Source organism: Nonomuraea sp. NPDC005983 (assembly GCF_040614375.1).
In the GTDB taxonomy this organism is placed as follows: domain Bacteria; phylum Actinomycetota; class Actinomycetes; order Streptosporangiales; family Streptosporangiaceae; genus Nonomuraea.
Genome location: NZ_JBEXUP010000002.1, coordinates 1 through 108,307, shown reverse-complemented (window position 1 = coordinate 108,307; position 108,307 = coordinate 1). Strand labels below are relative to the sequence as shown.

Sequence of the window (108,307 nt, the reverse complement as noted above, 5' to 3'; positions counted from 1 at the left end):
CCAGGCTCGTCCACAGAGCTTTCACACCCTGGGGGGAGTAGTGCACAGCTTGACCACAGGGTTATCCACAGGCCGCGTTGCCCTTGGGACCTGAACCCGCGAAACTGTCAGACCGGTCGACTACAAGTGGGGGTGGTGCGACCGCCCAGCGGTGTTCTAGGGGGCGCAGTGAGCATGGACGAAGAGGCCGGCGGAGGCCCAAGTTTCGAGCGCACGCCGCCCAGCAACATCGAGGCGGAGCAGTCGGTCCTCGGCGGCATGCTGCTGTCCAAGGACGCCATCGCTGACGTGGTGGAGGTCCTGCGGTCTGACGACTTCTACCGTCCCGCCCATCAGATGATCTACGACGTCATCATCGACCTGTACGGCAGGGGCGAGCCGGCCGACGCGGTCACGGTCTTCGACGACCTGCAGAAGCGCGGCGAGATGGCCCGCGTGGGCGGTGCGGCCTACCTCCACACGCTCACGGCCGTGGTGCCGACGGCGGCGAACGCGGGCTACTACGCGCGGATCGTCCGGGAGCAGGCGATCCTGCGCAGGCTCATCGAGGCGGGCACCCGCATCGTCTCCTTCGGCTACGGCGGGCAGAACGAGGAGGTCGACGACCTGGTCGACCGCGCCCAGGCGGAGATCTACAAGGTCACGGAGCGCCGCACGTCGGAAGACTATCTGCCGCTCTCCGAGATCATGCCGGGCGCCCTCGACGAGCTGGAGGCCATCGGCAGCCGGGGCGGCCAGATGGTCGGCGTGCCCACCGGTTTCCAGGACCTCGACCAGCTCACCAACGGGCTCCATCCGGGCCAGATGATCGTCGTGGCCGCGCGTCCCGCCATCGGCAAGGCGCTCGCCCTCGACACGCCGCTGCCGACGCCCACCGGCTGGACCACGATGGGCGAGGTCCGGGTCGGCGACCAGCTGATCGGTGGCGACGGCAGGCCCACCAGGGTCGTCGCGGCGACCGAGGTGATGCACGGCAGGCCCTGCTACGAGGTGGAGTTCAGCGACGGCACGGTGATCGTCGCCGACGCCCAGCACCAGTGGCGCACCATCGGACGCGTCCTCACCACCGCGCAGATCGCCGCCACGCTGCGCACGTCCCCTGGTGGGCGGCCGAACCACGCCGTCCGCCTGCCCGCGCCGTTCGAGCTGGGGGAGCGGCTCCTGCCGCTGTCGCCGTACGAGCTGGGCAGCCGCCTGGGCCGCGACGCGGGCCCCGCCGAGCCGCACAGCATCCCGGCCGAGCCGCACGGCATCCCGGCCGAGCCGCACAGCATTCCGGTCGAGCTGCACGGCATTCTGACAGAACCGCACGGCGTCCTCGCCGGAGCGCGCGGTGTCCTCGCCGAGAGGCGGATCCCCGCCTCCTACCTGCGGGCGTCGGAGGGGCAGCGGCGGGCGCTGCTGGCTGGCCTGCTCGCCGGGCTCGGCGGCAGCGAGATCGCCGTCGCCGACGAGAGGCTCGCCCGCGACGTCCGCGAGCTGGTGCTGAGCCTCGGCTACCAGGCCACCGTGCGCGCCGAGCAGTCCGCCGGGTACGTGATCGACGTGTCGACGGCGGTACGGCACATCGTCGACGCGCGGCCCGTCCCGTCGCGACCGGTGCGCTGCGTCGAGGTCGACAACCCCGACCACCTGTACCTCGCGGGCCGAGCCTGCGTCCCGACGCACAACAGCACGCTCGGCCTCGACTTCGCCAGGTCCGCGGCGATCAAGCACGGGATGACCACGGTCATCTTCTCCCTGGAGATGTCGCGCAACGAGATCACCATGCGACTGCTGTCGGCGGAGGCGCGGGTGGCGCTGAACGCGATGCGGTCCGGCCTGATGGGCGACGAGGACTGGACCAGGCTGGCGCGGCGGATGAGCGAGGTCGCCGAGGCGCCGCTGTTCATCGACGACTCGCCGAACATGTCGATGATGGAGATCAGGGCCAAGTGCCGGCGCCTCAAACAGCGCAACGACCTGCGGTTCGTGGTCATCGACTACCTCCAGCTGATGAGCTCGCCGAAGAAGACCGAGAGCCGCCAGAACGAGGTCTCCGAGATCTCCCGTGCGATCAAGCTGCTGGCGAAGGAGCTGGAGGTGCCGGTCATCGCGATCTCGCAGCTCAACCGAGGCCCTGAGCAGCGCACCGACAAGCGTCCCATGGTCAGCGACCTGCGTGAGTCGGGCTGCCTGACCGCGTCCACCCGGATCATGCGCGCCGACACCGGCGCGGAGGTGACGCTCGGCGAGCTGCTGGAGTCCGGCGCACGCGACATTCCCGTCTGGTCCCTCGACGACCGGCTCAAGCTGGTGCCCCGGACGATGACGCACGTCTTCCCGAGCGGCGTGAAGCGGGTCTACCGCGTCAGGCTGCGGTCCGGCCGGGAGGTGGAGGCCACGGCCAACCACCCCTTCCTCACCTATGACGGCTGGCGTCCGCTGGAGGCCCTGACGGCGGGCTCCAGGGTGGCGGTGCCCAGGCACGTCCCGCCGCCGCTCGACCTGGCGCCCGTCGACGAGCCGGCCGAGCTCGCCCTGCTCACCGGTGAGGCCGTGCCCGCCCCGGCGTTCTCGCTGCCCAGGAGGCAGCTCGCGGAGTTCCTGCGCCTGCTGTGGGCGGCGGGCGGCAGCGTCGAGGGCGAGGTGCGGTACACGTCCGGCAGCCGCCGGCTGCTCGACGACGTGGCCCGGCTGCTGCTCCGCTTCAACGTGATGACCAGGATCGACGGCCGTTCGCTGGTCGTCGACGGGCCCGAGAACCAGCTCCGCTTCCTCGACGAGATCGGCGGAGGCCCGCGTCCGGTGGTCGAGGCGAGTGCGGCGCGCCTGCGCGGCGCCGCGGGGGCGACCGTGCCAGAGGCGCTGCGGGGCCGGCTGCGCACCGCCCTGCTGGAGCGGGAGCCGGTGCCGGCCGGGGGCTCCAGGGAGCGGATCGGCAGGGTCGCGGCCGTCCTCGACGACTCCGACCTCGACCTGCTGGCGACCAACGACGTCTGCTGGGACGAGATCGCAGTGGTCGAGCCCCTCGGCGAGCAGCCCGTCTACGACGCGACGGTGCTGGGCACGCACAACTTCGTCGCGAACGGCATCAGCCTGCACAACTCCATCGAGCAGGACGCCGACATGGTCATCCTGCTGCACCGCGAGGACGCCTACGAGCGCGAGTCGCCCAGGGCGGGCGAGGCCGACCTGATCGTGGCCAAACACCGAAACGGCCCCACGGCAACAGTCACGGTCGCTTTCCAGGGCCACTACAGCCGTTTCGTGGACATGGCCCAGCACTGATCGATTCTCCTGTAGAACCCGCGATTCCGTGAGCAAGTGCGGCTGATCATGAGCTTTGATAACGCTCCGTGATGCCGGAATGGGCCTTCTCGTCGGGGAAGACCCACTTCCGGAGCGCCCAGAAGCGGAAGACCATGGCGATCAGCGTGCCGATGATCTGCGCGCTCATGAAGTCGGCGATCTCCTGGGTCACCAGGCTCACATCCGGGGTGTCCAGGCGAAATACGTACCGGGAGATCCATAGCGGCGCGGAGCTGAGCACTAGACCGACGCCACTGACCAGGAAGAACAGCGCCGCCTCGTGACGGCGCTCGCGGCCGCCCCTGGTCCGGAACGACCATTCGCGGTTCAACACGTAGGACACGATCGTCGCCACGAGCACCGCGATGATCTTCGCGGTCACCGGCTTCGGTTCCAAAATGGTCAGCTTCAGCCCATAGAAAACCGTGTTGTCTACTAAGAACGCTGTTCCACCCACCACCGCGAACTTCAGCAGTTCACGGTGCTTCAGCGCAAGTGCGTGCAGCGGTTCCGGCAATCTTGCGAGTACTGCGTTTGCTATTCGGAGCACCCCCGATCTTCTCACCAGCCGAACACCCTGGTATCAAGACTTACGGACATGGCTTGTCCGGCTCCTCAAGGCAATCAGCAGATTCTGTCGTGGACCACACCGCCATATCGCCGCCCCAGACGTCATCGTCCTCGACCGCGCTGGTGTCCGCGTCCCCTGAGCGCGCCTGGAAGTTCGTCCGGGAGCTGGTCCTCAACGGCCGGACGGACGCTCTCGCGCTGGCCGCTGAGTTCGCCGAGATCGCCGCGCCGTCCACCGACAAGCTGCTCAAGCTCTGGTCGCAGGCCCTCGACCCGGACGGCTTCGCCGAGCACCTGCTCGCCCCGCCTTCGCCGGGGAGGGACGTACCGAACTGGAGCTCCGCAAGCGCTACTCGTTGACCGGCCTGCGGCACCTGACGATGCTGCGGACGCTGCGCCTGGACCACTGCAAGGGTCTGACGGACCTCTCCGAGCTCGCCGCGCTCACCGGGCTGACCGAACTCGAGCTGGACGGCTGCGGCCCTCGCGCACCTGCCCGCACTGCGTGAGCTGGTCGTCCAGGGGCTGGAGCAGATCGGCGACCTCACGCCGTTCTCCGGGCTGTGGCAGCTGGAGTCTCTCTGTGTGGCGTACGCCGACCTGCGAAGCCTCGGCGAACCCGAGAATCTGCCCGCCCTGCGCACGCTGGAGCTCTACAACTGCCTCGCCCTGAACGACCTGGGAACTGTCGCCGACCTTCCGAGCCTCAAGGAGGTCACGGTGCACGAGTGCCCCGCGCTCCCGCCCGACACCCTCGCCGAACTGCGCTCTCGCGGCCTCCTCGCACAGTGAACGCACCGGAAGGGAGGCGGGTCCGGCGGCGGAGGAGGTGGCTGGTCTCGGCGGGTCACGAGCTGGGCAACCACACCTACACCCACTGCCGGATGGTCTTCGTCTCCCCGGACACGGTCGCCGCCGAGGTCGAGCCCACGAACGCGGTCATCAGGCAGGCGGGTCAGCGGGGCGAGATCCCGTTCCGGCCGCCGACCGGCAAGAAGCTGCAACGGGCCTCCGCGCCGACGGGTACCGCTTCGTCACGGTCTCGGAGCTGCTCGCCCGCTAGGCGCCGAGGCTCCGGCGGAGCCGTTCCAGCCGTTCGGCGGTCCACTCGACGGCGGGGTCGGGTTCGATGAAGGAGAAGGCGGTGGCGGCGGCGCCGATGGCGGGCAGCGACCAGTCCGTCGTCCTCGCCGACCCGAAGGGGGTGGCCCGGATGCGCCGGGTGGCCACGTCCGGCGTGGACATGGCCATCGTGACCAGCCCGCGCATGCCGGCCTGGGCCAGGCCGGCCATCGTCTCGAAGGTGGCGCCGAGCTCCGGACGCAGGCGGTAGCCGAGGAGGTCGGCCAGATGGCGGTAGGCCGCCGCCATCCGGTCGACGAACGCCTGCTCGGACCTGGCCAGGGCGTGCTGCACGTCGGTGCGCAGGTCGCCGTCGTCCAGGCTGAGAAAGGTGGCGTGCAGCGCGATGTAGGTGCGCCACTCGGTGGAGCCGTGGATGGTCTCGAAGTCGCGCAGGGCTCCCTGGCGGAGGATCTCCAGGCACAGCTCGTGGCGCAGCTCGGGTGTCTCCAGCCAGTCCAGGTGGTCGTGGATGACACTGCTGACCAGCTCGATCGCCGAGCCGCCGGCCGCGATGGCGGGCGTCGTCGCGCGGGCGATCTCTCTGAGCAGGTCGCTGAAGAACAGGTCCTTGTACGGCCAGCGGCGGTAGACGGCGCTCCGGGAGACGCCCGCGTCGCGGATGACCTCCTCGAAGCTGATGTGTTCGAGGCTCACGGTCAGCCCGGTGCGGTTGACCATCGCGACGGCGGTTTCCAGCATCCGCTGCTGGGTCTCCTCGTCCGACAGTCGGCGGCGCCGGCGGGTCAGCCCCGTGGGCGGCTGGTCCTTCATGCTGCACCCGCTCTGAGACATGGAATTCGACATTCCAACTTATCGGCTCAGCCGCTCGGAGATGTCGAGCCAGGTCGTGACGTCGGCGGCGGTGAAGTGGCCGTCGTAGGCGAGGGGGACGGGCAGCTCGCGCAGCGCCTGCCGCGCGTCGAGCCGGGGAACACGGGTCACGAACGAGCCTCCTCGAGCCGGGACGCGGGCCCTGCCGATTGTGACGTACCAGACAGGCGGCGGCGGAATCTGCGCTGATCACCCCGTGCTCTAGCGAGAGAGTGAAGCGAAGGGAAACGCCATGACCATCCTGATCGCCTACGACGGCTCCGCTGATTCGCGCGCCGCCATCGAGTTCGCGGCCAAGCACCTGGCCGCCGGGCCCACTGTGATCCTCACCGTGTGGGAGCCGCTGCTGGTGCAGCTCAGGAAGTACCCCCTCGCGGGGGCCGGGGTGCTCGGCGACGCGGCCGACGACTGGCAGGCGGAGGCCGAGCAGAACGCCAAGGAGGGCGCGGAGCTGGCGACGGCCTCGGGCCTGAGCGACGTGAGCTACCGGGCGGTCGCCGACAACGAGTCGATCTGGAAGACGATCGTGGACGTGGCCGACGAGCTCGACGCCTCGCTGATCGTGACCGGCTCGCGCGGCCTGGCGGGGGTGCGCTCGGTGCTGCTGGGCAGCGTCTCCAACCACGTGCTGCACCACGCGCACAGGCCGACCTTGATCGTGCCGCCAGTCAAGGCGTAGGACCCGCCGGCTGGGGCGGGGAGCAGTAGGCGGACTGGGGCGGGCACAGCCGGGTGTCGATGCGCCTGGCTCCCGGCCCCTCCCGGCCCAGCCGGTCGTGCGGGTTGGCCACCGGGCACCGGTCGAGCGAGAGGCAGCCGCAGCCGATGCAGTCGGTGAGGTCGTCGCGCAGCCGCTGGAGCTGCTCGATTCGGTCGTCCAGCTCGGCCCGCCAGGTGGACGACAGCTTCGCCCAGTCGTCGCGGTTGGGCGTGCGCTCCTCGGGCAGCTCGGCCAGCGCCTCCCTGACGGTCTTCAGCGGGATGCCGAGGCGCTGCGCGAGCCGGACGAACGCGACCCTGCGCAGCGTGTCGCGGGTGTAGCGGCGCTGGTTCCCCGCCGTGCGACGGCTGGTGATGAGGCCCTTGGCCTCGTAGAAGTGCAGCGCCGACACGGCGACCCCGCTGCGCTCCGCGAGTTGGCCGACGGTGAGTTCCTTGGCGTTCCACGCGACCCCGGTCATAACCTCGACTCTACTTGAGGAATGTGGACGGGCCGGTCGAAGAAGGTCTCCAGGACCACGATCGTCCGTGTGCCTGTCACGCCGTCCACCTCGAACACCCTGCGGAGCACCTGCTGCAGCTCCTGGGTGCTGGACGTGCGGACCTTGAGCAGCACCGAGGCCGGCCCGGCGATGACGTGCGCCTCCTCGACCTCCTCGATCTCCGCCAGCCGTCCGGCCGAGTCGCCCATCCAGGCGCCGCCGTCGACCATCACGTACGCGACCACCCCGCGACCGAGCGCCCCCGGTTCCACCTCGATCGTGGTGCGCCTGATCACCCCGCGCTCGCGCAGCTTGCGCACCCGCTCGTGCGCGGCTCCGCTGGACAGACCCACGGCCTTGCCGAGCGCGGCGTACGGCTGCGTCGCGTCCTGCTGGAGGAGCCTGATCAGCATCCTGTCAATTTCATCCACAGGATGATGATATCTCCCAATGTTGGGGATAAGCCGAACCATGTATGGTTCAAGCATGATGGACACCATTCCGACAGACTTCGAGGTGCTGGACGAGCGCTTCGCCACCGTCGGCGGCGACGACAAGGTCGAACGGCTCTTCACCGGCACCCGCTGGGCCGAAGGGCCCGTCTACTTCCCGGCCGGGCGCTTCCTCGTCTGGAGCGACATCCCCAACGACCGCATGCTGCGCTGGGACGAGCTGACCGGCGCCGTCGGCACCTTCCGCCAGCCGTCCGCGTACGTCAACGGCAACACCCTCGACCGTGAGGGCCGCATGCTCTCCTGCGAGCAGGTCAACCGCCGGGTCACCCGCACCGAGCACGACGGCTCGATCACCGTGATCGCCGACCGCTGGCAGGGCAAGCGGTTCAACAGCCCGAACGACGTGGTCGTGCGCTCCGACGGCTCCGTCTGGTTCACCGACCCGCCGTACGGCATCACCAGCGACTACGAGGGCGTCAAGGCCGACCAGGAGATCGACGGCTGCCACGTGTACCGGGTGCACGACGGCGAGGTGCGGATCGTCGCCGACGACTTCGAGCGGCCCAACGGTCTGGCCTTCTCGCTGGACGAGAAGCGGCTCTACGTCGCCGACACCCGCCGCAACCACCTGCGCCTGTTCGACGTCCACGACGACGGCACGCTGTCGGGCGGCAAGGTCTTCGCGGAGAACTCGGGCGAGGGCAGGTTCGACGGGCTGCGGCTGGACGACACAGGCCGCGTCTGGGCGGCGGTGGGCAAGGCGGTGCACTGCTACCACCCCGACGGGACCCTGCTCGGCAAGCTCCACCTGCCCGAGTTCGTCGCCAACCTGGTGTTCGGCGGGCCCAAGCGCAACAGGCTGTTCATCGCGGCCTCGTCCTCGCTGTACTCGCTGATGCTGAACGTCACGGGGGCGCGTCCGGTCTGGGCCGCGTAGCGGTCACTCCCAGCGGAACAGCCGCACGGCCAGCCCGCCGAACAGCAGCAGGCCGCCGGCCATCACCGCGACGTGCAGCAGCTGCGGCGGGTGCCCCGCCCAGGTGTCGCGGAGCGCCTGGGCGAACGGCCCGGCCACGGAGAAGTCGCTCACGGTGCGCAGCGCGTCCGGCATGATGTCGCGCGGGAACCACATCCCCGCCAGGAACATCAGCGGGAACATCACCGCCGAGCCGATGCCGGGCGCCGTCTTGCCGTTGGGCGCGATCGACGCGATGACCAGCCCGATGGCCAGCAGCGCGGCGGAACCGAGCAGGAAGACCAGCACGAACCCGAGGAACTGCCTTGGCATCGCGGTGCCGAGCACCAGGTGGCCGACGACGATCAGCAGCGACGTCGACACGACGCCCACGGCCAGGTTGATCAGGAGCTGCGCGGCCAGCAGCCGCCCCGGGTGGACGGGCGTCATGGACATCCGCCTGAGCACCCCCTGCTCGCGGTATCCGGTCAGGACGGCGGGCAGCACGGTGCAGCTGAGCGTCAGCAGGGCGAGCAGCGTCATCATGGCGGGCAACAGCGTGTCGATGCTCCGCTGCCCGCCCAGGTTGGGGTCGGGCTTCGACATGTCGGGGATGTTCCCCAAGGCCAGCAGCAGCACCAGCGGCAGGCCGATGCAGAAGAACATGGTGGGCCAGTCGCGCAGGTGCAGCTTGGCCTCCACGACGAAGATCTTCCTCATGCCAACTTCCTTCCAGTGAGTGCGAGGAACGCGTCGTCGAGCGTGGCCCGCTCGATCCGCAGGTCGCCGGGGACGATCCCGTGCTGGGCGAGGGCGAGCGTGACCACGTGGGCGAGGTTGCCCGTCCCCGACACCACGACGTCCCCGCCGCTCCTGCCGACCTCGTCCACCTCGGGCAGTTCCAGCAGGAGCGCGTCGTCGAGCGGCGCCGACGGCCGGAACCGGACCCGCTGGCCTGCGTCGGCCTGCGCGATGAGCCCGGAGGGCGAGTCGATGGCGACGACCCGGCCGGCGTCGATCAGCGCCAGCCGGTCGCAGAGCCGCTCCGCCTCCTCCATGAAGTGGGTGACCAGGACGATCGTCACCCCCGAGTCGCGGACCTGCTCGACCAGCTCCCAGGTGTCCCTGCGGGCCTGCGGGTCGAGCCCGGTGGTCAGCTCGTCCAGCACCGCGACCCGCGGCCTGCCGATCAGCGCCAGCGCGACGGACAGGCGCTGGCGCTGGCCGCCCGAGAGCTTGCCGAAGCGGGTGTCCCGCTTGCCTGCCAGCCCCACCTGCTCCAGCAGCGCCTGCCAGTCGGCCGGCTGCGGGTAGAAAGAGGCGTAGAGGTCCATGGCCTCCCACACCTTGATCTTCTCGGGGAGCGCGGAGCTCTGGAGCTGCGCGCCGAGCACGTGGCGCAGCCGGTCCCGCTCGGTGCGGGGGTCGAGCCCCGCGACCCGGACCGTCCCGCTGTCGGGGACGCGCAGCCCGGCGACGCACTCGACGGTGGTGGTCTTGCCGGCGCCGTTCGGGCCGAGGATGCCGAAGATCTCGCCCTCGGCCACCTCGAACGACACGTCGTCCACCGCGACGTGGTCCGGATAGCGCTTGTGGAGGTTCCTGACCTCGATGACCTTCATGACCACGACGCTAGGAAGAACATCGTTGGCGCGGAATCACGGTGGATACCCAGCAATGGTGTATCTAGCTGCAGTACCGGACAAGTCGCGGTACCCGCAGACTGGAGGCATGCTCAGAAGGTACGGCCAGGTGCTGGCCCTGCTCGCGCTCGTGCTCGTCGAGGTGCCTGCGTTCGTCCTCAGCCTGGGCGTGCTCCTGCTGTCCTTCGCGCTGGGCATGGTGTTCCTCTTTCCGCCGCAGGTCCGGATCGTCAGGTGGCTGGCCGAGCACACTCGGGCGCTGCTGCGCGCGTGGACGGACCTCGACATCGACCCGCCGTACCTGCCCAAACCGCCGCCGCCCCAGCGGATGGCCGACGGCATGTACCGCACCGACCGCACGCTCTACAAGACGCCCAGGATCCCGGCGTGGAACGACCGCTGGAAGTGGATGGTCAGCGACCCGGCGACCTGGCGCGACGGGCTGTGGCTGTTCCTCGACCCGCTGGTCAAGGTGAGCCTGGCCCCGCTGCTCCTGCTGCTTCCGGGGCGCGGGCTGCGCGTGTACGGGCTGTGGTGCCAGCTCCTGCTCTCCGCGACCGCCGCCAGCCGCCTCGCCGGGCAGGTCAGCCACCTCAACCGGGCGCGCAACCTGGCCGTCGACTCCCAGGCCGCGGAGATGCGCAGGATCGAGCGGGACCTGCACGACGGCACCCAGGCCAGGCTGGTCGCGATCGGCATGACGCTCGGCGCGGCCGAGCAGCTCGTCGACGACGACCCCGTGGCGGCCAAGGCACTGCTGAGCAAGGCCAGGGAGGCGTCCTCCGAGACGCTGACCGAGCTGCGCACCGTCATCCGCGGCATCCACCCGCCGGTGCTGGCGGAGCGGGGGCTCGCCGACGCCGTGCGCGCGCTGGCCATGGACAGCCCGCTGCGGGTGGTCGTGGACGTCGACCTGCCGCACCGCCCGGAGCCGCCGGTGGAGGCTGCCGCCTACTTCGCCATCAGCGAGCTGCTCGCCAACGCCGCCAGGCACGGCGGCGCCACCTCGGCGGTCATCGACATCAGTGGCAACGGCCCCGACCTGCGCATCACCGTCACCGACGACGGGATGGGCGGCGCCGACCCGAGCAAGGGCAGCGGCCTGACGGGCATCGAGCGGCGGCTGGCCGCGTTCGACGGCGTGCTCGCGCTGAACAGCCCGCCGGGCGGGCCGACCACCGTGATGATGATGCTGCCCAAGGCGCTGCCCGACCACTGGGCGGGCAGCCTGCCCAAGCTGCCGCGCTGGAAGGCCGTCCTGGTGGCGTCCCTGTGGGGCACGTCCTGGTGCCCGATGTTCCCGCAGGGGATCGTGGCGGCCATCGTCAAGATCTTCGGCATCGAGGGGGACAACTGGTTCCTCGCGCTGCATCTGCCCGAACCCTGGCAGTGGCCGATGATCGTGTTCATGATGGCGCTGGGCACGGCCATGTACGTGCTGGCCATCGTGATCCCCCACCACTCCAACAAGATGCGCCGGTTCGCGTATGCCACGCCGAGCCACCTAGTGTGCAGTAAATGACCCGGGTACTCGTCGCGGAAGACCTCTACCTGCTCAGAGACGGGCTGGTCCACCTGCTCCAGGCGCACGGCTTCACCGTGGTCGCCGCCGTGGAGAGCGGTCCCGAGCTGCTGAAAGGGCTGGTCGAGCTGCGTCCGGACGTCTCCATCGTGGACGTACGGCTACCGCCCACCTTCACCGACGAGGGCCTGCAGGCCGCGCTCGCGGCCCGCCGGCAGGTGCCGGGGCTGCCGATCCTGGTGCTCTCGCAGCACGTCGAGCAGCTCTACGCCAAGGAACTGCTCGCCGACGGGTCAGGCGCGATCGGCTACCTGCTGAAGGACCGTGTGTTCAACGCCGGGCAGTTCGTCGACGCCGTCCGCCGGGTCGCCGGAGGCGGCACCGCGATGGACCCCGAGGTCATCGCCAAGCTGCTGGCCAGCAACGCCAGACACGAGCCGCTGGCCGCGCTCACGCCGCGCGAGCGCGAGGTGCTGGAGGCGATGGCCGAGGGACGCTCGAACGCCGCCATCTCCCAGCGGCTCTACCTCAGCGAGAGCGCTGTCGCCAAGCACACGGCGGGCATCTTCGGCAAACTCGGGCTCGCGCCGTCCGACGACGACAACCGCCGGGTACTGGCGGTTCTGGCCTACCTGAACAACCGCTGACCCCTCCGTGAGGGCTTCCCGCGCTGCCTCCACCCTCCTCCTGGAGACCAGGAGTGTCGGCACCCGCACCTTCTTGTCGGTGGGACCGGCTATTTTCATGAAGAGGCAGGCGAGTGGAAAGGGTCAATCAGGTGAAAATCCGGGTTAACCGCGATGTTCTGGCAGACGCGGTGGCTTGGGCCGCCAGGGTCCTCCCCAGCCGGCCCGTGGTACCCGTGCTCTCCGGGCTGCTGCTGGAAGCGGGCGACGGGCTGAGCCTGTCCGCGTTCGACTACGACGTCTCCGCACGGGCCACGGTCGAGGCCGACGTGGCGGAGGAGGGCAGGGTGCTGATCCCCGGCCGCCTGCTGGCCGAGATCAGCCGGAGCCTGCCGGCCGAAGACGTCGAGATCGTCACCGAGGGCCCCGAGGCCGTGCTCACCTGCGGCAGCGCCGAGTTCGGGCTGATCACGATGCCGGTCGAAGACTTCCCGACCCTGCCCACGATGCCGCCGGCCATCGGCGCGGTCGGCGGCGGTGTCTTCGCGTCCGCGGTCAGCCAGGTGGCGCCCGCGTCCAGCCGCGACGACACGCTGCCCATGCTCACCGGCGTCAGGGTCGACGTCGACGGCGAGTCCGTCACGATGGCCGCCACCGACCGCTACCGCATCGCCGCCCGCGAGTTCACCTGGCGTCCCGCCGGGCCGGGCGTCGCGGTCTCCGCCATGGTGCCCGCCCGGGTGCTGGTCGAGGTGGCCAAGTCGCTGCGCGGCGGTGAGGTGTCGGTCGCGATGGGCGACGGCGTGGCCGGGTTCGAGAGCGTCGGCCGCAGCACCACCGTGCGGCTGCTCGACGAGCAGTTCATCGACTACCGCACCCGCCTGAGCTCCGACTGGTCGATCAGGGCCGACGTGCGGGTCGCGCCGTTCGTCGACGCGATCAAGCGGGTGGCGCTGGTGGCCGAGCGCAACACCGCCATCCGGCTGTCGTTCACCCAGGGGCAGGTGCGCATCCAGGCCGGCGGTGGCGACATCGGCCGCGGCAGCGAGGTCGTCGAGTGCGAGCTGCGGGGCGACGACATCCAGATCGCGTTCCAGTCGCAGTTCCTGCTCGACGGGCTGACGGGCATCGAGAGCGAGCTGGCGCGCATCAACCTGGAGTCGCCGAGCCGCCCCGCCCTGATCCAGGATGTGCCCGGCGACGGCCAGCCAGCCTTCCGCTACCTGGTGATGTCACTCCGCCAGGGCTGACCGAACGGCCGGTCTCACCCCAGGGCTGACCGCGCGCCTTCGGCCGGCCCGTACGGCCGTCTCACTGTCTGGAGCGACCGGCGGGTGTCACCGCCCGGTCTGAGGGGCGCCGCCGTCCTGTCGGGGGCCGGGAGGTCACGGCGTCCCGGCTGACTGGCGCTCCGCGATCAGGCGGAACACCCGTTTGAAGGCCGCGTAGTCGGCTTCGCCCACGGCCTGGGCGTGGGCGCGCTCGATGGCGGCCATGGCGGCGTCCGACTTGGCCATCTCGTCGAGCCCTTTCTTGGTGGGCACGATCAGCTTGGCCCGGCGGTCGGCCGGGTCGGGCCGGCGCTCCACGTACCCCAGGGCCACCAACTCGTCCACCAGGGTTCCGATGACCTGTTTGTGCTGCCCCGACTGGGCGGCCAGGTCGGTGGCCCTGCTGCCCTCCTCGTCGAGGTAGGCGAGCACGGCGCCGTGCCGGGGCCGCAGCTCGGGGTGCCCCTGCTCCCCGACGGCGCCGAACAGCTCCCGCTGCAGGCTGAACAGTGTCCGGCTGGCCAGGATGCCGAGGTCCGGGTCCTCCCGCTTGCGCTCGCTCCTGCGCACCATCACGCCTCCATTTAGTCACTATCTTTGACTGTCACTAATTCTTACTATATCGTCGTACTGCGACCACGGCAGTGGAACTCGCCCCGGCCGAGGGCGCCGACCGCCCTTGGCCCGCTACGAGCTGATCGACCAACGGGTGCCCACGGAAGAGGGCGCCGCGACCGAGAGTGGGCACTGACCATGACCATCCTGATCACCGGCGCGACCGGCACCGTCTCCAGCGCGGTCCTCCAGTCGCTGCCCAGCACGGCCGACGTCCGGCTCCTGGTCCGAGACCGGGCCAAGGCGCCGACCGGATACGAGGTGTCGGTGGGCGACCTGGACGATCCCGCGACACTCGGCCAGGCGTTCGCGGGCGTCGACACCCTCTGGCTGCTCACCGCGATGGGCCCGCAGGCGCCGCACGCCAGCATGAACGCCGTCTGGGCGGCCAGGAAAGCGGGGGTCCGGCACGTCGTCCGTATGTCGGCCATCGGTGCGTCCCACGACGCCCCCACCCGCAACGGACGCCTGCACGCCCTCTCCGACGCCGAACTCCAGGCCTCGGGCCTCGACTGGACGATCATCCGCCCCGCCTTCTTCATGCAGAACCTCTTCGGCTCGGTGACCGGCACCACACTGTACGGATCGACGGGCGACGGCAAGATGGGCCTGATCGACGTCAGGGACATCGGCGAGTTCGCCGCCGGCGTCCTCACCGACCCGGCGCCGCACAAGGGCAAGATCTACACCCTGTCCGGCCCGGCCAGCATCTCGCTGCGGGAAGCGGCGGCGGAGGCGTCGGACGTCTACGGCGAGCCGATCGCGTACCAGCCCGTCACCCCGCAGGACGCCTACCAGGCGATGCTGGCGGCGGGCCTGCCTGAGTGGAACGCGGCGGTCAACGTCGAGTACGGCATCGCCTACTCGGGCGGCTGGGGCGACTTCACGACCGGCGACTTCGCCCAGGTGACAGGCCACGACGCACGCTCCTTCAAGGAGTTCCCGAAGGACCACGCAGCTCAGCTCCGCCCCACCGGCAACTGAGATCGGCGAGACCATGGACACCCAGGGGGGCGGGTTCGGACACGTCCTATGCAGAGGTACGGGTCGGCTCGCCCCAACGTGCGGCTCGGCGCGGCTGGGTGGCTTGGCGCAGCCGGATGGCGGGCTGGTGGGCACGGCCCGAGGAACAGGTCGGCTCGGCGCGACGGGCGGCTTGGCGCAGCCCGCGGGATCGTGGGCCGGGCTCGCTTAAGTGGTATGGGTGAGCCGCGATGAGGGTGCGGTGTCGGTTCGATCAGGAGGCGTCGGTGAGCGCGATGAGGATGTGCTCCATGCACGCGTGCCCCGCACGCTCCGCCGCGGTGGCGTCGCCGGCGGCGATGGCACGGGCGATCGCGTCGTGCGGGATGTAGCTCTTGTTCAGCGAGGTGCCCGCGGCCGTGATACTGGCGCGCAGCGCCGCGGAGAAGTCCTCGTAGAGGTCGATGAGCACGAGGTTGTGCGTGGCGTGCGCAACCGCCATGTGGAAGGCCAGGTCGGCCTCGACGAAGAGGTCGGGGTCGTCGAGCTCCCAGGCCCGGTCGCGCTCGGCCAGCGCGGCCTCGATGCGCAGGATGTCCTCGTCGTTGCGGCGGGTGGCGGCCAGACGAGCGGCCTCGACCTCGAGCGCTCGCCGCACCTCGAGGATTTCCAGCTGCTCGGCCTGACGCAGACGCCTGAGCATGGCCCCCGACAGCTCGCTGGTGGCGCGCACGTACGTGCCGTCGCCCTGGCGGCACTCGAGCAACCCGGCGTGCGTCAGCGCACGCACGGCCTCACGGACGGTGTTGCGCCCGACCCCGAGCTGCTCGGCCAGCACGGTTTCGGTCGGGATCTTCCCGTTCATCTGCCACGACCCTGAGGTGATCTGCTCCTTGAGCTGATCGATCACCTGGTCGACGAGCGAAGCCCGCTGAGCCGTACGCAGACTCACAGTCCGCCTCCTCCGGGAAACCAATCATCCTATGAGTCAATGACTGGTAGACCCTAATTATTCCAGACTCCGAAACACAAATCTGGAGCCCCCGGAGAGTTCAGCGAGAAATGCTCGCGTCGACTGTCACCCCCGCCATCGCGGATCGGACCCCAGCGGCCTCAAGAGCCTTACGATACGCGGCGGTCTGCTGAACCCGGTCTCCGGCCCTGCCGTACAGGTCGCCCAGCTCGCGCCAGCAGCGCGCGGCCTGCCTGTCGGAGCCGAACACCGGCCGGTTCAGCGCGCTGAGCAGCTCGTGCGCGGCACGCAGGTGCGCGGACGCGTCGCCGCCGAGATCGAGCGCGACCGTGCCCAGCAGCAGCCGGGCCTCGGCCGCCTGCGTGCCGGCAGCGTCGTCGACCAGCGCGAGCGCCGACGCGGCCAGCTCGCCGGCCCGCGCCGGGTCGTTGGCGCGCAGCCGCACCCTGGAGTGGGTGATCAGGCTCTGGCCGTGCTCGCGGGCGTTGTCGCCGGACGCGGCGAACGCGCGGGTGGCCGCCTCGGCCAGGCGCTCCGCCTCGGCGATCGGCGCGCTGTCGAGCCTGGCCCAGTGCATCGCGGTGCGGGCGAGCTGGAGCGCGAGCCTGTCGTGGCGTCCGGCCATGATGGCGTCGTCGGCGAGCCGCACGGCCAGCGCGGAGTCGTCGCCCGCGGCCGCGGCGACGCTCGCCTGCCACAGCGTGTGGATCTCTCCGGAACGGTCCATAACGTGTGGCACCCCGCTCGTCGCGAGCACCTTTTCCACGTACTGGAGCTCGGTGGAGTGGCCGTCGTGCTCGCCGCGGGCCTCGACCAGCGCGGCGGCCAGGTCGATGGCGATCTCGCCCTGCGTGATCTGCAGGCGCTCGGCGTTGTCCAGCGCGTGGGCCGCGAGGTCGCGGGCCCGCAGGCGGTCGCCCGCGCGCAGGTAGCAGCGGCTCAGCGCGACGGTGAGCGGCAGGTCGGCCAGCCGTTCCGGATGCGCCGCGGCCTCCCTGCGCAGCCGCTCGAACGCCTCGACGGCCTGGCCGAGACGGCCCTGGGCCTCCAGCGCGCGAGCCCTGCCGAAGCGGGCGTGCGCGGTCAGCATGGCGTTCTCCTCGTCGGCCGCCTTCACGATCTCCGTGAAGCGGTCGGCGGCGACGGCGGGATCGCCGTGCTGGAGCTCGAGCTCGGCGTGCCGCAGGCCGAGCTCGGTGTCGATGCGCTGCCGAGGTTCGATCCCGTGCAGGAGGAACTCGGTGGTGCATCCCAGCCGCTCGGCCAGAAGGCGGGCGACAACCGGAGTCGGTGTGCGCTTACCCGACTCGATGAGTGAGACATAACTGTCCGACAGGTCGGGCCCGGCCAGTTGGGCCTGGGACATCCGCCTGTTCAACCGCAGTCCGCGGACGCGGTCACCGATGGTTCCCTGACTCGGCATCTCATCTCTCAAGGCGGGGAAGGGTCAACAACACGCAATGATTGCATGAAGTAGCCGAATCGGGTATCCCCGCCTGAAGAAATCCCTACAGGGAGATTAATCGTCTCCGTCGTCCTTGCCCGGGAATAGCATCTGGCAGACCTCCAGATACAAGGTCTCGGGATAGGGGATGTAGTCCACGTTCGACAGTGCCTGATCTTGACCGGCCGACTCGAGGATGAACTCTCCGTAGCCGAGCATGCGCCCAAGCAGAGAACGCTGGAAGCTCATGTCGGTGACCTTGCCCAGTGGCATCATCGCGACCTTGCGCGTGATCAGACCGGTAGTCAACAACATGCGCTTCGAAGTCACCACAAAGTAATCGACTGACCACTCCGCGACTTTCCATACGAAACGGATCAGTAGGAGTAGCCAGAGCCACCAGACGACGACCAGGGCCGTGCCGCCGCCCTTGTCACCGAAGAACTTGCTGAGCAGTCCAGCGATGATCAGGCCGCCGAAGACTTCGGCGACCGGACGGAGCAGCACGGCCGGGTGGCGCCGCACCATGATGACCTGTTGTTCGTGGGGGAGTAGGTAACGGTTGACCGACGACGGAGCAGAGTCCCCGTGGGTCACAAGTCTCATGCGAGGTTGTTCACGAATTGAGCCAGCGAGTCTGCCGCGTTGAACATTGTGTCGAACGCCCCTCTGACCGCGTCTGCGGCGTCAGCTGGTCGTGCGAACAGGTAGTACGCCACAAAAGCGAGACCACCCCATGTGAGGACCTTTTTGACCTGCACTGTCGCCTCCGTACCACTTACCTACTACGCCCGCCCTATACATTACCCACCCCGCAGCCGGGGTAAAGGTAACTTGACGGGTCATTTTTGATCTTGGTTACCCACGCTCGCTTGCCACGAGCGCCAGAACGTGAAGGTGCTTGCGGGCGATCCGTTCGACAAGGCTGGGATGGGCATAGCCCGTGACCTCCAGCGCGCCGTAGTGCGCTGCCTCCACGCAGCGCGTTACGGTGGCCGGGGAGTGGATGCCCGCGAACTCGTCGCGCAGCGCCAACTCCACGTCCACGTACGGACTCGGTTCCGCCTCGGTGCGCTCGTTCACGAGAACACCTCGGTAGCCGGAAAATCGCGCATCGTGCCCCCTCGCGCCCATGCGGAAGTTGCCTTCCTCTCTTTACATACCCACACAACCACAGTATGTAACGAAGAGACGACTCTGAGTGACGGAAAGGGACTTTCTTCAGACGACGCCGTACAGCCGGTCGCCGGCGTCGCCCAGGCCGGGCACGATGTAGCCGCTCTCGTTGAGCCGGTCATCCAGGGCGGCGGTGACGAGCCGGATCGGCTTGCCGGAGTTCGCGAACACCTTGTCCATGTACGCCAGCCCCTCGGGCGCGGCGAGCAGGCAGATCGCGGTGACGTCCACGGCGCCGCGGTCGAAGAGGAACTGCACGGCGGCGGCGAGCGTGCCGCCCGTGGCCAGCATCGGGTCGACCACGTAGCACTGGCGGCCCGACAGGTCGTCGGGGAGCCGGGTCGCGTACGTCTCGGCCTGCAGCGTCGACTCGTTGCGGATCATGCCGAGGAAGCCGACCTCGGCCGTCGGCAGCAGCCTCGTCAAGCCGTCGAGCATGCCGAGCCCCGCCCGCAGGATCGGCACCACCAGCGGGTACGGCTTGGCCAGCCGGACCCCGTGGGCCTGCGCGACCGGGGTCTCCACGGTCACGTCCGAGACGCGGACGTCTCTGGTTGCCTCGTACGCCAGCAGCGTCACCAACTCGTCCGCGAGTCTGCGGAAGGTGGGCGAGTCGGTGCGGACATCGCGCAGCGTGGTGAGCTTGTGCGCCACGAGCGGATGGTCGACGACGAGGGTTTCCATAAGGGACAACGGTATCTTGTGTGGAACGTAACGGCACGTCGCGCGTTGGTTTTGATCACAATTTGGTCGGAGCGGCACACGACAGGCGGTCGGGTCTGGAACGATTGGAGGCCGTAGAGGCGCTATGGCTCTCAGAGGTCGGGTGGGAATGGCGATGACGGACGAAGACGCGCTCGACTTCGCCATCGTGGTCTATCGCGAAGACGGACGCTGGGACGCCGAGCTGCTTCCCGCGACGCTCACCTCCGACCTGCACGGGCTGATCCACGCTCTGCGCCAGCAGCCCAGCGAGAGCCCCACGATTGGCCTGGTCGCCGTTGGGGATGAGTTCTTCGTGGCGCTGCGTGTTCTCGGCGATCGGGTGGACGTCTTCCTCTCCGACATAACCGCGTCCTGGGACTTCCCGCTCGCGCGGCAGGTGCTCGAGTACCTGGACGTGCCGGTTCCCGACGAGGAGGAGCTCGACGAGATCCTCCTGGACGAGGACACCGTGCTGCCCGCGGGAGATCTGTCGATCTTCGCTGACCTCGGGCTGGACGAGATGGAGCTGGGCATCCTGTCCGGCGACATCGACCTGCTCCCCGAGGACGTGCTGTCCAGCATCGCCGCCCGGCTCGGCTTCTCGGAGCCGTTCGAGCGTGCCATCGAATCGGTCTTCGGCTGACCCTCTTCAGGAGCGCGGACATGGCGAACACCTTCTCTGCGGCCTTCGTCAAGACCTCAACCGGCTGGAGCGGCGCCGAGGTGGATCTCAGGGACGCCGAGATCGTCGACGACCTCGGCGACGCCGTGTCCGACGCGCTCAGCCTGTCAGGTGACGAGCTGGCGCTGCTCTGCGTCGAGGTGGAGGACGAGTGGTTCGCCATCGTCCGCTACCTGGGAGAGGAGGAGCCGAGAGTGTTCCTCTCCGACGCCCACGCGATCCTGTCCGACAGCCTCGGCGGGCTGTTCGCCGAGTTCGCCGGAGTGTCCACCGACAAGGACGGCAACAACCTCGGCGTGCGCCCGGCCGGTGACTTCGAGCTGCTGAGCGACCTGGGCGTGAGCCCTGAGGAGCTGCTGGAGCTGAGCATGGAGGAAGGGGTGCTCCCGGCCGACATCCTCTCGGTGATCGCCGAGCGGCTGGCGTTCGCCGACGAGCTCGACCGGTTGAGGTGAACATCCAGGACGCGATGCGCCTGGCCCTGGCGGAGGCCGCCGAGGCCGGCAGGCGGGGCGAGGTGCCCGTCGGAGCGGTGGTGCTCGGCCCGCTCGGCGAGGTGCTCGCGGCGGCCGGCAACGACAGGGAGGCCGGCGCGGACCCCACGGCGCACGCCGAGATCCTCGCACTCAGGAAGGCCGCGCAGGCGACGGGCCAGTGGCGGCTGACCGGCTGCACGCTGGTGGTCACGCTGGAGCCGTGCACGATGTGCGCGGGCGCGGCCGTGCTGTCGAGGGTCGAGCGCGTCGTCTACGGCGCGGTCGACGAGAAGGGCGGTGCGGTCGGCTCCCTCTGGGACGTCGTCAGGGACCGCAGGCTCAACCACCGGCCCGAGGTCGTCATGGGCGTGTTGGCCGAGGAGTGCTCCGCCGTCCTAAAGGAGTTCTTCGCTACTCGGCGGATCCGGTAAGCTCGTCGGCGGTGGTGTCGCCTAGTGGCCGAGGGCGCACGCCTCGAAAGCGTGTGATGGGGCAACTCATCCGTGGGTTCAAATCCCACCACCACCGCCACTCAAGGGCCTCTGACCTGCAACTGCGGGTCAGAGGCCCTTTTGCTTGCCTGCGGCGGGTCGTCTCTGCGGGTGTGGTCAATCCTTGTCGGAACGGACGGGCCGCCCGCCCCTCGGGGGTGGCGGCGGGAGGGCGAGGACCGCGCGGACCGCGGCCGCCAGACGTTCTCGGCTGTCGGCTCCGATGACGGGCCGGCCGTCTGCGGACGGCGCGGCCAACGCCCGGCGGAACACAGCCGTCGGCAGGTCGACGACGCACAGCGTGATCACCTCGACGCTGACCCCGTCGGCCCGGCCCCACAGCGCCCGCGCCAGGCGGGTCAGCAGCGCCACCAGCCGCTTGTCCAGGGCGAAGATCGCCTCGGCCAGTTCCTCTGGCACCTTGGGGCCGAGCAGCTGGTCGCGGCGTACCGCCACGAGCATCCGCGCGGCCGCGGGCCGCCTGTCGGCGAACACCGCGGGCGCGCTCGCCGCCGCCACCACGGCCTCGACTGCGGCCTCGGCCGCCTCGTGGCCGCCCCTTTGCGCCGCGTCGACGAGCTCGACCTGCAGATCCAGGAAATCTCCCGCCGCCCTCAGCCACAGCCGGCCGAGTAGCACCGGCAGCGAGCCGAACGCGTGGTAGACACGGGGCGCTTCAAGTACTACGCGGGTCCGGTGAAGGGCTACGGCAAGAACCTCTGCGTGACGATCGTCGCCGCACACGGCGACCACACGGGTACCCGCCTCAACGACGGCACCCACGGCTACCGGCAACTCGAATCCGTAGCCTGCAGATAAAGATCATCTGTCCCCATTCCAGGGAACTCAGTCCGTAAGGCTGGATTTCTGGCGAGGTGCGCCTCTACCGGCTGCTGGGTGCACATAGGCGGGCGGACCGGTTCGCGTTCCGCCGCCTTCAACGGAAAGGGGCTCCGAGCCAAGCTCGGAGCCCCTTTCCGGATGTTCCTGGATCATTCGCTCGGCAGCTCCAGGACCCTGGCGTGCAGGATCGACCTCTGGTGCAGGGCCGCGCGCAGCGCCCGGTGCAGGCCGTCTTCCAGATAGAGCTCGCCCTGCCACAGCACCACGTGCGGGAAGAGGTCACCGTAGAACGTGGAATCGGCGGCTAGGAGCGAGTGCAGGTCCAGCATGGCCTTCGTGGTGATCAACGAGTCGAGCCGGACCTGCCGCGGAGGGATCTGCGCCCACTCTCTGTGGGTCAGACCGTGGTCGGGATAAGGGCGTCCGTCGCCGACAAGCTTGAAGATCACCCCATTGATTTTAGGAGAGAATTCGTTTCCTCGCGCTGCCTGATGGCATCACCGCAGCTCCGACTGGTCGCAATCGGCGGGTTTGCCGGACTTGTAGCCCTGCTGGAAAGCGTTGACGCGTTGTTTGGAACTGCCGTGCGTGAACGATTCCGGATCCACCCGGCCGCGGGTTCTGCTCTGGATCCGGTCGTCGCCCACCGCCGCCGCGGCGTCGAGTGCCTCGGCGATGTCGGTGCTCGTGAACGGCTTTTCGTAGAAGCCGGTGTCGACGGCGTTCTTGGCCCACACGCCCGCGTAGCAGTCGGCCTGCAACTCGGTCGGCACGGAGCTGCCCGACGAGCCGAGCCGGCCGAGCAGGTGTTGCGCGTGGTGGCCGTACTCGTGGGCGATCACGTACGCCTGCGCGAACGGGCCGCCCTTGGCGCCGAACCGGCTGTGCAGCTGGTCGAAGAAGCTCAGGTCCAGGTAGACGCGCTGGTCGCCGGGGCAGTAGAACGGGCCGACCGCTGAGCTGGCCGCCCCGCACGCGGTGCGCAGGCTGCCCGAGTACAGGATGGTCTTGGCCTGGCGGTAGCCGGAGATCTGCGTCCTCCAGTAGCCCTGGACACTGTTCACCACGCCGACGACCCGGCACTTCTCCGACTGGTCGGCGTCCTTGCCCGTCCGGCACTCCTGGGCGAGGTTCGACGGGGGCCGGCGCTGGGTCGGCCGGTCGCCGCCGTCGCCGATGTTGTTGAGCACGAACACCACGACGAGCGCGATCAGTGTGACGATGCCGCCGCCGCCGATGACCATGCCGCCCGGGAACCCGCCGCCACCGCCCCCACCGCCGGCGTCCTCGACCTGTGAGGAGTCGAGGTCGGCGTCGTCCCTGAAGTCCATCGATGACGTCCCTTCTCGGAGGCTGCCCGAAGACAGCTTCCCGAAAGGGACGCCCGGACGCCACCGCGGACGGCGGAACGGATCATCGCACCCGGCGCGCCAGGGTCCGTGCAGGCGGCGCCGGTTGGTGAGGGACACCTTCCGCGCGGGTGGCCGGACATGGGGGGCGAGCGGGGCATTTCGGGCGGCTCAGCTAATCTGCCCGTATGACGGGCGGCTTGCTTGGAATCGCGCTGGTATCCCTCGGTATGGTCCTCACCCCGGGGCCGAACATGATCTACCTCGTCTCCCGGTCGATCACCCAGGGCCGCCGGGCCGGCCTGATCTCGCTCACCGGCGTGGCGCTGGGCTTCACCATCTACCTGACCGCCACCTGCCTCGGCCTCACCGCGATCTTCGCGTACGTCCCCGTGGCGTACACCGCGCTCAAGCTCGCGGGCGCCGGCTACCTGCTCTGGCTGGCCTGGAACGCGGTCAAGCCGGGTGGCACGTCCGCCTTCGAACCGCGCGACCTGCCGGTCGAACCGCCCCGCAAGCTGTTCGCCATGGGCCTGCTCACCTGCCTGCTCAACCCCAAGATCGCGATCCTGTACCTCTCGCTGCTGCCGCAGTTCATCGACCCCGCGATGGGCCACGTCCTGCTGCAGAGTCTGGCGCTCGGTTCGGTTCAGATCGCGATCGGCACCCTGGTCAACGGCCTGATCGCGGTGACGGCGGGAACCCTGGCGGCCTTCCTGGCCCGCCGCCCGCTGTGGCTGCGCGTGCAGCGCTACTTCATGGGGACGGTGCTCGCCGGCATCGCCATCCACCTGGCCACGGACCGCACCAAGGCCCTGGTGACGGCGTAGCGCCCCTGGGGTTGCGCGCGCGTCACGTCCGCGTCGCGGACCGGTGGCGTGGGGCTGGCCACGATGGACGTCGACAGTCAGAGCGGTCGCCGTCGATCGACTCGGGTGGCCGGACCCGATGGGGAGGGGGCGCCCCATGCACCGCACGCGCTCTACCATGCGGCTCGTTCTCGCTATGCTCGCCGCTTTCGCGCTATCTCTGACCGTGGCGATCGTGGCATCGGCCTGGCCCTCGCGGAGGAGCTCGCCGCCCACGATCGTGCTCGACCTCGGTGGCAACGGTCATGGCGACAGAGGTACGGCTCCGCGGCCGTCGGGCCGGGGGCACTAGCGTCCGTGGCCGGGAAGGCGCCAGCGCCGCTCCGCGCCGGCAACGTGCGTCTCGACGGCCAGAAGTGGGAGTAGGCGCTCAAAACGGCGCCGGCTCCTCGCCGCGGCAGGGCTGCGGCGAGGGCCCATTGACACCACGGTCACGTGGCAGCAGGCGACCCCGCCGGTCATCGACCAGGTGACAGGGAACTGCGCTCGGCGCTGGGGGTGATGCCCAGGCGTTCCAGCAGCAGCCCTTCGCGGGTGGACCAGGGGCAGATCTCCACGCGGGCGGCCTGGCAGGCGTCCATGATGGCCTCGGCCACCAGCGCGCCGGCAAGCGACTGCTCGGCTCGGTGGCGGCTGATGCCGGGCAGCTCACCGCGGCGGGAGGTGCCGGTCTCGGCCAGCAGGGCGATCGACGCCCGTAGCTGGGGCAGGGTCAGGTCCTGGCCGCTGTGCGGGGGCCGGCCGGACGGCTTGCCGTACGCGGCGACGAGCCCGGCGAGCTGGGCGAAAGCCTTGGAGCAGGCCAGCACGCGGCCGCCCGCTGGGGCGGTCGGCAGGCGGGGCAGCTCGCTGAGCGCCTGGCGCAGATGCTGCCTGAGCTCTTTCAGGTGCCTCTTGGACGAGATGACGCCTCCGGGCAGCCACCGGCGTGTGACCGTCCTGGCCCCCAGCGGCAGTGAATGGACGACCTCCGGCTGGACGCCGGTGCCGGCGGCGATCTCCACGGTGCCGCCGCCGATGTCCAGGACCAGCAGCGGTTCGGACGTGCTGCCCGCCCACTGGCGAGCGGCCACGTAACTCAGTCGCGCTTCCTCCTGGCCTGGCAGCACCCGCAGCCGGGTGCCGGTCGTCCGTGCGACCCGGGCGATGACCTCGTCGCGGTTGGGAGCGTCGCGGATGACGGAGGTGGCGAACGCGAACACCTGCGGCCCCTGATCTGAGTCCTCGCCCAGTGCCTGCGCCACCGCCTGCTGCACGCTGCGGACCCCACGCTCGCGCAGGCGTCCGTCGGGCGTGAGCATCTGATGCAGGCGAAGGCGTACCTTGCGGGATAACAGCGTCTGCAGTGCCCCGTCAGCGCGCCGTTGCCGCCCTCGCACCACCGTGAGCAGGGCACTGTGGCACCCCACATCCAGCACCCCTGCCTTACGCATCGGGCACCACCTCCTCATCTTCGGGGAAGGCCCCCAGTGGCTTCTCGGTACCTGGGGGGCAGATTCACCTTCCCTGCGATCACTGGAGAGCGCCAGCGGTTCTCAGCAAGGAGACGAAACCCACATTGTGCATGGGCCCCTTCAAGGAACCACGGGGCGTCCGTCGAAGCAGGCGGATCGTCCCTCAGCGGTCGAGCCGCGCTCAGACAGGCAAGCTCCTCATCAGGTCGATCCGGGCGGACGACGTCAGGGCACATGCCGAACGTCATCAGGCAGTACCGGCACCTGCCACGTCTGGTGCAGCGGTGGTGACCAGCCGTGCGAGAACGGCCCCTGCCGTGACTCAATCAGCCCGATGACTTCCTCGCGAGCTGCAGTGACCCGCCGATGCACCTGATCGTCGACCAACCCGAGCCGCCGGCCATGGTGATACTCGTCCTCGTCCTTCCACCGGAAACGTGAGCAGTCCGGGTCGACGATCAGGTCCAGCAGGAGATCGAAGGTGTCGATGCCCATGCGGGTGCGCTGTTTCGGCAGGTCGAAGTCCACGTACCAGGCGAGCGGCCGCTGATCCGCGTCGAAGTACTGCCGCACGGTGAAATGGGCGTCGAGGCAGTACCAACTGCGCACCGTGGTATCGCGCCACGCCCAAGACCCGAGCTCCCAGGTACCCGATGCCAGCTCATGGATCGTCCGCTCCCGGTGGAGCCCACCGTTCAGGAACGAAGCAATCCATGTGGTCGATACCAAGCTGCGCAGACCTGGCCAGTTCGCCACCACGAGGTACTCATCGCTGTCCTGGAGCACCCGATACGGCATCGCCGACCACAGCTTGCCGTTCCACACGTGGCGACGGACCACGGTCGCACCCGGCTCGAAACGTTCGGACTTGATCGTCATGCACTCGATCCTGCACTGCCGGTTCGGAAACAGGAGCGAGCCGGCGTGGCCGCTTAGCAATCAAGATTCGAAAGGCCGGGCTCGGGTGGGTCGATCTTTGGGAAGCAGGCCGCTCAGCTGGCGTCGGCGGGCCCGCCTGAATAATCGCTTGCATGTCGGGCCGCTGCTCACCATCGTGAACACGATGAGCGACGTGCCCGAGCGATGGACCCAGGCGAGTGTCTACCCCGACATGTGGGCGGACCCCGACGAGGATCCCCGCAACAAAGACGGAGTCAGCCCCGACGGTGAGTTGGCGACGTTGCAGAACTTCCTGAGGGACTATCGACTGACCCTACAGATGAAGTGCGAGGGGTTGGATCCGGAGAAGCTGGCGCGCCGGTCGGTGCCGCCGTCGACCATGTCCTTGCTGGGTCTGGTCCGCCATCTTGCCGAGGTGGAGCGGGACTGGCGCAACTGGATTCTGCCAGCGGACCCAGCACCGAAGCTGTACGGAGCGCGTGATGCCGACTTCGAGGGAGCCGTTGCGGAGCAGGCGCTGGTCGAGGGCGCATTCGCCGATCTTGCTCGTGAACAGACGGCAACCGATGCAGTGCTGGCCGAGTATCCGGATCTGGGCGCGCGGGTGGGTCAGGACGGCATGGCTGTCCGGGAGTTGTGGGTTCACCGGGTCGAGGAGTACGCCCGCCACTGCGGGCACGCCGATCTGCTGCGCGAATGCATCGACGGCCGGGTAGGGCAATAGCGCACGCGACCCTGTACACGCTTTCCAAGTCTGGCTGACCTTCGTTCACCACCGGTCATGGCGGTCTCTCATCTCCGCGTACGCCTACCACCCCGTCAGGACCTTTGCCTGGCGCCGCGACGAGCAGCACACCGCCCCCGCCCTGCGCAGGTAGACCCAGCCCGGCGCCCTGTGCTGCCGACGAACTCGTGTGGTGTTACGGGGTGCGCAGGCCCTCGTGGTGCTTCACAGCGAGGCGCCAGACCATCAGGATCGCCACCACGCTGAAGCATGCGTCCAGGATGTATGCGACGGACATGGCATTGGATACCGGGATCATGTCCGTACTGACCATCGCGTGATCCTCGCTGGCCCCGGTGTCGAAGGACAGGTCGAGCATCTCCCAGGCCAACCACCGCGAAGCCATCACGAAGAACAGTTCGACAAGGAAGCCGACGACTCCCCACACGATCACGAGCACGGAGGTGGGCCCGGGACGCCGTGGATGGCCGAGTCGCCAGATCTCGTTGACCATGATGATCAGCGGGATGTGTGTCGCCAAGCTGACCAGCGTGGCCGGCAGGAACAGGATCGGTAGCACGGTACTGACGAGTCCGAGCACGACGGGCACGACGAACAACGCGACCAGCGTCTCTTTCTTCCACTGGACCCTGCCGGGCGTGCGCAGCTCGATGTTGCCGCGCATCCGCAGCAGCATGACGATCCAGATGACGGTGGTGCCCCAGACGAGTAGGGTGCCTGCCCATCCCAGCGCGCTGAGCTGTGCTAGTCGGTCGGTTGCCTCGCTGATGGTGAGGTCCGGTACGTCGGCGTGCAGGGCCTGCCACTGCGTGATGTTCGTGATATCCAGCAGGATCCCGGCCACGAGGGCGATGTTGATCGCTACGGCGAGTCCGCCGACCCGTCTGGGGCGCGGTGGTGGCGCCGGCGGGTGCGGCTGGGGCGGTGGTCCGTACTGCTGCTGGGTCATCACGTGACTCCCGAGGGTCGGTGGTGGAGGTGTGCTCTTGGGCGGGGTTCAGGACGACTGATCGTGACGCGACGGCAGGTGGCGTCCCATTCCGATGTCAGCAGGAAAGGCCAGGTCATGGCGTGGACACGGCCGTGGCGTCACCGTTGTCTCCATCGGAGTGCCGCCCGTCCTCGATGACTGCGACGCGGAATTGCAGGTATCCGCTGTCGTCTGCCAAGCAGCTGTCGGCGTGCTCCTGGTGAAGGTGTGCTGCGATGACTCGAGTCTGTGCAGCGGGCGTGAGCCGTGTCCATGTTCGGCGGGCATCGTGAAGATCGAAGTTCGTTATCTCAGCTCATCCCGATGTTCATCGATGTTGCCGAACAATGGCGAGCACCGATGAGCGAAGGAGTACCGATGGGGCGCAACCCGAATCCATTGGAGGGAGAGGGCCCCGTCGTCGAGTTCGCCGACCGGCTGCGCCGATTACGCGGAGAGGCGGGGCTGACCCAGCGCACGCTGGCCGCCAAATGCCACTACGCGCCCAGCACGATCTCCATGGCGGAGGGCGGCAAGAAAGTTCCGTCGTGGGAGGTCGTGCAGACCATTGTCAAGGCCTGCGGCGTCGCCGACCTCACCGAGTGGCGCGAGGCCTGGCACGCTACCCAGCAGCGAGACACCGCCCAGGAGGAGACCACCGCGCAGGAACTGGCGGGCGATCCTTCCGGGAGCGCTGCTCCCCGGCAGGAGGCGTCAGGGCGGAGGTGGGTGCGGGCCTGGGGCGTACCGGTGATCGTGGCGGTTGTGTCGTCGGCCCTGACGTGGGCGGTGGCGCTGGCGGTGCTGCAGCCCCATCCCAGGGCCATCCCCACCGCTCAGGCCACCCCCGCCACGACTTACCCCGTGGGCAGGGACCCAATGCCGACGCAGGCCTGCGGCGGCACCACCTTGGGCTACGACTGCCAGGGCAAATCGCCGCGCATGTGGGGTTGCTGGGACCCCGCCAACGCCGTCATCGGCAGCATCAAGGAGATCAACACCAAATACGGTACGGCCTACCTGGAGAACTGGTACTCGAAGGCGTGCGGCACGAACTGGGCCAGGCTGAAGATGCCCGACTCCTGGTCGGCTCGGCTCGAGATCGTCTCCAGGGAGGCCAGGCTCTGCCATCCTGCCGACTGCACCACCTACAACACCACCGTGCCGCCCCTGTACACCAACATGGTCTTCGGCATGAACAGCCCCGTTACCGCCCACGCTTTCATCAAGCTGCCCTCGGGCGAGCAGAAGAAGGTGACCGCAGACACCACAGCGGGCTGACGGGCACTCCTCTTGCACAAGAAGGGGGCACCGCCGGGCAGCCCAAGTCGGGTAGGCCCTGGCCAGGGCAGGCAGGCCTCAGGCAGGCGGTGCCAGCAGGCCTACCCGATCAAGAAGCGCATCATCCAGATCCCCCACGAGCACCCCGTTGTTCACCGAGGGCCGGCAATGGGGAATGATCCGCACCCAAACCGGCGGCCCCTCCTCGTAGCCGAAGAGCAGATGGAGCATCTCCCGTCGTCCGCCACCGCCAACATCGCCCCGCCCGCTGCCCCATGGCCTCCGGGGCGAGGGCGACCTGACCCGGCACCATCGACATACTGGACGGACTGACACCTTTTGGGCTGTTCGTCCGTCTCAGTAGAACGAGCATGCGGCGAAGGTACCGAGGAGCTGATCGTGGACGCGGCAGAAGACGATGAGAAAGTGCAAGCCGCCGCCGTCCTCGTGGGTGACGAGCGTGCCTTCGGCGAGCTCTTCGAGCGCCACCGGCGGGAACTGCAGGTGCACTGCTACCGCATGCTCGGTTCGTTCGAAGAGTCGGAAGACCTGGTGCAGGAGACGTTTCTACGGGCGTGGCGCGGACGCGCAACCTTCCAGGGCCGGGCCACCTTCCGTGCATGGCTGTACCGGATTGCGACGAACGCCTGCCTTGATTTTCTCGCCCGGCACCCTCGCCAACCGCGAGTGCGTGAGGAGGGCCAAGGGACGGGCCTGGGTCCGCCACCGGCCGAGATCCGGTGGCTTCAGCCGTACCCGGACCGGTTGCTGGAGCCGGTCGCTCCCGATGACGCCGAGCCGGACGCGGCCATCGTCAGCAAGGAGACCATAGAGCTGGCCTTCCTCGCCGCCATCCAGCACCTGCCGCCCAGGCAGCGGGCCGTCCTGATCCTGCGCGACGTGGTCGGCTGGTCCGCGAGTGAGACCGCCGCGCAACTCGACACCAGTGTCGACTCTGTCAAGAGCGCTCTGAAGCGGGCCCGCTCCACCCTGCGATCACACCTGCCAGAACGGCGAATCCGATGGGCGTCGTCGACGGCTGCGAGCGCGCGGGAGAGGGAACTGCTGCGACGGTTCATGGACGCCCATGACCGGGCCGATCTGGCCGCCCTGGCGACGTTGCTGAGCGAGGACGTCCGGATGACGATGCCTCCGCTGCCGTTCTGGTTCTGCGGTGTCGACGCGGTCCTAGGCTTCGCTGCGCAGGCCTTTGGACCAGGCTCGCCGCTTCATCGGGGGCGGTGGCGGAGCGTCCCCACCCAGGCCAACCGGCAGCCGGCGGTGGCGGGATACATTCGCCTTCCGAGGGAGTCCGAGTACCGGGCGCAGGTGCTGAACGTGCTCGTGATCGAGGACGGGAAGATCGTCGAAATCACCGTCTTCGAGGCACGCCTCCTGCCCTCGTTCGGGCTGCCGCCCGTGTTGGCCCCGGGCGGCGCCCCCTTTTCGGGGCGTCCGCAGTCTTAACCTCGACCGGCCACGATGAGCGTAGCCGGAACGAGAAGGAGCGTTCCCGATGACCCCTGACACTGTCGCGAGCCTGCCACAGGGCGATGTCCGTTTGCTGGACACCGCAGTGGCCCGGCGCCTGCTCGTCTCGAAGGAGTTGGCACGGCTGGCGTACGTGGCGGCGGACGGCACGCCGCGAGTATTCCCGATGTTGTTCCACTGGACGGGTGACGAGGTCGTCATGTCCACGTTCGCGGGCGCGCGGAAGATCGCCGCTCTGCGGGCCCGGCCTGATGTCGCCATCACCATCGACGCCGCTTCGACACCACCTGAGGTCCTGCTCATCCGCGGCCGAGCGGTGGTCACCGACGTCGAGGGAGTCGTGCCGGAGTATGCGCTGGCCCAGTACCGGTACGGCGGGCCGGACCAAGGCGCGGCCAACGTGGCGGCCGTGGACCACCCCGGCACCAGGATGGCCCGCATCGCAGTCCGCCCGGCCTGGGTCGGCGTCCTCGACTTCCAGACCCGCCTGCCGGGCGGCGTCAACATGGCGGACTTCGAACGCCGAGGCCGGTCGTGAGCGGGCCGCACCCTGCGACCTTCGTGCTGATCTCCGGCGCCGGGACCGATACGTGGTACTGGCGCCCCCTGGCCGCCCACCTGCGTGCGCGCGGCCATGAGGTGATCGCCCCAGAGCTGCCCTGTGACGACGACTCAGCTGGTCTCGTGGAGTACGCCGACGTGGTGGCCGACGCCGTCGGCGACCGTACCGGACTCGTGGTGGTGGCTCACTCCTTCGGAGGGTTCACCGCACCACTGGTCTGCGAGCGAGTGCCGGTCGACCGACTGGTGCTGCTGACGGCGATGATCCCCGCACCTGGCGAGCCGCCCGGCGAATGGTGGGCCAACACCGGCTGGGAACAGGCACGGCGGGATCAGGACGAGCGCGACGGCAGGCCGCCTGACGACGACCTCGCCCTGTTCTTCCACGACGTGCCGCCTGAACTCGCGGCGGAGGCTCAGAAGCGGGCTCGCGCCCAGTCGGCCACCCCCTTCGCCGCCCCGTGGCCGCTCAAGGCCTGGCCAGCCGTGCCGACTGCGTTCCTGCTCTGCCGCGACGACCGCTTCCTTCCAGCAGGTCTCATGCGCCGACTGGTTCGGGAGCGTCTGGGAGTGATCCCCGACGAGATCGACGGAGGCCACATCGTCCCCCTCAGCCGTCCCGGAGAACTGGCCGACCGGCTTGAGAACATTGAGTGTGTGATACCGCCGAATCGACCGCAACGCCCCTCGACGTAGCGAGCAAGGCCAAGAGAGGGCTGCCGGCGGCATCAGTGCTGGAGGCTCCGGAAGATCGCGCGGCGTGGGAGCGGCCGTGACCGATGTCATCCGGAACCGGTGGCCAAGCAGGTTGACCGGCCTGCTTCGGGAGGTGGGCGAGGAGGAAGACGAGCCCCCCGAAGAAGCCAACTGAGACCGGACATAGCGAAGGGGCCGACTTGGATGGGGTCGGCCCCTTCGCGTTTACTGCCTCAACCAGGCGCGGAGGATAGGGGATTTGAACCCCTGATAGGTTGCCCTATACACGCTTTCCAAGTCTGTAGATCTATGTTCGCCGCTGGTCACAGGAGTTTCTAGCTGGGCTGTAGTCCTTGGACCGGGCCCTGGTGAACTTCCACGAACGACGGTGAACTGAGACTGCGAATGAGACTGAGAATCCTGCTGAATCGCAGCTCACGGAGAAGTGCGGCGCCTTCTCCGCCCAGGTTCGCTTCGTCCTAGCAAGAGACAGGAGAGGCGCATCAATCGCTCGAAGCGGGGGTCCTCCTCTTTGGAGCTCAGGATGGTAACCGCCGCAACGATCACAAGGGCGAGTATGGCCAGCGCAGCACCTCCGGCCAGCACATAGCCCAAGACAGGGTAGGCCCAGACTCCCCCGACCCCTACACCCGTCAATGACGCTGCGCCTGCCCATCGCCCTACTGCTCTCCATGTAGAGCCTCTAGGAGATGTCGGCTCAAGGTTTGGTGCTGTCACCAGGTTCTGCCACCGCGCGTCGTTGGTGCGCTCGACCCTGGATCTGTAGAGCATGCCATTATCGGTAACGCCTCTCGAGATGCCCATCCGGAAGGTAGACGGCCTCCCGCGCCAACGGGAGGCCGTTCGCTTTCGCGAACGAATGCCGTCTGAGTTAAGGGTCCCGGTGTCCACCGACAAAAAGCCCTTGCTCCGACATGTGTCTCTACCTGCGCAAACACCGGATGATCTTCGTGGTGCTGGACTTCCTAGATCACATACATCAACATGTGTTGATGGCTGCCTTAGAGCAAGATCCGATGTACCAAAAGGCACGGTTGACCATCGATGGTTCGGCGCGAGAGCTAACTCGATCAGTCGGCGTATGGGGACTGTTGGCTGAGCTCCGTGCCACGGCTGTTCTGCGTCAGGCAACCGAGCGGCATATCCAGCATCTTCTCAGCCAGTCGCATCGGGCAACCCGGGCAGGACTGGGTGATCCGAAGCTGAACCCCACGTGGGAAGAGATTGGCCAAGCTCTCGGGGTGAGTGCGCAGGCCGCTCATCGGAAGTACAGGGCCTGGTTCGTGTCCTAGAAGCAATCAGCCTGCTGTAACACCTGCCAGGGGTGTTATAGCAGGTTTGGCGTCTAGCGCCCTGGAGGAGCGAGCGAAGCACCGCTCGCTCTTCCCCGCGTTCCCCTCGCTTTAGGGACAGCAGGGACAGCTCACTCAGGGCCGTGTCCCTTCTTGTTGTCTGCGTATGTGCTGCGCAAAGCATGTTCAGGGACAGCAGGGACAGCAGGGACACTGCCTATTCTTTCCCTGAGGGCTGTCTCGACCCTGTGATTATTTTCGTCTCCGTTAGGCTGGCCGTCTCGCCGATGCCTCGGGCCTGTACCTAAGAGGTAGCTCCAGTGCATCCGCTACAAAAGGCGACCCTCACTAAGGACCTTGGCGGCTCGCTCTTGTATCTCTTCTTTTATCGCCTCTAGACGTTGTGATGCCTCAGCCAGAGCGGCTGCATCCATCGGGTCTCCTCCATGAACTACATGGTTTCTTAGGTGCCGCAACCGTTCAAACTCAGGCTCCAGGCGGGGGTGAAGGACTTTCGCGCGCCTGAACAATGCAGAGGTTGGCATGGCTGGCTGGCGAACCTCGAGTAGAACAGCGAGTTCCCGTGCCAGGCGTTCAAGGTCGTTCCAGTGATCCAGAAAAACGCCCAACTGGTGACGAAAATCCCGACGGTCGGAGGCGTCTTCCCGGGCGGTTGATCCGTATTTGCCCTGCAGTGCTCTATACAATTCGTAGCGCGTGGGATCTTCAGTTAGAAGGGCATCGCTGATCTGCTCTGCAAGTGGTCGTACTTCAAGGTTCCCGTGCAGGGCTTCTATATATCGAGCAAGGTGCTGGGAGGTGTTAAGGCCCAAATGGGCCGTGAATTCGAAGAGAAGGTCAACGCGCCCTAGGCCGGACTCGCTGATCGGAGCTTCCGTCTTGTCTGCCGCGAGGCGTATTAGATGAGCCGCCAGCTCGTAGTGGTTCGCGAACGGTTGGCCATCTACCGTGACTCTGGCTTCCCCCGCCTTCTGCAGCATCTCTAGAGCGATCTCACCACTGATCACCAGACCATTGAGTTGGTCTAGGATGGCCTGCTCGGTGTCGGAAAGGTCTCCTGCTAGCGGTTTATATGCTAGATCGTGCTCTACTTCCGACCAGGCGTGCATCAGGATCGATGCTACCTGTATCTCGATCCTGGCTCTCGCGTACCGCTTGTCTGGCTCGCTTAGACGGTGTTCTTGGAGCTGCACCCTATAGTGGAGAGCCGAGTAGCCGGTGAATCGCTTACCCTTAGTGCTGGCATCTACCGGCGGGAAGATCTTCTTCTCTTGTACATTAAATAGTCTGTGAATTACTCCATCAACTTGAGTCCGCTCCGCAGGAAAATAAAGCGCAACGCGCACGCCTGACAGATCCACGATGTCATCATAGATATCTTCTATCGAGTTGTATCTACTATCGATCGAGTGTCGTTGAATGCATTTAGCTCGGAGGCGTGAGACTGATTTAGCCCTGTGGGTGACGATTGATCGAATGCCTGCCGCTTGTAGTGTTGTCTCGAGCTCTTGGGCTGCGATGCGTCCTACTTGTTCGTAGTAATCATATTCTTTGGTGTATCTATTTATGAACTTATCGATGAATTCCATAACTGTTGACCCACCCGCTAAAGCAGCTTGCGCATTGACGTTCGCCACAGGATAGCCCGTCTCTAGCGGCAATCGCAGTCCGATGAAGATGGCCCTGTAGCGCCCCAGGAAGGGGCGCCTCCGCGCGTCATGGCTTCCTCTTCCCGCCGCTCAGATGCAGCGAGATAGCCGTCGGGGGTTGTTATCGCTCATTCCGGCACAATCTTCGCTGTGGTGAGGTTTCGAGGGCGCGTCTCAGAAGGAAGCGTGGGTTTGCACTGGTCATGGTCAATGGGGATCTGTGGAGCGGCAGCGATACGGACTGTCTGCCTATGGGCCTACATGCTTCATGCCATGCAGCTCCAACACCTTGGCGACGGCCAGGGCGCGGGGGTGGTATCGAGGGGCGTCCCAGGAGATGAAGACGTTGTGTGAGGTGAGGATGGGCTCGCGGAAGATCCCTGGCCGGTAGAGGTCGGCCAGTACACCCACGCTCTCGACCGCCCGCACGGTGTACAAGGCGAAGTCCGCCCGCAGCATGGGGCATTCCTCCAGAGCCTTGGGGATGCAACTCCAACACGTCGGTGGGGCGTTGGTGCGGCCACTGTTCAAGCCGGTGCGCTCGAACACGGTCTTGGTCAGAGGCCACGGGATCAGGTGCGATCCAGAGTCCATCGCCGGAGCGCCGCACACCTGGCATAGCAGCTTGTCCATGCAGCGCCACTGCCGGCGCGTGTTGAGCTTTCTCATGCGCTCAGGTCCCCGCAGCTCAGGCTTGTCGCGCAAGTCGCGGGTCCTTGCCCGGAGGACCCCCGGCCGCCATGGTTCCGCTCTGGGCGGGGCGATCCAATCCCCGGGCTGGGATGGCTGGTAGGCCAGGCGTAGCTGTCCGGCAAAGGGTTCGAAGGCGATGGGATCCGTCACCAGTTCGTTGGCGAACGCGATCGTGTACGGGACGGTCGTGTACCCGGTCATGGTTGCACTTCCCTGTGTGGAGTCGGTCACCATGCGCTTAAGGTTGCTCTATAGCGCAATAGCGTAAAGGTGCAGAAGCGCTATTGCACCAGAATCATGGGACGGTGCAGGTTGACCCGAACTCGTTCACGCCGCTCTATCGGCAGGTGGCTGACCTGCTGCGCGCCCAGATCGAAGAGGGCACACTGCGGCCAGGAGACAAGCTCAAGAACGAAGACGCCCTGGCGGAGGAGTTCGGCACGGGCAAGGCGACCGTTCGCCAGGCGCTCCGGCTCCTGCGTACCGAAGGGCTCATCGACACGGAGAACCGGCGGGGGAGCACCGTCCGGCAGCCACCGGAGTTGACCGTGGTGAGCCTGGAGAAGTCGGCAAGGATCACCGCCCGGATGCCGATGGCCAAGGAGCGCATGACCTTGAACCTGCCGGAGGGCGAACCCGTGTTGGTCGTCACCTATGCCGATGGTCGAGCTGAAGTCCTGGCGCGATCAGCGATCGACGCTGGTCCCGCGTCGGGGGATCAGGAAGCGTAGGGAGCCTCTGAGAGCCCCTGAGAAGCGAGAAGAGCCTTGCCCTGAACCCTCAGTGCCCGAAGGCCCCAGTCCTTGCGGGAAGGGGACTCGGGGCGCGGAAGCTCATGTGAGCGCTGTTGCCAGCTCCTTGATATCTGTGACGATGAGATCCGCTCCTGCGCCACCAAGCCGCTCGACCTTCCCTGGCCGATTGGCGTAGCCGACGGCAACCACCCCGGCGTGCTTGGACGCCTCGACATCAGTCGTGGAGTCGCCGACCAGCAGAGCAGAGGACGGCTCCACGCCGAGATGGACCAGCGCTTGATTGAGCAGGTGGGGGTTCGGCTTCATGAGCGACGGGTCCGCAGTTGCTCGCGCTGAGACGTATCCCACCAGGTCGACGAGTCCATCCCGGTCCAAGAAGGTCGTCACCGCGGCCACAGAGTTGTTGCTGACGATGGCCACGGGCAGGGCCTTGTCGCGTGCCCGTTCCATGAGTTCCGACGCTCCCGGCGTCGGCCGTGCCATTCCGGCCGCCTTCACTTCCAGCTCGGTGAGTCTCCTCATGGCGAGCTCGTTGAGTTCGTCGCCAAGGCATGCGCTGTGCCGGAACACCTCCAGCGGGTCATCGGTGGCACACACTTTCAGTGGTAGCTGTGCGCCAGCTGCTTCCAGCGTGGCGCGGAGAGCATCCGCCACAGTAGGCGCCGGCAATCCGGCGAAGATGTCGCAGACCGGCCCGTCGAAGTCGAGCATGAGGCACCGAGTCTCGCCCATGACCGCCCGGACGGCCGCCGATCCCGAGAGCGCCATCACGGCACCTCGTGGGCGACGCTGTTCCACACGGCGTCGAACCATGCGGACGACTGCTGGACGAACTGAGCCGACGTCGAATCGGGACCGTCGCTCAGCGCGAAGTGGAAGAGCTCGGTGTCCTTCCCCATCAGGTCGAACATCTCGACAGGGCCGCCGCCCAACGCCACGGTGTGCTCTGCCACGGCGTAGTAGCCGAAGAACGCCTCTTCCCCATTGATCACGTACATCTTGGACCGGGGTGGCTCTCCGCTGATCCGGACCTCGGCGGACGCGTGCGCCACCAGGCCGAGATCTCTCAGCTCGTGGACCGAGTCCACGATGGCCTGAGCGTGCCGGGAGATGATCTTTTCTGCCCGCTGCCTGAACAGCGGCTCATCCTGCCCGTTGTCCACTCGGCAGGGGAGGGACCAAGGGCGGCTGGTGTCAGGCAGCAGGAGCCGGATGGAGATGCGCTCGGGAGTCAGGCGACCCGCCCGGATGTTGTCGAGCGCTTCCTGAACCGCGCCGTGCAACGTCTCGCCGGAGAACCCGGCAAAGTCGATGGACACCTCGGGCCGCTTGAACGCTTCCTCGATGTGAGGACGCAGGCCGACAGGGCGCGCGGTCTTCTCCCGGACGAACACGCCACTTCCCTGCCGGGAAACGATCAGCCCCTCTTCCCTGAGCAGGCGGATGGCTTGCTGGATCGTCTGGCGCGCCACGCCGAAGGCCTTGGCGAGTTCCGGCCCTGAGGGGAGCTTTTCCCCGGGCGCGAACTTCCTGGTGAGGATGGCCGCTCTGAGCTGCGTAGCGACCTGCTGGAAGGGCGGACGAGGGTCGTCCGGATCGAGTCTCATGCCCCGATCGTAGCGTCACCTGAACAACATTACTAACCAAGTTGGTCATGCCTCTTGACATGACTAGCCAGGCCAACCAGCATGATGCTTGTACAACATGCCTAGCCAACCTGGTCAGGTGGGGAGTGCGCCGGACTGCTTGGCGGCCTAGCTGGCCAAGCGGCCCGAACTGCACAGCCGGAAGACCTGGGAAGGCGCCGACATCGGCGCACGCCGACGGGCTGGAGCAATCGCCGCAGTTGAGAACTGAATCCGGGTTACCGCCTCCCACTGAAAAGGCGGCCTGAGCAGGGAAACCCGCCCCTGTTCGAACGGCTCTCAGGTCTTCCCGTCATGGGGCCTGAGCAAGTCCATCGTTCGCTGTCGATCACATTCGGCACCGGAGCGGCCCTCATCCGCCAAGACACGAGCCGCCCCGATGCCTCCTCAAGAGAGGTGTTCTCATCATGACCGAGGACATGCAGTTCGTCTGCATCGTCTGCGAGGGAGTGGAGGAGTGCCTGCCCGGCACCGAACCTCCCGTCCCTGCTGTCTGTCCCACCTGCGCTCGGCTGATCCTCGCCGATCTCCTGATCGGTACGGGGGTGTCGGCATGAACCATTCCGTCACCCCGGCCGACCTGCTGACCGCTGTTCTGGCCGCCGATCCTGCGTGCGGCCCCGACACGGCCGACCTGTTCACCGGCATCGACGGAGAGCGGCGCGATGAGCGCCAGGAGCGCGAACAGCGCGCCAAGGCCATCTGCCGCCGCTGTCCGGCCCTGGTCGAGTGCCTGACCTACTCGCTGGAGCTCGACCCCGGTGAGGGCATCTGGGCAGGGCTCAGCCCCGACGACCGAAACGCCATCGCGGCTCAGGTGATGGCGTGATGGCCGGCCGCTTCCAGTGCTCCGAATGCACTCGCCGTTCTCAGAGTCCGTACGGCTGCCGCCACTGCGGTCCTACCGCTGCCGTTCAGGTGCAGCTGTGCCGCACCCACGGCCCGCGTTCGCACGGCGGTTGCCTGGTCTGCCGCACTCTCGCCCGCTCTCAGTCCGGTCGTTGAAAGGACCAACCCGTCATGAGCATCATCGGCAATCCCGACCCGTCCAACGAGCCGACTCCTGAGGAAATGGCTAGTGCGCTGGCCAACCTGGAAGAGCTCGCCAACCAGGGCTCAGCCTCCATTCTGTCGCCCCGGCCGCAAGCGACCGGTGAGACCCGGCGGGTGCGGAAGCTGCGCGCGGAAGTCGCCGAAGCGCACCTGCTGGCCGATCTCCAGGAGGACGACGCCCCGCTGCTGCTGGACACGCCCAAGGTGCGCAAGCGCCGCAAGGCCGCACAGCAGGCGGCGCGGCTCCACACGCTGGCCCACGACCTCGAGATGCGCGCCTGGCAGGCCGCCCGGATGCGGCGTCTGCTCGTCACCGCCGCGCTCGTCTCGCTCACGCTGGCGTTGGCCTGGTCAACGGCCGGTGTGCAGCGCTTCGCCGCCGACGGTGCCGCACCCTGGTCTCCGGCCTGGATCTTCGCCTGGCTGGTCGAACCGTTCCTGTCCCTGGCCCTGCTGGTCGTGGTCGGCGCACGCGCCTATCTCGGCACGCGAGGCCAACCGCTCGACGACCCCAAGCTCGTACGGATCGAGTGGCTGTTCCTGGGGCTCACGCTTTCCATGAACGCCTGGCCGTACCTGCCGTTCGTGGCCGACGACTTCTCGCTGTCCCGGCTGGTCCTGCACGTCCTGGGGCCGGTCGTTGCGGTAGCGGTCGTGACCGCGTTGCCCATCATCCTGGCCGCGTTCTCCAGTCTCGATCACGGCCCTTCCGGTAGCCCTACCACCCCTTCGTACAGGGTGAATGCCGCGACGGTGGACAAGCTGACCGCCCGAGCTCGCCGCCTGGTCGGCACCGGTCAGCTCTCGGTCGACTCCGGAGCGGACAAGTTCCGCCGCGCCCTGGGGTGCGGGATGGACACGGCCCGAGCCGTCCGCGACGCCCTGCGCAGCAACCCCAACTTCACCTGAGAGAGGAGGACTCCCAATGCTCCACATCGCCGTCATCGTCACGGCCGCCTGCCTGACCGTCCCGGTGGCCATCTTCATCCGCATGTTGGTCACCGGCCCGCGTACGCGGGCTGAGATCCACATGGCCTTCCAGACCAACGCACAGGGCGCGACCTCATCCGCCAAGACTCCGGTCGCGCCCCGCAACCCCGCCCCCTAGCAACGGCAACGAGGTGACCTCATCATGACGCAGAACCCGCACGAACCGGAAAACCCGCTCGCCGAGGGATCCTTGGCCGACCTGAACGGCTTCCAGTTCGCCGACCCGCCGAAGGCTGACGAGCGCGGCGGCCAGGTCGTGCCGTTGAACAGCCGTCGTCGGGCGGCCTCACCCGAAGAGGACTCCGAGCCCGATGAGTTCTTCGACCGCGAGACGATCGCGACCCAGGACCAGGCCCTTGGCAGTCCCGTGGATCCGCCCGACGAAGACGCCGTGCCGTACGTCGCGCAGAAGGCTCAGCGTCGGGCACCCATCATCCCCGCCACGTTCCGCACCTGGCAGGGCATCCGGGTGATGCTCGCCTGGCAGGCCAGGGACGCCGGATACGTCATCGGCTACCACGCCGTACGCGCCCCGAAGTACGCCGCCAAGATGCTCTGGTACGCCGTGCCCGGCCTGTTGGGCACCCTTGGCCGCCTACTCCACTGGGCCACGGCCGAAGAGGGCAACTGGGCACTGCGCCAGTACGCCGCCGACCGAAACGACCCCGAGACCTGGCTGAAGCTCGACAAGCAGCGTCAGCGTCAGTCCCGGTGGCGCTGGTTCGTGCTGGCCGGAGGCGGCGTCCTGGCCACTGTCGGGCTGCTCGTGTTCGCCCTGGCCGACCTGCCGACGTGGGTACGGTGGGCGGCCCTGGCCGCCGTGCTGCCGGTGCTCGCACGGGCCGGTCGCCCGGCGGACGCGCCCATCACGGACCGCGTCTCCGAGGGACCGCGCTACCGCAAACTCACCGCCGAGCTGGTCCGCCGCGCGCTGCTGCACTGCGGCATCTCCGGCATCAACCAGGCCGTCAGCAAGGACCCGAACGCCATCAGCTTCCCGCAGGAGATCCACCGCGACGGCCCCGGCCACCTGGCCATCATCGACCTGCCCTACGGGGTCGAAGCCGCCGACGTAGTGGCCAGGCGTGGTCGCCTGGCGTCCGCCATGCGCCTGCCGATGGATCAGGTCTGGCCTGAACCCGGTGCCGGCCACCCCGGCCGCCTGGCGCTCTGGGTCGGCTACCAGCCCGCGTCCGAGATGAAGCAGCCCGCCTGGCCGCTGCTGCGTGACGGCAAGGTGGACGTCTTCAAGCCCTTCCCGTTCGCCACCACGCCGCGCATGGAGACCGTCAACGCCTCCCTGATGTTCCGCAACTGGCTCGTGGGCGGCCAGCCTGGCTCCGGCAAGACCTTCGCGTTGCGCCTGGCCACGCTCGCCGCCGCCCTCGACCCACGCGCCGAGCTGCGCATCTACGAACTCAAAGGCGTCGGCGACTTCAAGGTCCTGGAGCCGGTCTGCACCGAGTACGGCAACGGCTTCGACGACGAGACCAAGGCGCGCTGCGCGGGCATGATCCGCTGGCTGTACAAGGAGTGCGAGCGCCGGTCGAAGCGCATCGCGCACTACGCCGCGCTGGGCAAGGCCCCGGAGAACAAGGTCACTCCCGAACTGGCCAGCCTCAAGGGCTCGGGGCTGCACCCGCTGATCGTCGCCATCGACGAGATCCAGGAACTGTTCCTCGACCCCAAGCACGGCAAGGAAGCCGGGGACGTCTGCGAGAAGGTCATCAAGCTGGGCCGCGCCCTGGGCGTGATCCTATTGATCGGCACCCAGATCCCGGACAAGGACAGCCTGCCGACCGGCATCACCCGCAACGTCAACACCCGCTACTGCATGTCGGTGGCCGACCAGGTCGCCAACGACATGATCTTGGGCACCTCGATGTACAAGAACGGCTACCGCGCCACCGTCTTCCAGCCGGTCGTCGAGGCCGGATGGGGCATCCTGGCTGGCCTGGGCACCCCGGCCGCCCGCCGCTCGTACGAGGTGAACTCTGACGACGCTCAGAAGGTCGTCACCCGTGCCATCGCCCTCCGCACCGCCGCCGGAACACTGCCCGAAGCCGACACCCAGACCCGCCAGGACGCGCCCATGTACGACCTGCTGGTCGACCTGGCGAAGGTCTGGCCCTCCGGGGAGACCGGCGCCTGGAACGAGACCCTGTGCGGCTACCTCAGTGAGCTGCGGCCCGACGTCTACAACGGGTGGGCCTCCGAACAGCTCACGACCGCGCTCAAGCCGTACGGCGTGACGGTCGCCTCCATCGGCCGACGGATCGACGGCAAGCCCGTTACGCGGCGTGGCATTCGCTTCGACGATCTGGCCGACGTCATCGCGGAGCGTAACCGCCGGAACGGCTCCGGCTGACGGTCCGGAGGGTGCTAGCGCTAGCTGCTCCCCCTGCTAGCGCTAGCACCTCCGCTAGCACTCAAAAACCTGGCCTGATCAGGCTGCTAGCGCGCTAGCGGCCCTGTCTGACGACACCCAAAAACCGGCTCTGGAGGCTGTCTTGGACCCCGTCGCCTTCCTCGCTATCACCACCGCGACCCTGGTCGCTTTCGTCACCTTCCGTTATGCCGTCGCCTGCTGGATTCACCCGTTCGGCACCTGCCGTAAATGCCACGGCAAGCGCCATCTGCCTAACCGCATCGGCCGTGGCACCCATGAGTGCCGCCGCTGCCAGGGCACCGGCCTGCGGCTCCGCTGGGGCCGCTACGCCTACAACTTCGCCCGCCGCCTCTGCACCGACGGCACCCGATGACCATCCACGAACCGGAGAGCGCCATGACCGCTGACCCGATCCGCTACGCCCTGGCCGCCGCCGCTCGTGGCTGGCACGTCTTCCCCCTCGCTCCGGGCGGGAAGGAGCCGCCCCGCGGCTTCACGCGCTGGGAAGAACGCGCCACCGCACGACCCGACATCATCCATGCCACCTGGCACAAGCCGTACAACGTCGGGGTGGCCTGCGGCCCTTCGGAACTCGTGGTCATCGACCTCGATCTGCCGAAGGCCGGCCAAACGCCGCCGCCGGAATGGGATCGTCCAGGCATCCACGACGGTGCCGACGTGTTCGCGGCCCTGTGCGCCGCGCAGGGGCAGGACCTGCCCCTGGAGACCTTCCAGGTGCGGACCCGGCGCGGCGGCCTGCACCTCTACTTCAGCGCCCCAGCCGATGCGCCCCTGGGCAACACCCAAGGCACGCTGGGCTGGCTGATCGACACGCGAGCAGTGGGCGGCTACGTCGTCGGTCCCGGAAGCCGCGTTCACACCAGTGACGGCCACGGCTCATACGAGGTGCTTCACTCTTCGCCCGTCGCTCCGCTGCCTTCCTGGCTGGCAGAGCTCCTGCGGCCCAAGCCGCTGCCCGCGCAGAAACCCGTCTCAGTCACTCTGGCCGCCGACCGGCACGGCTCCTATCTACGCGCGGCGATCACCGGCGAGCTGGCACGGGTCGCCGACTCCCCGCCGCACGGGCACAACATCGCGCTCTCGCGTCCGTCGCCCTCGGACAGCTCGTGGCCGGCGGCGAGCTGCCCGAGGCCGACGTAAGAGGCTGGCTGGCCAACGCTGCCCAGCAGATCGGTCAGCCCTATGGCGCGGCCATGCGCACCATCGCCAGCGGACTACGGGCAGGTGCGCGCCGCCCGCGAACGGTGGCCGCATGACGAGCGAGCGCCCATCTCATCTGCGCCTGGTCGCGGGTGATGCGGTCCATGTGTCCGGCGACAACGGAACCACGCCGACGCCGTTCCGCACCTCGTGGACAGCCGACGAGCTGATGTCCGTGACCTTCCCGCCGACCAAGTGGGCCGTGCCCGGCGTGATCGCCGAAGGGCTCAACCTGCTTGCTGGCCCGCCCAAGGTCGGCAAGTCCTGGCTGTCACTCGCTACCGCCGTTGCCGTCGCCGGGGGAGGGAAGGCGTTGGAGGCCATAGAGGTAGAGTCCGGCCCGGTGCTGTACCTGGCGCTGGAGGACACGCCGCGCCGTCTCCAGTCCCGCATGGGCAAGATCTTGGGAGACAACCCCGCACCACGCGGCCTAACCTTGGCCACCGCGTGCGAGACCCTTCCAAGAGGTGGAGACCAGGCCATCGCCAGATGGCTGGAACGCAACCCCGGCGCGCGCATGGTCGTCATCGACGTGTTCGCCAAGATCCGGGGCACCACTCCGCCCGGCCTGTCCGCCTACGACGCCGACTACACCGCCATGAGCCGGGCGAAGAACCTGGCCGACACCTACGGCGTGGCCGTCGTCCTCGTCCATCACGTCCGCAAGATGGGCTCTGACGACTTCCTGGAGCAGGTCTCCGGCACCAACGGCCTGGCCGGTGCCGCTGACGCCACCCTGGTGCTGAAGCGCCAGCGCGGCACCGCCGACGGGGTGCTGCACGTCACTGGCCGCGACGTCGAAGAGGCTGAGTACGCCATGGCCTTCCAGCCCGCCGCCGGGGTGTGGCATCTGCTGGATGGCCCGCCCGAGGATCACACGCTGGGCGAGACCCGTGCGGCCATTGTCCGCTACGTCCGCGCCAACCCGAACAGCACACCCAAGGCCATCGCCGACGGCACCGGCCTGTCCTACGAGAACGTCCGCAAGACCTGCCCGCGCATGGCCAGCGACGGACAGCTCTGCGTGGACGCCAGCAGTCGCTACCGGGTGCCAGGAACACCGGCCCAACAAAGTGTCTCCGCCGTCCCTGGTGTCCCTGAACCTGCCCTGAGCAGCACGAACGCGGCCAGCCAGCAGGGACAGACGTCCCTGCCCACTGTCCCTGCTGTCCCTGCTGTCCCTGTGCACGAGGAGGACACGCCGTCATGACCATCACCGAGCCGGACAGCGTCCGGCTCGACACGACCGACACCGTCACCCAGGAGGACATGCCCTTGCTGCTCACCGTCGAAGAGGCAGCGCACCGGCTCAGGATCGGGCGGACGCAGATGTACCAGCTCGTGAAGACCGGCGAAGTGGAGTCCGTCTGCATCGGCCGACTCCGCCGCGTCCCCATCGAGTGCCTGGCCGCCTACGTGAACAACCTCCTTGAAGGGAGCCGTTGACATGGGACGCAAGCCCAACGGCGCATCGAGCGTCTATCTCGGCAACGACGGCTACTGGCACGGGCGGGTGACCGTGGGCGTCAAGGACGATGGCAAGCCCGACCGACGGCACGTCATGGTCAAGTCGCAAGCCGAGGCCATCCGCCGAGTCCGTGCGCTGGAGAAAGAGCGTGATGGCGGCAAGGTCCGTAAGGCTGGGCAGACCTGGACGGTCGCGAAGTGGCTTACGCACTGGATCGAGACCATCGCGGTCCCGCCCTCCATCAGGGAGAGCACACACTCTGGCTACAAGGTGGACGTCAACACCCACCTGATCCCCGGCATTGGGGCGCATCGTCTCGACAAGCTGACGCCGGAACACCTGGAGAAGCTGTACGCCAAGATCCAGGCGTCGGGGAAATCAGCCGGCACCGCACACCACGTCCACCGGACGGTTCGAACGGCGCTCAACGTCGCGGTGCGGCGCGGGCACATCACTACCAACCCGGCGACCCTGGCCAAGGCCCCGACGCTCACTGAGGAGGAGGTGGAGCCGTACGAGATCGACGAGGTGAAGCGGCTGCTCAAGGCGGCTGGCGAACTGCCCCGCAATAGCGCGCGATGGGCCGTGGCGCTGGCACTGGGACTCCGCCAAGGCGAAGCGCTGGGGCTCATGTGGGCAGACGTGGACCTCGACAAGGGCAAGCTGCGAGTACGCCGGGGGCGCCAGCGTCCGAAGTACGAACACGGCTGCCAGGATGACTGCGGTCGCAAGCCGGGCTTTTGCCCCGAGCGCAAGCAGGTGAGAGCCGAGACCGCTGACACCAAGTCCCGCGCTGGCCGCCGCACCATCGGACTCCCGGCTCAGCTCATCGCTCTACTACGCAAACACAGAGAGGAACAGCAGACGGAGCGCACCAAGGCGCGCCAGCTCTGGGATGAGGGGGGTTGGGTCTTCACCACTGCGACTGGCCGTCCTGTCAGCCCATACAGCGACTACCACGAGTGGAAGGCTCTGCTCGCCGCGGCCGGGTTGAGAGACGCTCGGCTCCACGATGCTCGGCATACAGCCGCCACGGTGCTGCTGATCCTGGGAGTCCCCGAGCGTACCGTGATGGCCATCATGGGCTGGTCCAGTAGCGGCATGGCGCGTCGGTACCAGCACGTCACTGATTCGATTCGGAACACCGTAGCCAAGCAAGTCGATGGACTGCTTTGGGCGCCCGTAGTGGAAGACAAGTCATCCGAAGAGGCCAGCTTGGACTGAGGCATCCGGAGGGGTGTGACGTAACCACGTCGCACCCCTCCAGCGCTGGCACGGAGAGGGGTGATCCGTGAGAGGTCTCGCTACCCGGTTGTGCAACAGTCACCGCACCGACGACTGAGATGAAATATTGCCAGGATGAAGTCATGGCTACGAAATCGAAAACGAGGACTATTTCTCCTGAGCATCGTTGGCTGCACCGCATTCCTCGCTCTGCTGTTAGGCCCCGTCGCGCTATGGGCGACGCCAACCACAGGTCTGCGAGGTAAAGAACTAGCCGACGTGATCAGCGCTACCCGTCAGATTCTCCTTGCAGCGGTCGGCGGCTTCGCGTTGCTGACCGGTGCCGCGTTTGCTGCGCGAACTTACTACTTGAGCCAGCGAGGGCAGCTGACCGACCGGTACACCAAGGCCATTGGCCTTCTGGGATCAGACAAGCTCACGGAGCGGATCGGAGGAGTGTATGCCCTGGAGCACCTGATGATCGAGTCGGAGCGGGAGCACGACACAGTTGTTGAGGTACTCGCTGCATTCGTTCGTGATCAGACTGCCTTTTCGACTCCTGATGAGGGCCACCAGGAAGCTGAGAGCGGCAACGAGATCGACATCTGGCTGGTACAGCCACGCACTGATGTTCAGGCAGCTCTGACTGTCCTAGGCCGAAGACCCCGCCGCCCAGAAAGGTCCCGACTTGTAGATCTGTCACAGGCCGATCTAACCGGGGCTGACTTGGCGAATCTCCATCTCGACGACGTCTGGTTCTGGGGGGCCAAACTTCAATCGGCGAGACTCCAGGGAGCAAGGCTTAAGGGAGCAAACTTCTCGGGTGCAGACCTCCGGGACGCGAAACTTACTCACGCGTCCATGCAGGGTGCCTGGCTCTATGGTGCACAACTCCAGGAAGCTGTACTCATGGGGGCGAAGCTTCAAGGTGCAACGCTAGCCTCGATCTTTCTCGATCTTGATGGGGTTGGCTAAAGGGTTCGGCTGGAGGTCGATTTCCTCGCTGTGGTCAGCGAGAGTGCCCGGCTGTCGCGCCGGGTGGGCGGGGTTCCACGGGCCCGCGGGGTGCCTTTCTGCTCGTAGGGATGGGCTGGCGCTGGTCAGGTCGGTGCCGGCAGGGCGTGCAGCCGGGTCAGAGCGGTGATGATTTGCCTGGCCCATGGCCATTGGATCGGGATGCGGAGGTGGAGGCGGCGGCCTCCGCGCACCAGGCGGCCGGCGACGGCGAGCAGGCGTAGCCGGAGTCGTTTGGGCTCGTAACGGCGGGCGTTGGTGCCGTGCAGGGCGAGCATCTGCATCCAAGCCAGCAGCTCACAGGCCAGGGCGACGATCTCCAGCCAGATCTGGTTTTGGGTGAAGTCGTGCAGGGGCAGGTTGCGCAGGCCGGTGTCCTTGGCGGTGCGGATGCGGTCTTCTGCGCGTGCCCGGCGGCGGTGGCGCAGTTCCAGGTCGGCGAGTTGCCCGGTGCGGGTTCCGGTGACGAAGCAGGTGAAGCGGTGTCCGTCGAGGTCGGTGAAGCGTAGCTGGGCGCCGGGGTGCGGGCGTTCTTTGCGGACGATGACCCGCATCCCCTTCGGCCAGCCGGTCAGGTTCAGCAGTCCGGTGAGCGCGGCGACCCACGCGCCGGGCCGTAGCTGGCGTTCGGCGTTGTAGGCCGGTGTCCAGGCGGTGGCGGGGAGTTTGAGGATTGCGGCGGCGATGTCGTCGGTGATGGTGAACCCGATGGAGTACTTCAGCCATCGTCCCGGGCGGGTCAGCCAGGCGAGGAACTCTCGGGTGCCGCCGCCGGAGTCGGTGCGGATCAGCACGTTGCGCCGCTGGGCGCGGGGAAGCTGGGCCAGGGCGAGCCGGGTGGCCTCGATGTGGTCGGCGGCGGTGTTGGATCCGGCGTTGCCGGCCCGCAGCATCAGGGCCAGGGGTTCCCCGCCGCCGCCGGGGCCGTGATCGGCGAATGCGGTCATGGGGTGGAACCCGTAGCTCTTCTTCCAGGTCGGTGCCGCGTGTTGCTTGTCGGAGTGGGAGATCACGATGGTGGCGTCGAGGTCGACGATCACGGGCTGGCCGTCGGCTCCGGGGGCGTGATGGCCGGCCAGGTGCCAGGCGCGTTGGCGGGCCGTGGCGCGGGCAGCGCGGATGGCCTTTAATGCGCGGGCCGGGTCAGCGGCGAGCCGGTCGATCAGGCGTGAGACCGTCGGGTCGGAGGCTACCGGGCCGAACAGCTCGGGCTGGGAGCGCAGCATCGCGATGTCGGCTAGGCAGTCCCCGCCCAGCGCCAGCGTGAGGGCCAGATCGGTGACGATCTTTGCAGGGTCGTGGATAGCGCGGCCGGGCCGCCACCGCTCCAGCCTCTGCGACAGGGCCTTGTCCAGCCCAGTGATGCGCAGCGTCTGCAACAGCAGCAGGCCGCCGGCGTGTGAGACCAGCCCGCGGCCATCGGCAGACACGGTGATCTTGCGGCGGGAAGCGGTAGAGTTCACGCGGAAAGTGCCTTCTGGTCTGGGGTGGACGGGGCCTTAGACAAGTCCGATCATCCCAGCTCAAGGGCACTTTTCTTATGTGAACGATCAGGTCGGCTCAAATTCGCCGCGAAAGCCGCAGGCTAGAGGACGCCGACCTTCGGGGTGCTTACCTAGCTGAGGCTGATCTCCACAGAGCCGTTCTTGACGGAGCACGACTGGAAGGGGCCAACTTCGTTTCCTACCCAACGGGTTGGCCCGCAGCGGTACCAAAGCGACTGACTGTGGAGCAACTTGCCAAGGCCGTGATCGACGATGCAACCCAGTTGCCAGGAAGGTTCCGTCAGGCGCTCCAGGACACGGCGCATCTAAGACCAAGGGCAGACGCTGATCCTGCGGGGCGCTTGTCCCCGAGCGCTGATCCTTTGGAGGCGACTGACGTCAACGCGGGTGTGCGTGACGTGACATCGTCCTCGGACGTATTGCCCAGAGGGGCAGCAACCGGGACTGGCAGCGAGGAGGGAGACGAGCCCTCTGAAGAGGCCAACTGAGACTAAAACTGAGACTGGACATAGCGAAGGGGCCGACTTGGATGGGGTCGGCCCCTTTGCGTTTACTGCCTCAACCAGGCGCGGAGGATAGGGGATTTGAACCCCTGATAGGTTGCCCTATACACGCTTTCCAAGCGTGCGCCCTCGGCCACTAGGCGAATCCTCCGCCGACGAGCTTACCGGACTCCCAGGCGTGCGGAGACCACGATTTTCGTCGTGGTGCGGGCTGGAGCGAGCACTGCCGCGTCGGGCTAGACTGTCTCTGGACCCCTCGCGCGGCGTCATCCTGTGAACCTCCCCAGGGCCGGAAGGCAGCAAGGATAAGCGGGCTCTGGCGGGTGTGCGAGGGGTCTCTTCGTTGGGAGCTCCTCGCAGGCGGGATGGTCGCATGAGCCTTGCGCTTTACCGCAAGTACCGGCCCGGTACCTTCGCCGAGGTCAAGGGTCAGGAGCATGTCACTGAGCCGCTCCGGCAGGCGCTGCGGACGAGCCGCATCAACCACGCCTACCTCTTCAGTGGCCCTCGTGGGTGCGGCAAGACGTCCAGCGCCCGTATCCTCGCCCGCTCCCTGAACTGCGAGAAGGGGCCGACTCCCGACCCGTGCGGCGTCTGCGAGTCGTGCGTGGCGCTCGCCCCCACCGGTCCGGGCCACCTCGACGTCATCGAGATCGACGCGGCCTCCCACGGTGGCGTCGACGACGCCCGCGACCTGCGCGAGCGGGCCTTCTTCGCCCCGGTTTCGGCGCGTTACAAGATCTACATCATCGACGAGGCGCACATGGTGACCCGCGAGGGTTTCAACGCGCTGCTCAAGCTCGTCGAGGAGCCCCCGCCGCACCTGAAGTTCATCTTCGCGACGACCGAGCCGGAAAAGGTCATCGGCACCATCAAGTCGCGTACTCACCACTACCCGTTCAGGCTGATGCCGCCCGCGACGCTCCGGGCGCTGCTGGAGGAGATCCTCACCTCCGAGAGCGTCCCGTTCGAGCCGAACGCCCTGCCGCTGGTCGTCAGGGCGGGCGCGGGGTCCGCGCGTGACTCGCTGTCCATCCTCGACCAGCTCCTCGCCGGGGCCGAGGACGACGGCATCACCTACGCCAAGGCCGTCTCGCTGCTCGGCTACACCGACGGCGACCTGCTCGACGAGGTCGTGAACGCGTTCGCCGCCCGCGACGGGGCCCAGATCTTCCACGCGGTCAACCGGGTGATCGAAGGTGGCCACGACCCTCGCCGCTTCGCCTCCGACCTGCTTGAACGCTTCCGCGACCTGGTGATCCTGGCCAACGTCCCCGAGGCGGCCTCCAGCGGGCTGCTCGACCGTCCGGCCGACGAGCTGGAGCGCCTGGTTCAGCAGGCGTCCTCGATGGGGCCCGCCGAGCTCACCCGGGCCGCCGAGGTCTTCAACGCGGGCCTGACGGAGATGCGCGGCGCCACCTCGCCGCGCCTGCTCCTGGAGCTGATGTGCGCCCGCGTCCTGCTTCCGGGTGCGTCGCAGGGCGAGGAGGCGCTGCTGGCCCGCCTGGAGCGCCTGGAGCGCGGCGGAGCGATCGCCCAGATGGCGGCCCGCGCCGCCACGCCGGCCATCCCCGCGCCCGGCGTTGCGGCGGCGCAACCCTCCTCTGCTTCGTACGGGAACGGCGCAGGCGTTCCCGCCGGCTCTGGTGCCGTCGATCCTGGCAGCGCTGACGGTGGAGTCGGTGCTCCCGGCACCGGCGCCAGCGGTAGCGGATCTGAGAGCGCCGGCGGTGCCGGTGGTTCCGGTGCTGGGGCTGCGTCGGCGGCTGACGACTGGCCGGAGGCGGCGCGCCCGGGTGCGCCCGTCCAGCCTGTGCAGGCCGCTGCTCCGGCCCCCGCCGCGCCCGCGGTGGGAACGGCTTCCGCGATCCAGCCGCAGTGGCCTGCGGTGCTGGCCGCGCTCAAGCAGCGCAGCATCGTGGTCTGGGCCAACGTGAGCACCAACGCTCAGCTGGTCGGCGTGGAGGGCAACCTGGTCACGCTCGGCTTCTCGCAGGTCGGCGCGATGAAGAACTTCACGGGCGGCGGCAAGGACTCCGTGGTCGCGAGCGCCCTCGGCGACGTCCTCGGGGGCACCTGGCGGGTGGAGGCCGTCGTGGGCGGCTCTCCCGCCCCGCAGGGGAACCGGGGAGGGCCGTCGCGTCCGCAGCCGTCGCAGGGGCAGTCCGGGGCTCCGGGGCAGCTGGGAGCGCAGGGTTCGTCCGGGGCCGGTCCGGCGGTGCAGGGGCATGGTGGGCACGCCGTGCCCGCCCAGCCCGCGCCCGACAGCAGCACCTCGCCGCAGGGGGCGGCGTCAGGGGGCCACGCCAGCGGCCGCACGGGTTCGCACGGCGGGTCCCAGGACGAAGGCGCACAAGACCCGTCGCCTGGCCCGGCCTCCAGCACCGCGCAGCCGACGTCCCAGACGAGGCAGACGACGGACGAGTCCTGGCCTGACGCCCCCGACGACCCCGGCCCAGGCTCTGCCCCCACCCCCGATCCGACGCGCACCACGCCAGGCGCCGGGATCGCCGCCGCCAGGTCGGCTGCCAAGGCCGCCGCCCAGGCAGGGCCCCGAGCCCCGGCCCCACGGCAGGGCGGCTCCTCGGCCTGGCCGGACGCCATCCCAGGCAGGGGCAAGGGCCCGGAGTCCGACGACGTGGACCCGCTCAACGACGCCGACGCCGACGTCGACGAACTGTCGGGCATGGCCCTCCTCCAACGAGAACTGGGTGCCCAGGTGATCGGCGAAATCGATCACACCTAACCCCCGTTCGCCCCATCCACACGTCTCCCGCCCAATGAAGTGAACGCCTCGACGGCCCCCAAGTGGTGGTCGGCTGGCCAAGGCGAAGGGGGCGAGGTCGGAGAACGGGGGAGTCCGCTCCGTTCCGCGGACCCGCCCCGCGGTGGGTGTGGATACACGCCGGTTACGTGGTAACACGGGACGCGACGGGAGACGCCGGGCAACGGCGTGCGGCTGACGCGGGTGGAGGCGTGCGGTTGTGGAAGGGGCCCGCGAATACCACCCAGATGTCTTCCGCGGTACGTAACGGTGCCCAGCCCGAATCACCCCACTGGCGTGGAACTGACAGACCGCAGTGACGACGGCGGGCAGTGTCTTCGCGTGCTGGCCGTAAAGAAAGAAAGGTCTTCGCATGCCGGCCGTACAGGTGCTGGCCGTAAAGAAGGAAAGGCCCCGCAGATCGGGGACGGCGAGCACCAACAGCGCACAAACGGGTCAGTCAGTGTGGAGGCGGATGTGGGCGGCGGCGGCGCGTGGGTCTGAGGCGGGGAGTGAGGCCGACAGGCGTTCGAGGATGTGGCGGTCGTCGCGCCCGTTGGGGGTTTGGGCGTACGTCCACAGGTCGTCGGGGGAGCCGTGGCGGAGCAGGCACGCCCGTACCTGGACCTCTAGTTCGTCCCGTTCTCTGCGGATTTCCGGTGACTCCGAGCGGGGGAGCAGGGCCCCGGAGTAGGAGCGCGCGACGGAGGCCGGGTCGTTGACCGAAAGGAGGCGTCTGACCTGCAGGAAGTCGGCTTCGATGGGGGCCGTGAGGTGGTACGGCTTGGCGCCGACCGCGCCGCCGAGCTGGGCGCGGAGGCGGTGGATCTCGGCCCGGATGGTCACGGGGTTGCCGTCGTCGCCGTACAGGTGGAAGGTGAGCTGTTCGGCGGTGAGCCCGCGGGGGTGGAGCGCCAGCAGGGCGAGGATCTCGGCGTGCCTGAGCGACAGCGGCAGGCGGCGTCCGCCCATGGTGGCCGTCGGCGGGCCGTCGCCGAGGAGCGACAGGCCGAGCGTGGGCGGCGCGGCTATGGTCGACAGCGCGTGCAGCAGGTAACCGTCGACGAACGGTTCGAGCAGCGCCACCCGCCCGTCGCGCAGAACCATGCGCTTGCCCGGTTCGGCGAGCAGGACCCGCTCGCCGATGCTCCCCGACGGGTCGCCCGCGAGGACACGTCCGGTGGACGAGAGCAGCATGCCAGGACGGCCGCGCAGCGCCTCGTAGCGGCGACGCAGGCGCTGGTCACGTTCGTGCATGCGCAGGGCCAGTTCGGCTTCGGCGAGCCTGGACGTCGCGGCGACCAGGGCGACGGTCGCGGGGTGCAGGCTGGGGGCGGTGCCGCTGACGTCCACGCAGCCGAGCAGGGCGCCGGAGTCGGGGTCGGTGATGGGGGCGCCGCTGCACGACCAGACGTGCAGGACGCGCATGAGGTGCTCCTCCGAGTAGACGTGCACGGGCCGCTGGGTGGTGAGGGCGGTGCCGATGCCGTTGGTGCCGACGCTGCTCTCGGCCCAGAGGTGTCCGGCGGCCAGCCCGATCCGGTCGGCGACGCGCATGACCGCGCGGTCGCCGTCGCGCCAGAGGACCCGCCCGGCGCCGTCGGTGACGATCATTACGTGCGCGTTCTGGTAGGCGAGCGAGGCGAGCGTCTGCGTGAGCAGAGGGAGCAGCGGCCGCAGCGGGTGAGTCTCGCGGACGTCGTCGATCTGGGCATGGTCGTAGATGAGGGGAGCGGCGTCGGTTTCGATGTCGACTCCGGCCTCCATCGAGCGCTTCCATGACGCGGAGATGAGGTGGCGCGGCCCGTCGGGCCACCCCTCCCCAGTGGCCACCGCCTCCTGTGCCCGGCGGAGACGGCGGGAATAGGCGTCGAGATGGCTGTAACTCATCGGCCACTCCAAGTAGTCGAGCCGTATTGCGAGCATCCGGGGTCGAGGGGGTGAACGCAACCCGTTCAGAAGATTGCCGACGGTGATCAAACGGTCGCAACGTGTGTGCAACGTTCACGGGACTAGCGTCCCCGCTCAGCGCGTCGGCGAGGTGCGGCCGCTCCTGCCGGCGCGGTTGGCCGGGTCTCGGACGCTGGAGGGGGGCCGAGACCCGGCCAGGGCCCGACGCGGCCGAACCCAGAGAACAGCCGCAGAACCCCGAGAACACCGGGGTTGGCACACGAACAGGGCGAAACACGAAGGCCGCCAGTACATGACGACGCCCAAACACCGTAGGCTCGTGGCAGTCAACGACGCGGAGCCACGAGGAGCGCACGACGGTGAACCCAGGGGATGTCAACCTGCAGCAGCTGCTGGAGCAGGCCCAGCTCATGCAGCAGCAGCTAGTGAGCGCCCAGCAGGAGCTGAACGACGCGCAGATCGAAGGCTCGGCCGGCGGCGGCATGGTGACCGCCGTGGTGAACGGTTCGGGCGAACTGCTGGAGCTGAAGATCGACCCGAGCGTGATCGACGCCGCCGATCCGCAGGACACCGCTGACACGATCGCCGACCTGGTGATCGCGGCGGTCCGTGACGCGGTGCGAGCCGCCTCCGACCTGCAGCAGGAGAAGCTCGGCCCGCTGGCCCAGGGGCTGGGCGGCGGCGGTCTCGGTCAGTTGCCAGGGTTCTAGACCATGTACGAGGGGGTCGTCCAGAACCTGATCGACGAGCTGGGGCTGCTGCCCGGCGTCGGTCCCAAGAGCGCGCAGCGCATCGCGTTCCACCTGCTCGCGGCCGATCCGGCCGACGTCAAGCGGCTGGCGCACGCGCTGCTTGAGGTCAAGGAGAAGGTCAGGTTCTGCCGGACCTGCGGCAACGTGGCCTCCGAGGAGGAGTGCCGCATCTGCCGCGATCCGCGTCGCGACACCCACGTCATCTGCGTGGTGGAGGAGTCGAAGGACGTCGTCGCGATCGAGAAGACGCGCGAGTTCCGCGGCACCTACCACGTGCTCGGCGGCGCGATCAGCCCGATCGACGGCGTCGGCCCTGACGATCTGCGTATCCGTGAGCTGATGACCCGGCTGGCCGACGGCCGGGTGACCGAGCTCATCCTCGCCACCGACCCCAATCTCGAGGGCGAGGCGACCGCCACGTACCTCGCCCGTCTGGTCAAGCCGATGGGTGTGAAAGTGACACGACTGGCCAGCGGTCTGCCTGTGGGCGGTGACCTCGAGTACGCCGACGAGGTGACCTTGGGCCGCGCGTTCGAAGGACGGAGGCTACTGGATGTCTGACCAGTGGAGCACGCTGGCGGAGGAGATCGCCGGGCACGCGCAGAACTATGTCGACGGTCTGGCCAGGGTCGCCAGCGGCGAGGGCGGCGACGCCATCTGGTCGCTGCTGCTGGTCGAGGTGGCGCAGGTGAGCCTGGCCGGGGCCAAGCTCGGCGCCAACGAGGACGTGATCCTGTCGGGCAACAACGAGCCGCCGCTGGGCGAGGACCCCGACATCGACGGCGTCCGCACCGCCCTGGCCGAACTGCTGGAGGCGGTCGACGACTACGCCGAGGTGTTCGACCCGTACAAGGACACCGGCGTGACGGCGTACCGGCTGTCCGACGACCTGACGGCGGTCGCGGCCGACCTCATCCACGGCCTGCGCCACTACCATGCGGGCCGGCCGCACGAGGCGCTGTGGTGGTGGCAGTACTCCTACTTCAACACGTGGGGCAATCACGCGGGGGCTGCGATGCGCGCGTTGCAGGCCCTGGCGGCGCATTCGAGGCTCGACGTGGCCGAGGAGACCACGGCGGTCTGATCATCCACATACTGGTATGCACCACCGGGCGTATGAAGAGCCCCCAGTAGACTGACAGTTCACAGTCCAGACCGGGAGACTCTCGTGGCGCTCGTTGTGCAAAAGTACGGTGGTTCGTCCGTCGCCGACGCGTCCTGCATCAAGCGGGTCGCGCAGCGGATCGTCGCGACGAAAAAAGCCGGCAACGACGTCGTCGTGATCGTCTCCGCCATGGGCGACACCACTGACGAGCTGCTCGACCTGGCCGAGCAGGTGTCGCCGCTGCCTCCGGCCCGCGAGCTCGACATGCTGCTGACCTCGGGCGAGCGCATCTCGATGGCGCTGCTGGCGATGGCGATCGCCAACCTGGGTCATGAGGCGCGGTCGTTCACGGGCTCGCAGGCAGGCGTGATCACCGACTCCACGCACGGCAAGGCGCGCATCATCGACGTGTCGCCGGGCCGTATCCGCGAGTCGGTCGACCAGGGCCACATCGCGATCGTGGCCGGCTTCCAGGGCGTCTCGCAGGACACCAAGGACATCACCACGCTGGGCCGCGGCGGCTCCGACACCACCGCGGTGGCGCTGGCGGCGGCTCTGGAGGCCGATGTCTGCGAGATCTACACCGACGTCGACGGCATCTTCACCGCCGACCCGCGCATCGTGCCCGCCGCGCGCCAGATCCCCAGGATCTCCTACGACGAGATGATGGAGATGGCGGCCTGCGGCGCGAAGATTCTGCACCTGCGCTGCGTCGAGTATGCTCGCCGGTTCGACCTGCCGATTCACGTCCGCAGCTCGTTCAGCACCAGGGAAGGCACGTGGGTCGTCTCCGACCCTTACACCGAAGGAACCGAGATGGAGCAGCCGATCATCTCCGGCGTCGCGCACGACCGGAGCGAGGCCAAGATCACCGTTGTCGGTGTCCCCGACAAGGTCGGAGAGGCTGCCGCGATCTTCAAAACCCTGGCTGAGGCCGAGATCAACATCGACATGATCGTGCAGAACGTCTCGGCAGCCGCGACGGGCCGCACCGACATCTCCTTCACGCTGCCGACGGCCGACAGCTCGACGGCGCTGACGGCGTTGAAGAAGATCCAGGGCGACATCGCCTACGAGTCGCTGCTGTTCGACGACCAGATCGGGAAGGTGTCGCTGATCGGCGCGGGCATGCGCTCGCACCCCGGTGTCACCGCGACGTTCTTCGCGGCCCTCGCCGACGCGGGAGTCAACATCGAGATGATCTCCACCTCGGAGATCCGCATCTCCGTGATCGTGGGCCAGGACGGTGTCGACTCGGCCGTGGCGGCCGCGCACCGCGCCTTCGATCTCGACGCCGACCAGGTCGAAGCCGTGGTGTATGGAGGTTCAGGACGATGAGCAGGCCGAATCTTGCCCTGATCGGGGCCACCGGTGCCGTCGGCACCGTCATGCGGGACATCGTCTCGACCCGCGATGACATCTGGGGCGAGATCCGCCTCGTCGCCTCGCCGCGTTCGGCGGGCAAGGTGCTGAAGGTCCGCGGCGAGGACGTCATCGTCCAGGCTCTGGCGCCCGAGGTGTTCGACGGTATCGACATCGCCATCTTCGACGTGCCCGACGAGGTGTCGGCCGTGTGGGTGCCGATCGCGGCCGAGCGCGGCGCGATCGCGATCGACAAGTCCGGCACGTTCCGGATGGAGCCGGACGTCCCCCTGGTCGTGCCCGAGGTGAACCCGCTCGACGCGCGTGAGCGGCCCCGCAACATCATCTCCACGCCGAACTGCACCACGCTGTCGATGATGGCCGCGATGGGCGCGCTGCACGCCGAGTACGTCCTCAAGGAGCTGGTCGTCGCCTCCTACCAGGCGGTGTCGGGCGCGGGCGTGGCGGGCTCCGCGCGGCTGTACGACGAGGTCGAGGCGCTCGCCGGTGACCGCACGGTCGGCCAGGTCGCGGGCGACGTCCGCAAGGTGCTGGCCAACCGGCTGCCCGAGGAGTCGCCGTTCCCGGCGCCGATCGCGTTCAACGTGGTGCCGTGGGCGGGCTCGTACAAGGACGGCGGCTGGGCCTCCGAGGAGCTCAAGCTGCGCAACGAGTCGCGGAAGATCCTCGGCATCCCCGACCTCAAGGTCTCCGCGACCTGTGTCAGGGTGCCGGTGATCACTACGCACTCGCTGGCCGTCCACGCACGGTTCGAGCGCGACATCACCGTCGCCGACGCGCACCGGGTGCTGGAGGCGGCGCCGACCGTCGTCCTGATGGACGATCCGGCCAACGGCGTCTACCCGACCCCGGTCGACGTGGTGGGCACCGACCCGACCTACGTCGGGAGGGTCCGTCAGGCGGTCGATTTCCCGAACACGCTCGACCTGTTCGTCTGCGGTGACAACCTGCGCAAGGGTGCCGCGTTGAACGCCGCCGAGATCGCCGAGCTGGTGGCGTCCGAGTTCTGACGCGTCTGCGAGGTGCTGCGCCCGCTCGCTGAGCGGGCGCAGCTCACCGGAAGAGGATGTCCCAGTGGCTCGCCTCTCTCGCGAACGTGGTGCCCTCTGGCGAGCGGTAGAGGCCTGCGCCGTCTCCGCGCTTGCCGGAGTAGTCGTAATTCTGCTTGATATAGCGGTCTATGCACGCATTGGGCGTGATGTCTAGCTTGTAGCCGTTGCTGTGGCTGTAGTGGCCGGCCGCGTGCCCGGTTTCGGTGCCACCCGTGACCATGATCGGGCAGCCGCTCTCGCGCTTCAGGTCGATGACGCGAGAGATCGTGTCCGTGCGGACCGAATCCAGCGAGGTGCAGTTGTACCTCCACCTGTTCGAGCAGTGTCCGGACGACGTCCAGTGCAGGCCCTCGTCCTGGAGCCAGTCGGTGGCGCTGGTGTGCGTCAGATGGATCATCGCCTGTCTGGGCAGGGCCCGGCTCAGGTCGACCTTCTGGCGCTTGTCGGGCCGCGATCCGCGCGGCGTGGCGCCCCGACGTGACTCTGGACGGGCCCTCTGGCTGTCCAGCCTGGTGTACCAGCGGGCGAGCTCGGCCCCGCCACCCAGGTGATAACTGCGGATTATGTTCGACGACATCTGCCGCGACTCCCCGACGGGTGTCTTGGGAGCGGCGGAGGCGGCCGATGCCAGTGCGATTATGCTGATCTCAATGCCGAGGAGTGCGGCCCCTAGAGGGCGCCATGTTCCACGTGTCCACATGTCGATGCCTTTTCGCGGAATAGCCCTTCCGCCAGAATCATCAATCCCACCGTTCACGCCAGATGACCCCTGTCGCACCAGGATCTTTGCCGTGTGTCGGTGATCACCGTGCGGGTTCATGACCTAACCCGCGACAAAGACGTAAAGTGACGAACGTGTCCGAAGCCCGAAACCGAGGATCGGAGAGCACCCGAGAGGTCATCGTCGAGACGGCCTTGCGACTGTTCCGGGAGCGTGGCTTCGACGCCACGACGATGCGGTCCATCGCGGCCGAGGCCGGCGTGTCTGTCGGTAACGCCTACTACTACTTCGAGAGCAAGGAGGCGTTGATCCAGGCGTACTACGACCGCGCCCAGGCCGAGCACGAGGACGCCTGCCGCGAGCTGCTCGCCACCGAGTCCTCGTTCGCCACCAGGCTGAGCGGGGTACTGCGGGAGTGGGTGCGGGTCTCGGAGCCCTACCACGAGTTCGCGGTGAAGTTCTTCAAGCATGCGGCAGAGCCCGCGAACCCGCTGAGCCCGTTCAGCGCGCAGACGTCCCCGGCGCGTGAGGCGTCCATCGCGATCTACCGGCAGGTGGTCGAGGGGGCGCGCGACCGGATGAACTCAGAGCTGCGCGAGGAGCTGCCAGAGCTGCTGTGGCTGCTGTCGATGGGCATGGTGCTGTTCTGGGTCCACGACACCTCGCCGGGATGCGCGCGGACGTACCGGCTGATCGAGGTCACCGTACCCCTGGTGGACCGGCTCGTCGGCCTGTCGCACCTGCCCGGCCTGCGGGGCATCACCAAGGACTTCGTCGCGGCGGTGCACGAGCTGCGCGCCTGACGCGGTCACGGCGAAGATCCGGCTGGAGACGGCATACCGCCCGGTTGGTATGGTCAGCCTGGGTGACGCCGAGCTGAGAGGCCGCGATGACGCAGAACTGGGGCATGACGATTCCGTTCCACGACCGCTCGCTGGCGCAGTCGCGCGAGCTGATCGAGGAGCTGCCCGCGCTGGGCTACACGGACGCCTGGTCCGCCGAGGTCAACGGCGTCGACGGGTTCGTCCCGCTGGCCATGGCCTCGCAGTGGGCGCCCGGTATGAGGCTCGGCAGTGCGATCGTCCCGGTCTTCACCCGCGGCCCCGCGCTGCTGGCCATGCAGGCCGCCACGCTGGCCGACCTGGCGCCCGGTCGGTTCGTGCTGGGCATCGGCTCGTCCTCCCCGGCGATCGTGGAGCGCTGGAACGCCGGCGAGTTCGCCAAGCCGTACGCGCGGACCCGCGACACGCTGCGCTTCCTCAGGATGGCGCTGGCGGGCGAGAAGGTGTCGGAGGCGTACGAGACTTTCCACGTCAAAGGGTTCAAACTCGACCGGCCGCCGGAGAACCCGCCCAGGATCGTGCTGGCCGCCCTCAGGCCCCGGATGCTGCGCCTGGCCGCGACCGAGGCCGACGGCGCGATCACGAACTGGCTCTCGCCCGACGACGTGCGCCGCGTGCGGGCCGAGATCGGGCCGGACACGGAGCTGATCGCCCGCCTGTTCGTCTGCGTCACGGAGCCCGGCGAGGACGCGGGCAAGGCGCGCGAGCTGGCCCGCTGGATGCTCGCGAGCTACCTCACCGTCCCTGTCTACGCCGCCTTCCACGACTGGCTGGGACGCGGCGAGGTGCTCCGCCCCATGCACGAGGCCTGGGCGGCGGGCGACAGGCAGGCGGCGCTCAAGGCGATCCCGGACGAGGTCGTCGACGCGCTGGTCGTCCACGGCGATGCGGAGACGTGCCGGGCCCGGATCCAGCGGTATGTCGACAACGGCCTCGACACCCCGATCCTGGCGCCGATACCCGGTGGAAAGGTGCCACTCGCCGAGGCGGTCCGAGCCCTGGCCCCCCTGACGGAGGGATGACTGACCCATGGACGACGTACTGGGGCTGGACGCGATCGGGCAGGCGCAGGCCGTACGAGACGGGCAGGTGTCGCCACGGGAGCTGGTAGAGGCGGCGATCGCCCGGATCGAGGCGCACGACGGTGAGCTCAACGCCGTCGTCCACCGCAGGTTCGACCGGGCGCTGGCCGAGCTCGACGCCGCGCCCGCCGACGCCCCCTTCCGCGGGGTGCCGATCCTGCTCAAGGACCTGGGCTGGCCGCAGGCGGGCGAGCCCTACAGCGCGGGCTCACGGACGCTCGACGGCGTCCGGGTCGAGGAGGACGGCTACGGCGTGGCCAGGCTGCGCGCGGCAGGCTTCGTCGTCCTCGGGCGGACGAACACGCCCGAGTTCGGCAGCACGATCACCACCGAGCCGGTGGCGTTCGGGCCCACGCGCAATCCGTACGACACCGGGTACTCCGCGGGCGGGTCGAGCGGCGGCTCGGCGGCGGCGGTCGCGGCAGGGATGGTGGCGCTGGCCACGGCGAGCGACGGCGGCGGGTCGGTCCGCATCCCCGCCTCCCTCTGCGGCCTGGTGGGGCTGAAGCCGACCCGTGGGCGCGTCAGCCTCGGGCCGCGCCTCGGCGAGGGCTGGAACGGCTTCTCCTGCCCCGGGTTCGTCACCAGGACCGTGCGCGACACGGCGGCGGCGCTCGACCTCGTCCTCGGCTACGAGCACGGCGACCCGTACGACGCGCCCGCGCTGCCGGGGCCGCTCGCCCGCGAGGTCGGCGCGGACCCCGGACGGCTGCGGATCGGGTTCCTGACCGCGCACCCGAGAGGCGACGTGCCGGACGTGCCCGACCTGGCCGAGGCCGTCAACCGGGCCGCGGCCCTGCTGGAGTCGCTGGGGCACGAGGTGACGCCCGGCGGCCCGCCGGCGCTGGCCGACCGGGGATTCACCGAGCAGTTCGGCGCGATCGTGTCGAACAACCTGGCCGCCGAGCTCGAGAACATCGGCCGCTGGCGCGGCAGGCCGGTGGACCTGGACGAACTGGAGCCGCGCAACGCCGCCATGGCCAGGGCGGGCCGCGGGCACAGCGCCGCCGAGCACATCCTGTCCACCCAGTGGATCGACGCCTTCCGCAGGCGGATGGCCTCCTGGTGGAACGCGGGCCACGACCTGCTGCTGATGCCGTCGCTCGGGGTGGCGCCGTTCCCGCTCGGCTGGATCCCGCCCGACGACCTGAGCACCGCCTTCGGCAGGACGGCCCACTCGGTCGCCTACACCTCGCCCTTCAACGCGACCGGGCAGCCCGCGATCTCGCTGCCGCTGCACACGACGGCGGCTGGGCTGCCGGTCGGGGTCCAGCTCGTGGCCGCCGCCGGACGGGAGGACCTGCTGGTACGGGTGGCCTCGCAGATCGAGGAGGCCAGACCGTTCGTCCATCCGATGATCGACAGGAACCCCGGCCGGAGCCAACGCGTTATGTCGTGAAGAGTCCGGGGTAGAGGGGTGCTCATGATGGCGAAGTCAGCACGGGCGGCGGCGGCGTGGAAGACGTACCGCGAAGTGACCAAGCCAGGCACACCTGGCGTGCTGAGCAGGGTGCGGGCCATCCCCCGCATGATCGGCGCGGTGATGCGCGGCCAGTACGACGGCATGGGCAAGGGCAAGCTGGCGCTGCTCGCGCTCGGCGTGGTCTACATCGTCTCACCCGTCGACGTGATCCCGGACTTCCTCGTGCTGGTGGGCCTCGCCGACGACTTCGGCGTCTTCCTCTGGCTGATCGCGTCGCTGCTCGGTGAGAGCGGGCGCTACGTCGACTGGGAACGCAAAATCATCGCCGGCCAGGTCGAAGGCTAGATCTGCTCCATCCTGAGCCAGGCGCGCGACGGCAGCGGGTGGCCGAACAGGCGGGCCGCGTTGCCGTACGCGACCCTGGCGATGTCGGCCGGTGGGAGCGTTCCGAGGTTGGTGGCCAGCGACTTCTGGGTGTCGGGCCAGGTCGAGTCGGAGTGCGGGTAGCCGCTCTCCTGCAGCACGTGGTCGAGGCCGACCGCGAGCCGCACGCCTGACAGCGCGTGGTCGTCGAGGGTGCCGAAGTAGAAGTTGCGGCGCAGCACCTCGCTCGGCTTGAGCCCGCCGTCCCACTCCGCCTCGCCCGCGACCGGGTGGTCGAGCGCGTAGTCGGCCCGTGCCGCCAGCATCGGCAGCCAGCCCACGCCGCCCTCCACGATGAGGATGCGCAGCGACGGGAAGCGCAGCGGCAGGCCCGACCAGAGCCAGTCGGCGCAGGCGAACATGGCGCTGGTGGGCATCAACGTGGTGATCGCCTCGATCGGCGTGTCGGGCGACGGGACGGGCGACCAGCTCGACGCGCCCGTGTGCAGGCAGACGACCGTGCCGGTCTCCTCGCAGGCGGCGAAGAACGGATCCCAGTGGCCCGAGTGGATCGACGGCAGCCGCAGCCGGGTCGGGAACTCGGGGAACACCACGGCCTTGAAGCCGCGGGCCGCGTTGGCGCGGATCTCCTTGGCGGCGATGTCGGGATCGGGGAGCCACGGGAGCTGCAGGCCGATGATCCGCTCGGGGTAGGTGCCGGCCCAGACGTCGATGTGCCAGTCGTTCCACGCCTTGACCAGAGCCAGGCCGAGCTCCTGGTCGCGGGTCCTGGCGAACGGCATGCCCGCCTGGCCCGCCAGCATGCCCGGGAAGCAGAGCGCCGCCCAGATGCCGGCGAGATCCATGTCCTCGACGCGGGCCTCGATGTCGTGGCAGCCGGGACGCATGTTCTCGAACCTGACCGGGTCGAGGGTCCACTGCTCGCGCGGCAGCCCGGCGCCGACGTCTATCCCCGCGCAGGGATAGGTCGCGCCGCCGTACCGCCACACCTGGTGACCGGCCTCCGTCTCCACGACCTTGGGCGCGACCTCGGCGAACTTCTCCGGCAACCTGTCCTCGAAGAGGTCGGGAGGTTCGATCAGGTGATCGTCGGCGGAGATGATCACGTAGTCGCGCCGCCTCGGATCAGGGTCGGGGAGCAGCGGCGTAGTCACGCAGGTAACCGTACGACGGCGGGATAACGTCGAACAAGCTGCGACGTATCCGTTGGGTATCCAAGCCCTCTTCGGACCCGGGATCGCCGGGGAGGGGGCGCGGGCGACCCCGGGGTGCCGACGGTCCGCTCAGCCCCGCGGACCCAGCCATCCATTACCCCGCTGGAGCAGGCTCAGTCAGCAGACCACGCCGCAGTCCTTCGACGACGCCCGACCCCACACGCAGCACCTCCGCGCAGTACCGCGCGACCGAGCCGTGCCGCGCGACCAGGTCGGCGAGGAAGAGTCGCTCGGCCCGGTAGAGCCGCTGCCACCGGACCGTGCGATGGTCTGCGGTGGCATATCCACCTACGTCGCGAAAATTGCAGAGTTTGTCGAGCTTGATGTGGCGGATCACGCTCATCACCCTAGTTCGCGGTGGGATGCGCCTCCTGCCGCTCGGCGGGGCCGTCCGCTGCCTCCGCCGCCTCCGTGGACTCTGTGGGTTCCGCCGGCTCCGCGGGTTCCGTCGGCTCGGCTGCTTCCTCCGCCTTTCTGTCGGCGATCTCGCGTCGGATGAGCAGGATCCAGCCGCCGATGGCCACGCCGATGAACAGCCACCACTGGACGCCGTACGCCAGGTTGAGTCCGCCGCCCGAGCCCACGTCGGGCGCGGGCACCGGCTCCGGCGCCGCGGCGGGCGTCGGCTGCTGCCCGGTCAGCTCCACGTACCCGCCCACGAGCTGGTACGGCAGCCCCTTGCCGATCTTGCCGGGGTCGATCAGCAGCACCTGGCCGGGGGGCAGCCCCGAGCGGTCCTTGAGCCCGCTCGACTCCTCCGTCTCGCCCGGGCGTAGCCGCCCGGTGACAGTTACCTGCCCTGCGGGCGGCGCGGGCACCTCGGGCGGCGCGTCGGCGCTCGCCCCCGCCTTCACCCAGCCCCTGTTCACCAGGACGGCCTGACCGGCGCCTGTCACCAGCGGGGTCAGCACGTAGAAGCCGGGCCTGCCCTCCTGCGGGCGCCTGCGCACGACCAGCCCGTGCGCCGTGTCGTAGCTGCCCGAGACGGTGACCGTGCGGAAGCGGTCGTCCGCCTTCACCTGCCGGCCCGGCCCGGCCAGCGTGCCGAGGGGGACCGGCTCGGCAGCCAGGTTGGCGGTCACACGGTCGCTGTTGGCCGAGCGCTCCTCGAACCGTCCGAACTGCCACCGGCCCAGGAACACGAAGGCGGGGATGACCAGCAGCACCACGACGTGGAGCGCGACCCAGCGAGGCGTAAGGAGGAACCGGTACACCCTTCAAGAGTAGGCAGCGCGACCCGTGCTCCCTCATCTGCCACCCTGCAGCCCCGATCTGGAGGAATGGCTTACCAGAATGGTGGTTCATCGCGTACGGTCGGGTTCGTCCCCCTGCGACCCCCCACCCCAAGGGCCTCATGTCCCTGCTTGCCGCGCCCTCGGAGGCGCCCGCGTTCGAGCTGCCCCGGTTCGCCCGCCTGTTGCGCCACGCGCTGCCGCGGGTGCTGGAGGGCATGATCCTGCCCGTCGCGGTGTTCTACGTCGGCTTGGTGCTCGGCGGGTTCACCGCCGGCGTCGTGGTGGCGGTGGCGTGGGTGTACGGGGGAGCGGCCTGGCGGATCGTCAAGGGCCGGGCCGTGCCGGGAAGCGTCCTGCTGGCGGCGGGCATGGTCACGGTCAGGGCGGTGCTGGCACTGCTCACGGGCAGCCCGGTGCTCTTCTTCCTGCAGCCGACGCTGGGCGTGTTCTGCGCCAGCGCGGCGTTCCTCAGCACGGCGCGGTTACGCAGGCCGCTCGCGCGGCGGGTGGCGGAGGATCTGGTGCCGCTGCCCGACCATGTGCTGAACAAGCCGCTCATGCAGCGATTTTTCCGCCGGCAGTCGCTGATTTGGGGGTGCGCGCAGTTCATCAACGGCTCGCTGAGCCTGTGGCTGCTGCTCAGCCAGCCCGTGCAGACCTACCTGCTCGTCCGGACGTCGGCGGTGGCGGTGCTGCTGTCGGGAGCCGCCCTGGTGACGCTGGCGGACTTCCGGGGTCGGCTACGCGCTCTTCAGCGCGGCGCCTGAGCCGGGCAGCGGGGTGATCTCCCGGGGCCCCGCCACCTCGTGCCCCTCCGCGCAGCGCAGGTACTGCTCGACGGGGGCGCCGCAGTCGCGGTGCGTCAGCAGCACGGGCGGGCCCGGCTCACCCGCCAGGTACCTGTCACCCCAGTGCATGAGCGCCACCAGCAGCGGGTACAGGTCGCGGCCCTTGTCGGTCAGCCGGTACTCGTAGCGCTGGCGCTGGCCCGGCTCGCGGTACGGCTGCTTGCGCAGCAGGCCCTCATCGACCAGCCGGGCCAGCCGCGCGCTGAGGACCTGGCGCGGCGCCCCGGTCATGGCCTGCATGTCGGCGAATCGGCGGACGCCGGTGAACGCCTCGCGCAGCACCAGGAAGGTCCACTTCTCCCCGACGATGTCCAGGGTGCGCTCGATCGAGCAGTTGTCCACCCGAAAAGGCACGTTCATACCGACTATCATACCTGAGTTCAATTGACAGACTCAGCCGTCGACCGGCAAGCTGAGTCCATGCTCGGAACCCAGATTCGCCCGGTCAGCTCGGACGACGAGGAGAGCGTCCGCCGCTTCCTAGCCGGGCTCTCGCTGCACACGCAGACCCTGCGGTTCTTCACCGGGATCGGCTGCCCGGCCGCCGCTCTGGTGCGCGCGCTGCTCGCGACCGACGAGCGCAGGGACGTCCTGGTCGCCGTCCAGGAGGGCGAGATCGTCGGTCACGCCATGAGCTACCGGGGCGGTGTGGCCGACGTGGAGATCGCGATAGTGGTCACCGACCAGTGTCAGGGGCGCGGGCTCGGTCGCAGGCTGATCGAGAGGTTGCTGTACAGGGCCGCCGTGCGCGGGGCCACCACCGTCGGCATGGACGTCATGGGCGAGAACAGGCGGGTGCTGGGGATGATCCGCAGGCTGTGGCCGGAAGCCAGGATGACGGTCTCTTCGGGATTGGTGGAGGTGACCGCTATCCTCCAGGAGGCGGCGGTATTTGCGGAACAACGTTCTGGTGGCTCACCATTGACAGCGTGAAGAGTGTCAGGAACGGACGCGACGGCCGGACCCGCATCATCGAGGGCGCCCTGCGCCGGTTCAGCCAGGACGGAGTGTCGGCCACCACCCTGGCCAGCCTCCGCGAGGAGAGCGGCGTAAGCGTCGGCAGCTTCTACCACCACTTCGCCAGCAAGGAACACGTCTTCGGCGTGCTGTACGCCGAGATCCTCGCCACCTACCAGGAGGCGTTCCTCGCCGAGCTCGTCAGTCACAAGGAGGCCCGCGACGGCATCGAGGCCGTCGTCGCCTTCCACATGCGCTGGGCGGGCGAGCACCCCGAGCGGGCCAGACTGCTGGTCAGCGAGCGCCCGCCGCGCAAGACCGAGCCGGGTGGCCCCGAGGTGGCCGAGGCCCGCCGCGCCTTCTTTCGCGAGGTCTCCGACTGGTGGCGGCCGCACATGAAGAACGGCCTGCTCCAGCCGGTGCACGCGACCATGTGCTACGTCCTGTGGCTCGGCCCGGCCCAGGAGATGTGCAGGCTCTGGTTCGCCGGGGCCCACACGCCGACCGACGAGGAGATCAAGGGGCTGGGCGAGGCGGCCTGGCAGAGCCTCCGCCAGCGCGAGGAGTGACGAAGCGGCCACGTTGAGTGGTGTTACTGTCCGATTGTGACACGACCTCGGGCACTCGTCCTGCCCATCTTGCCGGAGCGCGCGCTCGCCCGCCTGGGCGAGGTCGCCGACCTGGCCCAGGCGTCCGACCGGCCCAGTGTCGGCTTCACCGACGAGCAGCTCGCCGACCTGGTCGTCGAGACCGGCGCGACCGTGCTCGTCACCGACGGTGACGAGGTCCGCGCGTCGGTGCTCTCGCTTCCCGTGCGGGTCGTCGCCAGCATGGCCGCGCCCACCAACGTCGATCTGGAACTGGCCGCCGAGCGCGGAGTCGCCGTCCTGCACGTCGCCGACCGCGACTCGGAGGCGGTCGCCGAGCTGACCATCGCGCTGCTGTTCGCGGTCAGCAGGAACCTCGTCACGGCCGACAGGGAGGTGCGGCGGGGCCGCGGTTACCGAGGCCGGATGCCACCCGCGCAACGCCACCGCGGCATGCGCCTGAGCGGGCGCACCTTCGGCATCGTCGGGCTCGGCCGGGTCGGCAGGGCGGTGCGCTGGCGCTGCGAGGGCCTGGGCATGCGGGTCATCGCCTGCGACCCGTACGTGGAGGAGGCTGCGCACAGCCTGCCCGCCCTCCTCGCGGAGGCGGACGTGATCTCGCTGCACACGCCCGTGACCGGCGAGACCAGGGGCCTGTTCGGCTCCGCCGAGTTCACCGCGATGCGCCCCGGCTCGATCTACCTCAACACCGCCCGGGGCGCGCTGCACGACCTGACGGCCCTGGTGGAGGCGCTGCGCGACGGGCAGCTGGGTGGCGCCGGGATCGACCACTTCGAGGGTGAGTGGCTCGACCCCGCCCATCCGCTGACCAGGCTGCCGAACGTGGTGCTCACGCCGCATCTGGGCGAGGCCACGGGAGAGAGCCACGAGGAGCACGCTGAGTCGATCGTGGAGGACATCGCGCGGCTGCTGCGCGGTGAGGAGCCCGCGCACGCCTGCGCGCCCGTCATGCCGGTTGCCGGATCCGCGTAGGCACCCGCCAGCAGGCGGTGTCGAGGGAGATGTCGAGCCGCAGGTCGCCGCGCTGCCTGCGCAGGCCGGGCACGCGCACCCGGTCGTGGACGTCGAAGCGCCCCCGGTGCGGGTAGCCGAACCCGAGTTCGTCGGGCAGGACCCGCAGGTCGTCGCGGTTGCCGCAGCTCGGGCAGGTCCAGGAGACGAGGTCGAGGCCGCGGTTGTAGTCGGAGCAGGCGCTGAAGTACTCGTCGGGCATGAAGCGGGACTCGCAGGCCAGGCAGGGGATCAGCATCGGACCCGCTCCTATCCGGACGTGGGTTGGTTCACTAGAGATATCGCGCGTCGGTTGTCCCTCGCTTGCAGAACACTTGGGTATTCCGGTAACAGTATGATTACTCTAAGTGTCCGATCATGTCGATAGCCTGGCGGTGAAAGGATGGTCGCGTGGAACGACTGCGCGAGCACCTCCTGGAGACCGGCTACACCATCGACGGCGTCCGCGACAGGCTGGGCGACATGGCGGCCTCGGCCCTCGCCCGCGAGGAGCTGGTGCCGGCGTTGCGCGCCACGGCCGACCTCGATCCGCTGGCCACCCTGATCAGGCTCTGGTGGCTGGGCGTGTCCGTTCCGGCGGGGGCGGTGCCCGCCGCGGTGCTCGCCTCTGTGCTCGATTCCGGCCTGCTCGTCGCCGAAGGGGGCGAGGTCAGGGCGTCCGTGCAGCTCCAGCCTTGGGAGAGCGGCGGCTACGTGGTCTCCGACCGCAAGGTGCGGCCCGGCGATCGCGCCCTGCGTCCCGACCACGTGGTGGGTGCGGGCGGCGCTTCGGCGAACCTGGCACAGCTCGTCACCCGTCGTCCGGTCCAACGGGCGCTCGACCTGGGCACCGGCTGCGGGGTCCAGGTGCTGCACCTGGCGGGCCGGGCGGATGAGATCGTGGCCACCGACGTGAACCCGCGCGCCGTCGAGCTGGCCGAGCTTAGCTGGAAATTGTCGGAAATTTCGGGTGTGGAGGCTCGGGTCGGCTCGATGTTCGAGCCCGTCGAGGGCGAGCTGTTCGACCTGGTCGTCTCCAACCCCCCGTTCGTCGTGACGCCGCCCGGCCAGGGCTCGACGCTGACGTACCGCGAGACGGGCCGCGAGGGCGACGCCTTCTGCCGCGACCTCGTCCGCCAGACGCCCGGCCACCTCGCCCCCGGCGGTCAGGCCCACTTCCTGGCCAACTGGCTGCACGTCGAGGGCGAAGACTGGCGCGAGCGCGTCGGCGGCTGGCTCAGCGAGACCGGCTGCGACGCCTGGGCGGTCCAGCGCGACGTCCAGGACCCCGCGGAGTACGTCGAGCTGTGGCTCAGAGACGCAGCCGAGCAGGGCACCCCCGGCTACGCCGAGCACTACGACCGCTGGCTGAGCTGGTTCGACGAGCAGAAGGTGGAGGGTGTCGGCTTCGGCTGGATCACCATGCGCAACTCGGGCACCCTCGACCCGGTCGTCCGCGTGGAGCAGCTCACCCACCAGGTCGCGCTCCCGGTCGGCGAGTACGTCGACGGCGTCCTCGACTCGATCGCGACCGCCCACCGCGTCCAGAACCTCGACTCCGCGCTGCTGCGCACCGTCGACGGCCTGCTCGACGAGCGCGTCGGCCTGCCGGGAGCCGAAGACCCGATGCGGATCGTGCTGCGCCAGACCACCGGCCTGCGCCGCAGCAGGGAGGTCGGCACCGTCGAGGCCGCGCTGGCCGGCGTGTGCGACGGCGAGCTGGCCCTCGGCCCGCTGCTCAACGTCATCGCCGAGCTGGTCGGCGACGGCGACATCCTGCACGCCGACGCCATCCGCCCGCTCATCGCTGAAGGATATTTCCTGCTTTGATCCGGCATTGATCCGACGTTGACAGCCACCGGAGAGGCTAGCGAGCACGGCACGAGCCTGGGGGGTACGAGGTTCGTGTCAGGCCCGGCCGGCCGTCGGTGTGAGGCGGCTAGCCGCCGCGCGGAGCATCCCGATAACCGGGCCCCCTAGCGACGCGAGGCGGTCAGATGGCCGGCCGGGCTGAACTTTCGTGACTCCCAAGGGACAGCCTTGTTCAATCATGTGTGGATGACACGTCTGGACGACGAGCTGTACTCAGGACTCGACGACCTGGGCGCTGTCGAGGAGGACCCTGAGGTCCGCGGCTTCGGGGGCGCCGAGCCTGGTGAAGATGTCCAGGGCCTGCCGTAGGCAGTCGGTGCTCCGCGAGGCGCTGCCCAGCCCTCTGAGCGCGTTGCCCAGCACGGTGAGCGAGAGCGCCTCGCCGTACGGGTGGCCGATCTCCCTCGACACGATCAGCGCCTGCTCCGCGTGACGCACGGCGTCCGGGTAGCGCTGGGCGGCGATGAACGTCTCGGCCAGTCGCGAGCACACCCGCTGCTCCCAAACCCGCTGCTTGCTCGCCCGGAAGAAGGCCAGGCACTCCGCGTGGTGGTGCACCGCCTCCGTCAGCCTGCCGACCCGGCTGAGCACGATGCCCAGGTGGTAGCGGGCGCGGGCGGTGCCGGCGCCGCTGCCGATCTCGGTGAAGATGGCCAGCCCCTTCTCGGCGGCGGCGATCGCGTCGTCGGCGTGGCCGAGCCCGAGGTGGTCGCGGGCCGAGTAGCTGAGCACCAGCGCCTCACCCGCCGGGACGCCGTTCTCGCGGTAGAAGCCCATCGCCGCGTCGAACCACGACAGCGCCTCGGTGTGGCGGCGCTGCCTGCCCACGACCACGGCCAGCGCGTTCAGCACCTCGCCCGTGACGACCTTCTCGCCGCCCGCGACGGACAGCTCGTGCACCCTCCTGAACTGCTCCTCGGCCTGGGTCAGGCGGTTGCCCGCGAACAGCACCCGGCCGAGCACGTAGCGGGCGCGCAGCTCGCTCGCCGGGTCGCCGATGCGCGTGGCCGTCGCCAGCACCGCCCGGGTGCCGTGGTCGAACTCGCGCGTGTGCGTGCCGGACTCCAGCAGCGGCTCCATCGCCACCAGCAGGTCGCCGGCGGGCAGGAGCTGCTCCGCCGTGCTGGACGCGTCGGCGGCCTGGTTGATCGCGGCGAACAGCGAGTCGCCCTCGGCGATCAGCCAGGCGACGGCCTCGTCGGCGGTGCCGAAGGTGAGCCCGCTGCCGACCACCACGAGGTTGTCGGAGATCATGCTGCCCTCGTAGGCCAGCCGGTGCGCCGACTGGGCGGAGGCCAGGTAGAAGCCGAGCAGTCGCCGCAGCGCCATCACGTGGGCCTGCGGGGGTTCCGACTTCTCCAGCTCCCGCCTGGCGAACAGCCTGAGCAGGCCGTGGAAGCGGTAGCGGCCCGGCGCCGGGGCCTCCAGCAGGCTGGCGTCGACCAGCGACTCCAGCAGGTCCTCCGTCTCGAACATGGTCATGGAGAGCACGGCGGCGGCGGCCCCCGCCGAGACGTCGGGGCCGTTGGGCAGCGAGAGCAGCCGGAACGCGCGGGCCTGAGCGGCTTCCAGCTGCCCGTACCCGAGCGCGAAGGTGGCCTCGACCGCGAGGTTGCCCACCCGCAGCTCGTCCAGGCGGCGCTGCTCGTCGGCCAGCCTGGGCACCAGCGACGCCACCGTCCACGACGGGCGGGCCGCCAGCCTGGCCGCGACGATCCGCACCGCCAGCGGCAGGAAACCGCAGGCCGCGACGACGTCCATGGCCGCGCCGTGCTCGGCCGCGACCCGCTCGGGGCCGGCGACGGCGGAGAACAGCGACAGCGCCTCGTCGGGCTCCATCACGTCCAGGTCGATCAGGCGGGCGGAGGGCAGGTCGGCCAGCTTGACCCGGCTGGTGACGATCGCCGCGCAGCCGGGGGAGCCCGGCAGCAGCGGGCTGACCTGCTCGGCGTCGCGGGCGTTGTCGAGCAGGACGAGGACGCGCCGCTCGGCCAGCAGCGACCGGTAGAGCGCGGACCGTTCCGACAAGCCCTCGGGGATGATGTCAGGCGGGATGCCGAGCGCCCGCAGGAACGCGCCGAGCGCGGAGGCGGGCGAGATCGCCTCGTCGGTGTAGCCGCGCAGGTCGGCGTAGAGCTGGCCGTCGGGGAACAGGTCGCCGGTGGAGTGGGCCACGTGCACGGCCAGGGCGGTCTTGCCGACACCCCCTATGCCGCAGATGGCGGCCACGGGCAGCCCCTCGGCGGACGCCTGGGCCGACAGCAGCGTGCGCAGCCGGCCGGCGATCTCCTTGCGTCCGGTGAAGTCGTTCACCGCGGCCGGGAGCTGGGCCGGGCGGGGGAACTCCGGGAGCGGCTCGTCCTCGTCCGGCTGGTCCTCCACGACCTCGGCGGCGGCCAGCGTGGGGTCGGCGGCCAGAATGCGCTGGTGCAGGGCGGCCAGCTCGGGGCCGGGCTCGATGCCCAGCTCCTCGATCAGCGCCTCGCGGGTCTCGGTGAACACGGCCAGCGCGTCGCCCTGACGGCCGCAGCGGTAGTAGGCCAGCATGAGCTGCGCGCGCAACCGCTCACGCAACGGGTGGTCGGCGGTCAGCGCGATCAGCTCGGAGACGACGGCCGCGTGCTCGCCCAGCTCCAGGTCCACGTCCATGAGCGTCTCGAGCACGCTGAGGCGGCGTTCGGCCAGCCGGTCGCGCTGGTGCTCCGCGTACGGGCCCACGGCCCCCGCCAGCGGCTCGCCCTCGAACAGCGCGAGCGCGGCGCGCATGCGCCTGGCGGCCTCGGCCGGCCTGCCGGCTTTGCGGGCGGCCTCGGCCTCCTGGATGCCGCGTTCGAAGCGGGTCAGGTCGAGCGCGCCGTCGGGCAGTCGCAGCGCGTAGCCACGTCCGACAGAGGTGAGCAGCTCGGGCCGGGAGCGGGCGGGCCTGTCAGGTTCCAGCACGGTACGCAGCCGCGAGACGTACGTGCGCAGCGCCCCCAGCGCCCTCGGCGGCGCGTCCTCGCCCCAGACGGCGTCGATCATCTCGGCCGGCGTGACCGCGCGGCCCTCGCGGAGCAGGAGCATTCCGAGAATGGAACGCTGCAACGGCGTTCCCAGGTCGAGCTCCTGGCCATCACGCCACGCGCGGACGGGACCGAGCACGGCGAACCGCAGCCCACCTTCGAGGCTCTGACCAGCCATGCCGTCTGTCTCCAAGGCAATGGAACGATTTGCTACCAAATGATAGATCCATCTCTGGCCAATACCTAGTTCGTTAACCGAAGCGTCGACCGGCGGCAAGCTGCCGCGAAGAATCAGGCCCCGCCCATGACATGAGCGGGGCCGTACGGATGTTCCTATGCTGCTTCGACCAGACCGAGCCTCATGGCCAGCCGTTCTCGGACGGCCGGCCATTCGGAGTTCAGGATCGAGTAGAACGCCGTATCTCGGACCGTGTCGTCGGCGCCTCGGCTTTCCGCTCGTCGCACCCCGTCGAAGTGTGCGCCGAGAGCCTCGATGGCGGCCCGTGATCGGACGTTGCGTACATCAGCTTTGAGCGTGATGCGGTGGACGTTCCAGCTGTCGAAGGCGTGCGAGAGCATCAGGAACTTGCTCTCCCGGTTCACACCCGAGCCCTGGGCGGACGCGCCCAGCCAGGTGTAACCGATGTCGGCCACGGACGGGATCTCGCCCACCGCTCCCCGCGTACCCGGAGGCCAGGGCATGGGGCCCTGCCAGTACTCCAGGTTCATGAGACGGGTGGCACCGACCACGCGGTCGGTGTTCAGCCACCGGATGGCGAAGGGCATAGTGCGGCCCTCCGCCTGCTCAGCCAGCACGGCCTCCACGTAGGAGACCATCTCGTCCCGGCCATCCGGGACGCGAGTGAAGGCATACGTGGTGCGGTCTTCACTCGCCGCGGCGACGAGTTCGTCGATCACCGCGAGGCTGAGAGGTTCCAGGCGCACGAAGCGCCCGGACAAGGTGACAAGAGCGGGCATGAGCACATGATGGGGTCTGCTCACCACTGGTGTAACCAGGCATCGCCCGCGAACTTTTGCAGCTTTCTGAAGGTATGGCGTTTCCGCAGGTCAGAGGGCCGATTCCGGGAGATCGGGACCGGCCCCGAAGGTAAAACTTCGGCTAACCGTGCACTGCCGTCGGCACGAGCGCCAGTTCCGGTTCAGGCGAGGCGCTCCGCCGTCGCAGCGACAGCTGTCGCAGGCCCGTCGCGAGATGATCGAGACTGTCGGCGATCCACGGCAGCTGGAGCGGGTCTGCGCTGTTCAGCGCGGCCATCCGCTCCTCGGCGGACTCCCCGTACAGCAGGCTCACGGCCACCCGCACCCGCGCGGCGGCGGGGTCGTCGCCGAACGCGTGGCCGGGCAGCACGCCGATGCCGTGCTCCTCCAGCAGCGCCCTGGTGATCTCGGCCGAGCCGCCGAGCCGCAGGTGGCTCAGGTCCGGGTAGAGGTAGAAGCCGCCCTGGGGGACGGGCACCGAGGCGCCGATCTCGACGAACCTCTCCCTGACGGCACGGGCGACCGCGCCGTGCAGCCTCCGGCTCCGCACGATGCGCTCGACCAGTTCAGGGGCGTCGGTGAAGGCGTAGGTGGCGGCTTCCTGCACCGGGGCCGCAGGGGCGGACCAGATCTCGCTGGCCACCGCGAGCAGCCTGCTGCGCAGCGCGTGCGCGCCGTCCGGCAGCCTGGCCACGCCGATCCGCCAGCCGCCGAGAGCCAGGTTCTTGCTCAGGCCGGTCGTGATGATCGTGCGCTCGGGGGCGAGGTCCGCGGGGGAGGTGTAGGGGAGGTCGGGGTCGTGCAGCAGGTCGCGGTAGATCTCGTCGGAGATGATGATCAGGTCCAGCTCGCGGGCGACGTCCACCAGACGGCGGATCGTCTGCGGCGACGCGAGGCGGCCCGTGGGGTTGTCGGGCAGCGTCACGAGCAGGCAGCGGACGTCCCTGCCCTGCGCGCGGGCCTGGAGCACCGCGGAGCGTGCCGTGTCGGGGTCGGGGGCGCCGCCCTCTCCCGGCGGTGCGGGCACCAGGATGGGACGCGAGCCGACCAGATCGGCCTGCGCCGCGTAGCTGACCCAACTCGGCCTCGGGAGGACGATGTCGCCGCCGATCGCCAGCAGCAGGCCGTACAGCAGCGACTTGCTGCCGGGGCCGCAGACGACCAACTCGGGGTCGGTGATGAGCCCCCGTCGTGCCCAGTAGCCCGCCGCCGCCGCCCGCAGTCCGGACGCCCCCGCGACCGGCCCGTAGCCGTTGCGATCGGATGCGGCCGCCAGCCTTTCGCGGAGCGCCGGGTGGACGGGCAGCCCTGCCTCGCCGAAGGCGAGGTGCAGCACGCGTTCCCCGGCGCGCCGTCTTCGTTCGATGTCTTCGTTCGCCGCCAGGGTGGCGGACAAAGTCACGCTCATGGTTGTCACGTTCCCAGCGTGGTTGGATGAAGGCATCAGCACAAGCGAGGCTTTTCGTGGGTAGGCATAAGGAAGTCCGATGCTCGAACTACGCCGTCTGACGTTGATCTGCGAGTTCGCCCGCCGAGGCAGCATCGCCGCCACCGCCGAGTCTCTGGGCTACAGCCCCTCGGCCGTGTCGCAGCAGCTCGCGGCCCTGGAACGGGAGACAGGCACCGCCCTGATCGACAGGACGGCGCGCAGCGCAGAGCTCACCGACGCGGGCCGCAGACTCGTCGCCCACGGCGAGCGCATCCTGTCGATGGTGGAGGAGGCCGAGTCGGATCTGTCCGCCCACGCCGGCATCCCGGCCGGACGCGTCGTCGTCACCGCCTTCCCCACGGCGGCCGTCGCCTTCGCCCCGGCGCTGGCCCGATCGCTACGCCGCCACACCGAGCTGACCCTCCGCCTCGGCCAGAGCAGGTCCGGGCGGGGCATGCGCGAGGTGCAGTCCGGCGAGGTCGACATCGCGCTCATCGACGACTGGTACGGCCGCGTCCGCGACAACGACAGCCTGCGCGTCTACCCGCTGCTCAGCGACCCGCTGGTGCTCGTGGTGCCGCGCAAGCACCGCCTCGCCGACCCCGAGGTGCCGCTCGACCTGCGCGAACTGCGCGACGAGCCGTGGATGGCCACCCCCGACGGCGAGCCGTCGCGCCTCGCGGTGGACCGCCTCTTCGTGGACGTGGGCGGTACCAAGCCGACGCCGTGGGAGTTCGAGGGGCTGGGGACGATCCTGTCGCTCGTGGCCAAGGGCATCGGCATCGCCGCGGTGCCCGCGCTGGCGCTCGCGGCGGGGGTCCGCGGGCTGGCGGTGCGGCAGTTCCCGGGAAACCCGGTCAGGCGCGAGGTGCACGCGGTCGCCCGCGGCTCCAGCGTGCACCGCCCTTCGGTGTCGGTGACGTTGCGGGCGATCCACGTCGCGGCGCGCTACATCGCCGCCGACCTGGATCCGGTGCGGCCCGCGGAGCGCTGACGCGAGCGCACATTCCGGTAGCGTCTGCGGCTATGGCGCCGTCCTACTCCATCGAGCAGCTCCTCCTCGCCCAGCCCAGCATCAGCCGGGTGGCGGGGGTCGACGAGGTAGGCCGGGGGGCGTGGGCCGGGCCCGTGACGGTCTGCGCCGTCGTGACCGACCTGTCGGAGCCGCCTTCGGGCCTGACGGACTCCAAGCAGCTCTCGGCCGCCAAACGCGCCTCGCTGGCGGGGGAGCTGGAGAGCTGGGCGCTCGGCATCGGGTACGGCGAGTCGTCGCACACGGAGATCGACCGGCTCGGCATGACCGAAGCCCTGCGCCGAGCCGCCCGCCGCGCCCTGGAGGCGCTACCGGTCAGGCCGGACGCCGTGATCCTCGACGGCAAGCACGACTACATCGGGCCGCCGTGGCCGGTGCGGCTGGAGGTCAAGGGCGACGCGGCCAGCATCTCGGTGGCGGCGGCGTCCGTGCTGGCGAAGGTGCGGCGCGACACGTACATGGGGACGATCGGCTGCGTGGAGTACGCGTTCGCGGAGAACGCCGGCTACCCGTCGCCGGTGCATCAGGAGGCGCTGGCCCGCCTGGGGCCCACGGAGCATCACCGCCTGTCCTGGTCGTACCTGGACGACCTGCCGCGTTGGCGCCATCTGAAGCAGCACCGCGACCCGTCCGTGGGAGAGGGCCAGGCCAGCCTGTTCGGCTGAGACGTCCTGCCGGTAAGTCAGGTTCAGGTGTCATCGAGAGACCTGTGGTGGCCGTGCAGAATCGGTCATCATCGGGTGGGTGCGTATCGGGATCTTTCTGGTTGTGGCCCAGTTTCCGGGGCAGGACGCGGGGCGGGTGCTGGCCGACGCCGTCGAGTTGGTGGTGGCCGCCGAGGAGGCCGGGTTCGACGACGCGTGGATCGCCGAGCACCACTTCATGTCGTACGGGGTGTGCCCGTCGGCCGTCACGCTGGCGGCCGTGGCGATCGGCAGGACCAGCGCGATCGGGGTCGGCACCGCCGTGAGTGTGCTGTCAACGCAGCATCCGGTGGCGCTGGCCGAGCAGGCGGCGATGTTGCACCACCTGTCGGGCGGACGGTTCACGCTGGGCGTCGGGCGGGGCGGGCCGTGGGTCGACCTGGAGGTGTTCGGCACCGGGCTGGAGAAGTTCGAGCGGGGGTTCGGGGAGTCGCTGGACGTGCTGCTGGCGGCGCTGTCGCGGGAGCGGGTGTCGGCTGAGGGGGAGTTCTTCCGGTTCCGGGAGGTGCCGGTGGTGCCGTCCGCCAGGTTGCGGCCGGTCGTGGCGTGCACGTCCGAGGCGACGGTGGCGCTGGCGGCGGATCGGGGGCTGCCGATGCTGCTCGGGATGCACGTCGATGACCGGGAGAAGGCCGCCGTGGTGGACGCGTACGAGGCCCGGCGGGGGGCGCCGGAGGCGGGGCACGTGGCGGCGGCGGTCGGGTACGTGGCCGACTCGACCGCGCGGGCCGTGCGGGAGCTGAAGGAGACGATGCCGCGCTGGCTGGAGCCCGGGCTGGCGGGGTACGTGCCGGTGGACGATCGGGCGCGGCCCCCGCGAGATATCGGGAAATATGTGGACTTCTTGACTCGGGTGCACCCCGTCGGGTCGGCTGAGCACTGCGTGGAGAGCATCCTACGCACCGCCTCGGTGACGGGCATCGCCCATCTCATCCTGATGGTCGAGGGCCTGGGGGACCAACGGCGAACTCTCGAGAACATCCGGCGGCTGGGGGCAGAGGTGCTGCCACGCGTCAGGCCCGCCGCCGCGTCCCGCTGACGAAAACGCCGGTCCGCCACCGCCGGGGCGCAGCGGTGGCGAACTCCGAGTCGCCCGCCACCGTCAGCCGGCGGTGGCGGACGCCCTGGCGGTCAGCAGTCGACCAGTTCGGGTTTCTGGTTGAGGATCTGGGCCCTGGGGGTGACGAAGTCGCGCAGGGCCTCGGTCGCCGCCGGGTCGAAGACCGCCACCCGGTGGCAGTTCTGGAAGGCCAGCCGGACGCCGAAGTGACTCTCCAGGGCGCCGCGCATCGCGTCGCTCGCCAGGCAGCGCAGGAGCTGGCCGCGGGCCTCCTCGGACGGCGGCGGAACCTGGTTGTCGGCGAAGTCGGCCCCTGACTGATTACGCTGCTCGACCAGCTCGCTGATCACCGACCAGGCGTAGGGCAGGGAGTCGCGGACGCAGGCGACGAAGGCCGCGTCGTCGATCTGGCCGGTTCTGGCCTGGTCGAGTAGATCGTTTGGAACGGTCAGCGACATGCTGTCTCCTCTCGAAAGGGGTGAATCTGACGCTAGGTGTGGCCGGCTGGTCACTCCAGATGACCGGAGGGCGACAGTCATGGGCCGTAGACGAAGTGCGGGTCGATCTGCTCGGCAAGGTCGAGGCCCGTGCGGTCGTTGGCCCAGGCGCGGGCGTTGCGGAGGTGGAACTCCGCCGTCTGGCGGCCGAACCGGGGCCAGTCCTTCACCTGCCCGTCGAGGTGTTTCAGCAGGACGGCCAGCGCGTCGGCGTTACCGGGCTCCAGGTCGTCGAGGGCGAAGGGACGCCCCTGTTCCATGGCGCGGACGGCGGCCGAGTGCTCCATCCAGGTGAGCAGATCGTCACCCACCTGGTCGCGCAGGAAGTCGACGTCGGAGGGCGCGTGCACCTTGTTGCCGACGACCGCGAGCGCGACGTCGTAGTCGGCGGCGTACTCGCGGTACTGCCGGTAGACGCTGACGCCCTGCCTGGTGGGCTCGGCGACGAGGAAGGTCAGGTCGAAGCGGGTGAACAGGCCGGAGGCGAAGGAGTCGGCGCCGGCCGTCATGTCGACCACCACGTACTCACCGGGCCCGTCGACCAGGTGGTTGAGCAGCAGCTCCACGGCGCCGACCTTGGAGTGGTAGCAGGCCACGCCCAGGTCGTCCTCGGTGAACGGGCCCGTCGCCATCAGGCGGACGCCCTCGGCGGTGCTCACCGCGTACGGGCTGGCGGCGAGGTCGTCGAAGCGCAGGAGGCGGGAGCCGCGGCCGGGCGGCGTGGTCTTGACCATGGCCTCGGCCGAGGGGATGCGCGGGTTGTCGCCGCGCAGGTGCTCCTTGATCTCGGCCAGGCGCGAGCCGAGCGGCTCCGGCGACTCGTCGGCGCCGAGCACGAGGGCGAGGTGCTGGTTGATGTCGGCGTCGATGGCGACGACGGGTGCGCCCTGGCTGGCGACGTGTCTCGCGAACAGCGCCGACATCGTCGTCTTGCCGCTGCCGCCCTTGCCGACGAAGGCCACTCTCACGATCGCGCTCCTGAAGCTGATTATGAAAACCGTTTCCATTCGAGGGTGCGACCATCATGCCACACTCGGTGCGTGCGTGATGACGAATTGGCGCGGGCGGTTCGCCTGCGCGAGCAAGGGCAGCGCGAGGAAGCGCGGACGATCCTGCTGGAGCTGGCCGAGCGCCACCCCGACGACGCCGAGGTGGCCTACCAGACGGCCTGGGTGCACGACGCGCTCGGCCTGGAGGCCGAGGCGGTGCCGTTCTACGAGCGCGCCCTGGCCGACCAGGGCCTGGACGACCGGCTTGGCGCCTTCACCGGGCTGGGCAGCACGCTCCGGGTGCTCGGACGCCACCGCGAGGCCCTGGAGACGTTCACGCGCGGCCTGGAGGAGTTCCCCGGCGACCCAGGGCTGCGCACGTTCATGGCCATGGCGCTGTACAACGAGGGCCGCGCCCGGGAGGCGGTCGGTTCCCTGCTCAAGCTCGTGGCCGAGTCGGGCCAGGTCGGCCGGTACCGCCGGGCCGTGGAGTACTACGCGGAGAACCTGGACGAGACGATCTGAGCGAAGGTGACCTCGGTGAGCAGGCGCTCCTCGTGCTCGCGCAGCGCGGTCCAGACCTCGGCCAGCGGGCCCGCCACGCCCGGGTAGCCGCCGTGCTCGGGGTACTCGGGCTTGCCCTCGATGACGGTGATCACGTCCGCGAGCGTGAGGTCCTCGGCGGGGCGGGCCAGCCAGTAGCCGCCCTCCGGCCCGCGCAGGCTGTGGATCAGCCCGGCCCGCCTGAGCTGGAGCAGGATGTTGTCCAGGAACCTGCGCGGGATGTTCTGGGCCGACGCGATCCGGTCCGCCGGCACCGGCCCCGGTGGCGCCGCGGCCAGCTCGGTGACCGCCCGCAGCGCGTAGTCGGTTCTCGCGGAGATCCGCATCACACCGGACTGAGGCCCCAGCGTCGCCGCAGCGCGCTGTCGGCCACCTCGAACAGCATGTCGATCACGATGCCGATCAACAGGATGATGATCATCGTGCCGATCAGCCCCGGCGAGTCCGACAGCTCGCGGGCGTTCGCGAGCTGCTCGCCGAGCGACGACTGGTAGGCGATGATCACCAGCAGCTCGCCCGCCATCAGCGACCGCCAGGCGAACGCCCATCCCTGCTTCAGCCCCGCCAGGAACGACGGCAGCGAGGCGGGCAGGATGACGTGGCGGTACAGCTGGAGCCGCCTGAACCCGAGCATGTGCCCGGCCCGCAGCAGCAGCGGCGGCGTGTAGTCGACGCCGGTGATCAGCCCGTTGGCGATGGACGGCGCCGCGCCCAGGATGACCACGAACGTGATCGCGCTCTCCGTCAGCCCGAACAGCAGGATCGCGAACGGGAACCAGGCGATCGACGGCATGGTCTGCAACCCGGTGATCAGCGCCCCGCACGCGGCCCGCAGCACCTTCACCCGCGACACGGCCGCCCCGACCACGAGCCCGGCGAGCACGGCGAAGGCGAACCCGGTGACCGCCCTGCGCATGGTGGTGGCGACCGCCTGGTAGAACTCGGCCTCGCCCAGCCGCGACGCCAGGTCCTGGAAGGTGGTGAGCGGCCCGGCGAAGACGTACTCGGGCCAGCGGCCGCTCAGCACGACCAGCTCCCAGACGACCAGCACCAGCGCGACGGCGGCCAGCATCGGCCAGGCGCGCCCCCAGACGCGGGCGGCGACCCCCGAGCGCCGCTCGCCGGCCAGCTCCAGCGCGTCGAGCCCGGCCAGCTGCCGGGCGTGCGTGTCAACGGCCATGGCGCATGACCTCCTCCTTCAGCCGGTCGGTGATCCGCACCGCCAGGGAGGCGACCTCGGCGGACTCGGTGCGTCGTGGCCGGGGCAGCGCGACGGGGAACTCCTCGGCGACGCGGCCGGGGCGGCTGCTCAGCAGCACGACCTTGTCGCCCAGCCGTACGGCCTCGCGCACGTTGTGCGTGACGAACAGCACCGACAGGTGCCGCTCCCGCCAGATCCGCTCCAGCTCGTCGTGCAGCAGGTCGCGGGTCATCGCGTCGAGCGCGCCGAACGGCTCGTCCATCAGCAGCACCGCGTCGGCGCCGGACGAGGACGCCGACGACTGGGCGAGCGCGCGGGCCAGGGCGACGCGCTGGCGCATGCCGCCGGACAGCTCGTGCGGACGCTTCCCGCCGAAGCCGCCCAGATGCACGATGTCCAGGAACTCGGCCGCCCTGGCCTGCCGCTCGCGCTTGGGCAGGCCGTCGGCGCGCAACGCCATCTCGACGTTGGCCGAGACGGTCAGCCAGGGGAAGAGCGCGGGGTCCTGGAACATCATCGCGACCCTGCGCCCGCCCGTGGAGATCTCCCCCGCGGTCGGCCTGTCGAGCCCGGCGACCAGCGACAGCAGCGTGCTCTTGCCGCATCCGGACGCGCCGAGCAGGCAGACGAACTCTCCGGGGACGACGGAGAGCGAGACCTGGTCGAGGGCGAGCAGCCCGTTCCTGCCGTGGCCGTACACCTTGGAGACGCCCTCCAGCCGTACGGCGTCCTGCTGGTCGACTACCTGAGTCGTCATGTCCCTCACCTGTCCGATACGGACTTCTGGCCCTGCGCGGCCAGCACCTCGTTGAGCGGCTTGAGGTCGTAGATGCCGTTCAGGTCCACCGGCTTGAGCAGCCCGACCTGCACCGCGTGGTCCGCGCTGGCGGTGAGCGAGGAGGCGATCGGGTCGTTGGTGAACGTGATGTTCTTGAACGCGCTCTGCAGCACCTCGGGCTTGAGCGGCTTCTGGGTCAGCTTCTCGATCGCGGCGTTGGCGGTCTGCGCGGCCGCCGCGGGGTCGTCGTTGATGAACTTCGTCGCTTCGACGTGCGCTTCGAGCAGCTTCTTGACCAGGTCGGGGTTGGCCTTGGCCCACTCCTGGCGGACGATCAGGTGGGTGATCACGAACTGCTTGTCCGGCCAGAGGTCGCGCTCGTCCTGAAGGATCTTGCCCTTGCTCTCCAGCACCAGCCGGCTGGCGAACGGCTCGGGCACCCAGGCGCCGTCGATGTCGCCGGTGGCGAACGTCTGCAGGGTCTGCGCGTTCTCCTGCGGCACGATGTGGACGTCGCCGCCGCCCTTGGTGTCGGTCTTGAGGCCCTTGCTCTGCAGCCAGTAGCGCAGCGCCACGTCCTGGGTGTTGCCGAGCTGCGGGGTGGCGATCTTCTTGCCCTTGAGGTCGGCGGCCGAGTTGATGCCCGGCTTGACCACCAGGTAGACGCCGCCGGACGCGGCCCCCGCGATGATGTTGATGGCCTTGCCCTTGGACTTCTCCCAGGCGTTGATCGCCGGGTTCGGGCCGATGTAGGTGGCGTCGACGGCGCCGGAGAAGATCGCCTCGATCGCGGCGGGGCCGGCGTTGAACGTGCTGGTCTTGACCGGCACGCCGAGGTGCTTGGCGTACAGGCCCTTCTCGACGCCGACGAGCGCCGTGGCGTGCGTGATGTTCGGGAAGAACCCGAGCCGGACCTCCTCGGCCCTGCCTCCCGCGTCGGACGCGGCGCCGCCCCCGCAGGCTGCCACCAACGTGGTGAGTGCCATGGCTGCCACCGCGGCGAGCACCCTGCGAGCGTTCATGCCCACTCCCTATTTCCTACTTAATAAGTCGGCTATGTGAGCATAAAACGCCGTTGTTTCCTTGATGTCAAGTCGGAATTAGCTGGAACGGTCCGGCGTGCGGCCTGGCGAGGGGACGGTGGGCGCGCTGCCAGGCCAGGCCGCCCGGCTGGGCGCCGGCCCAGTCGACGCGCCCAGTGCTCGGTGCTTCGCGTGTGCGGGCAGGCCGCGATCCGCGGCGTGCTTCGCGCGTGCGAGCAGGCTGCGATCCGCGGCGTGCTTCGCGGGCAGGCCGCGATCCGCGGGGTCAGCGGCAGGTGCTGTCGAGCGCCAGCGGCTTCTCCGGCGACATCTTGGACGCGCTGCCCGAGGCGGTGGCCGTCCTGTTGGCCGGGCGCTCCGCGATGACCTGGGCGACCCTGCGCCTGATCAGATTCCAGTCCGGGTAGGCCGTGTTGATCAGCGGCGGGACGAAGCTCAGGCTCCTGATCCTGGTCTCCTTGACCTTCAGCGACAGATCCACCAGGGCGGGCAGCAGCCCCTGCGGGATGTCCGTGGAGATCGCCCGCTTGGTGGCGGTGGCCAGGCCCTCGAAGCGGTTCAGCACGGTCAACGGGTCGGCCTGCTTGGCGACGGCGTTGAGCAGGCATTTCTGGCGGCCCATGCGCACGTAGTCGTCGCTGTCGGTGCGCGAGCGGCCGTACCAGAGGGCCTCCTCGCCGGAGAGTCTGCGCGTGCCTGCTGGCAGCAGGCCCTCGCGGTACTTGCCGTAGATGATCGGCTCCTTGATGGTGATCCGTACGCCGCCCATCGCGTCGATGATCTCGGCGAAGCCGCGCATGTCGACCATGGCGTAGTAGTTCACCGGGATGCCGAGGATGTCGCTGATCGTCTGCTTGAGTATGGTCGGGCCGCGCTGCCCCTTGCGGACGCCCGGCACCATGTCCGGATAGTCCTCGGCGTACTGGAAGATCTCGTTGAGCAGGCCGGGCGTGGTCTGATCGCCCGTGCCGGTGAAGCCCTCCGGGAAGCGCCGCCTGGCCGGGCCCGGCGGCATCGGCACCCGCTCCAGGTTGCGCGGCAGGCCGAGCAGGATCGTCGCGCCGGTCGCGGTGTCGACGCTGGCCACGGTCATGCTGTCGGTGCGCACGCCGGGCCGGCTCGGGGCCGCGTCGGCGCCGATGAGCAGGAAGTTCACCCGCTCGGCGCCGTTCCACGGGTCCAGCGCCATCACCGGGGACGAGGGCGCGGTGAACAGGCTGTTGACGACGTCGCGCGACAGGTAGGCCAGGTGGGCCGCGTACGCGGTCGGGACGAGCACGAGCACGCACAGCGCGGCCGCGACGGCCGTGGTGAGGGCCCGGCCCGTGGTGTTGGCTGCCTCCGGCCGGACGAGCACGAAAGACCAGATGATCACGGCGGACCAGGCGAGCGCGATCAGCCCGAGCGCGATCGACAGGATGGTGAGCCAGGCGGGTTGCACGGCCAGCGCCAGCAGCCTGGCGCTGAACGCGGTCAGCACGGTGAGGATGAAGGCCATCAGCGCCAGGTGAGTGATCATGAGGGCGAACCCGGTTCTCCGGCGGTCGGTGGCGAGGTGGGCGACACCCCAAAGCAGGGCCGACCCCATCGTCAGGGCGACGCTCGCGCCGAGACCGAACCCGCGTTCTCTGCCTGTCATCCCTGGTCAACCCCCGTTAACGCTGATTCATCCCAGGCTAGTTACAGGGCGTGGCCGGTTAGTTCTGCGTGGATTCCGTGTCGGATCAATTCCCGGTAAGCCGCTCTTGAGATATAACGTGAATTGTGAGTGACCGACATGGAAGCTATGGGTTTGACGCTCCCTGGGCACTTGGCGGCCTCGTCCTGGGGGCGCTCGGCCTGCTGGCGCTGGCGACGGTGTCCTTCGCCTTCGACGTCCCCGCTGCCGGGATCGCCTTCCTGGTAGGCGCGCTGTACACGCTCGCGAGCGCGGCAAGCTACGCCTACACCACCCGGGGCGGCAAGTTCGCCGTCTGGAAGGAGGAGCTCGGTCGGCTGCGCGGAGACGAGCGGCTGCTCGACCTCGGGTGCGGGCGCGGGGCGGTGCTGATGCTGGCGGCCAGACGGCTGTCCGACGGCGAGGCCACCGGCCTGGACCTGTGGAGCACCAAGGATCAGTCGGGCAACGCCGAGGCGGTCACCAGGGCCAACGCCGAGCGCGAGGGCGTCTCCGACCGGGTCGAGCTGGTCACGGCCGACATGCGGGAGCTGCCCTTCGTGGACGGCGCGTACGACGCGATCGTGTCCAGCCTGGCCGTGCACAACATCCCCACCACCGAGGGGCGCGACAAGGCGATCAGGGAGGCGCACCGGGTGCTGCGTCCCGGCGGGCTGATGCTGATCGCCGACTTCCAGCACACGCCCGAGTACGAGGCCACGCTGCGCGACCTCGGCGTCGTGGACGTGCGCAGGCGCGACCTCGGCTGGCGGTTCTGGTACGGCGGCCCCTGGTTCAGGACCTGGATGCTGGAGGCCCGCAAACCCGCGTGACCGCCGCGCCGCCGTTCAGGACGGACGCGTCGGCGCCGCTCGGCAGAGAGGCGGGCTCAGGGGACGGCTCCGGTGATGCTCAGCCGACCGGGGTGAGTTGAGCGAGGGAGGCCACCCGCTGGATGTAGGCGTCCGGCAGCTCGCGCAGGAGGGTCGCCACCTCCTGGTCGCGGATCGCCGGGAGGGCGGTGACGGCGTCCGCGGCGAGGTCGCGGCAGTAGGCGAGCGTGATGTCCACGATCCCGCCCGCCCGCAGTCGGCGCAGCACCTCCTCCACCCGCTCGTCGGACATGTCCCTGCCCAGCAGGTCGGAGACGTCCGCGCCGGTCATCAGCAGCGGCAGGCTGTAGACGCCCTGGCGCAGGTCGTTGCCCGCCGGCTTGCCGAGCCGCTCGCTGGACGCGGTCAGGTCGAGCAGGTCGTCGAGGATCTGGAAGAGCAGCCCGAACCGCTCGCCGTACGCGGCCATCCGCACCCTGTCCTCGTCGGACGCGTGCGCGCACACGGCCGCAACCAGGCACCCGGCCCGGAACAGCGCCGCCGTCTTCCCTGTGACGGACCTGAGCGCCGACTCCTTGGTCCGGTGCGGGTTGAACAGGTCCGTCGTCTCCAGGTACTGGCCCTCGGCCAGCTCCACCACGGCCGCCGCCAGCACCTCGGCCACCGGCCTGGACACCGCCGTGATCGCGGCCAGCCCCGCCCTGGCCAGCATGAAGTCGCCCACGACCAGCGCCCTGCCGTCGCCGAGCTCGGCGTTCAACGTCCGGGCCCCGCGCCGCTGGGTGGCTCCGTCCATGAGGTCGTCGTGCACCAGCGACCCGGCGTGGATCAGTTCCACGCAGGCGGCCGCCGTGACCACGCGCCGGTCGGGCGTCTTTCCCAGAGCGAGCGAGGTGGCGAGGGTCATGGCGGGTCTGAGCCGTTTGCCGCCGGCCCTGATGATCCTCCCGGCGGCGTCGTTGATCGCCGGCAGCGCGGACGACCCGCCCAGCCGCTGGACCCTGGTCTCGACCTTGCGCAGCCCCTGGGCGATGGCGGGCGTACTCAGCAATTGATCCATATGTCCAGCCTGCGCCGTGGCCGCTGTGCCACGCCTGAGAGACCCTGAGGCCCCTCTCAGCCGGATCCAAATTGACCCTGACATCGTGTGAGGCGCTATGCCAGGATGTGCCGACTCTAGGAGGACATCATGGGGATCGCCGGAAGGATCGACGAGCTGCTGAGCTCCGGCAAGGCTCCCAACCTGCACGGCGTCGTGGTCGTCCAGGACGGGCAGATCGTGCTGGAGCGCTACGGGGCGGGAGACGATTTCCGGCTCAACGACCCCCTCGGGCATGTCACGTTCGACGCCGGCACGCCGCACGACCTCCGGTCCGTGACCAAGAGCGTCGTCGCGCTGCTGTACGGGATCGCGCTCGGCGACGGGCTGGTGCCCAGCCCGGGTGACGGGCTGCTCCAGCACTTTCCGCAGTACCCCGACCTGGTCGAGGGCAGGGAGCGGCTCACGGTCGAGCACGCGCTGACGATGACGCTCGGGCTGGAATGGGACGAGAGCGTCCCGTACACCAGCAGCGCCAACAGCGAGATCGCCATGGAGGAGGCGCCCGACCGGTACCGGTACATCCTGTCGCGTCCGGTCATCGAGGAGCCGGGGAAGCGGTGGCTGTACTGCGGCGGCGCGTCGGCGCTGATCGGCAGGCTGATCGCCGACGGGGTGAAGGCGCCGCTGGAGGAGTTCGCCAGGGAGCGGCTCTTCGGGCCCCTGGGCATCGACGCCGAGTGGATGACCTATCGCGGGGTGGCGATGGCGGCGTCCGGGCTGCGGATGCGCCCGCGCGACCTCGCCGAGCTCGGCCGGCTCGTGCTCGAAGGGGGGCGCGGGCTGGTGCCGGAGAGCTGGATCGGGGAGATGCAGCGCTCCCGGGTCCGCATCGCCGACGGACACGAGTACGGCTACCAGTGGTACGTCACCCCGGGCCGCTGGGTCGCCGCGCACGGCAACGGCGGGCAGGCGCTGGTGGTGGTGCCCGACCGCCGGCTGGTGGTGGCCCTGACGGCCGGCGACTACAACTCCGACCAGGTCAGCACCGCAGCGGTGATGGAAGAGCTGCGCAAGGACTGAGCGAGGCCCACCCCGGCTCACGGGGGAGGCCGCCCGGGGTGGGGAACTAACGGGAGGGCCTGGTCAGGGGCCCGGTGCAGGAACTGTTCAGGGGGTGAGGAGGACCCTGCCCAGGGCTGTGCGGGACTCCAGGAGGCGGTGGGCCTCGGAGATCTGCTCCAGCGGGAGGGTGGCGTGGACGTGGGCGCGGCTGCGCCCACTCGCGAGCCTGGCGAGGATCTCCGGGTAGTGGGTGCCGAACACCTGGGCGGCCCAGGCCGGGCCGCTGCATCCGGTGACCGTCACTCCGCGTTCCATGAGGTCGGCGGCGGTCACGGCCGGAGGCTCGCCGCTCAGCAGGCCGTAGTAGAGCATCCGGCCGGTGCCGGGGGTGAGGCGGCCGAGGACCTGTCTGGCGGACGGGCCGCCGATGGACTCGAAGACCACGTCCACGTCCGGTAGCGCGTCCGGCCAGCCGGCTTCGCGGTGGTCGAGCACCTCGTCGGCGCCCAGCGCGCCGGCCCGGTCCCGCTTGGCCTGCGCGCCCGCGGTGGCGATCACCTTGCCCGCGCCGAGCTCCTTGGCGTGCTCGATCAGGTACGTGCCGACCGAGCTGGCCCCGGCCTCCACCAGGACGGTCTCGCCACCGGTCAGCCCGGCCCTGTGCAGCAGCGCCAGCGCGATCGCGCCGGGCGCGCCGGCGGCCACGGCCTCGACGGGGGTGACGCCGTCCGGCACCGGGCTGGTCAGCGATACGGGCACCGCCACGTACTCGGCGTACGCCCCCGCCCCGCCCGTCACGCCGACGCGGGCGCTGCCGAGCAGCGCGTCGTCCACCCCCGCGCCGACCTCGACGACCTCTCCCGCCGCCTCCGCGCCGAGGACGGCGGGGAGCGGCAGGGGCACTGGCATCGGCAGGGTGCCCGCGCGGAGCTGGGTCTCGGCGTAGCTGACGCCGATCGCCTCCGTCCTGATGACGATCTGGCCCTCGCCCGCCACCGGCCGCGGCCGCTCTTCCAGCTTCAGCACCTCGGGACCGCCCAGCTCGTACGCCACGATCGCGCGCATGACCACACCTCCATAACTGAACCATTGGTCCAGTTACTATATGGACCGTCGGTCAAGTTTGTCCATCGGCGAGAATGACCGGATGGAACGTCGAGAGCGGGCAGACGCCGCGCGCAACCGGCGGGCGATCCTGCGTGCCGCCGAGGATCTGCTGCGGGAGCACCTGCCCGAGCAGGTCTCCGTCGAGCGGGTCGCCGCGGCGGCCGGCGTCGGCAAGGGCACGGTGTTCCACCGCTTCGGCAGCCGCATCGGCCTCATGCAGGAGCTGATGGCGGAGCGGGCGCTCACCCTGCAGGAGGCCGCCACGGAAGGGCCGCCGCCGCTCGGGCCGGGTGCGCCCCCGAGAGAGCGGCTGGTCGCCTTCCTCGACGCGGTGGTGGCGCTGGCCGCGCGCAACGCCGGGCTGATGGCCGCGCACGAGCACGCCATCGCCACCAGCAGGAGCGGGCCGCGCCAGGCCAACCCCATCTACGTGTTCTGGCACACCCACGTGTCGGCGCTGATCGCCGAGGCACGTCCCGACGTCGACGCCGAGCTGATCGCGCACGTCCTGCTGGGCACGCTGCACATGGAGCCGATCTCCGGCATGCTGCGCGCAGGGGAGTCCAGGCGGCTCGCCGCCTCCCTCGAGGAGCTGGTGACCGGCCTCCTCAGAGAGGGAGCCGGGTGATGGCGGCGTGGAAGGCGGCCACGGCCGCCCTGACCGCCGGATGCTCGCCGTACCCCCTGCGGAAGGCGGCCAGCGTGCGGCGGTTCAGCGGCAGCGCGGCCAGCGTCACGCCCTGTGGGGGTGCGAGCGCCGCGAGGTGCGGCACCAGCGCGACTCCCTGGCCCGCGGCGGCGAACGCGAGAACGGTGTCGTAGTCGTCGATGTGGTGCCTGACCCGCGGCTCGAAGCCCGCCGCCTGGCAGGCCCTGATCGCCATCGCGTAGCAGAGCGTGCCCGGCGTGCTGGTGATCCACGGCTCGTCGCGGGCCTCGCCGATCGAGGTCCGGTTCGTCAGGTACATGGGCTCGCTGAACAGCGGCTCGGTCTCCAGTGACGCGTCGGTGACCGGCGGCACGAAGTCGTACTCGTGGACGAGCGCGACGTCGAGCTCGCCCGCTCGCAGCGCGGCGGAGACGTCAGCGGGGTCGATCTCGGAGATCATCGGTTCCAGCGCGGGGTGCGCGCCGGACAGCTCCGCGAGGGCGGGCGGCAGCAGCACTCGGGCCGCCGTGGGGAACGCGCCGACCCGCAGCGGCCCCGACGGCCCGCCACGTGCCGCGGCGAGCGCCGCCGACGCGCGTTCGAGCTGCTCCAGGACGGCCTGCGCATGCTCGACGAGCAGCCGCCCGGCAGGTGTCAGCGTGACGGTGCGGCCGGTGCGTTCGAGCAGCGGCACGCCCGCCTCCCGCTCCAGCGCGCTGAGCTGCTGCGACACCGCCGACGGCGTGAACGTGACGGCCTCGGCGACGGCGGCGATCGTGCCGCGCTGGGCGAGTTCGCGCAGGAGGTGAAGCTTGCGTGGGTCGAGCATCAGGCCAGCCTAACCGGCGAGCATCAGGAGAGCTTAAGCTCGACCGCAGAGATCCGCGCTGGACCTAACGGGTCGCGGCACGCGAAGCTCGAAGCATGCTGAGGGGAATCCATGTACCGCTGGTGACGCCGTTCGACTCGTCGGGCGAGGTGGCGCTCGACGCGATCGACAAGCTCGCCGGGCACGTCCTCGACCAGGGCGCGTCCGGGCTGGTCGCGCTGGGCACCACGGGAGAGGTCGCGGCGCTGACCTCCGCCGAGCGGTCCCGGGTGATCGACGTGTGCCGCCGGATCTGCGCCGAGCGCGGCGTGCCGCTGACGGTCGGCGTCACGGGCAACGCCACGCGCTCGACGGCGGAGGCGCTGAAGGCTTTGCCCGACGGGGTCGCCGCCGCGCTGGTGACCGTGCCGTACTTCCTGCGCCCGGCCGAGCGGGGGGTGATCGCGCACTTCGAGGCGCTGGCCGAGGAGACGCCGGTGCCGTTGGTGATCTACCACATCCCCTACCGCACAGGTCAGCAGGTGAGCGCCGCCACCCTGCGCCACCTCGGACGGCACCCGATGGTCGCCGGAGTGAAGTACGCGGCGGGCGGCATCGACCAGGACGCCGTCGACCTGCTCGGCGACCTGCCCGACGGGTACGACGTGCTGGGCGGCGACGACGTGTTCGTCTCGCCGCTGCTCGCGCTGGGCGCGTCCGGGGGCATCCTCGCCTCCGCGCACCTGGCCACCGACCGGTTCGCCGAGCTCGTCGAGGCCTGGCACGCCGGAGACACGGCCAGGGCCAGGGCGCTGGGGCACCGGCTCGCCAGGCTGTCGGCCACCCTGTTCGCCGAGCCCAACCCGACCGTGATCAAGGGCGTGCTGCACGCCCGCGGCCTGATCCCGACCCCGGACGTGCGGCTGCCGCTGCTGCCCGCGAGCGCGGAGTCGGTCACGCGGGCCGACTCCGCGTGGCGGCTCATCGAGGAGGACGGCGCGTGACAGGCGGGCCCGCGCCGTCCCTGATGGCGGTGCCGACCTCGCCGACGCGCTCGGCGAGCAGGCCGATCGCGCCGACCGCCCGGGTCATCGGGTCGTCGTCCGTGCCGCCCAGGGCCTTCTCCCTGAGGTAGGCCGCCTTGATCTCCGTCCAGCGGGACTGCTGGGCGGGGGTGAGGCGGCCGCGGAGCTCCGCCAGCCTGAGGAGGTTGGCCTCAGCGTCGGCGGTGAGGGTCTGCGCCTCGCCGAGGTAGTGGTCGTCGATGACCGCCTCCAGCTCCTCGTCGTTCATCGCCGGGACGATCCGCTCCGCCAGCTTGTTCATGTTCCGGTAGGAGCCCTGGAGCCGGTACGGGGGCTCGGTGCGGGCGGCGTCCGACTGGGCGGCCGAGGCGATGTACGCCTGGTTGTTGGCCAGGACGACGTCCCGCACCCTGATCAGCTTGCGCAGGACGCTGAGGATCTGGTCCAGCTCCGTACGGGCGTACGGGTGCTTCAGCTGGTCGGCCCTGACGGCCTGGTCGCCGCGCGCCAGGCGCACCAGCAGCTCCACGTCCCCCCTGTCGCGGGCCGACAGGGGCGCGAGGACCGGGTTCGAGGTGAGCGCCGTGTCGATGTAGCTCAGCGCGAACAGATCCTCCCTGCCCGAGAGGACGTCGCCCAGGTTCCACACGTCGGCCCGGTTGGCGAGCATGTCGGGGATGCGGAAGCGCTGCCCGGACTCGGTGTACGGGTTGCCCGCCATGCACACCGCGAAGCGCTTGCCCCGCAGGTCGTAGGTCCGGGTGCGGCCGTTCCAGACGCCCTCGATGCGGCGCTGCGCGTCACACAGCGAGATGAACTTCTGCAGCAGCTCCGGCGAGGTGTGCTGGATGTCGTCCAGGTACAGCAGCGTGTTGTTGCCGGTCTCCAGGGCGAAGGAGATCTTCTCGACCTCCTGCCTGGACGTGGCGTCGGGCGCCTCCGCGGGGTCGAGCGAGGTGACCGCGTGACCCAGCGCGGGCCCGTTGACCTTGACGAACACCAGGCCGAGGCGGCTGGCCACGTACTCCATCAGCGTGGTCTTGCCGTAGCCGGGAGGGGAGATGAGCAGCAGCAGGCCCATCTGGTCGGTGCGCCTGCTCGCTCCGGCGGCCCCGAGCTGCTTGGCCAGGTTGTCGCCGATGAGGGGCAGGTACACCTCGTCGAGCAGCCTGTTCCTGACGAACGCGGACATCACCTTCGGCCGGTACTCGTCCAGCCGCAGCCGGGCCCGCTCCGTCGCGAGCAGCTCGCCGCGCCGCCTCTGGTAGGCGCGGTAGGCGGGGACCCGTTCGGTCCTGAAGCGGCGGGTCCTCGACAGGGTCTCGTCGAGGCGGAGTTCGAGCGTCCTGCCGGTGATGCGGGGGTGGGTGCCGAGCAGGTTCTCGACGGTGGCGGTGACCGTGGCGCCGGAGCCGTGCCTGGGCAGGTCGCAGAGCTGGACGGCCAGCGCCTCGGGCAGCTCGGGGGCCTGCTCGAAGGCGCCGAGCCAGGCGTCGGCCAGCTGGATCCGCTCGGCGAGCGGCAGCGTCGCCAGCTCCTCGTCGAACTCGCGGGCCCTGGCCGGGCCGAGCGCCTGGCGGAACCGGTCGAGCAGGCCGCGCGCCGCCGCGCTGGTGACGAACCCCGCCGGGTTGGCGGCCAGCTCCTCGACCAGGTACTCCCCGGCGTCCAGAGCGGCGTCGGGGGTGGGCTGGGCGAGGCTGGTCAGGAACGTCCCGATCTGCGCGGACAGCTCGGCTGACAGCGCCTCCAGGGCCGGGGGCGGGCCGAAGACCGAGCGGGCGCGCACCAGCGACACGGCCCGCGTGGTCAATGTTTTACGTGAAACCTCGTCGATCCCGAACGTCCAGAAGAGCTGGGCGGCGGCCCTGGCCTCGGGGAGGTAGCGCAGCAGCCCGGCCCCCTCACGCAGCCTGAGCAGCGTGTCGAGGATGGCGGTGGCGTCGTGGTCGTGGACGCCGCGCTCATAGCCCTCGTCGTAGCGCTCCTCGGCGGCCCGCCGTACCAGGTCCGGCAGGGACGCGCCGGGCGTGACCTGGCTCACCAGGGACGCCGCCAGGTGCTCGGCCCGGTAGACCTCCGGCGTCTCGGAGACGAGCAGCTGGTCCCAGAAGGGGCGGGTGTCGGCGAAGGCGGCCGGCACGGGGGCGCGGTAGTCGGTGGCGGTGATGGCGAACTGGACGCCGTTCTCCGCCGGGACCAGCGTGAGGTCGACGGGCTGGGTGTTGACGGCGAAGCGGTGGCGTCCCAGGCGGAGCGTCTCGCCGCCGTCCGCGAACAGGTCCAGGCGGTCCCGCAGCGTCCGTCCGGCCTCCTGCTGGGCGGCTTTGACGCGGCCCTCCAGCTCCTCGGCCCGCACCTGGTCGCCCAGCTCGCGCAGCTCGGCGGCCACCGCGTGCAGCCTGGTCACCATCGGGTCGGTGGCGAAGTAGGTGTTGACCTCGTCCAGCGAGCCCAGCGTGGACGTCCTCCTGGCGACGCTGCCCAGCACCCGCTCGGCGGAGGCGAAGATCCGGTCGGCGCGGCGGGCGAGCGCGTCCAGCTGCGTCTGCTTGCGCGCGGAGAACGCCTCGTAGACGTCGTCGCGCTCGGCGGCGAGCTGGGACGCGAAGTCGTCGAACTCGCCGAAGCGGGACTCCAGGTCTTCCAGGCGCAGCATCAGCCGTCCGAGCTGCTCGTCGCACCTGTTGGGCGTGTCGGCGACCGCCAGGGCGCCGGTGACGGCCTGCCCGAGCAGCGCGAACTCGGCCGCGAAGGCCGCCCGCCCTTCCGCGCCGAGCAGCTCCTTCCTGCGCCCCTCCAGGAGGGCCCGCGCCCGGTTGACGCCGCCCAGCACCTCGGCGATGCGCTCCAGGATGCGGGTGCGGACGGTGGCGTCGGCGATGTCCAGCGAGCCGACGACCTCGGTGACGACCTCCAGCCCCTCCGCCTGGGTGGCCAGCCGCTCGGTGACGGGCTCCGCGCCGGCCACCGTGGAGATCGCCGCGGCCTCGGCGGCGAGTCGCTCCACGGCCTCGTGGTAGCCGGTGAACGCGTCCTCGCCCTCCAGGAAGGCCACGGCCCGGCCGCCTGCCGAGACCAGCTCGGCGGCCAGCTCCTCGGCCAGCGCGTCGAGCCGGGCGAGGTCGAGGTAGCGGACCTCGCGCAGCGTCACCAGCCGCCCCTGCGTCCTGCGCAGCGTGGCCAGCAGGCTCACCCAGCCGTCGGCCGTGGCGGGGGAGTCGGCCCTGGCCTGCCGGATCAGGGTGGTCGTCTGCTCGGCGGCCTCGTCCAGCGTCCGCCGTGCCTGGGCGGTGAGCTGCTCGACGTGCTCGTACTCGTCCAGGACCTGCTCCGCGGTGGCGCGCACGTCGGCGAGCGGCTCGCCCAGGCCCTGCTCACCCAGCCAGTGGTAGTGGTCGAAGGCGCGGGTGCAGGCGTCGATCAGCGCCTCGAACGTCGCGGCCGACGGCGTCATCTCCTCGATCATGCGGCCGATCGACAGGCAGTCGGACAGCCCGCGGACCAGCTCGGCGTTGCCGATGCGCTCCAGCGGCCCCGTGCCCGCCGGCCGCGCGGCGGCGTAGGTGTCGGACACGTACGGGGTCTGCCAGACCTGCATGGGGTGGACCCGGGTCGGCTCCTCGGAGGTGGCGCGGAAGACCACCATCGTGCCGTCGTCGAACAGCGAGTAGCCGTGGCAGGCGACCGGGTTGGCCACCTCCTTCCTGATCACGTTGTACGGCAGCAGCAGCGACCGGCCGTCGCCCCTGGCGCGGAAGACGTACAGGGCGTCCTCGCCGTTGGGGGCGCGGACCACGCGCTCGAACTCGAGGTCCGTGACGTCGGCGTCGAACGTCTTGCTGACGCCGGTGGACAGGTAGTAGCCGCCGGGGAAGATCAGTCCTTGGTCCTCCGGGAGGCGGCGGCAGGCCTGGCCGATGCCGTCGAGCCTGGTCACGGACTTGGTCCGGGTGTTGAACACCAGGTGGCGCCGGGCTTCCTCCTTGTACGGCCTGATCCGGAGGAGTATCAGGGGGCCGATCCTGGCGTGCTCGACGTCGGCGTCCGCGAGGCTCTGGAGAGGCTCGTCGACGGGCTCGGCGTAGATGCCCTCGCCCGTCTCCGTGTTGTTCTCGATCTTGATGGTGAGGTCGCCGCCGACCGTCTCGACGAACACCTCGCCGCCGATCGAGATGTGCGGGTGACGGCCGAGGACGTGGTCGTCGCGGGTGGTGGGCGTCCAGGCGAAGTCGTGGGACGGCGGGAAGGCGTGGTCACGCTCCCCGCGATTGTCCTGATATTTCGTGACCCCGGTGGTGTTGACGGTCCAGCGCAGGACCCTCGTGTCGCCCGGCCCGGTCTGAAAGACCGCCAGCAGCTTCCCCTCGACCCGCCTGAGCTGCTGGAGGCCGGCGTCCTTGTAGTAGCGGTACAGCTCGGCGAAGTCCTTGAGGAAGGCGGGATCGTCGAGGGTCGGCAGCGTGCCGGGCGCGAAGGTGAAAGTGTCGCCGTCCCTGCTGAAGCGGTGCACCGAGAAGACGTCCGCGACGGTCGTCTCAGGCTTCAGGCCGATGAAGACGTTGTACCCGAACAGCATCACGTCCCCCAGAGAGACGATGTCCCTCGGGACGCAGTTGTTCTCCGTCCGGATGCGCTCGGTGCCGAGCAGGCGGAGCTCGGTGGCGCCGAACACCGCCAGCCGCTCGCGGTTCACCTCCTCGGCGACCGCCGCCAGCGCCTTGGCCTGGACCTCCAGCCGGTTCCTGAGCACCTCGTAGGTTCCGGCGTCGAGCTGCTCCGTCATCGTCAGGCCTTCGCCGCCGCGAGCGCGGTGACGGAGGAGTCGGCCACGCCGAGTCGGCGGGCGGTCTCCAGGAGCTCGCCGAGGGCCGTCGAGTCCGGGCCGCCCCGCTGGATGAGCCGCATGAGCAGGGCCGACACCGTCAGGTTCTTGACGTCCTCGCTGCGGACGCCGCCGATCACCGCGGCGAGGTCCGCCGGGAGGCTGGCCGTGCCGTTGAGGTACGGCCCCGCCAGCGACTGCGTCACCTGCGAGTGCTCGACGAAGCCGTCGACGACCTTGCCCGCGGTGATCGAGCCGACCACCTTGTCGAAGAACATGGTGTCGCCGCCGACGATGTCGATGTTGGCCTGGGCCAGCCCCGCCGCCAGCACGGACGCCTGCGACTCCGCCACCTGCCGGGTGACGTCGATGTGCTTGAGCCGGATCTCCTTGTCGGCCTCCAGGCGCAGGCGGTACTCCTCGTGCGCCCGGCTCGCCTCGTCCAGCGCGGCCATCGCCGCGGCCTTCGCCGTCAGACCCTCGGCCTCGGCCTTGAGCTTCTCGCCCACTGCCGCCGCCGCCGCGAGCGCCATCGCCTGCTCGCCCTCGGCCTGGGCCTTGAGCCGGTCGCCGTCCACGACGGCCAGCGCCTTGGCGCCTTCGGCCTCGGCCCTGAGCTTCTCGCCGAGCACCAGCGCCTCCGCGCGGCCGACCTTCTCGATCGCTTCCGCGTCGCGCTCCTTGACCTGCACCTGCGCCAGGCCGGACGCCGCCGACTCCGCCTGGATGCCCTCCGCCAGCCGGATCTTGGCGCGCGTGTCGAGCTCGGCGGCCTGCTGCCTGGCCTCCGCGAGCACCACTTCCTCGCGCGCCCTGAACTTGGAGGCCGCCTCCGCGGCCTCGGCTGCCTTGATGTCCTTGACCAGGTTCTCCTGCGCCTCGGCCTCGGCCGCGATGATCAGGCTCTGCCGGGTGCGCTCGGCCTCCTCGACCACGCGCAGCCGCTTGATGCTCTCCTCCTGCTCGGCCACCGTCCTGTCGACGGCGATGCGCTCGCGCACGACCTCGGCGATCGACCGCTTCTCGGTCTCGATCTCCTTGTCCTTGGCGATGCGTGACAGCTCGGTCTCCCGCTCGCGGGAGATGACCTCCAGCATGCGGTCCTTCTCGATCCGCTCGCTCTCGATCGCGATCACCCGCTCGCGGTTCTTCTCCGCGACCGCCACCTCACGCGCCCGGTTCTCGTGCTGGACGCCGATCTGCTCGTCGGTCCTGATGTTGGCGCTCTGCGCCTTCAGCCGCTCCTCGGCCTGGACGCGGGCGATCTCCGCGTCCTCGCGGGCCTTGACGGTCTCGATCTCGCGCCGCTGCTTGAGCTCGGCGTCGGCCTGGCGGCGCTCCAGTTCGAGGATGGCCTCGCGGGCGTCCACGTTCTGGCGGGTGATCTCCTTCTCCTCGTTGCGCCGGAACTCGTTGGTGCGCACGTGCTCGATCGCGGTGAGCTCGGTGATCTTGCGGATGCCCTGCGCGTCCAGGATGTTGCTCTTGTCGAGGGCGATGAGCGAGGTCTGCTCCAGGTAGTCGATGGCCGCGTCTTCCAGGCTGTAGCCGTTCAGGTCGGTGCCGATGAGCCGGACGATCTGGTCGCGGAACTCGTCCCGCTTGGTGTAGAGATCGACGAAGTCGAGCTGCTTGCCGGCGGTCTTGAGCGCCTCGGAGAACTTGGCGCTGAACAACTCCTGCAGCGTCGCCTCGTCGCTGGCGCGCACGGTGCCGATGGCCTGGGCGACCTTGATGACGTCCTCGGCCGTCTTGTTGACCCGGACGAAGAACGCGATCTTGATGTCGGCGCGGATGTTGTCGCGGCAGATCAGGCCCTCGCGGCCGGTGCGTTCGATCTCGATGGTCTTGACGGAGATGTCCATGGTCTCCGCCTTGTGGAAGACGGGGAGCACCACGGCGCCGGTGAACGTCACGTCCACCTTGTTGACCTTGGAGATGATCAGCGCTTTGCCCTGCTCGACCTTGCGGAAAAGGCGGCTGATGGTGACGAGCAGAGCCAGCACGATCACCAGGATGACTGCCAGGAAAATCCCTAAACCGGTGGAGATTACACCCATCAATGCTCACTTTCGTAGGGCATGACCCAGAAGAACTCGCCGTGTGCGTCGTATTCGAAGATGAGGGCGCTTTCGCCGCGGGCGAGCCGGTCCTGTCCGGTCGTCCGGACCTGGACGACGGCCGAGGAGCCGTCGGCGGCGGTCACCTCGGCCTGGCCGAAGTCGTTGGTGGCCTCCCCGGTGCGGATCACGCACGGCCTGCCGACGAGGTCGCCGCGGGTGGTCCCGCGCTCTCCCGCGAACAGGCGGCGCAGCGGCCGCAGCGCCGCGCGGGTCGCCAGCCACGCTCCCACCAGGGCGACCAGCGGGACGGCCGACAGCGGCGGACCGCTCACGAGCCGGCTGCCGACCAGGCTGAGCAGCCAGGCCAGCGCGATCATCAGCGAGAGCGCGATCCCGGCGGGCACGCCGCCCAGGCCGAGCCAGTGCGCGCCGGTGTCGTCCGGTTCCAGGAGCCCCGTGAGGACGACAAGCCAGTAACCGGCGACCACCAGCAGTAGAAAAGTGAAAATCACCGTCGGAAAGCTCATCGCGGCATGCAGGAACTCCGTCATCGGCCCCGTTTGTCCTATCCCCCTGTGATGCTGCCGGACTATGTATCCATATAAAGAACAGGTAAAAGAGAAGGTTCCCGAGAAAGCATGAAATTTCGTACGACTTGACCTCAACCATGGTCGAGGTTGCACGCTCTTCTGCATGAGTGCAGAAGAAGTCATGAGAGCAGCCGCGTTCGCGTCCCCCGGTGGCCCGGACGTCCTTCAGGTGATGGAGCTCCCGGCGCCCCAGGCGGGGCCGGGCCAGGTGCGGGTCCGGGTCAGGGCGGCGGGCGTGCAGCCGTACGACGCCGCCGTGCGCGGGGGCTGGGTCCCCGCGGGTGTCACCGGCGAGCTGCCGCGCATCCCGGGCAACGAGTTCGCAGGTGTGGTGGACCAGGTCGGTGAGGGGGTGACCGGGGTCTCGGAGGGAGCCGAGGTGCTCGGGTTCTCCTTGTTGAACAGCTACGCGGAGTACATCGTGGTGGCCGCGTCGCAGGTGACGTCCAAGCCGGACGGCGTGCCCTGGGAGGTCGCAGGCGCGCTGACCGCCGCCGTGCAGACCGCCGAACTGGCCGTGGACGGGCTCGCCGTCGGCCCGGACGACACGCTCCTGATCCACGGCGCGGCCGGCGCGGTCGGCACCGCCGCCGTGCAGATCGCGCTGTCACGAGGCGCCACGGTCATCGGCACGGCGCGCGAGGCGAACCACGCGTACCTGCGCGAGCTCGGCGCGATCCCCGTGACCTACGGCGCGGGCCTGGCGGACCGGGTGCGCGCCCTCGCGCCCGGCGGGGTGGTGGACGCGGCGCTCGACGGCGCGGGCGGCGAGGCCCTCGACGTGTCGCTGGAGCTGGTCGAGCGCCGCCCGCGCATCCTCACGCTGGTCGAGCACGCCAAGGCGGACGGGCTGGGCATCAAGGTGACCCAGGGCGAGCGGACCGCCGAACGCCTCGGCCGCTACGCCGCCCGGTACGCCGACGGCACGCTGAAGTTCCTCATCCGCCGGACCTACCGGCTGGACGAGGCCGCCGACGCGCACCGCGAGATCGAGACCGGGCACGGACGCGGCAAGATCGCCCTGCTCGTGGGCTGACCCTCACCGGTGGGCCGTTCGCTGCCGCTGGTGGAAACGGCCCACCTTGGCCCGGTTGCCGCACACGTCCATGGAGCACCAGCGGCGGCTGCCGTTCTTGCTGACGTCCAGGTACCAGAGCACGCACTCCGGGTTGGCGCACCTGCGCACGCGGTCAGGCCGCTCGCGCAGGATCCTGGTGAGGTCCGCCGCCGCCACCCACGCCGCGTGCCAGGACGGGTCGTCCACCACGACCACCTCGTACGGCTCGGCGCCGCGCACCTGTGGCCGCAGGCCGCCGTGGCCGAGCACGGCGTTCAGGCGTCCGGGGCCGCGCCCGTCGAGGGTGGCGCGCAGTGCGTCGCGGGCCTCGACCAGGTGGTCGCGGACGCGGTCCACGTCGTCGGCGCCGGGGAGGTCGTGGTCGGCGAGCCAGGCACGCACCCCTTCCAGGTCGTCGAACTGGTCGGCCAGGCTCCCGTGCTCCATCCACACGGTGTCGACCAGGTCCAGCGCCACAGGCTCGCCGCGGAGCGGGCGGACTCTCACCGTTTAACCTCTCAAATCGATTTGACTGGTTAGGTAGCACCATGCTATCACTTAACCGGCAAAAGCGATTTAGATGGTTAAGGAGAGAGTTGTGATGATTCGCTACCGCACGGCGGTGATCGAGGGGCTTGAGGTGTTCTACCGGGAGGCGGGCGACCCGTCCGCGCCCACGCTGGTGCTGCTGCACGGCTTCCCCACCTCGTCCATCGCGTACCAGGAACTGATCGTCGCGCTGTCGGACGAGTTCCACCTGATCGCCCCCGACTACCCCGGCTTCGGGCACAGCTCGGCCCCCGCCGCCGACACGTGGGAGTACACCTTCGACCACCTCGCCGATGTGGTCGACCAGCTCCTCGACTCGCTCGGGCTCACCCGGTACGCCCTCTACGTCCACGACTACGGGGCGCCCGTCGGCTTCCGGCTCGCGCTGCGCCACCCCGACCGGATCACCGGCATCATCACCCAGAACGGCAACGCCTACGAGGAGGGGCTGACGCCGTTCTGGGAGCCGCTCCGCACCGTGTGGAACGACCCGTCCGAGCAGAACCTCGCGCCCCTGCGCGAGAACTACACCAGGCAGGCCACGCACTGGCAGTACACGCACGGGGTCCGCGACGTCACCCTCGTCAACCCCGACAAGGAGGCGCTCGACCAGGCCCTCCTCGACCGCCCTGGTAACCAGGAGATCCAGCTCGCGCTCTTCCGCGACTACGGCACCAACGTGGAGCGGTACCCGCAGTGGCAGGAGTACCTGCGCATCCACCAGCCGCCGGTGCTGGCGGTCTGGGGCCGCCACGACGAGATCTTCGGGCCGGAGGGCGCCCTGGCCTTCGCCCGCGACGTCAAGAAGGCGCACGTCCAGCTCCTGGACGCCGGGCACTTCGCCCTCGACACCCGCGGCCCCCAGATCGCCGCCCTCGCCCGCACCTTCCTCCGCACCCTCCCGGACTGACCTCCCCTCCCCGCCGGAACCGCCGGAACCGCCGGGCCCGGCTTGTCCGGCTGTGCAGGGCGTCTGCCTGCCCGCTTCCGCGCCCGCTCAGGGTGCTCGCCGTTTACTGGAGGTCCTTGTGATCCAGCGCCGCCGTAGAGGGCATCCCTCTCATCCCACGACGACGGGCGCGTCCGTGCGCCCAGCCCCGGCGCACGCGGTGTCTTCCGCGTCTTCCGCGCGCGAAGCGTCTGCGCACGCGGGGCCCTCGAGGGAGGCCTCGGTGTTCGTGGCGTCCGCGCGTGGCACGCCCTCGGGAGACGACTCCTTACGCGTCACCTCTCCGCGTGAGGGGGTTTCCGCTCCTCGGGACAAGGGCGGGTCGGGGAGGCCGTCCGTCTGGGGGGTTGTGAAGGCGGTGGGGGCGTTGCTGGTGCTGCTGCTCCTGCTGGCCGCCGTCACCAGCGTCACCGGGCTGGCCCTGTTCGCGCTGCCGTTCGTCGCGACCGCCGCGCTCGTGGCCATGGCACCGGCCGCGCCGTTCGCGCAGCCCCGCAGCATCGTCGTCGGGCACCTCAGCGCGACAGCCCTGGCGCTCGGCGCGACGGCCGTCGCGGGCCCGTCCGTCTGGACGGCGGCGGTGGCGACCGCGCTGTCCCTGGCCCCGATGCTGCTGCTGCGCGCCCCGCACCCTCCGGCGGCGGCCACGGCCGCGCTGGTCGGACTCACCGCCCCCGCACCCCTGTACCTGCTCACCCCAGTGCTGGCCGCGAGTGCTCTGGTGATCGTGGCCGGCCTGGTCCTCGGCAGGGCCCTGCCCGGCCACGCCTACCCGGCCTCCTGGCGGTAGCGGACGACTTGACCTTGCCCCCGAGGGCAGGGTTTAGCGTCCCGGCCATGGAACAGACGAACACCCTTCACGGCCGGACAGTGCTCATCACCGGGGGAGGCACCGGGATAGGCCGTGCGGCGGCGCGGCAGTTCGCCGCCGCGGGCGCCGAGGTCCTCGTCGTCGGCAGGACCGCGGAACGGCTGGCGGAGACCGCCAAGGAAGCCCCGGGCATCCGGACGTTCGTGGCCGACGTCGCCGATCCCGACGCCCCTGTCGGCATCGTCGCCGCCGCGCTCGACGCGTTCGGCCGCATCGACATCCTGGTCAACAACGCCGCGATCACCCGTCCGGCGCTGCTCGGCGAGATCGACAGGCAGGTCGCCGGGGAGCAGATCGCCACGAACCTCCTGGCGCCCATGTTCCTCGCCCAGCACGCCCTGCCGCACCTGGAGACGGGTGGCGTGATCGTGAACGTCACGTCCAACCCGCCCCACTACGGCTGGCCGCGCAACTCGGTCTACGGCGCCACGAAGGTGGCTCTCGACTTCCTGACCCACACGTGGGCCGTCGAGCTCGCGCAGCGCGGCGTCCGCGTCGTCTCGGTGGCCCCCGGGGTGACGTCGACGCCGGTGATGAGCCACGCCGGCTTCTCGGACGAGCAGCTCGTCGAGCTGGGGAAGGAGCTCCGGGCCCGGATCCCGCTCGGCCGGATCGCCCAGCCGGAGGAGATCGCCTGGTGGATCGTGAACGTGACGCGTCCGGAAGCCGGGTACCTCACCGGTACGGTCGTCCGTGTCGATGGCGGGTTGAGCGTGTCTGGGTGAGGGCAGGGCGATGTTGATCGGGGAGCTGGCGAGCAAGGCGGGCGTCACCGTCAAGGCGCTGCGGTACTACGAGGAGCAGGGCCTGCTGCACCCCCGGCGGGCTCCGAACGGCTACCGGGAGTACGGCGAGTCGGCGGTCGCCCAGGTGGCGAACATCAGGCTGCTGCTCTCGAGCGGCCTCACCGCCCATGACGTCCAGGCCTTCCTGCCCTGCCTCGATCAGGACGTCGACGCCCCGATCTGCTCGGCGAGCATGGAGGTCATCTCCCGCAGGCTCACCAACGTGGAGAAGAAGATCGCCGCGCTGGACGTCGTCCGCGGACGTCTCGTCGAGGTGCTGGCCCGGGCCGGAGGCTCCTAGCCGCACCTCGCCGAGCACGGCGCCGCCTGCCCGGAGTGGTCAGAAGTGCCAGGGGAAGGGGGACCAGTCGGGGGCGCGCTTCTCCAGGAACGAGTCGCGGCCCTCGGCGGCCTCGTCGGTCATGTAGGCCAGCCGGGTCGCCTCGCCCGCGAACACCTGCTGCCCCACCAGCCCGTCGTCGATCATGTTGAACGCGAACTTCAGCATCCGCTGCGCCGTCGGCGACTTGCCGTTGATCTTGCGGGCCCACTCCAGGGCCGTCTCCTCCAGCGCGGCGTGCGGGACGACGGCGTTGACCATCCCCATCCGGTGCGCGTCGGCGGCCGAGTACGTGTCGCCGAGGAAGAAGATCTCACGGGCGAACTTCTGCCCCACCTGGCGGGCCAGGTACGCCGAGCCGAAGCCGCCGTCGAAGCTGGCCACATCGGCGTCGGTCTGCTTGAAGCGGGCGTGCTCCTCGCTCGCCAGCGTGAGGTCGGCGACGACGTGCAGGCTGTGGCCGCCGCCCGCGGCCCAGCCGGGCACCACGCAGATGACCACCTTCGGCATGAAGCGGATCAGCCGCTGCACCTCCAGGATGTGCAGCCGGCCGGTTGACGGGGTGCCGTCGGCGTACTGGTAGCCGTCCTTGCCGCGGATGCGCTGGTCGCCGCCGGAGCAGAACGCCCAGCCGCCGTCCTTGGGCGAGGGGCCGTTGCCGGTGAGCAGGACGCAGCCGACGTCGGTGGTCTGCCGGGCGTGGTCGAGCGCCCGGTAGAGCTCGTCAACGGTCTGCGGACGGAACGCGTTGCGCACCTCGGGACGGTTGAAGGCGATGCGCACCGTTCCCTGGTCGATCGCCCGGTGGTAGGTGATGTCGGTGAAGTCGAACCCCTCGACTTCCTGCCACGCCTTGGGATCGAACAGTTCGGAGACCATGGCCAGAGCCTAACGGATCTGCTCCTCGGCCCATTCGGCCCATTCGCGCTGCGCCTTGCCCAGCCGCAGGCCGTACTCCAGCGCGATCCGTCCGTACACCGACAGGTTGTCCGCGCCGCTCTCGACGTATTCGCGCATGCCCTCCATCCGCTCCACGTGCTGGGCGACCAGCTCGCCCTGGCGGCGCAGGTAGTCGCGGGCCTTCAGCCGGTCCACCTGGTGGAGGAAGAACACGCGCAGGAGCATGTCGCTACGCATGACCCTGGTCGGCTCGACCTCGGTCACCCAGTGGCGCAGCTCGGCCAGCCCCTCGTCGGTGATGGAGTACTCTTTGCGGCCGCGCGGCCCCTCGGCGGTCACGCTGACCAGCCCGGCTTCGGCTAGTTTGCCCAGTTCGGAGTAGAGCTGGCTCTGCGTCGCCGGCCAGACGTTGGCCAGCGAGACGTCGAACAGCTTCATCAGGTCATATCCGCTCGCGGGCCCCTCGGACAGGAGGCCCAGTACGGCGTGTCGAAGACTCATATTCCTATATTGACATATCCCGCATGGAGGTTCTAGCTTCGACATGTCTGCATAGGAACGTCATGGGGAGCATCACATGCGCGGTCTGCTGGGTTTCCTGCCCTGGATCGTCTACGCCGTCATCGCCACCGGCGACGAGTGGCGCTGGGGAGCCATCACCGGGCTCGTCATCGCGGTGGCGCTCGTCGCCGTCGACCGCCGGTCCGGCAAGGCCTGGGACGAGATCGTGATCGAGACCAGCGCCGTGGTCTTCTTCGCCTGCCTCACGGTGCTGTCGCTGATCGATCCGCACTCGCCGCTCACGCCGTACGGGCCGGCCCTGGTCAACGTCTGGCTGGCGGGCACCGCCTGGGGGTCGCTGGCCATCCGCAAGCCGTTCACGCTGGGAATCGCCCGCACGATGGCCCCCAAGGAGGCCTGGAACTCCCCGCTGTTCTACCGGGTCAACGTGGTCGTCACCGTGGCCTGGGCGTGCGCGTTCACCGTCGCCGCGGTCGCCCTGACGCTGATCCTCGCGACCGCGCCGCACGCGACCGCGCTGGTCATCACCGTCAAGGTGCTCAGCTTCGTCGTCCCGAGCGTCTTCACGGCCGTGTACCCGAAGATCGTTCAAGCTCGTGCGCGTGCCGCCAGGAACTAGGTGACCTCGGCTCTCAGCTCCGCCAGCAGTTCGCCCTGGTCGGCGAGCATGTCGGTGAGGATGCGCCGGGCGGCTCCGAGCAGATCTGCCAGCTCGGGTGTGGCCAGCGTGTAGACCACCGTGCTTCCTTCTCGGATTGCGCTGACGATTCCTGCCCTGCGTAGCACCGCCAGTTGCTGGGAGAGGCTGGACGCCTCGATGTCGATCTGGGCGAGAAGATCCCGTACGGGGAGCGGTCCTTCCTGGAGCAGCTCCAACACCCGGATGCGAGCGGGGTGGCCGAGCGTTCGGAAGAAGTCGGCCTTGGCCTGGTAGACCTCCACGTGCATAGTGTCAGACTAATCCAGCGCAGTTGCATAATTCTTCAAGTCGTAACGTTGTTGGATAGCATGACAGCGGGGACTAGGGAGTAGCCATGGGCCGAGGAAGAGCCAAGGCGAAGCAGACGAAGGTCGCTCGCCAGCTGAAGTACACCAATCACAACATCGACTATGACCGGCTCCGCGAGGAGCTGGGCGCCGACACGCGGAGCGACGAGATGCCCCCCACTACGGCGTCCGAGCAGGAGTCCGAACACGCGCGGTGACGCGGGTCCGCTTCGCGGGGGCGAAGGTGACGTTCTTCAGCCGCCTGGCCTCCGGCGCCGGATCCGGCGCCGTGAGCTCCAGGCGGTGCAGCACCTCGCGGATGATGACCCGCATCTCCAGCAGTGCGAGCTGCGCGCCGACGCAGAAGCGCCGGCCGCCGCCGAAGGGCATCCACGACCTGCTCTGCCGCCCGTCCAGGAAGCGTTCCGGCCGGAACTCGGCCGGTTCCGGGAAGGCCGACGGGTCGTGGTGCACCAGCGGGATCATCGGTCCCACGTACCATCCGGCGGGGATCTCGTAGCCGCCCAGCCGGAGCAGGGCGTCGAGCACCCTCGCGGAGATGCGTCCGATGCTCGTTCTGTGCGTCGAGGGCTACCCGGTCGCGCTGCGCGAGGCGGTGCTCCACGAGAAGCTCGCCGCCGCCTACGCGCGGGGGCGGCAGGCGGGCGTCGCGGCCCGCCTGAGCGCGGAGGCCGGCCCCGGATGCGGCCGTGTCGGAGGGCGTCACCGCTCGGTGGTGTGCGCGAGGACGGCCGCGGCCAACTCGCCGTGCACCTGCGGCGGCAGCGTGTGCCCCATCCCCTCCACCATGAGCAGCTCGGCCCCCGGGATCCGCTCGGCGATGATCGCGCCGTGGCCCGGCTTGGCCGGTTCGCAGGTGCCCTCGACGACCAGGGTCGGCGCCTTCACCCGGTGCAGCGCTCCCTCCGGCTCGAAGTCCGGGTCGGCGGCGTGGGCCAGCCGGTGGTTGGCCAGCGCCGACAGGTCGCGGGCCCGCTCGTAGATCCGTTCCTGGAGCCGCCGCTCCTCGTCCTCGTCGAACGGCAGCGCCGTGCCGTGCAGGACGCGCGCCTCGGCGATCATCCGGTCGATCTGCTCGCGCCGGTTCGCGGGCGGCGGGCTGCTGATCACCTCGGTGAAGAACGCCACGAACTCGGGCGTCGGCGGCGGCAGGCTCCCCTCCGGCTGCGGCTGCCCCATCAGCGCCCGCATCAGCACCTGCCCCTCGTGCCCGCCCAGTGGCGAGGAGCCGATCACGGTGAGGGTCCGCACCCGCTCGGGGTGCTCCACGGCGATCAGCTGCCCGAGCAGGCCGCCCGCCGAGTGGCAGACGAGGTGCGCGCTGTCGAGCCCGTAGGCGTCGAGCACGCGCAGCACGTCGTCGTTGATGTCACGCCAGGTGTAGGGACGGGCCGCGAAGTCGATCGTGCCCGACCTGCCGGTGTCGCGGTGGTCGTAGCGGATCACCCGGCGCCCGCCCGCGGCCAGCCGCCCGACGAACGCGTCCGGCCACAGGACGCCCTGCGACATCGAGCCCATCACCAGCAGGATCGGAGGGTGCGCGGGGTCCCCGAACTCCTCGGTCCAGAGTTCCACGCCGTCAACGTTGATCAGGTTCGTTTGCA

Annotated in this window: 117 protein-coding genes, 2 tRNA genes, 1 other RNA gene and 1 pseudogene; 66 read left to right on the top strand and 55 right to left on the bottom strand. The window is 69.5% G+C overall.

From position 1 onward, the window contains the following. The first annotated feature begins 174 nt into the window (after nt 1–174). A complete protein-coding gene (dnaB, locus tag ABZ297_RS01975; RefSeq protein ID WP_355338106.1) occupies nt 175–3,270 on the top strand; it encodes a replicative DNA helicase in 3,096 nt (1,031 codons plus the stop codon). A gap of 46 nt (nt 3,271–3,316) precedes the next feature. Here dnaB and ABZ297_RS01970 read toward each other — a convergent pair whose 3' ends face one another. Continuing rightward, on the bottom strand, nt 3,317–3,808 hold the full coding sequence (locus ABZ297_RS01970; RefSeq protein ID WP_355337854.1) for a GtrA family protein: 492 nt from the start codon (nt 3,806–3,808) through the stop codon (nt 3,317–3,319). Between the two features lie 122 nt (nt 3,809–3,930). Here ABZ297_RS01970 and ABZ297_RS01965 point away from each other — a divergent pair, with 122 nt between their 5' ends. The 4 genes from ABZ297_RS01965 (at nt 3,931) to ABZ297_RS01950 (ending at nt 4,994) form a co-directional block, all read left to right on the top strand. Further along, on the top strand, nt 3,931–4,221 hold the full coding sequence (locus ABZ297_RS01965) for a hypothetical protein (protein WP_355337851.1): 291 nt from the start codon (nt 3,931–3,933) through the stop codon (nt 4,219–4,221). Then, the gene (locus ABZ297_RS01960) at nt 4,218–4,370 is read left to right on the top strand and encodes a hypothetical protein (protein WP_355337848.1); all 153 of its coding nucleotides are present in this window, start codon (nt 4,218–4,220) and stop codon (nt 4,368–4,370) included. The genes ABZ297_RS01965 and ABZ297_RS01960 overlap by 4 nt, the downstream gene beginning before the upstream one ends. 76 nt (nt 4,371–4,446) lie before the next feature. Next, nucleotides 4,447–4,653: a hypothetical protein gene (locus tag ABZ297_RS01955; RefSeq protein WP_355337845.1), complete on the top strand. Its 207-nt coding sequence runs from the start codon at nt 4,447–4,449 to the stop codon at nt 4,651–4,653. Further along, a complete protein-coding gene (locus tag ABZ297_RS01950) occupies nt 4,590–4,994 on the top strand; it encodes a polysaccharide deacetylase family protein (protein ID WP_355337842.1) in 405 nt (134 codons plus the stop codon). The genes ABZ297_RS01955 and ABZ297_RS01950 overlap by 64 nt, the downstream gene beginning before the upstream one ends. Here ABZ297_RS01950 and ABZ297_RS01945 read toward each other — a convergent pair. Further along, complete coding sequence (locus ABZ297_RS01945) at nt 4,921–5,757, bottom strand: TetR/AcrR family transcriptional regulator (RefSeq protein ID WP_355337839.1); 837 nt, start codon at nt 5,755–5,757, stop codon at nt 4,921–4,923. The two genes, ABZ297_RS01950 and ABZ297_RS01945, sit on opposite strands and share 74 nt — an antisense overlap. Nucleotides 5,758–5,796: 39 nt before the next feature. Beyond that, nucleotides 5,797–5,928, bottom strand: a complete 132-nt coding sequence (locus ABZ297_RS01940) for a hypothetical protein (RefSeq protein WP_355337836.1) — start codon at nt 5,926–5,928, stop codon at nt 5,797–5,799. Nucleotides 5,929–6,049: 121 nt separating this feature from the next. Between ABZ297_RS01940 and ABZ297_RS01935 the strand changes: the two genes are divergently transcribed. Continuing rightward, on the top strand, nt 6,050–6,496 hold the full coding sequence (locus ABZ297_RS01935; RefSeq protein WP_355337833.1) for a universal stress protein: 447 nt from the start codon (nt 6,050–6,052) through the stop codon (nt 6,494–6,496). On the opposite strand, the gene soxR is transcribed toward ABZ297_RS01935, so the two are convergent. Both soxR and ABZ297_RS01925 read right to left on the bottom strand, forming a co-directional pair. Then, nucleotides 6,486–6,998: a redox-sensitive transcriptional activator SoxR gene (gene soxR / locus ABZ297_RS01930; RefSeq protein ID WP_355337830.1), complete on the bottom strand. Its 513-nt coding sequence runs from the start codon at nt 6,996–6,998 to the stop codon at nt 6,486–6,488. The two genes, ABZ297_RS01935 and soxR, sit on opposite strands and share 11 nt — an antisense overlap. Then, nucleotides 6,995–7,450 (bottom strand): Lrp/AsnC family transcriptional regulator, encoded by a 456-nt coding sequence (locus tag ABZ297_RS01925; protein ID WP_355337828.1) that lies wholly within the window; start codon nt 7,448–7,450, stop codon nt 6,995–6,997. The genes soxR and ABZ297_RS01925 overlap by 4 nt, the downstream gene beginning before the upstream one ends. A 55-nt stretch (nt 7,451–7,505) precedes the next feature. Between ABZ297_RS01925 and ABZ297_RS01920 the strand changes: the two genes are divergently transcribed. Then, on the top strand, nt 7,506–8,411 hold the full coding sequence (locus ABZ297_RS01920) for an SMP-30/gluconolactonase/LRE family protein (protein WP_355337825.1): 906 nt from the start codon (nt 7,506–7,508) through the stop codon (nt 8,409–8,411). Between the two features lie 3 nt (nt 8,412–8,414). Here the strand turns inward: ABZ297_RS01920 and ABZ297_RS01915 are convergent, their stop codons facing one another. Further along, nucleotides 8,415–9,149, bottom strand: coding sequence for an ABC transporter permease (locus ABZ297_RS01915; protein ID WP_355337823.1), 735 nt, complete (start codon nt 9,147–9,149; stop codon nt 8,415–8,417). Next, a complete protein-coding gene (locus ABZ297_RS01910; protein WP_355337820.1) occupies nt 9,146–10,051 on the bottom strand; it encodes an ABC transporter ATP-binding protein in 906 nt (301 codons plus the stop codon). Before ABZ297_RS01910 ends, ABZ297_RS01915 begins: the two co-directional genes overlap by 4 nt. A 109-nt stretch (nt 10,052–10,160) precedes the next feature. On the opposite strand from ABZ297_RS01910, the gene ABZ297_RS01905 reads away from it, so the two are divergent. The 3 genes from ABZ297_RS01905 to dnaN all read left to right on the top strand — a co-directional run bounded on the left by ABZ297_RS01905 (nt 10,161) and on the right by dnaN (nt 13,470). Then, nucleotides 10,161–11,594: a histidine kinase gene (locus tag ABZ297_RS01905; protein WP_355337817.1), complete on the top strand. Its 1,434-nt coding sequence runs from the start codon at nt 10,161–10,163 to the stop codon at nt 11,592–11,594. Beyond that, on the top strand, nt 11,591–12,241 hold the full coding sequence (locus ABZ297_RS01900) for a response regulator transcription factor (RefSeq protein ID WP_350813422.1): 651 nt from the start codon (nt 11,591–11,593) through the stop codon (nt 12,239–12,241). The genes ABZ297_RS01905 and ABZ297_RS01900 overlap by 4 nt, the downstream gene beginning before the upstream one ends. Before the next feature lie 131 nt (nt 12,242–12,372). Next, nucleotides 12,373–13,470 (top strand): DNA polymerase III subunit beta, encoded by a 1,098-nt coding sequence (gene dnaN, locus ABZ297_RS01895; RefSeq protein ID WP_355337813.1) that lies wholly within the window; start codon nt 12,373–12,375, stop codon nt 13,468–13,470. A gap of 135 nt (nt 13,471–13,605) precedes the next feature. Here dnaN and ABZ297_RS01890 read toward each other — a convergent pair whose 3' ends face one another. Further along, nucleotides 13,606–14,064 (bottom strand): MarR family winged helix-turn-helix transcriptional regulator, encoded by a 459-nt coding sequence (locus tag ABZ297_RS01890; RefSeq protein ID WP_355337810.1) that lies wholly within the window; start codon nt 14,062–14,064, stop codon nt 13,606–13,608. 180 nt (nt 14,065–14,244) lie between these two features. Here ABZ297_RS01890 and ABZ297_RS01885 point away from each other — a divergent pair, with 180 nt between their 5' ends. Next, nucleotides 14,245–15,090 carry an SDR family oxidoreductase gene (locus tag ABZ297_RS01885; RefSeq protein ID WP_355337807.1) on the top strand — a complete coding sequence of 282 codons (846 nt, stop codon included), beginning with the start codon at nt 14,245–14,247 and terminating at the stop codon, nt 15,088–15,090. A gap of 253 nt (nt 15,091–15,343) precedes the next feature. Here the strand turns inward: ABZ297_RS01885 and ABZ297_RS01880 are convergent, their stop codons facing one another. From ABZ297_RS01880 to upp, 5 genes are all read right to left on the bottom strand, one after another. Beyond that, a complete protein-coding gene (locus tag ABZ297_RS01880; protein WP_355337804.1) occupies nt 15,344–16,021 on the bottom strand; it encodes a FadR/GntR family transcriptional regulator in 678 nt (225 codons plus the stop codon). A gap of 100 nt (nt 16,022–16,121) precedes the next feature. Beyond that, nucleotides 16,122–17,465: a helix-turn-helix transcriptional regulator gene (locus ABZ297_RS01875; RefSeq protein WP_355337801.1), complete on the bottom strand. Its 1,344-nt coding sequence runs from the start codon at nt 17,463–17,465 to the stop codon at nt 16,122–16,124. 96 nt (nt 17,466–17,561) lie between these two features. After that, nucleotides 17,562–18,092 (bottom strand): PH domain-containing protein, encoded by a 531-nt coding sequence (locus ABZ297_RS01870; RefSeq protein ID WP_355337798.1) that lies wholly within the window; start codon nt 18,090–18,092, stop codon nt 17,562–17,564. 252 nt (nt 18,093–18,344) lie between these two features. Next, nucleotides 18,345–18,569: a hypothetical protein gene (locus ABZ297_RS01865; protein ID WP_355337795.1), complete on the bottom strand. Its 225-nt coding sequence runs from the start codon at nt 18,567–18,569 to the stop codon at nt 18,345–18,347. 138 nt (nt 18,570–18,707) lie between these two features. Further along, nucleotides 18,708–19,346 carry a uracil phosphoribosyltransferase gene (gene upp / locus ABZ297_RS01860; protein WP_355337792.1) on the bottom strand — a complete coding sequence of 213 codons (639 nt, stop codon included), beginning with the start codon at nt 19,344–19,346 and terminating at the stop codon, nt 18,708–18,710. Nucleotides 19,347–19,500: 154 nt separating this feature from the next. Between upp and ABZ297_RS01855 the strand changes: the two genes are divergently transcribed. From ABZ297_RS01855 to ABZ297_RS01840, 4 genes are all read left to right on the top strand, one after another. After that, on the top strand, nt 19,501–20,010 hold the full coding sequence (locus ABZ297_RS01855) for a tRNA adenosine deaminase-associated protein (protein ID WP_355337789.1): 510 nt from the start codon (nt 19,501–19,503) through the stop codon (nt 20,008–20,010). A gap of 20 nt (nt 20,011–20,030) precedes the next feature. Then, nucleotides 20,031–20,504, top strand: a complete 474-nt coding sequence (locus ABZ297_RS01850; RefSeq protein ID WP_355337786.1) for a tRNA adenosine deaminase-associated protein — start codon at nt 20,031–20,033, stop codon at nt 20,502–20,504. Then, a complete protein-coding gene (gene tadA / locus ABZ297_RS01845) occupies nt 20,501–20,956 on the top strand; it encodes a tRNA adenosine(34) deaminase TadA (RefSeq protein ID WP_355337783.1) in 456 nt (151 codons plus the stop codon). Before ABZ297_RS01850 ends, tadA begins: the two co-directional genes overlap by 4 nt. A gap of 10 nt (nt 20,957–20,966) precedes the next feature. Next, nucleotides 20,967–21,056 (top strand) — tRNA-Ser (locus ABZ297_RS01840). Between the two features lie 77 nt (nt 21,057–21,133). On the opposite strand, the gene ABZ297_RS01835 is transcribed toward ABZ297_RS01840, so the two are convergent. Then, entirely contained in the window at nt 21,134–21,655 is a 522-nt protein-coding gene (locus tag ABZ297_RS01835; RefSeq protein WP_355337780.1) for a TetR/AcrR family transcriptional regulator, read from the bottom strand. Nucleotides 21,656–21,673: 18 nt separating this feature from the next. On the opposite strand from ABZ297_RS01835, the gene ABZ297_RS01830 reads away from it, so the two are divergent. After that, the gene (locus tag ABZ297_RS01830) at nt 21,674–21,835 is read left to right on the top strand and encodes a hypothetical protein (RefSeq protein WP_355337777.1); all 162 of its coding nucleotides are present in this window, start codon (nt 21,674–21,676) and stop codon (nt 21,833–21,835) included. Nucleotides 21,836–22,008: 173 nt separating this feature from the next. Here ABZ297_RS01830 and ABZ297_RS01825 read toward each other — a convergent pair whose 3' ends face one another. After that, on the bottom strand, nt 22,009–22,308 hold the full coding sequence (locus ABZ297_RS01825) for a type II toxin-antitoxin system VapB family antitoxin (protein WP_355337774.1): 300 nt from the start codon (nt 22,306–22,308) through the stop codon (nt 22,009–22,011). Nucleotides 22,309–22,356: 48 nt separating this feature from the next. Beyond that, the gene (locus tag ABZ297_RS01820; protein ID WP_355337771.1) at nt 22,357–23,190 is read right to left on the bottom strand and encodes a neutral zinc metallopeptidase; all 834 of its coding nucleotides are present in this window, start codon (nt 23,188–23,190) and stop codon (nt 22,357–22,359) included. Between the two features lie 248 nt (nt 23,191–23,438). Here ABZ297_RS01820 and ABZ297_RS01815 point away from each other — a divergent pair, with 248 nt between their 5' ends. After that, complete coding sequence (locus ABZ297_RS01815; protein ID WP_355337768.1) at nt 23,439–24,038, top strand: LysE family translocator; 600 nt, start codon at nt 23,439–23,441, stop codon at nt 24,036–24,038. A 497-nt stretch (nt 24,039–24,535) separates the two neighbouring features. Here the strand turns inward: ABZ297_RS01815 and ABZ297_RS01810 are convergent, their stop codons facing one another. Beyond that, entirely contained in the window at nt 24,536–25,510 is a 975-nt protein-coding gene (locus ABZ297_RS01810; RefSeq protein WP_355337765.1) for an exopolyphosphatase, read from the bottom strand. 246 nt (nt 25,511–25,756) lie between these two features. Next, the gene (locus ABZ297_RS01805) at nt 25,757–26,410 is read right to left on the bottom strand and encodes a DUF402 domain-containing protein (RefSeq protein ID WP_355337762.1); all 654 of its coding nucleotides are present in this window, start codon (nt 26,408–26,410) and stop codon (nt 25,757–25,759) included. Nucleotides 26,411–26,594: 184 nt separating this feature from the next. Here ABZ297_RS01805 and ABZ297_RS01800 point away from each other — a divergent pair, with 184 nt between their 5' ends. Next, nucleotides 26,595–27,155 carry a DinB family protein gene (locus ABZ297_RS01800; protein ID WP_355337759.1) on the top strand — a complete coding sequence of 187 codons (561 nt, stop codon included), beginning with the start codon at nt 26,595–26,597 and terminating at the stop codon, nt 27,153–27,155. Nucleotides 27,156–27,351: 196 nt separating this feature from the next. On the opposite strand, the gene ABZ297_RS01795 is transcribed toward ABZ297_RS01800, so the two are convergent. Then, on the bottom strand, nt 27,352–28,020 hold the full coding sequence (locus tag ABZ297_RS01795; RefSeq protein WP_355337756.1) for a hypothetical protein: 669 nt from the start codon (nt 28,018–28,020) through the stop codon (nt 27,352–27,354). 504 nt (nt 28,021–28,524) lie between these two features. Here ABZ297_RS01795 and ABZ297_RS01790 point away from each other — a divergent pair. Further along, on the top strand, nt 28,525–29,427 hold the full coding sequence (locus ABZ297_RS01790; RefSeq protein WP_355337753.1) for a helix-turn-helix domain-containing protein: 903 nt from the start codon (nt 28,525–28,527) through the stop codon (nt 29,425–29,427). 78 nt (nt 29,428–29,505) lie between these two features. Here ABZ297_RS01790 and ABZ297_RS01785 read toward each other — a convergent pair whose 3' ends face one another. After that, nucleotides 29,506–29,658: a hypothetical protein gene (locus ABZ297_RS01785; protein WP_355337750.1), complete on the bottom strand. Its 153-nt coding sequence runs from the start codon at nt 29,656–29,658 to the stop codon at nt 29,506–29,508. Between the two features lie 168 nt (nt 29,659–29,826). Between ABZ297_RS01785 and ABZ297_RS01780 the strand changes: the two genes are divergently transcribed. From ABZ297_RS01780 to ABZ297_RS01770, 3 genes are read left to right on the top strand one after another with little or no spacing between them, the layout of a single operon-like run. Beyond that, on the top strand, nt 29,827–30,894 hold the full coding sequence (locus ABZ297_RS01780; RefSeq protein WP_355337747.1) for an RNA polymerase subunit sigma-70: 1,068 nt from the start codon (nt 29,827–29,829) through the stop codon (nt 30,892–30,894). A 49-nt stretch (nt 30,895–30,943) separates the two neighbouring features. Next, complete coding sequence (locus tag ABZ297_RS01775) at nt 30,944–31,456, top strand: pyridoxamine 5'-phosphate oxidase family protein (protein WP_355337744.1); 513 nt, start codon at nt 30,944–30,946, stop codon at nt 31,454–31,456. Next, nucleotides 31,453–32,175: an alpha/beta hydrolase gene (locus ABZ297_RS01770; protein ID WP_355337741.1), complete on the top strand. Its 723-nt coding sequence runs from the start codon at nt 31,453–31,455 to the stop codon at nt 32,173–32,175. Before ABZ297_RS01775 ends, ABZ297_RS01770 begins: the two co-directional genes overlap by 4 nt. Nucleotides 32,176–33,817: 1,642 nt before the next feature. Here the strand turns inward: ABZ297_RS01770 and ABZ297_RS01765 are convergent. Beyond that, nucleotides 33,818–35,098 carry a RelA/SpoT domain-containing protein gene (locus ABZ297_RS01765; RefSeq protein WP_355337738.1) on the bottom strand — a complete coding sequence of 427 codons (1,281 nt, stop codon included), beginning with the start codon at nt 35,096–35,098 and terminating at the stop codon, nt 33,818–33,820. A 309-nt stretch (nt 35,099–35,407) separates the two neighbouring features. After that, nucleotides 35,408–36,085, bottom strand: a complete 678-nt coding sequence (locus tag ABZ297_RS01760; RefSeq protein WP_355337735.1) for a hypothetical protein — start codon at nt 36,083–36,085, stop codon at nt 35,408–35,410. 71 nt (nt 36,086–36,156) lie between these two features. On the opposite strand from ABZ297_RS01760, the gene ABZ297_RS01755 reads away from it, so the two are divergent. Continuing rightward, nucleotides 36,157–36,582 (top strand): GntR family transcriptional regulator, encoded by a 426-nt coding sequence (locus ABZ297_RS01755; protein ID WP_355337732.1) that lies wholly within the window; start codon nt 36,157–36,159, stop codon nt 36,580–36,582. Between the two features lie 102 nt (nt 36,583–36,684). On the opposite strand, the gene ABZ297_RS01750 is transcribed toward ABZ297_RS01755, so the two are convergent. Together ABZ297_RS01750 and ABZ297_RS01745 are read right to left on the bottom strand one after the other, a co-directional pair. Further along, on the bottom strand, nt 36,685–37,374 hold the full coding sequence (locus ABZ297_RS01750) for an HAD family hydrolase (RefSeq protein WP_355337729.1): 690 nt from the start codon (nt 37,372–37,374) through the stop codon (nt 36,685–36,687). After that, a complete protein-coding gene (locus tag ABZ297_RS01745; RefSeq protein WP_355337726.1) occupies nt 37,374–38,213 on the bottom strand; it encodes a GntR family transcriptional regulator in 840 nt (279 codons plus the stop codon). The genes ABZ297_RS01750 and ABZ297_RS01745 overlap by 1 nt, the downstream gene beginning before the upstream one ends. 446 nt (nt 38,214–38,659) lie before the next feature. On the opposite strand from ABZ297_RS01745, the gene ABZ297_RS01740 reads away from it, so the two are divergent. The 11 genes from ABZ297_RS01740 (at nt 38,660) to ABZ297_RS01690 (ending at nt 47,572) form a co-directional block, all read left to right on the top strand. Beyond that, nucleotides 38,660–38,809: a hypothetical protein gene (locus ABZ297_RS01740; protein WP_355337723.1), complete on the top strand. Its 150-nt coding sequence runs from the start codon at nt 38,660–38,662 to the stop codon at nt 38,807–38,809. After that, nucleotides 38,806–39,081 (top strand): WhiB family transcriptional regulator, encoded by a 276-nt coding sequence (locus ABZ297_RS01735; RefSeq protein WP_355337720.1) that lies wholly within the window; start codon nt 38,806–38,808, stop codon nt 39,079–39,081. The genes ABZ297_RS01740 and ABZ297_RS01735 overlap by 4 nt, the downstream gene beginning before the upstream one ends. A gap of 191 nt (nt 39,082–39,272) precedes the next feature. Continuing rightward, nucleotides 39,273–40,214, top strand: coding sequence for a hypothetical protein (locus ABZ297_RS01730; RefSeq protein ID WP_355337717.1), 942 nt, complete (start codon nt 39,273–39,275; stop codon nt 40,212–40,214). Nucleotides 40,215–40,230: 16 nt separating this feature from the next. Then, nucleotides 40,231–40,413 carry a hypothetical protein gene (locus ABZ297_RS01725; RefSeq protein ID WP_355337714.1) on the top strand — a complete coding sequence of 61 codons (183 nt, stop codon included), beginning with the start codon at nt 40,231–40,233 and terminating at the stop codon, nt 40,411–40,413. A 24-nt stretch (nt 40,414–40,437) separates the two neighbouring features. Further along, on the top strand, nt 40,438–42,663 hold the full coding sequence (locus ABZ297_RS01720; protein WP_355337711.1) for a cell division protein FtsK: 2,226 nt from the start codon (nt 40,438–40,440) through the stop codon (nt 42,661–42,663). Between the two features lie 142 nt (nt 42,664–42,805). After that, nucleotides 42,806–43,057, top strand: a complete 252-nt coding sequence (locus ABZ297_RS01715) for a hypothetical protein (RefSeq protein ID WP_355337708.1) — start codon at nt 42,806–42,808, stop codon at nt 43,055–43,057. Nucleotides 43,058–43,080: 23 nt separating this feature from the next. Beyond that, nucleotides 43,081–43,845: a bifunctional DNA primase/polymerase gene (locus ABZ297_RS01710; protein WP_355337705.1), complete on the top strand. Its 765-nt coding sequence runs from the start codon at nt 43,081–43,083 to the stop codon at nt 43,843–43,845. 112 nt (nt 43,846–43,957) lie between these two features. Beyond that, nucleotides 43,958–45,115 carry an AAA family ATPase gene (locus tag ABZ297_RS01705; RefSeq protein ID WP_355337702.1) on the top strand — a complete coding sequence of 386 codons (1,158 nt, stop codon included), beginning with the start codon at nt 43,958–43,960 and terminating at the stop codon, nt 45,113–45,115. Then, nucleotides 45,112–45,351, top strand: coding sequence for a helix-turn-helix domain-containing protein (locus ABZ297_RS01700; RefSeq protein ID WP_355337699.1), 240 nt, complete (start codon nt 45,112–45,114; stop codon nt 45,349–45,351). Before ABZ297_RS01705 ends, ABZ297_RS01700 begins: the two co-directional genes overlap by 4 nt. A 1-nt stretch (nt 45,352) precedes the next feature. Then, on the top strand, nt 45,353–46,597 hold the full coding sequence (locus tag ABZ297_RS01695; protein WP_355337696.1) for a site-specific integrase: 1,245 nt from the start codon (nt 45,353–45,355) through the stop codon (nt 46,595–46,597). A 279-nt stretch (nt 46,598–46,876) separates the two neighbouring features. Next, nucleotides 46,877–47,572 carry a pentapeptide repeat-containing protein gene (locus ABZ297_RS01690; RefSeq protein ID WP_355337693.1) on the top strand — a complete coding sequence of 232 codons (696 nt, stop codon included), beginning with the start codon at nt 46,877–46,879 and terminating at the stop codon, nt 47,570–47,572. A gap of 125 nt (nt 47,573–47,697) precedes the next feature. Here the strand turns inward: ABZ297_RS01690 and ABZ297_RS01685 are convergent, their stop codons facing one another. Next, nucleotides 47,698–49,074, bottom strand: coding sequence for an IS1380 family transposase (locus ABZ297_RS01685; RefSeq protein WP_355337690.1), 1,377 nt, complete (start codon nt 49,072–49,074; stop codon nt 47,698–47,700). 86 nt (nt 49,075–49,160) lie between these two features. On the opposite strand from ABZ297_RS01685, the gene ABZ297_RS01680 reads away from it, so the two are divergent. Continuing rightward, nucleotides 49,161–49,604, top strand: coding sequence for a pentapeptide repeat-containing protein (locus ABZ297_RS01680; protein ID WP_355338103.1), 444 nt, complete (start codon nt 49,161–49,163; stop codon nt 49,602–49,604). An 81-nt stretch (nt 49,605–49,685) separates the two neighbouring features. On the opposite strand, the gene ABZ297_RS01675 is transcribed toward ABZ297_RS01680, so the two are convergent. Continuing rightward, nucleotides 49,686–49,770, bottom strand: a tRNA-Ser gene (locus ABZ297_RS01675). Between the two features lie 96 nt (nt 49,771–49,866). On the opposite strand from ABZ297_RS01675, the gene ffs reads away from it, so the two are divergent. Beyond that, nucleotides 49,867–49,962, top strand: an RNA gene (gene ffs / locus ABZ297_RS01670) — signal recognition particle sRNA small type. Between the two features lie 30 nt (nt 49,963–49,992). Then, the gene (locus ABZ297_RS01665) at nt 49,993–52,365 is read left to right on the top strand and encodes a DNA polymerase III subunit gamma and tau (protein ID WP_355337687.1); all 2,373 of its coding nucleotides are present in this window, start codon (nt 49,993–49,995) and stop codon (nt 52,363–52,365) included. Between the two features lie 474 nt (nt 52,366–52,839). Here the strand turns inward: ABZ297_RS01665 and ABZ297_RS01660 are convergent, their stop codons facing one another. Continuing rightward, nucleotides 52,840–54,273 carry a GAF domain-containing protein gene (locus ABZ297_RS01660; RefSeq protein WP_355337684.1) on the bottom strand — a complete coding sequence of 478 codons (1,434 nt, stop codon included), beginning with the start codon at nt 54,271–54,273 and terminating at the stop codon, nt 52,840–52,842. Nucleotides 54,274–54,653: 380 nt separating this feature from the next. Between ABZ297_RS01660 and ABZ297_RS01655 the strand changes: the two genes are divergently transcribed. The 5 genes from ABZ297_RS01655 (at nt 54,654) to ABZ297_RS01635 (ending at nt 58,544) form a co-directional block, all read left to right on the top strand. Beyond that, the gene (locus ABZ297_RS01655) at nt 54,654–55,004 is read left to right on the top strand and encodes a YbaB/EbfC family nucleoid-associated protein (protein WP_350805122.1); all 351 of its coding nucleotides are present in this window, start codon (nt 54,654–54,656) and stop codon (nt 55,002–55,004) included. A 3-nt stretch (nt 55,005–55,007) separates the two neighbouring features. Then, nucleotides 55,008–55,607, top strand: a complete 600-nt coding sequence (gene recR, locus ABZ297_RS01650) for a recombination mediator RecR (RefSeq protein WP_355337680.1) — start codon at nt 55,008–55,010, stop codon at nt 55,605–55,607. Continuing rightward, nucleotides 55,600–56,130, top strand: coding sequence for a DUF5063 domain-containing protein (locus ABZ297_RS01645; RefSeq protein ID WP_355337677.1), 531 nt, complete (start codon nt 55,600–55,602; stop codon nt 56,128–56,130). Before recR ends, ABZ297_RS01645 begins: the two co-directional genes overlap by 8 nt. Nucleotides 56,131–56,214: 84 nt before the next feature. Further along, nucleotides 56,215–57,489, top strand: coding sequence for an aspartate kinase (locus ABZ297_RS01640; protein ID WP_355337674.1), 1,275 nt, complete (start codon nt 56,215–56,217; stop codon nt 57,487–57,489). After that, nucleotides 57,486–58,544 carry an aspartate-semialdehyde dehydrogenase gene (locus ABZ297_RS01635; protein ID WP_355337671.1) on the top strand — a complete coding sequence of 353 codons (1,059 nt, stop codon included), beginning with the start codon at nt 57,486–57,488 and terminating at the stop codon, nt 58,542–58,544. The genes ABZ297_RS01640 and ABZ297_RS01635 overlap by 4 nt, the downstream gene beginning before the upstream one ends. Nucleotides 58,545–58,587: 43 nt before the next feature. Here ABZ297_RS01635 and ABZ297_RS01630 read toward each other — a convergent pair whose 3' ends face one another. Continuing rightward, nucleotides 58,588–59,163 (bottom strand): hypothetical protein, encoded by a 576-nt coding sequence (locus ABZ297_RS01630; protein WP_355337668.1) that lies wholly within the window; start codon nt 59,161–59,163, stop codon nt 58,588–58,590. 278 nt (nt 59,164–59,441) lie between these two features. Between ABZ297_RS01630 and ABZ297_RS01625 the strand changes: the two genes are divergently transcribed. The 4 genes from ABZ297_RS01625 to ABZ297_RS01610 all read left to right on the top strand — a co-directional run bounded on the left by ABZ297_RS01625 (nt 59,442) and on the right by ABZ297_RS01610 (nt 62,999). Next, nucleotides 59,442–60,110 carry a TetR family transcriptional regulator gene (locus tag ABZ297_RS01625; protein WP_355337665.1) on the top strand — a complete coding sequence of 223 codons (669 nt, stop codon included), beginning with the start codon at nt 59,442–59,444 and terminating at the stop codon, nt 60,108–60,110. A gap of 86 nt (nt 60,111–60,196) precedes the next feature. Continuing rightward, complete coding sequence (locus ABZ297_RS01620; protein WP_355337662.1) at nt 60,197–61,171, top strand: LLM class F420-dependent oxidoreductase; 975 nt, start codon at nt 60,197–60,199, stop codon at nt 61,169–61,171. Between the two features lie 7 nt (nt 61,172–61,178). After that, entirely contained in the window at nt 61,179–62,630 is a 1,452-nt protein-coding gene (locus tag ABZ297_RS01615) for an amidase (protein WP_355337659.1), read from the top strand. Between the two features lie 24 nt (nt 62,631–62,654). Beyond that, a complete protein-coding gene (locus tag ABZ297_RS01610) occupies nt 62,655–62,999 on the top strand; it encodes a YkvA family protein (RefSeq protein WP_355337656.1) in 345 nt (114 codons plus the stop codon). Here ABZ297_RS01610 and ABZ297_RS01605 read toward each other — a convergent pair. From ABZ297_RS01605 to ABZ297_RS01595, 3 genes are all read right to left on the bottom strand, one after another. Beyond that, nucleotides 62,996–64,192 carry an amidohydrolase family protein gene (locus ABZ297_RS01605; RefSeq protein ID WP_355337653.1) on the bottom strand — a complete coding sequence of 399 codons (1,197 nt, stop codon included), beginning with the start codon at nt 64,190–64,192 and terminating at the stop codon, nt 62,996–62,998. The genes ABZ297_RS01610 and ABZ297_RS01605 overlap by 4 nt on opposite strands. 154 nt (nt 64,193–64,346) lie before the next feature. After that, entirely contained in the window at nt 64,347–64,589 is a 243-nt protein-coding gene (locus tag ABZ297_RS01600) for a tyrosine-protein phosphatase (RefSeq protein ID WP_355337650.1), read from the bottom strand. Between the two features lie 10 nt (nt 64,590–64,599). Beyond that, nucleotides 64,600–65,466: an SURF1 family cytochrome oxidase biogenesis protein gene (locus ABZ297_RS01595; RefSeq protein ID WP_355337647.1), complete on the bottom strand. Its 867-nt coding sequence runs from the start codon at nt 65,464–65,466 to the stop codon at nt 64,600–64,602. A 140-nt stretch (nt 65,467–65,606) separates the two neighbouring features. On the opposite strand from ABZ297_RS01595, the gene ABZ297_RS01590 reads away from it, so the two are divergent. Next, entirely contained in the window at nt 65,607–66,254 is a 648-nt protein-coding gene (locus ABZ297_RS01590; RefSeq protein WP_355337644.1) for a VC0807 family protein, read from the top strand. Here ABZ297_RS01590 and ABZ297_RS01585 read toward each other — a convergent pair. Beyond that, the gene (locus ABZ297_RS01585) at nt 66,228–66,695 is read right to left on the bottom strand and encodes a helix-turn-helix domain-containing protein (RefSeq protein WP_355337641.1); all 468 of its coding nucleotides are present in this window, start codon (nt 66,693–66,695) and stop codon (nt 66,228–66,230) included. The genes ABZ297_RS01590 and ABZ297_RS01585 overlap by 27 nt on opposite strands. A 60-nt stretch (nt 66,696–66,755) precedes the next feature. On the opposite strand from ABZ297_RS01585, the gene ABZ297_RS01580 reads away from it, so the two are divergent. From ABZ297_RS01580 to ABZ297_RS01570, 3 genes are read left to right on the top strand one after another with little or no spacing between them, the layout of a single operon-like run. Further along, the gene (locus ABZ297_RS01580; RefSeq protein ID WP_355337638.1) at nt 66,756–67,268 is read left to right on the top strand and encodes a GNAT family N-acetyltransferase; all 513 of its coding nucleotides are present in this window, start codon (nt 66,756–66,758) and stop codon (nt 67,266–67,268) included. After that, nucleotides 67,265–67,861, top strand: coding sequence for a TetR/AcrR family transcriptional regulator (locus ABZ297_RS01575; RefSeq protein WP_355337635.1), 597 nt, complete (start codon nt 67,265–67,267; stop codon nt 67,859–67,861). Before ABZ297_RS01580 ends, ABZ297_RS01575 begins: the two co-directional genes overlap by 4 nt. Nucleotides 67,862–67,897: 36 nt before the next feature. Next, nucleotides 67,898–68,872: an NAD(P)-dependent oxidoreductase gene (locus ABZ297_RS01570; RefSeq protein ID WP_355337632.1), complete on the top strand. Its 975-nt coding sequence runs from the start codon at nt 67,898–67,900 to the stop codon at nt 68,870–68,872. On the opposite strand, the gene ABZ297_RS01565 is transcribed toward ABZ297_RS01570, so the two are convergent. Further along, nucleotides 68,847–69,149, bottom strand: a complete 303-nt coding sequence (locus tag ABZ297_RS01565; RefSeq protein WP_355337629.1) for a hypothetical protein — start codon at nt 69,147–69,149, stop codon at nt 68,847–68,849. The two genes, ABZ297_RS01570 and ABZ297_RS01565, sit on opposite strands and share 26 nt — an antisense overlap. 152 nt (nt 69,150–69,301) lie before the next feature. Here ABZ297_RS01565 and ABZ297_RS01560 point away from each other — a divergent pair, with 152 nt between their 5' ends. Further along, entirely contained in the window at nt 69,302–70,720 is a 1,419-nt protein-coding gene (locus ABZ297_RS01560; protein WP_355337626.1) for a methyltransferase, read from the top strand. Nucleotides 70,721–70,975: 255 nt separating this feature from the next. Here ABZ297_RS01560 and ABZ297_RS01555 read toward each other — a convergent pair whose 3' ends face one another. The 3 genes from ABZ297_RS01555 to ABZ297_RS01545 all read right to left on the bottom strand — a co-directional run bounded on the left by ABZ297_RS01555 (nt 70,976) and on the right by ABZ297_RS01545 (nt 76,171). Beyond that, the gene (locus ABZ297_RS01555) at nt 70,976–73,942 is read right to left on the bottom strand and encodes a BTAD domain-containing putative transcriptional regulator (RefSeq protein WP_355337623.1); all 2,967 of its coding nucleotides are present in this window, start codon (nt 73,940–73,942) and stop codon (nt 70,976–70,978) included. A gap of 155 nt (nt 73,943–74,097) precedes the next feature. Beyond that, nucleotides 74,098–74,742, bottom strand: coding sequence for a GNAT family protein (locus tag ABZ297_RS01550; RefSeq protein WP_355337620.1), 645 nt, complete (start codon nt 74,740–74,742; stop codon nt 74,098–74,100). 142 nt (nt 74,743–74,884) lie between these two features. Beyond that, nucleotides 74,885–76,171 (bottom strand): pyridoxal phosphate-dependent aminotransferase, encoded by a 1,287-nt coding sequence (locus tag ABZ297_RS01545; RefSeq protein ID WP_355337617.1) that lies wholly within the window; start codon nt 76,169–76,171, stop codon nt 74,885–74,887. A gap of 79 nt (nt 76,172–76,250) precedes the next feature. Here ABZ297_RS01545 and ABZ297_RS01540 point away from each other — a divergent pair, with 79 nt between their 5' ends. The 3 genes from ABZ297_RS01540 to ABZ297_RS01530 all read left to right on the top strand — a co-directional run bounded on the left by ABZ297_RS01540 (nt 76,251) and on the right by ABZ297_RS01530 (nt 78,968). Beyond that, nucleotides 76,251–77,186: a LysR family transcriptional regulator gene (locus ABZ297_RS01540; protein WP_355337614.1), complete on the top strand. Its 936-nt coding sequence runs from the start codon at nt 76,251–76,253 to the stop codon at nt 77,184–77,186. Nucleotides 77,187–77,218: 32 nt separating this feature from the next. Beyond that, complete coding sequence (locus tag ABZ297_RS01535; protein ID WP_355337611.1) at nt 77,219–77,890, top strand: ribonuclease HII; 672 nt, start codon at nt 77,219–77,221, stop codon at nt 77,888–77,890. Nucleotides 77,891–77,969: 79 nt separating this feature from the next. After that, nucleotides 77,970–78,968, top strand: coding sequence for an LLM class flavin-dependent oxidoreductase (locus ABZ297_RS01530; protein ID WP_355337608.1), 999 nt, complete (start codon nt 77,970–77,972; stop codon nt 78,966–78,968). Between the two features lie 92 nt (nt 78,969–79,060). Here the strand turns inward: ABZ297_RS01530 and ABZ297_RS01525 are convergent, their stop codons facing one another. Together ABZ297_RS01525 and ABZ297_RS01520 are read right to left on the bottom strand one after the other, a co-directional pair. After that, complete coding sequence (locus ABZ297_RS01525; RefSeq protein ID WP_355337605.1) at nt 79,061–79,447, bottom strand: SCO5389 family protein; 387 nt, start codon at nt 79,445–79,447, stop codon at nt 79,061–79,063. Between the two features lie 77 nt (nt 79,448–79,524). Then, complete coding sequence (locus tag ABZ297_RS01520) at nt 79,525–80,454, bottom strand: ATP-binding protein (protein WP_355337602.1); 930 nt, start codon at nt 80,452–80,454, stop codon at nt 79,525–79,527. Nucleotides 80,455–80,526: 72 nt separating this feature from the next. Here ABZ297_RS01520 and ABZ297_RS01515 point away from each other — a divergent pair, with 72 nt between their 5' ends. Next, nucleotides 80,527–81,000 carry a tetratricopeptide repeat protein gene (locus tag ABZ297_RS01515; protein WP_355337599.1) on the top strand — a complete coding sequence of 158 codons (474 nt, stop codon included), beginning with the start codon at nt 80,527–80,529 and terminating at the stop codon, nt 80,998–81,000. On the opposite strand, the gene ABZ297_RS01510 is transcribed toward ABZ297_RS01515, so the two are convergent. The 5 genes from ABZ297_RS01510 to ABZ297_RS01490 form a co-directional block, all read right to left on the bottom strand. After that, a complete protein-coding gene (locus ABZ297_RS01510) occupies nt 80,970–81,365 on the bottom strand; it encodes an Rrf2 family transcriptional regulator (protein ID WP_355337596.1) in 396 nt (131 codons plus the stop codon). The genes ABZ297_RS01515 and ABZ297_RS01510 overlap by 31 nt on opposite strands. After that, nucleotides 81,365–82,219, bottom strand: a complete 855-nt coding sequence (locus ABZ297_RS01505; protein ID WP_355337593.1) for an ABC transporter permease subunit — start codon at nt 82,217–82,219, stop codon at nt 81,365–81,367. Before ABZ297_RS01505 ends, ABZ297_RS01510 begins: the two co-directional genes overlap by 1 nt. After that, a complete protein-coding gene (locus ABZ297_RS01500; protein ID WP_355337590.1) occupies nt 82,209–82,997 on the bottom strand; it encodes an ABC transporter ATP-binding protein in 789 nt (262 codons plus the stop codon). The genes ABZ297_RS01505 and ABZ297_RS01500 overlap by 11 nt, the downstream gene beginning before the upstream one ends. A gap of 5 nt (nt 82,998–83,002) precedes the next feature. Next, nucleotides 83,003–84,040 (bottom strand): ABC transporter substrate-binding protein, encoded by a 1,038-nt coding sequence (locus tag ABZ297_RS01495; protein ID WP_355337587.1) that lies wholly within the window; start codon nt 84,038–84,040, stop codon nt 83,003–83,005. A gap of 286 nt (nt 84,041–84,326) precedes the next feature. Continuing rightward, on the bottom strand, nt 84,327–85,700 hold the full coding sequence (locus ABZ297_RS01490) for an LCP family protein (RefSeq protein WP_355337584.1): 1,374 nt from the start codon (nt 85,698–85,700) through the stop codon (nt 84,327–84,329). Nucleotides 85,701–85,825: 125 nt separating this feature from the next. Here ABZ297_RS01490 and ABZ297_RS01485 point away from each other — a divergent pair, with 125 nt between their 5' ends. Continuing rightward, entirely contained in the window at nt 85,826–86,551 is a 726-nt protein-coding gene (locus ABZ297_RS01485) for a class I SAM-dependent methyltransferase (RefSeq protein WP_355337581.1), read from the top strand. Between the two features lie 79 nt (nt 86,552–86,630). Here the strand turns inward: ABZ297_RS01485 and ABZ297_RS01480 are convergent, their stop codons facing one another. After that, nucleotides 86,631–87,611 carry a polyprenyl synthetase family protein gene (locus tag ABZ297_RS01480; RefSeq protein ID WP_355337578.1) on the bottom strand — a complete coding sequence of 327 codons (981 nt, stop codon included), beginning with the start codon at nt 87,609–87,611 and terminating at the stop codon, nt 86,631–86,633. A gap of 129 nt (nt 87,612–87,740) precedes the next feature. Between ABZ297_RS01480 and ABZ297_RS01475 the strand changes: the two genes are divergently transcribed. Then, entirely contained in the window at nt 87,741–88,673 is a 933-nt protein-coding gene (locus tag ABZ297_RS01475; protein WP_355337575.1) for a serine hydrolase, read from the top strand. An 87-nt stretch (nt 88,674–88,760) separates the two neighbouring features. On the opposite strand, the gene ABZ297_RS01470 is transcribed toward ABZ297_RS01475, so the two are convergent. Next, nucleotides 88,761–89,720, bottom strand: coding sequence for a zinc-binding dehydrogenase (locus ABZ297_RS01470; RefSeq protein WP_355337572.1), 960 nt, complete (start codon nt 89,718–89,720; stop codon nt 88,761–88,763). A gap of 82 nt (nt 89,721–89,802) precedes the next feature. Here ABZ297_RS01470 and ABZ297_RS01465 point away from each other — a divergent pair, with 82 nt between their 5' ends. Next, entirely contained in the window at nt 89,803–90,390 is a 588-nt protein-coding gene (locus ABZ297_RS01465) for a helix-turn-helix domain-containing protein (protein ID WP_355337569.1), read from the top strand. Here ABZ297_RS01465 and ABZ297_RS01460 read toward each other — a convergent pair. Next, complete coding sequence (locus ABZ297_RS01460) at nt 90,371–91,240, bottom strand: LysR family transcriptional regulator (RefSeq protein WP_355337566.1); 870 nt, start codon at nt 91,238–91,240, stop codon at nt 90,371–90,373. The two genes, ABZ297_RS01465 and ABZ297_RS01460, sit on opposite strands and share 20 nt — an antisense overlap. 95 nt (nt 91,241–91,335) lie before the next feature. Between ABZ297_RS01460 and dapA the strand changes: the two genes are divergently transcribed. Then, nucleotides 91,336–92,223, top strand: a complete 888-nt coding sequence (gene dapA, locus ABZ297_RS01455) for a 4-hydroxy-tetrahydrodipicolinate synthase (RefSeq protein WP_355337563.1) — start codon at nt 91,336–91,338, stop codon at nt 92,221–92,223. Here dapA and ABZ297_RS01450 read toward each other — a convergent pair. From ABZ297_RS01450 to ABZ297_RS01440, 3 genes are read right to left on the bottom strand one after another with little or no spacing between them, the layout of a single operon-like run. Continuing rightward, the gene (locus ABZ297_RS01450; protein ID WP_355337560.1) at nt 92,201–97,030 is read right to left on the bottom strand and encodes a DNA repair ATPase; all 4,830 of its coding nucleotides are present in this window, start codon (nt 97,028–97,030) and stop codon (nt 92,201–92,203) included. The genes dapA and ABZ297_RS01450 overlap by 23 nt on opposite strands. A 2-nt stretch (nt 97,031–97,032) precedes the next feature. Next, nucleotides 97,033–99,129: a flotillin family protein gene (locus ABZ297_RS01445; RefSeq protein ID WP_355337557.1), complete on the bottom strand. Its 2,097-nt coding sequence runs from the start codon at nt 99,127–99,129 to the stop codon at nt 97,033–97,035. Further along, the gene (locus tag ABZ297_RS01440; RefSeq protein WP_355337554.1) at nt 99,129–99,644 is read right to left on the bottom strand and encodes a hypothetical protein; all 516 of its coding nucleotides are present in this window, start codon (nt 99,642–99,644) and stop codon (nt 99,129–99,131) included. The genes ABZ297_RS01445 and ABZ297_RS01440 overlap by 1 nt, the downstream gene beginning before the upstream one ends. Nucleotides 99,645–99,825: 181 nt before the next feature. Between ABZ297_RS01440 and ABZ297_RS01435 the strand changes: the two genes are divergently transcribed. Further along, nucleotides 99,826–100,758 carry an NADP-dependent oxidoreductase gene (locus ABZ297_RS01435; protein WP_355337551.1) on the top strand — a complete coding sequence of 311 codons (933 nt, stop codon included), beginning with the start codon at nt 99,826–99,828 and terminating at the stop codon, nt 100,756–100,758. Nucleotides 100,759–100,761: 3 nt separating this feature from the next. On the opposite strand, the gene ABZ297_RS01430 is transcribed toward ABZ297_RS01435, so the two are convergent. After that, nucleotides 100,762–101,286, bottom strand: coding sequence for a CGNR zinc finger domain-containing protein (locus ABZ297_RS01430; protein ID WP_355337549.1), 525 nt, complete (start codon nt 101,284–101,286; stop codon nt 100,762–100,764). Nucleotides 101,287–101,380: 94 nt separating this feature from the next. On the opposite strand from ABZ297_RS01430, the gene ABZ297_RS01425 reads away from it, so the two are divergent. The 4 genes from ABZ297_RS01425 (at nt 101,381) to ABZ297_RS01410 (ending at nt 104,234) form a co-directional block, all read left to right on the top strand. Next, nucleotides 101,381–102,238 (top strand): alpha/beta hydrolase, encoded by an 858-nt coding sequence (locus ABZ297_RS01425; protein WP_355338100.1) that lies wholly within the window; start codon nt 101,381–101,383, stop codon nt 102,236–102,238. 262 nt (nt 102,239–102,500) lie between these two features. After that, entirely contained in the window at nt 102,501–103,067 is a 567-nt protein-coding gene (locus ABZ297_RS01420) for an HPP family protein (RefSeq protein WP_355337546.1), read from the top strand. 47 nt (nt 103,068–103,114) lie between these two features. After that, nucleotides 103,115–103,873 (top strand): SDR family oxidoreductase, encoded by a 759-nt coding sequence (locus ABZ297_RS01415; protein WP_355337543.1) that lies wholly within the window; start codon nt 103,115–103,117, stop codon nt 103,871–103,873. A gap of 10 nt (nt 103,874–103,883) precedes the next feature. Then, nucleotides 103,884–104,234: a MerR family transcriptional regulator gene (locus tag ABZ297_RS01410; protein WP_355337535.1), complete on the top strand. Its 351-nt coding sequence runs from the start codon at nt 103,884–103,886 to the stop codon at nt 104,232–104,234. Nucleotides 104,235–104,273: 39 nt separating this feature from the next. Here ABZ297_RS01410 and ABZ297_RS01405 read toward each other — a convergent pair whose 3' ends face one another. Then, nucleotides 104,274–105,152: a 1,4-dihydroxy-2-naphthoyl-CoA synthase gene (locus ABZ297_RS01405; protein ID WP_350805059.1), complete on the bottom strand. Its 879-nt coding sequence runs from the start codon at nt 105,150–105,152 to the stop codon at nt 104,274–104,276. A gap of 9 nt (nt 105,153–105,161) precedes the next feature. Next, nucleotides 105,162–105,674 (bottom strand): PadR family transcriptional regulator, encoded by a 513-nt coding sequence (locus ABZ297_RS01400; protein WP_355337532.1) that lies wholly within the window; start codon nt 105,672–105,674, stop codon nt 105,162–105,164. Nucleotides 105,675–105,750: 76 nt separating this feature from the next. On the opposite strand from ABZ297_RS01400, the gene ABZ297_RS01395 reads away from it, so the two are divergent. Further along, nucleotides 105,751–106,314: a hypothetical protein gene (locus ABZ297_RS01395; protein ID WP_355337529.1), complete on the top strand. Its 564-nt coding sequence runs from the start codon at nt 105,751–105,753 to the stop codon at nt 106,312–106,314. Here the strand turns inward: ABZ297_RS01395 and ABZ297_RS01390 are convergent. Further along, nucleotides 106,311–106,643 carry a metalloregulator ArsR/SmtB family transcription factor gene (locus ABZ297_RS01390; protein ID WP_043615149.1) on the bottom strand — a complete coding sequence of 111 codons (333 nt, stop codon included), beginning with the start codon at nt 106,641–106,643 and terminating at the stop codon, nt 106,311–106,313. The genes ABZ297_RS01395 and ABZ297_RS01390 overlap by 4 nt on opposite strands. 86 nt (nt 106,644–106,729) lie before the next feature. On the opposite strand from ABZ297_RS01390, the pseudogene ABZ297_RS01385 reads away from it, so the two are divergent. Continuing rightward, nucleotides 106,730–106,831: pseudogene (locus ABZ297_RS01385) on the top strand (DUF3073 domain-containing protein); the annotation flags it as partial. Nucleotides 106,832–106,862: 31 nt separating this feature from the next. On the opposite strand, the gene ABZ297_RS01380 reads toward ABZ297_RS01385, so the two are convergent. Then, entirely contained in the window at nt 106,863–107,231 is a 369-nt protein-coding gene (locus ABZ297_RS01380) for a cytochrome P450 (protein ID WP_355337525.1), read from the bottom strand. Between the two features lie 174 nt (nt 107,232–107,405). After that, nucleotides 107,406–108,307, bottom strand: a 902-nt coding sequence (locus tag ABZ297_RS01375) for an alpha/beta fold hydrolase (RefSeq protein ID WP_355337522.1), incomplete at its 5' end; no start/stop codon positions are given.

Excerpts from the sequence above, each read along its gene's own strand:
- ABZ297_RS01915 (WP_355337823.1), bottom strand. The coding sequence starts at position 9,149 with ATGAGGAAGATCTTCGTCGTGGAGGCCAAGCTGCACCTGCGCGACTGG.
- ABZ297_RS01810 (WP_355337765.1), bottom strand. The coding sequence starts at position 25,510 with ATGCGTAAGGCAGGGGTGCTGGATGTGGGGTGCCACAGTGCCCTGCTC.
- ABZ297_RS01390 (WP_043615149.1), bottom strand. The coding sequence starts at position 106,643 with ATGCACGTGGAGGTCTACCAGGCCAAGGCCGACTTCTTCCGAACGCTC.
- ABZ297_RS01805 (WP_355337762.1), bottom strand. The coding sequence starts at position 26,410 with ATGACGATCAAGTCCGAACGTTTCGAGCCGGGTGCGACCGTGGTCCGT.
- ABZ297_RS01855 (WP_355337789.1), top strand. The coding sequence starts at position 19,501 with ATGACGGACGAAGACGCGCTCGACTTCGCCATCGTGGTCTATCGCGAA.
- ABZ297_RS01495 (WP_355337587.1), bottom strand. The coding sequence starts at position 84,040 with ATGAACGCTCGCAGGGTGCTCGCCGCGGTGGCAGCCATGGCACTCACC.
- ABZ297_RS01935 (WP_355337833.1), top strand. The coding sequence starts at position 6,050 with ATGACCATCCTGATCGCCTACGACGGCTCCGCTGATTCGCGCGCCGCC.
- ABZ297_RS01905 (WP_355337817.1), top strand. The coding sequence starts at position 10,161 with ATGCTCAGAAGGTACGGCCAGGTGCTGGCCCTGCTCGCGCTCGTGCTC.
- ABZ297_RS01750 (WP_355337729.1), bottom strand. The coding sequence starts at position 37,374 with ATGGCGCTCTCGGGATCGGCGGCCGTCCGGGCGGTCATGGGCGAGACT.
- ABZ297_RS01425 (WP_355338100.1), top strand. The coding sequence starts at position 101,381 with ATGATTCGCTACCGCACGGCGGTGATCGAGGGGCTTGAGGTGTTCTAC.
- ABZ297_RS01620 (WP_355337662.1), top strand. The coding sequence starts at position 60,197 with ATGACGCAGAACTGGGGCATGACGATTCCGTTCCACGACCGCTCGCTG.
- ABZ297_RS01765 (WP_355337738.1), bottom strand. The coding sequence starts at position 35,098 with ATGGAATTCATCGATAAGTTCATAAATAGATACACCAAAGAATATGAT.
- ABZ297_RS01480 (WP_355337578.1), bottom strand. The coding sequence starts at position 87,611 with ATGGATCAATTGCTGAGTACGCCCGCCATCGCCCAGGGGCTGCGCAAG.
- ABZ297_RS01505 (WP_355337593.1), bottom strand. The coding sequence starts at position 82,219 with ATGGCCGTTGACACGCACGCCCGGCAGCTGGCCGGGCTCGACGCGCTG.
- ABZ297_RS01815 (WP_355337768.1), top strand. The coding sequence starts at position 23,439 with ATGGTCCTCACCCCGGGGCCGAACATGATCTACCTCGTCTCCCGGTCG.
- ABZ297_RS01735 (WP_355337720.1), top strand. The coding sequence starts at position 38,806 with ATGAACCATTCCGTCACCCCGGCCGACCTGCTGACCGCTGTTCTGGCC.
- ABZ297_RS01900 (WP_350813422.1), top strand. The coding sequence starts at position 11,591 with ATGACCCGGGTACTCGTCGCGGAAGACCTCTACCTGCTCAGAGACGGG.
- ABZ297_RS01410 (WP_355337535.1), top strand. The coding sequence starts at position 103,884 with ATGTTGATCGGGGAGCTGGCGAGCAAGGCGGGCGTCACCGTCAAGGCG.
- ABZ297_RS01555 (WP_355337623.1), bottom strand. The coding sequence starts at position 73,942 with ATGGCTGGTCAGAGCCTCGAAGGTGGGCTGCGGTTCGCCGTGCTCGGT.
- ABZ297_RS01740 (WP_355337723.1), top strand. The coding sequence starts at position 38,660 with ATGACCGAGGACATGCAGTTCGTCTGCATCGTCTGCGAGGGAGTGGAG.
- ABZ297_RS01610 (WP_355337656.1), top strand. The coding sequence starts at position 62,655 with ATGATGGCGAAGTCAGCACGGGCGGCGGCGGCGTGGAAGACGTACCGC.
- ABZ297_RS01790 (WP_355337753.1), top strand. The coding sequence starts at position 28,525 with ATGGGGCGCAACCCGAATCCATTGGAGGGAGAGGGCCCCGTCGTCGAG.
- ABZ297_RS01630 (WP_355337668.1), bottom strand. The coding sequence starts at position 59,163 with ATGTCGTCGAACATAATCCGCAGTTATCACCTGGGTGGCGGGGCCGAG.
- ABZ297_RS01590 (WP_355337644.1), top strand. The coding sequence starts at position 65,607 with ATGTCCCTGCTTGCCGCGCCCTCGGAGGCGCCCGCGTTCGAGCTGCCC.
- ABZ297_RS01435 (WP_355337551.1), top strand. The coding sequence starts at position 99,826 with ATGAGTGCAGAAGAAGTCATGAGAGCAGCCGCGTTCGCGTCCCCCGGT.
- ABZ297_RS01465 (WP_355337569.1), top strand. The coding sequence starts at position 89,803 with ATGGAACGTCGAGAGCGGGCAGACGCCGCGCGCAACCGGCGGGCGATC.
- ABZ297_RS01700 (WP_355337699.1), top strand. The coding sequence starts at position 45,112 with ATGACCATCACCGAGCCGGACAGCGTCCGGCTCGACACGACCGACACC.
- ABZ297_RS01785 (WP_355337750.1), bottom strand. The coding sequence starts at position 29,658 with ATGCTCCATCTGCTCTTCGGCTACGAGGAGGGGCCGCCGGTTTGGGTG.
- ABZ297_RS01820 (WP_355337771.1), bottom strand. The coding sequence starts at position 23,190 with ATGGACTTCAGGGACGACGCCGACCTCGACTCCTCACAGGTCGAGGAC.
- ABZ297_RS01415 (WP_355337543.1), top strand. The coding sequence starts at position 103,115 with ATGGAACAGACGAACACCCTTCACGGCCGGACAGTGCTCATCACCGGG.
- ABZ297_RS01395 (WP_355337529.1), top strand. The coding sequence starts at position 105,751 with ATGCGCGGTCTGCTGGGTTTCCTGCCCTGGATCGTCTACGCCGTCATC.
- ABZ297_RS01745 (WP_355337726.1), bottom strand. The coding sequence starts at position 38,213 with ATGAGACTCGATCCGGACGACCCTCGTCCGCCCTTCCAGCAGGTCGCT.
- ABZ297_RS01890 (WP_355337810.1), bottom strand. The coding sequence starts at position 14,064 with ATGGTGCGCAGGAGCGAGCGCAAGCGGGAGGACCCGGACCTCGGCATC.
- ABZ297_RS01730 (WP_355337717.1), top strand. The coding sequence starts at position 39,273 with ATGAGCATCATCGGCAATCCCGACCCGTCCAACGAGCCGACTCCTGAG.
- ABZ297_RS01585 (WP_355337641.1), bottom strand. The coding sequence starts at position 66,695 with ATGAACGTGCCTTTTCGGGTGGACAACTGCTCGATCGAGCGCACCCTG.
- ABZ297_RS01945 (WP_355337839.1), bottom strand. The coding sequence starts at position 5,757 with ATGAAGGACCAGCCGCCCACGGGGCTGACCCGCCGGCGCCGCCGACTG.
- ABZ297_RS01695 (WP_355337696.1), top strand. The coding sequence starts at position 45,353 with ATGGGACGCAAGCCCAACGGCGCATCGAGCGTCTATCTCGGCAACGAC.
- ABZ297_RS01635 (WP_355337671.1), top strand. The coding sequence starts at position 57,486 with ATGAGCAGGCCGAATCTTGCCCTGATCGGGGCCACCGGTGCCGTCGGC.
- ABZ297_RS01475 (WP_355337575.1), top strand. The coding sequence starts at position 87,741 with ATGGGGATCGCCGGAAGGATCGACGAGCTGCTGAGCTCCGGCAAGGCT.
- ABZ297_RS01910 (WP_355337820.1), bottom strand. The coding sequence starts at position 10,051 with ATGAAGGTCATCGAGGTCAGGAACCTCCACAAGCGCTATCCGGACCAC.
- ABZ297_RS01445 (WP_355337557.1), bottom strand. The coding sequence starts at position 99,129 with ATGGGTGTAATCTCCACCGGTTTAGGGATTTTCCTGGCAGTCATCCTG.
- ABZ297_RS01510 (WP_355337596.1), bottom strand. The coding sequence starts at position 81,365 with ATGCGGATCTCCGCGAGAACCGACTACGCGCTGCGGGCGGTCACCGAG.
- ABZ297_RS01920 (WP_355337825.1), top strand. The coding sequence starts at position 7,506 with ATGATGGACACCATTCCGACAGACTTCGAGGTGCTGGACGAGCGCTTC.
- ABZ297_RS01550 (WP_355337620.1), bottom strand. The coding sequence starts at position 74,742 with ATGCCCGCTCTTGTCACCTTGTCCGGGCGCTTCGTGCGCCTGGAACCT.
- upp (WP_355337792.1), bottom strand. The coding sequence starts at position 19,346 with ATGGAAACCCTCGTCGTCGACCATCCGCTCGTGGCGCACAAGCTCACC.
- recR (WP_355337680.1), top strand. The coding sequence starts at position 55,008 with ATGTACGAGGGGGTCGTCCAGAACCTGATCGACGAGCTGGGGCTGCTG.
- ABZ297_RS01660 (WP_355337684.1), bottom strand. The coding sequence starts at position 54,273 with ATGAGTTACAGCCATCTCGACGCCTATTCCCGCCGTCTCCGCCGGGCA.
- dapA (WP_355337563.1), top strand. The coding sequence starts at position 91,336 with ATGCTGAGGGGAATCCATGTACCGCTGGTGACGCCGTTCGACTCGTCG.
- ABZ297_RS01720 (WP_355337711.1), top strand. The coding sequence starts at position 40,438 with ATGACGCAGAACCCGCACGAACCGGAAAACCCGCTCGCCGAGGGATCC.
- ABZ297_RS01870 (WP_355337798.1), bottom strand. The coding sequence starts at position 18,092 with ATGAGACTTGTGACCCACGGGGACTCTGCTCCGTCGTCGGTCAACCGT.
- ABZ297_RS01500 (WP_355337590.1), bottom strand. The coding sequence starts at position 82,997 with ATGACGACTCAGGTAGTCGACCAGCAGGACGCCGTACGGCTGGAGGGC.
- ABZ297_RS01615 (WP_355337659.1), top strand. The coding sequence starts at position 61,179 with ATGGACGACGTACTGGGGCTGGACGCGATCGGGCAGGCGCAGGCCGTA.
- ABZ297_RS01800 (WP_355337759.1), top strand. The coding sequence starts at position 26,595 with ATGAGCGACGTGCCCGAGCGATGGACCCAGGCGAGTGTCTACCCCGAC.
- ABZ297_RS01525 (WP_355337605.1), bottom strand. The coding sequence starts at position 79,447 with ATGTCGCTGACCGTTCCAAACGATCTACTCGACCAGGCCAGAACCGGC.
- ABZ297_RS01665 (WP_355337687.1), top strand. The coding sequence starts at position 49,993 with ATGAGCCTTGCGCTTTACCGCAAGTACCGGCCCGGTACCTTCGCCGAG.
- soxR (WP_355337830.1), bottom strand. The coding sequence starts at position 6,998 with ATGACCGGGGTCGCGTGGAACGCCAAGGAACTCACCGTCGGCCAACTC.
- ABZ297_RS01885 (WP_355337807.1), top strand. The coding sequence starts at position 14,245 with ATGACCATCCTGATCACCGGCGCGACCGGCACCGTCTCCAGCGCGGTC.
- ABZ297_RS01405 (WP_350805059.1), bottom strand. The coding sequence starts at position 105,152 with ATGGTCTCCGAACTGTTCGATCCCAAGGCGTGGCAGGAAGTCGAGGGG.
- ABZ297_RS01760 (WP_355337735.1), bottom strand. The coding sequence starts at position 36,085 with ATGGTGACCGACTCCACACAGGGAAGTGCAACCATGACCGGGTACACG.
- ABZ297_RS01540 (WP_355337614.1), top strand. The coding sequence starts at position 76,251 with ATGCTCGAACTACGCCGTCTGACGTTGATCTGCGAGTTCGCCCGCCGA.
- ABZ297_RS01705 (WP_355337702.1), top strand. The coding sequence starts at position 43,958 with ATGACGAGCGAGCGCCCATCTCATCTGCGCCTGGTCGCGGGTGATGCG.
- ABZ297_RS01565 (WP_355337629.1), bottom strand. The coding sequence starts at position 69,149 with ATGCTGATCCCCTGCCTGGCCTGCGAGTCCCGCTTCATGCCCGACGAG.
- ABZ297_RS01580 (WP_355337638.1), top strand. The coding sequence starts at position 66,756 with ATGCTCGGAACCCAGATTCGCCCGGTCAGCTCGGACGACGAGGAGAGC.
- ABZ297_RS01775 (WP_355337744.1), top strand. The coding sequence starts at position 30,944 with ATGACCCCTGACACTGTCGCGAGCCTGCCACAGGGCGATGTCCGTTTG.
- ABZ297_RS01850 (WP_355337786.1), top strand. The coding sequence starts at position 20,031 with ATGGCGAACACCTTCTCTGCGGCCTTCGTCAAGACCTCAACCGGCTGG.
- dnaB (WP_355338106.1), top strand. The coding sequence starts at position 175 with ATGGACGAAGAGGCCGGCGGAGGCCCAAGTTTCGAGCGCACGCCGCCC.
- ABZ297_RS01875 (WP_355337801.1), bottom strand. The coding sequence starts at position 17,465 with ATGCCGAGTCAGGGAACCATCGGTGACCGCGTCCGCGGACTGCGGTTG.
- ABZ297_RS01400 (WP_355337532.1), bottom strand. The coding sequence starts at position 105,674 with ATGAGTCTTCGACACGCCGTACTGGGCCTCCTGTCCGAGGGGCCCGCG.
- ABZ297_RS01535 (WP_355337611.1), top strand. The coding sequence starts at position 77,219 with ATGGCGCCGTCCTACTCCATCGAGCAGCTCCTCCTCGCCCAGCCCAGC.
- ABZ297_RS01490 (WP_355337584.1), bottom strand. The coding sequence starts at position 85,700 with ATGACAGGCAGAGAACGCGGGTTCGGTCTCGGCGCGAGCGTCGCCCTG.
- ABZ297_RS01645 (WP_355337677.1), top strand. The coding sequence starts at position 55,600 with ATGTCTGACCAGTGGAGCACGCTGGCGGAGGAGATCGCCGGGCACGCG.
- ABZ297_RS01725 (WP_355337714.1), top strand. The coding sequence starts at position 40,231 with ATGCTCCACATCGCCGTCATCGTCACGGCCGCCTGCCTGACCGTCCCG.
- ABZ297_RS01470 (WP_355337572.1), bottom strand. The coding sequence starts at position 89,720 with ATGCGCGCGATCGTGGCGTACGAGCTGGGCGGTCCCGAGGTGCTGAAG.
- ABZ297_RS01450 (WP_355337560.1), bottom strand. The coding sequence starts at position 97,030 with ATGACGGAGCAGCTCGACGCCGGAACCTACGAGGTGCTCAGGAACCGG.
- ABZ297_RS01460 (WP_355337566.1), bottom strand. The coding sequence starts at position 91,240 with ATGCTCGACCCACGCAAGCTTCACCTCCTGCGCGAACTCGCCCAGCGC.
- ABZ297_RS01545 (WP_355337617.1), bottom strand. The coding sequence starts at position 76,171 with ATGAGCGTGACTTTGTCCGCCACCCTGGCGGCGAACGAAGACATCGAA.
- ABZ297_RS01710 (WP_355337705.1), top strand. The coding sequence starts at position 43,081 with ATGACCGCTGACCCGATCCGCTACGCCCTGGCCGCCGCCGCTCGTGGC.